Genomic DNA, 115,343 nt, shown 5'->3' with positions numbered 1-115,343 from the left:
GCTCCTCCTTTTCCCGCCTCTCTGGACTGAGTTAAAAGGGTCATCTATTCTTTTTCAAAAATACTGACTTGATCTTCTCCGTCCACTTCACTTAGCTGGACTACAATCTTCTCTGAGTTAGAAGTAGGAATGTTTTTACCAACATAATCTGCCCTGATAGGCAATTCCCGATGTCCTCTGTCAACTAGAACCCCTAGCTGGATGGCTGAGGGTCTCCCAATATCCATTAAAGCATCCATACCGGCTCTTACTGTTCTTCCAGTATAAAGAACGTCATCAATCAAAATTACTTTTCTGTTCGATATTTCAACAGGTATATCCGAACCTCTGACTTCAGGCTCCTGATTAGCCGTTTTTTTCGTTAAATCATCTCTGTACAAGGTAATATCGAGGTCTCCAACAGCTATCGGTGAGCCCTCTATTTGTTCAATTCTTTCTGCAAGCCTTTTGGCAAGATAGATGCCGCGCGTTCTGATTCCTACCAGTACACAATCCTGTATTCCTTTATTCCGCTCAATGATTTCATGCGCGATCCTTGTCAAGGCTCTGCGGATGGCTTGTTCATCAAGTACTACAGCTTTTTTAGTCATATCAGGTTTACTCCTTTGGTATAAAATAAAACCCTCTCACCGGCTTGGTGAGAGGGTATACGAATCCTGTTCAGGCATCATTCTAATAATGTCTGCCACTCCGTACCTTCTCAGCCTCACGGGACTGTTTTAAAGGACCTATTTAACTATAGATATCATAAACTTGGTGTAGAATTTTGTCAACGATTATTTACGCAATGAGTCCAGCAAATCTAAGAAGTTTTGTGGAGGAGGAGCGTCAAACTCCATGTACTCACCTGTTCTTGGATGATCAAAGCCGAGAACTTCAGCATGAAGCGCCTGTCCATCAAGCGAAATCGTCTTTTTAGGTCCGTACTTCGGATCCCCTGCGAGCGGATAGCCAATGTACTTCATATGAACCCGAATTTGGTGAGTTCTTCCGGTTTCCAGCTGGCACTCAATATAGGTAAACTCGTCAAATCGTTCAACTACATTGAAGTGTGTGACTGCATGCTTTCCATGATCAACCACTGTCATGCTCTGCCTGTCGCGCGTATCTCGTCCTAAAGGCGCATCAATCGTGCCATGATCATGGGCAATTACTCCATGCACCACTGCTTTGTATCTGCGCGTAACTGTTTTTGCCACCAGTTGATTGACCAGTCTCTCATGAGCAAGATCATTCTTGGCAACCATAAGCAGACCTGAGGTATCTTTGTCAATTCTGTGGACAATTCCTGGCCTTAAGACTCCATTAATACCAGAAAGATCAGTACAATGAGCCATTAAACCATTAACGAGCGTGCCAGTCATGTGGCCAGGTGCAGGATGAACAACCATTCCTTTAGGTTTGTTTACAACAATTACATCACTATCCTCAAAACGGATATCAAGATCCATCTCTTCTGGAACGACATCTAATAGTTCTGGGTCCGGAATAATAATTTCGATTTCATCGCCAATTGAGCATTTATAATTCGTTTTTACCAGCTTACCATTAACCAGAACGATCCCGTCTTTAATCCATTGTTGAACTTGACTTCTTGACCATTCCTCTTCAAGTGCCGAAACGACTCTGTCAATTCTTTCACCTTTATTTACTTCAAGAACTGTGTGTTCCATTTTTTCCATTCGATTGCTCCTTCATCTGTCTCTCTTCCTGAATCATTTGAACCATAAGCAGGCCTACTCCAATCACCAGAGCAGAATCCGCAATATTAAAGATCGGGAAGTTGTATCCGAAAATGTAAGTGTTAATAAAGTCAACTACCTCTTTTCGATATACACGGTCAATAAAATTCCCTATTGCTCCTCCCAGCATTAAACCGAGAGAAATTCCCAGCAGCCATTTACCTTTTACAGCTGTTTGGATATAGTAAATTATTCCTATGATTACAATGACCGTTACGATATAAAAGAACCACATCTGCCCCTGGAGAATCCCCCATGCTGCGCCTCTGTTCCGGTGAGAAGTTATATAAAGAAAATTCTCAATAACCTGAATGCTGTCACCTAAAGCCATTCTCTTAACGATCAACCATTTTGTAACCTGATCCAGCAAAATAACCACTAACGCAATTATGTAGTAAAACACAAAGGCAACCTCCACATTCAAAGCGATTCATATACCTTTGCATTTTAGCACAAACGAACTGAAAACTACAGTTAAACTGGCATGTTTAAGAATAGATGGATTTACGGTAGTATTTTTCTACATTCTCTGCGTCGAACATTGTCTTAACTGTTGGCATCATAAACAGAATTTCTTCTGGCAAAAACTCTCCAGAGATTTCACATCTTCCAAATTCACCGTTATCCATCTTTGCTAAAGTACGCTCAATATCCTCAAGTTCCTCAATAACATAAGGGAGAATTTCCTCTGAACCTTGCCTTTTTTCCAGTTTTACCAGTAGTTCCTCTCTTGAAAGACGGAGTTGGGTGCTGAGACTTTCGAAACTCTCATTCATTGCAGTACCTCCGTTTCTGCTTTTTGTGAAAAGGTTGACCAGTGGCAGCCTGACAATGTAGTCGACTCCACCACTAGTACACAAGGTCAAAAAGCGCCTTCCATATTCGTCTAATAATTGTTTGAGGCTTAACGGCCCTTTTGCGCTTTCAATTATTATTACCCTTCCCGGTTTGATACACCCGCTAAACTTTTTGACAAAGTGTACAACTATTAACGAAGGTGGAAATTTTTTTAAATTTGAATTTTAAGTATAGCTTTGTTAAAAAGGGCTTATGGTTTCCGCTATAGCTGTTTGCTATCTACGGCGAATTGCCCTCTATTCGGACTCGCTTTGATCTTTTCGCTCTTCTTCTGTCCGAAAAGAATGAGTGTACTTGCGTTCGCCGCTCAATAATGTTATCAACACTATTTTTAACAAAGCTTAAGCATAAAAAAGACCTGGGGTAAACTCCCAGGTCTTGCAAGGTTCTGCTTTTTCTTTTTCTTTGTCCAGCTGCGCCTCCTAGAAACTCGGCAAACTTCAATTCCTCCGTCAGAAGCACAAACCGCTTCTTTGGCGGAATCTCCAGTTTGCTCGTTTCTAAACAGTCGGCTCCGCTTTTCTTTTAGTAATTTTCGCTTACTACGCTGGCACAGCGCAGGCACAGTGAAGGATGTTCTTCTGACTTGCCTACCTCCGGTGTTACTACCCAGCAACGCTCACAAGTTTCACCTTCTGCTTTTGTAACAACAATTGCAGCTTGCTCAAGTTTGATAGCGGAATCTGGTGCCTTGTCATATGCCCCTGCAACATCAAACCCTGAAACAATAAAGAGCTGATTGAAGCTCTCTTCGATTGAATCTAGCAAGTCTTTCGTTTTATCATCCACATACAGTGTTACTTTGGCAGTAAGTGATTTCCCGATGATCTTTTGGTTACGTGCTTCTTCAAGTGCTTTTAGAACTTCATCCCGAAGCTTCATGAATGAACTCCACTTATTTTCCAATTCTTTTGCATTTGGAAGGTCTTCGTATTCAGGAAGCTCAGTTAGCTGAGCGCTCTCCTCGGAAACGGAAGGAATATAGGCCCATACCTCATCAGCAGTATGAGGAAGAATTGGTGTAACCAATTTGACCATTGCCAGAAGGCTTTCATAAAGAACTGTCTGGATCGCACGACGTTCAGAATTATTAGCCGCCTCAATATATAGGACATCTTTAGCAAAATCCAGATAAAATGAGCTCAAGTCTAATGTACAGAAATTGTTAATCGCATGATAGATGCCCGCAAACTCATAGTCCTCGTAATCCTGGCGTACCGTTTTAATCAATTTATTCAGCTTAACCATCATGAAACGATCTACTTCACGAAGCTCTTCAAACGGTACCGCATCTGTTTTCGGATCGAAATCCGCTAGGTTTCCAAGCAAGAAGCGGAATGTATTACGAATCTTGCGGTACACTTCTGCAACTTGCTTTAAAATGGCATCCGAGACACGAACATCTGCCTGATAATCAACCGATGCAACCCACAGCCTCAAAATATCGGCCCCAAGCTGATTCATGACCTTGGATGGAACAACCACGTTTCCTATAGACTTGCTCATCTTGCGTCCTTCTCCATCAAGTGCAAACCCATGGCTTAAGACTCCTTTGTAAGGCGCCTTTCCGGTTACTGCAACAGCAGTAGATAAGGATGAGTTAAACCAGCCGCGATACTGATCAGATCCTTCTAAGTAAAGATCAGCGGGGCGCTGTAGGTCTTCCCTTTCCAATAGTACAGCTTGATGGGAGGAACCTGAGTCGAACCAAACGTCCATGATATCCGTTTCTTTCGTAAATTTGCCATTCGGACTCTCAGGATGAGTAAATCCTTCTGGAAGCAATTCTTTAGCCTCACGTTCAAACCAAATATTTGACCCATGTTCTCTAAAAAGGTTTGAGACATGTTCAATCGTCTCATCTGTAATAATCGGCTCCCCATTTTCCGCATAAAAAACAGGGATTGGAACGCCCCAGACACGCTGACGGGAAATACACCAATCACCGCGGTCACGAACCATATTATAAAGTCTTGTTTCACCCCAGGCTGGTACCCATTTCGTATCCTCAACAGCCTGTAAGAGCTCGCTGCGAAAATCCTTAATAGATGCAAACCACTGAGCGGTTGCCCTGAAGATAACTGGTTTCTTTGTTCTCCAGTCATGCGGATAAGAGTGAGTGATGAATGTGAGTTTTAACAGTGCTCCAGCTTCTTTAAGTTTTTCCGTAATCGGTTTGTTTGCTTCATCATAAAACAGGCCTTCGAACCCAGGTGCTTCTTTTGTCATGACTCCTTTGTCATCAACTGGATTTAATACACCCAATCCATATCGCTGACCGACAATAAAGTCGTCTTCCCCGTGACCAGGAGCTGTATGGACACAGCCTGTTCCTGCGTCTGTTGTGACATGCTCCCCTAAAATAACAAGGGAATCGCGGTCATACAAAGGGTGGCTCGCAACAACATTCTCCAGCTCTTTACCTGTCACTTTCTGAACCACTTCAGGATTTTCCCAGCCAATTTCAGTTGTTACACTTTCCAATAGGTCTTCTGCTATTAAGTACTTATTGGTATTAACAGCAACGACAACATAGGTAAGCTCTGGGTGAAGCGAGATTGCTAAGTTTGCTGGAATCGTCCATGGGGTTGTAGTCCAGATGACGATTTCTGTATCAGCAGCCAAAACGCCTTTTCCGTCTTTTACTTTAAATCCGACATAAATGGATGGAGAGCGTTTATCTTGGTACTCAATTTCCGCTTCTGCCAAGGCAGACTCGCTTGAAGGAGACCAGTAAACTGGTTTAAGGCCCTTATAGATATAACCCTTTTTTGCCATGTCCCCGAACACCTTGATCTGCTGAGCCTCATACTCAGGCTTTAGAGTTACATAAGGATTATCCCAGTCACCTCTGACGCCTAGACGCTTGAACTGTGTTCTCTGGCTGTCGATTTGCTGATAAGCATATTCTTCACAACGCTTCCGAAATTCTGCTACCGTCATTTCTTTTCTTTTGACACCCTTATTGGCAAGTGCCTGCTCAATAGGAAGCCCATGAGTATCCCAACCAGGTACATAAGGAGCACAATAGCCGCTCATTGATTTATAGCGAACAATCATGTCTTTTAAAATTTTATTAAGGGCATGACCCATATGAATATCACCATTTGCATATGGAGGTCCATCGTGAAGAACAAACAGTGGCCTATCCTTTGTATGCTCCTGCACCTTTTTGTACAGATTCATTTCTTCCCACTTCGCCTGCATATCAGGTTCGCGGTTTGGCAAATTTCCACGCATCGGAAATTCTGTCTTTGGCATTAATAATGTGTCTTTGTATTCCATTCCTTTTTCCTCCCAACAATCTATACGGCACATGACATGATATCAGACCTTGGAGAATATCCAATGACAACTCCAAACTTCCTGAAAAAAACAAAAAAACCCCTCATCCCAAAAAGGGACGAGAAGGTTTTAAATCCCGCGGTACCACCCTAGTAGACAGCTGCTGCTGCCCTCTTAAGAATTCGTAACGTGAATTATACGCCCGCACCTAGTTATCAAATAGATGTTCAGCTGGGAACTAAAGGGTGATCTTCGAGCTTCCTGCTTATGTCGGGCTTCCACCATCCCCGAGTCGCTAAATAAGCGTTGAAAACTGTACTGTCCCTCTCATCGTTTCATCATGTTTTGCATTTGTTATGAAATTATATGCGAAAAAGCCGGCAGACGTCAAGCTAACGAATCTTCTTCTTCCTTTACAGCTGACTTTAATTCTGTCGAATCTAGTTCGTATTCTAAAAGATGGTCCCAGTCATCCGTATTTAACATATCAAGCTGAGCTTCAATCAACATTCTAAACCGTGTTCTGAAAACCTTCGACTGCTTTTTAAGCTCCTCAATTTCCAAAGCGATTTTCCTAGCCTTAGACAAAGATTCATTTATTATGCGGTCAGCATTTTTTTCTGCTTCTCTAACAATTAGCTTTGCTTCTTTTTGTGCATTTCTCTTTACTTCTTCGCCAGCCTCCTGGGCAATAACAATCGATTTATTTAATGTATCTTCTATAGTCGTAAAATGGCCAAGCCGGCTGCTTTGATCATTAAGCTTTTCTTCCAGCTCTTTTTTCTCACGAATAATTAGTTCATAATCTTTAATAACCTGGTCGAGAAACTCATTTACTTCATCCTCGTCATAACCACGAAATCCTTTGTTGAATTCCTTGTTATGTATATCTAACGGCGTTAACGGCATGACGCCACCTCCCAATAGTATCCTAAATATGTACTCTGCTTTTATTCGACAAAAAAACCATTAATCCTGCTTTAATTTTAATTTATTTTTGTTTTTGCCCGATAATCCGCCATTTATCTTTCTTTGTTTTACCGGCAACTTCATCGATTTTGGCTCTTCCATGTCCCCTAACCGACAGAATGTCACCCTCTCCACATTCAAACGCAGGATTTTCAATTGCAGTCCAATTCACCTTTGCTAACCCCTGCTGAATATACAGTTGTGATTTTTGGCGCGAAAGATTGTAGAGTGCTGAAATGACTGTATCCAGCCTAAGTGATGAAGCTGTTACGGATACCTCTGTCCATGTCTCGGAAATTTGGACAGCCTCACTTAAAACGACCTCTTTTAAGCTGACAGAGGCTTTGCCAATCGACTCTAACTGAAGTGTCAGATAATCGCCTATCTCTTTGGCAGCTAAGAGTTGTGCTGTACCATCCTTAAGCAAAATGTCCCCAAACTTGCCCCGTTTAAGTCCCAAAGACATTAGTGTTCCGAGGATTTGCCTGTGTTCTATTGTGACAAACTTCTTAGGGTATTCAATTTCAAAAAGGACGATTTGATAATCATCAGGCTCTACTGTTACATACTCTGGATATAGTATTGCTCTTTTCCTCTCTGTTCCAGGGACTCCGCCGAAAAAATCAAATTTAACATCAGGGTGGTTTCCTACAATGATTTTAAGAATCTGTTGTTCCCTTGGATCTAGGAAATCGGTCAACTTTTGTGCGTAATTTGACTCAACGTACTCTTTCCAATGCAGCACCAGATCGATAAAATCCCGTTCCTCAGGGCGAAAATGCTGATAAACTGACATGTATTCTTCTCCTTGTATCCTTGCTGAAAACAAAAAGGGCCTTATTGAGACCCTATCAGTTCCCTACTAAACAAGCCAAATAAAAAGCTGCCTGAGGCCATCCGAAGCAAACCGCAGCACAAGAATGGCGACAATTGGGGAAATATCGATCATTCCGAGTGACGGGATAAACTTCCGAAATGGTTCAAGATATGGCTCACAAATCCTTGCAAGAAACTGACCAATTGCCGTTTCTTTCGCATTAGGGAACCATGACATTAAAATATAAATGATAAGCGCCCAAGAATATAAGCCTATTAAAGATGTAATTAAACTAAGAATTGTTAACATTAACCTACCACCTCGACTCTTGAATATCCTGTTCCTTTAATAATTCTGAAATATTACCTGAAACTTCCACATTATCTGGAGTACATAAAAACATATTTAGTCCGATTTTTTGGATGTCACCGCTAATTGCATAAACGGTCCCACTCAGAAAATCAACGATTCTTCTCGCCTGGTCATGCTCAATACGCTGAAGGTTGACTACAACCGCACGGCGACTTTTTAGATGGTCCGCAATTTCCTGGGCTTCAGAATACACTCTTGGCTCAGCCAAGATTACTTTTGAACTCTTCTGAACACTCTGCAGGCTGACTACATTTTGTCTCTGAGAAGGTTGTTTCGTTTGCATGGGAGTCTGGTGTTCCTCCTCGAGCATTTCCTCTTCGCTATAGTCATATTCATCTTCCAGGAAAAAGAATGTTTTTATTTTTGACTTTAAACTCATACTACTGACCTCCCATCCCTACTAAGGCCGTTCCAATGCGAATCATAGTTGCTCCTTCTTCGACGGCGACACCAAAGTCGTTGGACATCCCCATTGATAGCTCTTTGCACGGGGCATAAACAAGATTCAATTCCTGAACCTCAGACTGAATCTTTTTTAAGCTTCGGAAACATTCCCTCAGAGCCTCTTCATCCTCTATATGAGGGGCCATCGTCATCAAACCGGAAACCCGAATATTCTTAAAACCTTCCAGGCTTTTTATAAAATCCAATACTTTTGAAGGTTCAATTCCATGCTTTGATTCTTCTCCGGAAACATTTACTTGAACAAGGCATTTCAACGGTTTCTCTGTTCGCTTATTAATTTCTTTAGCGAGAGAGAAACGATCTAAGGAATGAAGATAATCTATTTTATTAATGACATTTTTCACCTTTCTCGACTGAAGGGTGCCAATAAAATGCCAAACAGGCTTGTCCTTTAGAATTTCCCATTTAGCAAGAAGACCTTCGTCTCGATTTTCACCAAGATGGGTTATACCTGCCTTCACTGCTTCCTGGGTACGGTCTGCATCTACATATTTTGTCACGGCAATAATCGTAATTTCTTCAGGATTTCTGCCTGATCTTTCACAGGCACTTTCAATTTGACTTTTTATGTAACGAAGGTTTTCTGAAACTTCCATTTATAGATTCATATCCTCCTTCCAGCCAATAAAGCTGATCATTCTCCCAGATGCCCCTTTATCACGGCGATGAGAAAAGAATAAATCTTCATGACAGCTTGTGCAATACTCTGTCACAGAAACAGCTTCTTTTTTCACCCCTGCGGTGATAAGGATCTGCTTATTTAATTCCTGTAAGTCAAGAGAGTATTGCCCCTCTGATATTAAATTATAGGGCTTTTTTTCGACATCTTCTAGTATATTTTGTACTAAAGTGATAACTCTTTCATCAACAATATAACATTTTTGGCAGATTGAAGGCCCGACTACTGCTTTTATACTATCTGGTGAAATGCCCTTTTCTGCAAATGCGTTGACCATTTCACGGCCTATGCCTTTTACGGTACCCTGCCAGCCAGCATGGGCAATACCGATCATCCCAGATTCGGGTGCGATAAAGTAAAGAGGGACACAGTCAGCATAACACAAGGTTAAAAGAACATCTTTATCCTGTGTATAAAAACCGTCTGTATCAACAATTGAGGAATCATAAATGGCTGCTCCTTTTCCTCGATCATTCTTCGTTACATATTGAATTCTCTTTCCATGAGTTTGCTCTGCGCCCACCCAATTCTCTAGCGCAAATCCTATTTTCTGTGAAAATCTTTGTCTGTTTTCAAAGACGGCCTTTGGTGTATCGCCAACATGATGGCCTAAGTTCAAGCTATAAAAGGGCGTCTCGCTGGCTCCTCCATTTCTGGTCGAAAAACCAGCAGTCAGTCCAGGGAATTTCTCCATCCAGTCCGAAATAGCAAAAAACTCTTTCTTCTTCAGGAGGAACGGCTCCATTTTGCTTACCCCTTTTATTTTTTCTCTAGTTTACCATAGAAAGGTTAAAGGTCCCAGTAAAATAAGCCTTTTATGCTTCTTCGTCCTTATATTTAACTTCTCCAGTATCCATATAGCGAACCAAAATAACGTCATGCCCAATCTTTAAAATGTTCCGCCAAGGAATCGTTACAGCGTCCTCCCTTGCAAAAAAACCAAGCATTTTTCCTGGCCCGCCAATTACAACAGCTTCGATTTTACCTGTTGTTAAGTTGATTTCAAAATCCTCTATATTTCCAAGCTTTTTTCCATCTGCCACATTAACCACATCTTTTATTTGAAAATCAGAGACTTTAATCATATTAATCTCCCTCCAGATATTCTCTTTATAATAAAATATATGAGAGAGGATCAGGTATTCATGTATCTTTTATTTTTTGCTTTAAAATCGAAACTTTTTCCTAAATAAAAAACAGACCCGGCAGCATCGCTGGAATCTGTTTTTCTGTACTTATCGCGTTTTTTTAGGTCTTTTTTGGTCCTGCTGAAAGGCACTTTCGGTTTCGTGATCCTTCTTTACTTGCTCGATGCTGCTGTTTTGAATCCCCTTTTTCTTCATGGTATCACCACCTTATTCATTATTATTTTGGTCTAAATTCCTAATATTAATCATTGGTTTATTCTCTTTCCAGTCACTTGCCCTACGCCTGCCATCCTGGTCTCTTGGCTAAGTAAAATAATACTCACTGAACCCTGTAGCTTGGATGCTGACGACAATCCAAACGTTTTAAAAACGCTTGGGACTTTAAAAGTTTTTATAACAATAAAAAGCTGCCATACCGGCAGCTAGCTTTGAATGTTTTTGTTCATTTGTTTGATCGCCGCTTTCTCAAGCCGTGAAACCTGAGCCTGGGAAATTCCGATTTCATCTGCGACCTCCATTTGTGTTTTACCCTGAAAAAATCGTTTACGGAGTATCAACTTTTCTCGCTCATTTAATCGCCTCATGCCTTCCTTCAAGGCAATTTCCTCAATCCAGTTGCTGTCCTTATTTCGTTCATCGCTTAGCTGATCCATTACAAAAATCGGATCCCCGCCATCGTTGTAGATCGGCTCAAACAAGGATACAGGATCCTGTATGGCATCAAGAGCAAACACAATTTCTTCATGAGGGACTTCTAGCACTTTTGCTATTTCTTCCGCAGTCGGTTCCCTTGAAGTTTCACTCATAAGTCTCTCTCTGACTTGAAGGGCTTTGTATGCTATGTCCCTTAAAGACCGAGATACTCTAATTGGGTTATTATCCCTTAAATAACGTCTTATTTCACCTATAATCATCGGAACAGCGTACGTGGAAAACTTAACGTTTTGACCTAAATCAAAATTATCGATGGATTTCATAAGTCCAATACACCCGACCTGAAACAGGTCATCCACAAACTCACCCCGGTTATTGAAGCGTTGAATAACGCTGAGGACGAGGCGAAGGTTCCCATTCACCAGCTTTTCCCTGGCGGAAATATCTCCTTCGTGCATCTGTCTGAAAAGCTTACGCATTTCTTCATTTTTTAAAACTGGCAGCTTTGAAGTATCCACACCGCAAATTTCTACTTTATTTCGAGTCAAATCTTTTCCCTCCTCACAGGAGCTGCTGTACAAAATTCAGTATCTCCGCGGGAAGGAAAAATATGCACATTCATGAATTGCTTAGAAGGAAAACATGAAGAAAAAACCAGCAAAACAAATTAATATCAACGGTTTTAAGACGCTAATTTTTTTTGTTATTTACGTAATTATGTTTAAAAACTTAAACCATTTTATTAAATTCTTTCCTCAGCCTTTTAATAATTCTTTTTTCTAATCTTGAAATATAAGATTGTGATATACCTAACATATCGGCTACATCTTTTTGTGTTTTTTCTTCCTCTGAACCTAGGCCAAATCTTAACTCCATAATTTGTTTTTCCCGGTCCGTGAGTGACTGCAAAGCATTTACAAGAAGCTTTTTATCCACGTTAGATTCAAGATCCTTTGTAATGATATCCTCATCTGTACCAAGCACGTCAGAAAGGAGCAGTTCGTTTCCATCCCAATCAATGTTAAGTGGTTCATCAAAAGATACTTCAGATCTTATTTTGTTATTTCTTCTCAGGTACATTAAAATTTCATTTTCTATACACCTGGATGCATATGTAGCAAGTTTTATTTTCTTTTCAGGATTAAATGTGTTTACTGCTTTAATTAACCCAATCGTTCCAATACTGATTAAATCTTCAATATTAATTCCTGTATTTTCAAATTTCCGGGCAATATAGACAACAAGCCTTAGATTTCTTTCAATCAAAATTGATCTTGCAGCCTTATCACCATTCGGAAGTTTTTTTAGCAAGTGCTCTTCTTCTTCTTTATTTAGAGGGGGAGGCAAAGCTTCACTTCCGCCAATGTAATAGATTTCATCTGTTTTTATCCTCAGTTTAATCAGCAATTTATACCAATAATAAGAAAACCTAAGTCGCAAATTTTTCATGAATTGTCCTCCTTCTAAATTGTGAAATTCCGAGTATAGTATATTAACCTACTCTTGCAGGAGGTCTAGCTGTACTCAGACCTGTCAACATTTTAGGATGAATGATGCACTGGAAGCTATCATCTGCCGATAGTTGCTGCATACTAAATGATATAAGGGCCTTATCAATGAGATGCTGCTTGTCATCTTTTGTAATCCAAATTTCGTCTGGCTTTATAGCTAGGATGAGCTGATGATCCTGCCCAACAACCTTGCAAGGGATAATTCTCATCCTGCTTTCCCACTCCTTTGGTAGGCTTTCTTCTCCATAAAGTATAGAATCGGGGTTTTCCGCCATTTTTAATATTGGGGCCGGAACCTCCGAATTTACCCCATTGAGAGAAATTAACATTACCGGCAGTTTGGATAGCGGGTCATATAGTTGGTTTCCGCTGTCAATAAGACCTCTCCGATTTAATCTAGTCTCCGAGAGGGTAATGGTAACGTCCACTAGCTGGTCATATTGAATTTTTGTCATTTCCATATGTTCAACGTTTCGCTTTGAAAAATGCCAGGCAGCAGGAAAACCTAGAAGAACAAATAACCAGCTGACTGGATCGCCAAATCCTTTCACACTCGATAACATAACAGCCGAGCTCAAATTCATATCGAACGAAACGAAGTAGTGAAGACCAATTAATGTTCCGCCAATAAGGAAGGTTGCCAAATAAAGTGTCATCAGTCCTTTCAAAAAAAAGCGGAATCTGTGGTACCCAAAAGCAGAAAGGATCATTAACGCTGAAACAATCATTTTTATTATTGGATTTGCGCTATAGGCATTTAAAGGAGTCACAGATAATAAAATAATTAGTGAACCTATAAAGCCGCCTAATATTAATCTCCATTTCGGAACGGACCTTTTAAGAAAAATGGCAGTTAAATAAAGGAGCAGGGTGTCAAACAAGAAATTTAAAGCCCATATGACATCCAGATAAATAGTCAAAATCGCCCCCCCTTTATTCTGGCAGAACCCCCAGTACCTTTTTCTTTACTAACTAAATGCCAGATTAAGAGTTTTCTTTCTACCATTCCGTTACGACAAAGTATAACGTACCTGCCTTTAAGAAGTGTGTCACTTTCTGTATACAAAACAACAGAAGTTTTCACACATCTGTACGGAATTTGTCATATTTCCAGCAGACTGATAAATCTAAAAGCAACAAAACTGACAGATGGACTGGAGCCAACATAGAGAGCGGAAGGGATCCTTATTGACTTTCACAAAGTACGCTAATCGGTGGGTACTGGGTGCTGATTGAATTAAATCATACGATTATCCCCAACTAGGAGTTTAAAAAAACGATAAAAAAGTACGGCAATATATGCCGCACTTCCATTTATTTAAACTATTTTCGATTTTTCCAACATAAATCTTTTTTTGCAACTAGCTTCGTTTTTTTGGGGACAACCTATGCGTTTAATTGGCCTTCATCGATGTATTAGTCTCGTTGAACATCTTGCTAACTCGTAAGGTTTAGCAGCCGAATCATAAGCCATGCCCTTACGTTACTGAAGGCAAAAAACGCCTTCATTCAGGCCCCACTTTATGCTTGTCGGGACTGAACGAGGCGCTTCCGTTTTTCTATTGTCTAGCTGCGCCTCCTAGCTTCTCGAGGCGCTTCGGTCCTGCTGATGAAGTCAAAGAACGACTTCACCTTCAGGCCCTCCAGCGCTTGTCGAAGCTGGGCAGTCGGCTTCGCTTTTCTATTGTCCAACTGCAGCGCCTAGCCCCTCGAGTCATAAGCCATGCCCTTTCTGAAGGCAAAAAACGCCTTCATTCAGGCCCTGTCTTATGCTGGTCGGGGCTGAACAAGGCGCTTCCGTTTTTCTATTGTCTAGCTGCGCCTCCTAGCTTCTCGAGGCGCTTCGGTCCTGCTGATGAAGTCAAAGAACGACTTCACCTTCAGGCCCTCCAGCGCTTGTCGAAGCTGGGCAGTCGGCTTCGCTTTTCTATTTACCTTCTTCTGTTTCTGTTTCGGAGGAACGTTGGGATATCTAGTGTATCCTCCGGATGCTGAGAAGATTGGTTGTTTCTGCTTGGTTCAGGTTGCGGCTGAGTCTCTTCGCGTTTAGGTTCGCGCTTTACTCCTCCGCCTAGATTTGGTTTAGGCTGTCCGAATACAGGCCTTGTCGGCTTGGGCTGGGCAACTTCCTCGTTGAATCCTGTTGCAATAACAGTAACAATGATTTCATCTTTCAGGTTTTCATTAATAACTGAACCAAAAATCATATTTACTTCTTGATCTGAGGCAGAAGCTACAATATCAGCTGCTTCCTGAACCTCATATAGGCTAAGGTTAGATCCTCCAGTAATATTCATAAGGACACCCTGTGCTCCATCAATTGAAGTTTCTAATAATGGAGAAGAGATTGCCTTCTTGGCTGCTTCTGTTGCACGGCTTTCACCACCGGCAACACCAATTCCCATAAGAGCAGAACCCTTGCTAGACATAATAGTCTTAACGTCAGCAAAGTCAAGGTTGATTAATCCTGGTACAGCAATTAAGTCAGAGATACCCTGAACCCCTTGACGGAGAACATTATCTGCTTCACGGAATGCCTCAAGCATTGGTGTGCTTTTGTCTACTATTTCTAATAAACGGTCGTTTGGAATAACAATCAGGGTATCGACTGCTTCCTTCATGGAAGAGATTCCGCCAGCAGCCTGTGTTGCACGTTTACGGCCTTCAAATGTAAATGGCCGAGTTACAACACCAACTGTTAATGCGCCAAGATCTCGGGCGATCCCAGCGATAACAGGCGCAGCACCTGTACCAGTACCTCCCCCCATTCCAGCAGTTACGAAAACCATATCAGCGCCCTTAAGCACTTCTTCCAGTTGTTCTCTGCTTTCTTCTGCAGCCTTTTTCCCAACTTCTGGATTAGCTCCAGCACCTAATCCTCGGGTTAATTTGCCGCCAATTTGCATTTTCACTTCTGCTTTAGAAAGGTTTAGCGCTTGCGCATCGGTATTTACTGCAATAAACTCCACACCTTGAACTCCATGCTCAATCATCCGGTTTACTGCATTGTTACCTCCGCCGCCAACTCCGATTACTTTTATAGTTGCTAATGAATCTAAATTTGTATCAAACTCCAACATGACAAATCCTCCTAATTCGTCGTATTCCTGGTCAGCAAATTAATGCTTACTCAAAAAAGTAGCCAAGAAACTTTTTCACTCTTGATGTTACTTTTTCTTCAGGTTGTTTTTCCGTCTTCGATTTCGGGTGCGGCTGTTTTTGAATGCGTTTTTCTTTTATTTCCGGCTCACTCAAAGCGCTGCCAAAGTCCCGGCCTTGAAGCTTTGCATTTTTGTACGCAAATTTTATTAAACCCACTGCCGTGGTATATTGCGATTCACGTACGCCAATATAGTCTGGAATCGCAATTCTAATTCGGTTTTGGAAAACGAGCTGGGCCAGCTCTGGAACCCCTTGCATGTTTGCAATTCCGCCAGTTAATACAAAACCGCCGGGCAGATCCCTTACACCCATTACTCCTAACTCATTTCCGACCATTTCAAAAATTTCTTCCAGGCGTGCCTCAATGATATCCGCAACTTCAACCTGGTTAAATTGCTGCTGTTGGTCACTCCCAATCATTGCAGCACTGAATATTTCATCCTCTGAAGCATGGTCATAGAAAGCATGTCCATGTTTTACTTTGATATTCTCTGCATCCTCTGTGGTCGTTCTCAGTCCAATTGATAAATCTTTTGTGATATGGTCTCCGCCAATAGGTATGACCGAAGTTCCTTTTAAATGGCTGTTCTCAAACACTGCAACAGTCGTTGAACCTCCACCAATGTCTACTAGAGCCACGCCCATATTTTTTTCATCTTTAGAAAGTGCAAAAGATCCAGCTGCCAAAGGCTGAAGCACTATGTCTAAAACTTGCAGGCCCGCCCGCTCCACGCAGCGAAGTGTGTTATGTAAGATTGTTTTTGAACCGGTAATGATGGTTCCTTCCATTTCCAGCCTCACGCCAATCATGCCGCGAGGATCATTGATCTCATCAAGCCCGTCCACAATAAATTGCTTTGGAATAACATCAATAATTTCTCTCTCAGGAGGAATTGACACAACTTGCGCTGCATCTATTACCCGAGCAACATCTTCATCCGTTATTTCTCGATTTTCACTTGAAACTGCCACTACACCATGGCAAGGCTTCAACGAGACGTGGTTCCCTGTCACACCTACAATTACACTGGAAATCTCCATCCCTATCATTCTCTCAGCCTGTTCAACTGCCCGTTTAATGGAATGAACGGTTTCATCTATATCAACAATTGAGCCCTTTCGTAAACCTTCGGACTTCACATTGCCAACACCAATTACATTTAAAGAGTCATTGACCATTTCTCCAATGATTACTTTAACACTGGATGTACCGATGTCAAGACTTACAAATATGTCATTGCTGTTCATTCTCTGGCACCTCCTTAGCAATACATCATTTATCGAACAACAATTTTTTTCCTTTAATACTTGTGTTTAATTACAATAACCTTATTCGTCACAACTAGTTAATTCCCTTTTTTATACATGAATTTTTTCTACTTTTCCTCGTTCGTGGTCCATTTGGTCAAAAGTATGCGCCTTATGACTGCAATATTTTGAAAAAGCCTGACACCAAACGCGAAAACTGCTGCTAAATACAAGTCTACACCAAGATGGACACCTAGAAAAGCTAAACTTGCTGCAAGCAAAATATTAAAGAAAAATCCTGAAACAAATACCTTTTCATCATAAATATTTTGAAGCTGGGCCCTGATTCCTCCAAACAGAGTATCAAGAGCAGCCAGAATAGCAATTGATAAATAATTAGAGTATTCATCGGGGATTCGGATATCAGTCAGCAGCCCGATGATGACTCCGATGATTAACCCCATAAGGGGAAGCCACATATTATCCATTGTCTCCTTTTTCCGTATTAACTGGTTCCATGTACCGTATACGAATAGTATCCTGATAAGAAGGTATAGTTATTTCAGGTTCAGGTTTGTTTACATTAACACGCAGGCTGTCGATGAAAAAGTCATCAGCTACACTGGAAACACTCATGCGGTTGTAAAGCTTTTCAGCTGTATCTACTGTGTCAACGATCACCTTGATGTTAATAGGATACCTATTCAGCGAGTGCCCATCTATTTTTGTATCTCTGTTTATGATTCTAATCACCGTTGTATTAATAACACGCTGTCCATCTACAGAGATGTGCTGGGCTCCATACATATTCAATTCATTAATCAGCCTTTTAAGCAATTCTGGTGATACAGATACAGCAGGGTTGCCCAATGGCATTAGGTCAAAGTCTGGTTCAATAGACAGAACAAGACCCGCTCCTGTTACTTCAGTTAATCCCGCTTCCTGTTTTAATTCCTCAAGGGTGCCCTTAAGCACTTGTTCCTTACTTTGTGCACGCACTGTCTTATATTCAGCAAGCTTTTCCTCAACGGAACGGATCTCTTGGATCAGCTTTGTCTGAAGTTCTGTTTCTTCCATTAAATCCTCACGCAGCTCCCATGTATCTCTTGTATCCCTCTCGACAGGTTCGCTTACCGTTTGAAATTGGATGGCGATCATTAGTCCTATCACCGCGGCGATGAGAACAAAACCGGTATTCTTTCGATGCTTCACCCAATTTCACCTATCTTTCTGTTAACAACAAGCCAGTTAGATACCAATTAACCTCCAAGAATAGGATCCATAATAACACCAGTTTTTTCTTCAAGTGAAAACTGAATGCTATCATTTACTAACTGATCCTTTACTCCACCAGTAAGGTTCAATGCAGAGGAAAGTACTTCTGGATCTCCGAGAGCAGTAATAACAAATGGAGCTGGAAAGGGTGATCCATCGACAGTTATGACTGGACCGTTACACACGATATAAGATTGATGGGTTAACCTCTTTCCATTAACGGAAATAGCAGAAGCTCCTGAAATGTATAGTTCATTAATTACCTTAAACACATGATGTTCATGTACTAGATAATTATTAATATTTTTTTCATCAGGATTATACTCACCGTCTTTAAGTGTAACTTGTACACCATTCCCTTTTACTTTCACCTTTCCAAGATACATTCTGTACTTCTCAGCATCTTCTGCAAGGTTAAAAAACACTTGCGCTTCTTGTGCTAATTCTTGTTCAAATTCCCTCACTAAATCATGCTTATCGTTTAGTTCGGTTTGAAGTTCCCGATTTTTGGTAACCTGATCGGCAAGCTGCTTTTTTAAATTTATGTTCTGTTCCCATTGTTTATCGGTAATAACAGGACCTTTGCTTTCACTTTCACGTTCAGTAATACTGTATGAGAATGCTACCAAAAATCCAAGAACCAATGCCACAAGGGAAAGCACAACCTGATTACCCTTCAGCTTCCTGAATTTCAACATTTTCAGCTCCCCCCGCTTCATAAGCTTTAAAATAAGAGCCTACTTCCAGGTCTATTACACCCTTTATCCCCGGGTCTAGCTGACTAACGATAGAAGGGTAATGTGCAAATTTGTCAGCAAACGTTCGAAGTGTGGCATGAACCTCAAATCCATCATTCATAAACAGACGAATTCTATAAGTATCGGTTTCTATAGGAGTATAATAGATTTCTGAAATTGAATTCAAAAGCTCAGAAGGCAAAAACTCTAACGCGGAAATCATTTCGTTGAGCACTTTTCCTTCTTTAAATTCAATTAGAATCGGAGCATTTACAGGAATGTCCGTCATCTTCTCTTTATCTAAAGTGTCCCCATTTTCTAAAACAGGTACAAAATTTTTCCCTTTGGTTATATAAGCAATCCGATCATATTCTATAACAGAAATCAAGATTGTATTTGGAAACTTCACCTTTACTTTTGCTTCACGAATCTCTGGAAGTTTCTCAAGCTCGTCCTTTACGCCACTTTTATTAACTTTCCAAATATTTGTACTGGTTGTAATACCGGTCTGTGCCAAAATTTCCTCACTGCTCATAGCAGAGTTTCCGGTAACAACCAATGATTTGACTTTACTTAACGGAGATTGGAAGTAAATAATACACGCAATTAGCGCAAAAAATAACAGCAACAAGAAAATGAGTCTCCGATTGGCCTTTTTCCGTCGTTGTAATTTTAATTTAGGGATTCTGTCCTCTATTGAGACAACTTTCCCTTTATCCAATTCCATCACCTCTTCTCCAGCAAGTTCCTGCATTTAGCCAGCATCCTGCCTTAAATTCAGTGGATTCTGTCTCAATGCCTATGAGGTTGACTCTCTCATAAAAACAACAGCATTTAAGGGATATGCCGTTCATTTTATTGAACTTGTTATGCCTAATCTAATGAATTATTATAGCATATATTTTGCTAGATGAAGCGGCTTTTCTGTTATTTTCTCCCTATTATTTCTACTTCGGTTTCTATCTTTATTTGGTACAAATCATAGATCGTATCTTTAACATGCTGGATAAGTGCAAGCACATCTTCGGCACTGGCACTTCCTGTATTAACAATGAAGTTGCCATGCATGTTTGAAATTTCGGCTCCTCCAATAGAATGTCCTTTAAGACCAGCTTTTTCAATTAGCTGCCCTGCGTAATTTGGAAGCGGGTTCCTAAAAATGCTGCCCGCACATGGCGAATTCCAAGGCTGAGTATCTTTGCGGTAATCTTTGTTCTTCTGCATTTCCGCAGAAATAAGATCCTTATCACCTTCTGTGAGATTAAATACGGCCTCAACCACAATGCCAGGCCGCTTATTCTGAAGGACAGATGTACGGTAAGAAAACTCCATTTCTTCATTTGACAACCAGCCCATTGTACCGTCTTCAAACAGAATGCAGGCTTTCTCCAAAATTTTTGAGATATCAGATCCGTGGGCTCCCGCATTCATGTAGACCGCTCCACCGACTGAACCTGGAATACCACTCGCGAATTCCAGACCTGATAGTCCTTTTCGGCTAATGCTAGTAGCTAGCGCAACTAATGAGTAGCCCCCGCCAACACGAAGAGTTGTTCCATCAAGCTCAAGAGTATTTAGACCTGTTCCTAACTTTATTACTGCCCCGTCTATCCCTTTATCAGAGACCAGTAAGTTTGAACCTCTCCCAATCGCCCTCCAATTAACCTTGTTGTCGATAATGAAATCCATGGTCTTTTTTAGGTTTTCGATTGAGGAAGGTTCGATAAACAAATCAGCCGGTCCGCCGATTTTGATTGTTGTATGATTTGCTAAAGGTTCATTTTCTTTAACCTTTCCAATATTAAGTTCAGTAAGCCTCTTATTCAGTTCATTCATAGTTTTCCACCCTTTCCTTATGCAGCATATACCATTTATAATATGCTGTCTGAAATGCCAGGGCTACTTAACAAGCTCCCTCATCAGCCTGTAAAGCCGTTCCGCTGCATCAGGAATGCCCAAGTCTTTGGCTGCTTTTTTCATCTCATTTAATCTATTTTCGTTCATTAAAATACCATCAATATGCTCAATTAATTTAGAACCCGTCAAATCTTTTTCAAGTAAAAGTTCTGCAGCTCCATGTTCGCTCAATGCCCTTGCGTTTTTTTCCTGATGATTATCTGTGACATATGGACTTGGAATCAGAATACTTGGAATACCAAGCGACGTCAGCTCTGCAAGTGTTGTCGCACCTGCCCTTGCAACAGTCAAATCTATCCCAGCTAATACTTCAGGCATATTGTGGACAAATGGTTTGATTATTACATTTTCTGGATTGCCGATCAGGTCTACTTCTTTTTGAACCTCATCATAATGGGCATCTCCAGTTATATAAAGTATCTGATATGGCTTTTGCCCTATTTCACCAAGCTTTTTTAACACCGCTTCGTTAATCGGCTTGGCGCCGCGGCTGCCACCGAAAATTAGTACTGCAGGCTTCGAAAGATTTAAACCAGCCGAAAGCCGTCCAGCTATGCCGTCCTGGCCAATTACTTCGGAAGCTCTTGGGTTACCGGTAAAAAACACTTTTTCCTGTGGGAAGTAAGCTTTTGCTTCTTCAAAACAAACAGCAATCCGATCAACATAACGGCTTAAAAATTTGTTTGTTAAACCAGGAACACTGTTCTGTTCATGTATAACTGTTGGGATTCCGAGTTTTGCTGCAGCATATACAACCGGACCACACACGTATCCTCCAGTACCGATGACAACATCTGGGTTGAACTTTTTCAGGATTCGTTTACTATCCCAGACTCCTTTAATGAACCTGACTACTGTTTTGATATTATCAAACGAGAGCTTTCGTTTAAATCCTGTTATATGTATTGATTGGAACGGTATGTTTTCTCTGGGGACAAGTGTACTTTCAAGCCCTTTTTCAGTACCGATATATAAAAATTCAACATTTTCATTATCTTTTTTTATTTCCCTGATTAGAGCCAGGGCCGGATAAATATGGCCGCCCGTTCCCCCGCCGCTTACTGCTATTCTCATCTTCTCACCTCTTAAAGAGTGTTTATTCTATTCTTGTATTCGCCAAGGCTGCTTTGAGCAAAGAAAAGCACTCCCCGGCTTTTACCCTATTCTACTACATTCTAAACCCAACCACCCTTGAAAATCATTTTGTTAACAAAATGTAATTTTTCAATAAAGTAAGGCTCACTGGTATGTTTGGCAGTTTAAAAACTTTTTATCATTATACTCATAACCTTTTCAGTTGTTTAAAACAAAAGTGAGATCATCCGTAAAACGTTGAAATCGGCCGATTGATAAGAGCCTGCTTTATTATCAAAATCAATTCACAAAGAAATACCAGTTACAGTATATAGTTTGCGATTTTTGGCTAGTGATTAAATACCCCCTACGAAAATCAGCAATAAAAAAAAGAAACCCTGAGACAGGGTCATTAGTTAATATCTCGAGTATCGGCTTATATTTAGGAGCACTCCAACAGCCATGAGCATTAAGGTTAGTGATGAGCCGCCGTAACTCAGGAAGGGGAGAGTAATCCCTGTAACTGGCATTAAGCCAATAACAACACCAATATTGATCATCACCTGTATGGCAATCATAGCCACAATTCCAACCGCAAGGAAACTGCCATATAAATCAGGAGCACCGAGGGCGATCCTTATTCCTCTCCATAATAAGAGAGAGAATAAGAGCAAAACAAACGAGCCACCGATAAAACCAAGTTCTTCAGCTAAAATAGCAAAAATAAAATCGGTTTGCGGCTCAGGGAGATAAAAGAATTTTTGCCTACTCTGTCCTAATCCTAACCCAAATAAACCGCCTGGACCTATCGCATATAGCGACTGGATAATTTGAAAGCCGCTCCCGAGCGGATCTTCCCAAGGATCAAGAAACGAAGTTATCCGTTTTATTCTGTAAGGTGCTGATAAAATTAACCCGACAAACCCGGCCGCTCCTAATAGTCCCAATGCTGCAAAGTGACTAACTCTCGCCCCAGCAATAAATATCATCACTACGCACGTGCCAACCATTACAGTTCCAGTGCCTAGATCCGGCTGAAGCATGATCATCCCGAATGCTGTGAAGACCAGAAGGAGCGCTGGACCAAGTCCCTTTTTGAAGGAAGTAATCAGCTTTTGGTTAACAGATAAAAATTTGGCAAGGAACGCAATCATTGCCAGCTTCATGAATTCCGACGGCTGAACGGAAAATGCTCCGACTCCTATCCAGCTTCTTGAACCATTCCTTACATTGCCTATACCTGGAATCAAGACGAGAACAAGAAGGACAAAGCAGATTATCAGGATTAACTTAGACCACGTTCTCCATGTCCAATAATCAATATTCATGATAAAAAACATAGCCATTATTCCAACCCCGGCAAATAACATCTGGCGCTTTGCAAAGAAAAAAGAATCGTCGAATTTGTACTCGGCCCAAACCGCACTTGCGCTATACACCATGATTAAGCCTACACAGAGCAATGAAAAAGTAATAATCATTAATATAAAGTCAGGAGTCGTTTTTTTTGTTGGCAAAGCTCCACACCTCGGCTGCAAGTATTGGGCTGTACCGTTCTTATATCCAGAATGCAAGCTGGTATTGAGAGGTTATACTAGATGCGCGGTAAAAGACAAGCCCTTACTTAAGCTTATGCACCGCATCAATAAACATGTCTCCCCTTACCTCAAAAGTTTTGTACTGATCCCAACTGGCACATGCGGGGGACAGCAGGATAATATCTCCAGCCTTAGAATGCTTGAATGCTTCAGGAACGGCTTTTTCAACATTATCGACATGCAGAATTGTTTTTATTCCTGCTTGTTGTCCCGCTTGTCCGATCTTATCTGCAGTTTGTCCAAAGGTAACCAGCACCTTGACATTTTCCAAAGCAGGAATTAGTTCATCAAATTCATTTCCCCGGTCAAGTCCCCCTGCAAGAAGGACAACAGGTGAGTGGAAAGCAGCAAGCGCATTTTTTGTAGCTAATATATTTGTTGCCTTGGAGTCATTAAAGAATTTCCGACCAGAGATTTCGTCTACATATTGAAGTCTGTGCCTTACTCCTGTGAAAGTCCTTAACACATCGCAAATAGCCCTAGTGTTTGCACCTGAAAGTATGGCAGCTGCAACTGCAGATAAAATATTTTCTAAATTATGCCGTCCTGGCAGGGCAACTGCATCGGTTTCAATGATTTGTTCCCCATTAAAAATGATCCACCCATCTTTAACAAATGCACCGCTGTTCAGCTCTTTATTAACAGAGAATGGAACAATATGGGCTTTAGATTGGCTGGCAATCTTCATAACTTCTTCCTGATCTGCGTTTACAATCAGATACTCAGCTTCTGTCTGGTTTTTTGTAATGTTCGCTTTCGCGCTGACATAGCCCTCTTTTGTTTGGTGATAATCCAAGTGAGCATCATATAAGTTTGTAATGATCGCAATTTTTGGTTTAAAAGAAGAAACACCCATCAGTTGAAATGAGGAAAGCTCAGTTACGATCCAATTTCCAGGTCCTGCCTCTTGAGCAACATCTGCTGCGACGGTACCGATGTTCCCTGCGATTAAAGGATGTTTTTCTGCGCTAGCCAGCATCTCAAACAACAGAGTAGTAGTTGTTGTTTTTCCATTAGTCCCTGTTATTCCAATAAAAGGAGCTTCAGATATCTGGTAAGCCAATTCAATTTCTGTAATGACTGGAATCCCTTTTTCCACTGCAGCCTCAATCATAGGATTGAAGTAGGGTATTCCGGGATTTTTGACAATTAACTCAAAGCCATCATCGAGCAGTTCAACCGGATGCGAGCCACAAATTACAGTGATGCCATGCTCTAACAATCCTTGCGCTTCTGGATTTTCAGAAAGCGGCTTTTTATCATTTACAGTAACGAATGCTCCAAGTTTATGTAATAAAGAAGCGGCGCTTACGCCGCTTTTTGCTAGCCCTAAGACCAGTATTTTTTTATGTTTATACTCGTTAATCTGTTTCATTTTACAACCACACCTCAATGTAAATTCCAAGTACAGCAAACAGCAAGCCTACTGTCCAAAACGTTACGACTACCCGCCATTCAGACCATCCAATCAGCTCATAATGGTGATGGAGCGGACTCATTCGGAAGATTCTTTTTCCTGTTGTCTTGAATGAAATAACCTGAAGGATTACCGATAAGGTCTCAATAACAAAAACGCCTCCGATAATAATAAGGATGATTTCAAGCTTCGTAAGAATGGCCACTGCAGCAATCGCTCCTCCTAGCGCCAAAGAACCTGTATCACCCATAAAAACTTTAGCAGGGTGAGCATTAAAGACTAAAAAGCCAAGTACAGCTCCCACAACTGCAACAGAAAAAATAGAAAGTTCAAATTGTGATTGACTCCAGGCTAGCACTGCAAAAGCTCCAAATGCAATCGCAGCTGTTCCCGATACCAGTCCGTCAAGACCATCAGTCAGATTAACCGCATTTGAAAATCCAACCATCCAGAAGATAATGAACAGAACATACAGCCAGCCCAAATCAACGGACATATCTGTCAACGGTATACTTATTACCGTAGAAAAATCTGATTGCTTTAAAATAAGATAAAAAATGACTGAAACAACTATTTGTCCGAGCAATTTCTGTTTAGATGTTAATCCAAGATTCCGTTTCATCGCGACCTTGATAAAATCATCCAAAAAGCCAAGCAGCCCGAATCCGAGTGTCGCTAATAATAATAAGTAAGTTTTAACCGTTGGCTCTGAAAACTTCCCGGTCATAACCAATGTCGTAATAGTTACTGAGATCAATATCATGATCCCGCCCATAGTAGGCGTTCCTGATTTTTTCTGATGTGACTGTGGTCCCTCTTCCCGAATGCTTTGTCCAAATTTCAACCTTCTTAAGAAAGGAATAAAAATCGGAGAAAGTAAGACAGTGATGAGAAAGCCTAATATTATTGTGAAAAAAATAACTTGCTCCAGCATTTTATTCCCCCCCTATCCCGATTAGAAATCGGTCAGCTTCTTGAAACATCACAGGTATATCATATGTTCCACCTGATTTATTAAGAAGTTTTTCTTCCAAAAAAAGCAGTGCTATTTTGTATGGTAGTTCCGTTTGTTTTGTTTTTAAAATAAGTCTCATTATCTCTTTAAAACCTTTCAATAGTCATTTGCATAGTGAAACGCATTATTTTATTTTTCCTCTATAGCCTGTTTGGCAACTATTCGATCATCAAAATCATAAACATAATCACCTATTTGCTGGTAAGTCTCATGCCCCTTACCGGCAATTAAAACGACATCTCCAGTAGTGGCGCGGTTAACGGCATACTTGATCGCTTCCTTACGGTCAATTATTTTTATATACTGACCTTCCAAAGCCCCCTCCTCCATGTCTCTCACGATTTGTTCAGGATCTTCACTTCTTGGGTTATCTGATGTAAAAATGGAATCAGTAGCATATTCGCATGCAATTTTCGCCATAAGTGGCCTTTTGGTCCGGTCTCTGTCCCCGCCGCAGCCGACGATGACAAAGATTTTCTTTTCAGCAAATTGTTTAACAGTTTTCAGTACATTTTCAAGACTGTCAGGAGTGTGGGCATAATCAACAATCACAGAAAAATCCTGGCCCGCATCGACCAACTCAAAACGTCCTGAGACTCCCTGAACACTCGCAACTGAAGCTAAGGCCTGATTTATCGGTATTCCTGATACATAAGCAGCGCTGACGCTGGCAAGGACATTATAAATGCTGAACTTCCCAATTAACTGAATGGTTACCTTTTGTATACCAGTAGGTGAAACAAGATCAAATGAAGTCCCGCTGGCTGTCATTTTAATTTTAACTGCCCGAAAATCAGCATCATTGTCGATCCCGTATGTAAGGATATGTGCTGATGTCATTTGGCGGTATTCGTCACTAGCAGGATCGTCCGCATTCAAAACAGCGAACTTCGGATGCTTATGAGAAAATGAATTACCAAGCTGTGCAAATAAAAGACCCTTTGCTTTGCGGTATTCGTCCATCGTTTTATGGTAGTCAAGGTGGTCCTGGGTAAGGTTGGTAAACACGGCTACATTATAGTCAGTGCCATGCACCCGGCCATATGCAAGGGCATGGGAAGAAACCTCCATTACCACAGAAGATACCTTTTCATCAACCATTTGTTTAAGTGTTTTCTGCAGCTTAAGGCTTTCGGGTGTAGTATTTTGGACTTCATAAGTGTGGTTTCCTATTTTAGTGTACATCGTACCAATAAGCCCCGTTTTTATCCCTGAATCCATTAAAATTTTGTCTATTAAATGGCTTGTGGTCGTCTTGCCATTAGTACCGGTGATTCCAATCATGTGGAGACTGTGGCTCGGCTGACCATAAAAGGCATCCGCAAGCACAGCCATGGTTCTAACCGTATCTCTAACAACTATAACAGGCACATTTAAAGAAAGCTCTCGTTCAGCAATTACTGCTGCAGCGCCATTTTTTACTGCTGAATCAGCAAAATCATGACCATCTACTGTATAACCTTTAATGCAGATGAATAAACTGCCCGGTATTACCGTTCTATTATCATTTTCAATTGACGTAATCTCGGGGTCTTCACCCTTATAGTCAACGAAAGGATGTAAGTGCTCAAGCAATTCTAGTAACTTCATTATCAACCAATCCTCTCAAAAAAGAAAAGCATAAACAAATATGTCAGCTTCGTAACCACTGACTGTTATTTTCCCTATAATTAAATTTATATACTATCAGAAAAAACATTATAGCGCTTATTATTTTACATGAAAACAAAGGAATTCGCCATTTTGATTTTCAACAAACACAAAAATGGGCGGCGGATATCTAATCCTAAGCCGCCCCAGCAGTTAATCGCCTTCGTTCATATAGATCCTGATAATAGAACCTTCTTTAATTTTCGTTCCAGGGGAAGGGGCCTGCTTAACAACTGTATTCCCTTCTCCGCTAACATCAAGCCTCAAATTGATCAATTGTTGTTGAAGTTCCTTTTTTTCCATACCAATCAGATCTGGTACTTCCATCATTGGTGTGTCCAGCCAAGTCAGTTCTTTTTCGATTTGATCCTTTCTTGGGGCCACCCCTAAGGCTCTCAGGCTGTCTTCCATTATGTTTCCAACAATCGGGGCTGCCACCACACCACCAAACTGAACCGTACCTTTTGGATTGTCTACAGCAATGTAGACTACAATTTGCGGGTCGTCTGCAGGTGCAAAGCCTATAAAGGATACGATATGGTTATTCTCAAGATATCTGCCGTCTTTCGCTTTTTGTGCTGTTCCGGTTTTCCCACCGACCCGATATGATTCAACAAACGCATTTTTCCCTGTCCCTTGAGCAACCACGCTTTCTAATGTATAGCGGATTTTTTTTGAAGTTTCCTCTGAAATAACCCTGCGTTTTTCCTCAGGGTTTTTACTCATAACTACCTGGCCTGTCCGGGGGTCAATTAATTCCTTGGCAATATAGGGAGTATACAAAATCCCTCCATTAACCGCAGCTGCTACAGCCGTTACCTGCTGAATCGGCGTTACCGATACCCCTTGGCCAAATGCGGTAGTAGCCTGCTCGACTGGACCTACTCTTTCTAAATTAAACATAATCCCTTTTCCTTCACCCTGTAGATCGATTCCTGTTTTCTGTCCGAATCCAAAATCTTTAATATACTTAAACAGTGTTTCCTTCCCTAACCGTTCACCTAACTCCACAAACCCTGGGTTGCATGAATTTTGGACTACTTCAAGAAAGTTTTGGGTCCCGTGCCCTCCCTTTTTCCAGCAGCGGAGACGAGAGCCTCCAACTTCTACATGGCCTGGATCATGGAATTGATCATTTTCCAAATCTACTTTTCCTTCCTCAAGAGCGGCAGCCAGCGTAATGATTTTGAAGGTAGAACCAGGTTCGTATGTACTCCACACTGGCAAATTACGATTATAAACTTCCTGAGGAACATTTTGAAAATTTGCCGGATCAAAACCAGGCCGGCTTGACATGGCAAGAATTTCACCGTTATTCGGGTCCATAGCAATTGCAATAAGGCCGTCAGGATCATATTTTGCTTCAGCAATGTCCAATTCTCTCTCTATGATTGTCTGGACTTTGCTGTCAATCGTCAATCTTAAATCATACCCGTTTTCAGGAGGCTGATAATCATCAGCCATATCATTCATGCGCTGCCCCTTTGCATTAGCATAAAATTTCACTGATCCTTCAGAACCGCTCAATTCTTTATCATAAAAAAGCTCCAGTCCCATTAAGCCCTGATTGTCGATTCCTGCAAACCCAAGTACATGGGATAAATAGCTGCCAAATGGATAATGGCGTTTTGAATCCTCTCCAATGTATACTCCTTTTAACTCAAGGGCCCTTACTTCCTTCGCCTTCTCATGTGAAATTTTCCTGCCTTCATTGATTCTTACAATTGATGAATTTTTTGTGACATACTCATATGCTTTTTCTTTTTGCATATTTAAAGAAGCAGATAGCGCTTCTGCAGTCTTTTCAGGGTCTTCAACCTGTCGAGGTACAACGTAAACTGTTGGGGCACTGATATTTGTAGCTAGCGGAACTCCATTCTTGTCTACGATCTCCCCCCGTTTTGGCTCAAATGGAATATTCCGGCTCCATGAGTCTCTTGCCTTTCCAGTCAATTCATTTCCTAATATGAATTGAACATAACCAAGTCGGATGTCGATAATAAAAAAAACGAGAATCCCTACCAATAAAACCAGGGTTAGCCGTTTTCGAACTGTCACATTTGAAACACGCATAATTAGAACGAACCTCCCTTTCTTTATCGGTGATCCTTCTTGAACGGATCCCGATTAAACAAAAAGCTGCAAATGCCAGAGCCTAAAAGAAAATACCTTTTATTCTCAAGCAGCCGCAGCTCCTCATTTCGCCAAAAAACCGAAAAGTTTTATCTGGCTCGTTCCAATATATGCTTGTACATTATTGAATATAACTTTCATTCTGCAATATCTTCATTGCAATGTTTAATCGACCACTTCGTCTTCTTCTAATTCTCCTTCAGGTTCAAGTGATTTTTCAAATTGCTCGAGAGGTGTTTCCAACTGAACAATAAGATACTCTCCTTCCTTTAGTACCCCTCCGGATTGGACATTCTGTTTGACGACATAACCGCTGCCCGCCTTATTTAATTTAAGGTTAGCAATTTGGGCAACCTTCATTACGTCCCTTAATGACCAGCCAGTAAGGTCAGGTACAATCGTCTTGCCTTCAGTCATGATTAATATCTTTTCGCCTTCTAGTACAGTTGAGTCTGCTGCTGGCAGCTGTTTAATTACTTTGCTGCCATTACCTAGGACAATAGGTGTAAATCCTTTAGATTGGATATCCTTAACAGCATCATCAACAGTTGATTCTCTGTAATCTGGAACCTTTCCGGCATCCGCTTTCTCCAGCTGGGTAGGCTTGATATTTAAATACTGCAGACTGCTTTTCATTACAGTATTAAAAATCATTGAAACCGGGACGGAACCCTCTGAATAATGATCAATTTGAGGCTGCTGTACTGCCACATAAACGATTAATTCTGGATCATCTGTAGGAGCCATCCCCAAAAATGAAAATAGATAATCCTGAGCTCCAGTCAAATATTTACTTCCGCCTGTAATGTTGGCGGTGCCTGTTTTCCCAGCGACATTATATCCCTCGATATTATAACGTTCAAACCCGGTACCTTTAGGTGATGTTACAACCGTTTCAAGGACCTCTCTTACTTCTTTCGCCGTTTCGGCTGATATTGGCTGTCCTGCAACAACCGGGTCTTTCTGCTCTATGATATCACCGGTGTTTGAATTCACAATCTTATCTATTATCCTCGGCTTCATCATCTTCCCATCGTTTGCCACTGCAGTTGCAGCCTGAACAAGCTGCATTGCGGTTACAGTAGAGCCTTGTCCGTATGAAGTTGTGATTTTTTCAATTGGCCAATCATATAGGATTTTTCCGGTCGCTTCATTTTCAAGCTCAATTCCTGTTTGTTTTCCAAAGCCAAAAGCATCTAAATGCTCTCTGAATGATTCAAAGCCAATTTTTTCACTTACAAGCCTTGCAACAGCAACATTGGAAGATCGCTGGATCCCTTCAAGATAAGAGATTGGTCCCCAGCCTCTCCCACTATTATGATCCCCTATAGAGCTTGACTTTTCGGTAACTCGATACGTTCCGGACTTATATAATTCATTTGGATTAAATACCTTATCCTCAACAGCCGCCGCAAGGGTGAAAATCTTCATTGTTGAACCAGGTTCAAACGAATTTTCAACTGCCTCATTGTGCCAGGTTGCATCGAGGCCTTCCTTTGTTTTTGGATGAAAGGTTGGGCGCTGGCCCATTCCTAAAATATCACCTGTTTTCGGATCAGCCACAATGGCAACAATCTTTTTCGGTTTGTATTCATTATCAACCTTGTTGATCGCATCCTCTAAAAAAGTTTGGATTTTTTTATCGATCGTTAAATAAACATCATTACCGTGCTGTGCCGGGGTAATATCCTTTTCAGCACTTGGCAGTAAAAACCCCCAAAAGTCACTGTCAAAAGTGAGTGAACCGTCTTTTCCAGTCAACTGGTTATTTAATGTTTTTTCTAGCCCTAATTTGCCAGTTTCATTTTCTTTCCCTTCACTATTTTCGGATTTTTCTACAAAGCCGACTAAATGGGAAGAGAACACACCATTCGGATAAAATCTCTTTGTATCTTTGATAAACGTTATTCCCGGCAGCTTCAGGTTTTCTATTTCCCTTTTAACCTGATGAGAAATGTCCCGTCCAGCTTTCCCAAACTCAATCTGAAACCTGCCTTCTGTCGTTAGCCTGTTATAAATTTCACTTTCTGCCATATCGATATGCTCAGCAAGCATCTTGGCCGTCTTTTCCGGTTCGGCTACATGCTTGGGGTTTTCTTTACTCACCGTAACAGATTCATCCAGGATAGCAACTAGAGTGTATGCCGCTGTGTCCTGAGCAATTATTTCTCCCTTTTGATCAAAGATTGTACCCCGCGCTGCGTCAATAATACGATTCTTTTCATACTTTAATTCTGCCCTGGCTGCGAGTGCTTGTCCTGCCGCTTCTCCAGTTACCTGTATACTAATAAACCTATAAATTAAGACAAAAAAGAGCAGGCTGAATATTACAAATAATATCGCTGCTCCAAAATTCATATTTGGTTGTTTCTTTCCCATTAATTCTCCACAACCTTAACATTGTTTTCGTTCAGCGTAAGTCCAAGTTGTTTTGCCTTTTCCCAGATCCGTTCGTATGTACTTAGTTCGCCGATTTGCATTGTAAGGTCACTGTTTTCCTTTTGTTGCTCCTGGATTGTCGTTTCCATCACCTGAATTTCCTTGTTCACCTCATAAATGGCAGCCTGGTTCGATACCAAAAATGTTCCTCCAAAACAAAAGACAACTCCAAACATCAATACTAACGCCTTTTCCCCAGGAGACAGCCAAAATTTTTTAACCTCATCTTTTTTCGGAACATTTACAATGTCCTGTTGCTGTTCTTGCTGCAGTTTTCTTGCCAGATTGCTCATTTTCTTCCCTCCTGATTAATTTAAATTTATATAATTTTTATCTATCTGCAAATTTCATTTTCTCAGCAATACGAAGTTTTGCCGATCTTGCCCGGTTATTCATTTCCAATTCATCGTCAGATGGGACAATTGGTTTACGGGTAATAAGCTTCATTTCCGGCTGGTACTGTTCTGGTATAACCGGGAGACCTGGCGGAAGGGGTGGACCTTCGCTTGCCTTTTTGAAAGTCGTTTTACAAATCCGATCTTCTAATGAGTGAAAGGTAATGACGCTGATTCTCCCCCCAATATTAAGAAGATCCATAGCTTGTTCAAGGGATTTTTCAAATACTCCCAGTTCATCATTTACAGCAATTCTGACAGCCTGAAAAACTCTTTTAGCTGGGTGCCCGCCTTTTCTTCTGGCCGGCGCTGGAATTGCATCTTTTATAAGCTCTACAAGTTCGCTGGTTGTACTGATTGGCTTTTCTGCTCTTGCTGCCTCTATTTTTCTGGCAATTTGTTTAGAAAATTTCTCCTCGCCATACTGAAAAAAAATCCGAACCAAGTCCTCATAGCGCCACTCGTTTATTACTGTATAAGCGGTTACTTCAGCATCCTGATCCATCCTCATATCAAGCGGAGCATCATTATGGTAGCTAAATCCCCGTTCAGCCGTATCTAACTGCGGAGAAGAAACCCCAAGGTCGTACAGAATGCCATCAACCCCATGAACCCCTATATTCCCTAGTTCTTCTTTTAAAAACAAAAAATTGCTCTTAATAATGGTCAGGCGCTCACCATATTGGGCAAGCTTTTCTCTAGCATGCGCGATAGCTGTATCATCCTGATCAAATGCATACAACTTTCCTTTGCCTGTGAGCCTGGACAGAATCAGCTCGCTGTGACCTGCTCCACCGAGAGTACAATCCACATATATCCCATCAGGCTTTATATTAAGCCCATCAACCGCTTCTTCAAGTAACACTGTTGTATGCTTAAACATGATTTCATCCTTCCAATCGATAATCGGGTTTATCTTTAACAAAGTTGTCCATTAAATATCGAACCCAATCATATTTTCCGCAATTTCAGCGAAAGATTCCTCTGATTCTGTAAAATATTCTTCCCAAATGGCCTTGCTCCAAATTTCAATTCGATTGGAAACACCTAAAATCACACACTCTTTTTCAAGCTTTGCATACTGCAGAAGCGGGGCAGGAATGTTGGTTCTCCCCTGTTTGTCAATTTCACTCTCGGTAGCACCTGAAAAGAAAAATCGGGTGAAAGCCCTGGCATCTTTTTTTGTTAATGGGAGGGCTTTTAATTTATCTTCAATAACCTTCCACTCAGAAAGCGGGTAACCAAATAAACATTGATCAAGACCACGGGTCAAAACAAACAGTTCACCCAGGTGATCCCGAACTTTTACAGGGATAATCAAACGGCCTTTATTATCAATGTTATGATGATATTCACCCATGAACATAGCCATTACCCCCACTTTCTAAAACAACTTTACCACATCCCCCCACTTTTCACCACTTATTTTTTATATTCTGCGCCAAAGCTTAAAATTCCTCCCCCATTTTTTTAAATACCAAAATCTTCTTATTAACCCACCTTAGCACTCGAGCCAGGCACCGCAGTCATTCTAAACCAGTTATCCAGAGGGTTCTAAACAGAAAAAAAGCTTTACCCTATGAGGGCAAAGCTTTTACATTTTTATTACTTTATGCGTTCCGTCAAATTGATAGGGAAGATCCATTAGGTCTTGGATAAAATCAAAACCATATTGATTCACATAATAAAAAGGATTCCAGACACGTTCCTGTGGAGCTCCTGCTGGTCTTAAAGCATGGTCGATTCTGTTGAACTTTTTAAGATAGTGGTCATGCTTGCTGCAGATCGCTTCGTCCGCTTTATTCTGCATAAATTCGATCTGTTTTAGCAGGATGCTTTCATTCTTTTTAAGAAGTGGAATCAGCCCTTGGTCAAGCTTTTCAGTCTTCGCTTCAATTGCGCGGTATTGCTGCTGCAACTGGTCTTTGGCTTCTTCAAATAAAGCCTCAAGTTCTCTGTCCTTTAAAGAATCAATGTATATGAGTTCATTTTTACTAGTGCCATTCACTAGTACTTCTGTCAAATCCAATTCCAGCTCGTTAAGATCTCTCTCAATCGACCTGTCTAAAATAGTCAGGTTTAGCCTTGGAACCAAAGGAGGCATCTTTAAATTGAATTCTTCAAATACTTTCTTTAATTCAGCCCAGTAGGCGATCTCCCCGGGCCCGCCTACAAAGGCAAGCGTTGGAAACAGCCATTCCTGCATCAGTGGCCTAGTTGCGACATTGTTGCTTAACCTTTCCGGAAATTCTGAAGCGATCTTTAAAAGTTCCTCTCGAGTAAACCGAACTCCGTCATTCTTTCCGAAATATACATCGTTTTCAGGATCATAATGTAAAAGAACCCGTTCATTATAAGAATCATCATAATAAAACAGATTAGCTGCATGATCTGTTATGTCGATCGCTTTGCTGAAGCCTGCAGCAAGTGTCTCTTTTTGCTGATCAATCACTGCTCTCGTTATTTCAGATGATTTCTGGATTTGGTTTATAAAAAAGTTCTTTTCAAGCCTACGTAAATCCCGGTTTCCAGAATCTACGATTAGAAGTCCCTTATCCTTGAACATCTCCATGATAATCCGTGCGAAAAAATCAACAAATGTTTTTGAGAGCTCAACAGATTCATTTAAAAATTTCAACAGCTTATTCGTATATTCTGTTTCTCCATACACAGCTAGAATATCTTCAATCCACTTCGAGGCAACCTCTTTATTCAGATTTATATCTGTAACCATTTGTTTGTTATAAATCTTTTCTGGATAATTCCATTTAACTGGCTTTCCGTTCACAGAGACAAATAAATGATTTACTTCCTGAATATCATGGTCTTCACCTGCAATCCAGAAAACCGGAACCACGGGTACTCCAAGTTCCTTCTCTTTTAGCTCTGACAACTTAAGTATGGAGATTATCTTATGTATCGTATACAAAGGTCCGGTTAAAAGGCCGGCCTGTTGCCCTCCTATAACAGCTACACTATTATTCTTTCTCAGTTTTTCTATATTAGTTCGAACCCTGTCGGAAGTTGGATAAGCCGTCATAAAGTGATCAATATGATCTGCTAGTTCATCCCGGTAAAATGTTCTCGAGCCAAGTTCCTCAAGTCTGTCTTGGAACTGTGAGTTTTCATTATAGTTGTAATGAAAGAATCCTAGTACATTTGGACTTGACGCTAGGTACTCTGTTGCAAACCGATTGGCAGCCGGCAGGGAGAGATTTACAATCTCCATCTATATGTAACTTCCTTTCAGTAACGAATTTAACTCTTATGAGTATAGCACTTATAAGAATGAAAAGAAAAATTCTTGCCTTTTAGGGCACCGAAATGACAGCAGATACCCTTTGCACTAATCCGACCAAAACGAGAACAATATAGGCAGAGAAAAACAAAAGAAAGTTAAATCGCCAATAACCCCTAAATACCTTTGGAAGGACGATTTCCTCTTTAAACTTCCAGTGAATTACCACAAAGATGAGCGCGATACCAATTAATAGCAGAAGAATAGCCCAGAGGTAGGAACGATCCCAAATGGCTACAATAATAAAATGGACTGATACTATAAATAAAAATGTACTGCTATCGATTGCGAGGCGGACTGAACGCCGGTGGTTTTTCGTGATCTGTTTAGACAAAATAAAGACAAGAAGATAACCAAGCAAAGGGATTGTCACTAGTGTTGCAATAAATGCGGAAAAGAATTCTGGCATCTTAAAACCTCTCCTTCTCTAACTCCTTCCCTCTTATACAATTTAAAAATAGTTGAATAAGAGGGGCGTTTTTATTCTCTCTATTAGCCTCGTCTGCCAGGTAACCTAATATTGCATCTGCTTCTGTAGGCCGCCCTTCTTCTAAGTCCTTTAGCATGGAAGATCGGTTGTTTGCCGTATTTCTGCATATTGAAATCAGATTCTCAAGGTGATCTTGCTTACGTTCTAAGTTAAGAATATCAGCAACTTCATTGAACAAAGATATGACTTCAGAATAATAATAGGGGTTTTCGATTAATTGGCCATTTTTCACTTTTAAAATTGAAGTCAAAGGATTTATTACAGCATTAACTACGAGTTTTTTTATCAGCATGCTCCGGTAGTCCGTTTCAACTTCTATGGGAAAGGAGGATGAGAGGGAATCTGCTAGCTCGTTCAGGAGCTTGTCGCCGCCCCGGTAGACAGCGGCTCTGGTTACACCCATTCCATTATGGTCAACTGTGTGGGCATTTATCTTTGCTGCCCCGTGTTCTACTGAACCAACAATAATACTTGCAGCTCTTAAATCATTAAGCCATTTTAAATGGCCCATACCATTTTGAAGAAAAAGAAAGTGGTTTTTATTGGCGGAAGACTTTTCCATAATGATAGGCATCAAGTCTTGCAGCTGATACTGTTTTACGGCAATAAGGGTTAGGTGCTCTTCACCTGTCCAGTTAAAATAAGGTGTTGCTTCCATTCTCGCATGAAATCTATCCAGTTCCTTTTCTAGGCTGACACCATGAATGTTAATTTCATCTGCCTGCTTTTGAGATTTTGTGTACAAAGTTACCTGATGGATCTTACTTAAATAGCAGGCAAATAACAATCCAATTGATCCGCCTCCAATAATCCCAATTCTCATAATTACCCCTCTAATTCCAACTTTTAGTTAGTGCTATTTTATCAAATAATTTGCGCCAAGGTAACAATCGTATAAATTGTTTCTATGAATTCTATTTACACAGGGTTTTTACCCGCCGCCCACCCTTTAGTAAAGCTTGCAGCCGCTTTATTTTGACTGAAAGGAAAACAAAAAAAACAACCCGATAGTTACCTAACGGGATCAACGATCTGATTGAACAAATATGTCTTAGTAGGCTTCACTGAGGTTACTGTGAATTTGTTTCTTTTTATAATTTAAATCCGCTTAAGAAAGACTGCTTTCTTCTCGAGAATCGAATCCCTTGATCGTTACCAAGTTGGGTTTTGTGTGCGATTCACAGACAGCTGGCTAAACTGGATAGACAGGATGTTTGCGGACACTGAATGTTATTTCTTTCGTTTCATAGAGAGCAAATCTGTCCAATAAGACCTTCCTTAGCTTAGCAGGAGAAACAATATCATCAACGATTAACTCGGAGGCAAGCTTATAAATATCAATATGCTCTTTATATTCTTGCTGCTTCTGCTGTACAAAGGCAGCCCTCTCTTTTGGATCTTCTATTTCATTTATTTTGTTAGAATACACTGCATTCACGGCTGCTTCTGGTCCCATTACTGCAATCTGCGCTGTTGGCAGAGCAATACAACAATCCGGCTCAAAGGCAGGCCCTGCCATTGCATACAATCCTGCACCGTATGCTTTGCGGACAATGACCGAAATTTTAGGGACTGTAGCGGAGCTCATGGCTGCAATCAGCTTAGCTCCGTGGCGAATAATTCCCGCCCGTTCAACCTTTGTGCCAATCATGAATCCAGGCACGTCTGACAAAAAGAGCAACGGAATATGAAAGGCATCGCAAAGCTGGATAAACTTTGCTGCCTTGTCAGCTGAATCAACAAATAATACTCCACCTTTAACTTTAGGTTGGTTAGCAATAACGCCGACCACTCTGCCATCCATCCTGGCAAGACCGGTAACAAGTTCAGGAGCAAACAGCCTCTTAATTTCAAAAAGGCTTCCATTGTCTATTAGAGAATCAATACATTCATACATATCAAAAGGTGCATTTTGATTCTTCGGAATGATATCCTCTAGGCCGCGGCCTTCCTTGGCCTCCTTCCCTTCCACCTTAATTGGCTTAGCTTGGAAGTTGGCTGGGAAATAGGATAAATATTTTTGAGCGGCATTAATGGCTTCCTCTTCACTGTATACCAACATGTCTCCACATCCGCTGACCGAACAGTGCATCCGGGCACCACCCATTTCCTCAAGCGACACCTTCTCACCGATCACTTTTTCAGCCATCCTTGGGGAACCCAAGTACATTGACGCGTTTTGATCTACCATGATGACAATGTCACAAAATGCTGGAATATACGCTCCCCCAGCAGCTGATGGCCCGAACAGCAGACAAATCTGCGGTACCATGCCCGACAACTTTACCTGGTTATGAAAGATCTTCCCAGCCCCTCGTCTATTTGGAAACATTTGCAATTGATCAGTGATTCTGGCTCCTGCAGAGTCAACAAGATATAAAATCGGGACCTTTAATTTTTCTGCAGTTTCCTGGATTCGAATAATTTTTTCTACTGTTCTCGCACCCCATGAACCTGCCTTGATGGTTGAATCGTTAGCCATAACACAAACTGTCTGCCCATTAATTTTTCCGATCGCCGTTACGACCCCATCAGCAGGAAGGTCTCCAGCCTGATAATTGGCAAAACGCCCATCTTCTTCGTAATCACCATTATCAAATAAAAGCTGAAGCCTATTCCGTACGAACAATTTATTTTGTTCCTTTAATTTCTGGTGATACTTTTCTTGTCCGCCCGCTTTTATTTCATCGATCCTATCACGCAGGGTTTCGGAAAGTGTTTTTGCTGAAGCCATGCTATTCCTCCTATCTTTTAAGCATTACGGTGAAAAGGCTGTCTGATTTTTATTTATTCAAGGGTTATCAAAATATCTCCCTCATTGACGAAATCTCCTATACTTACTCGAACCTCAGCAACTTTCCCTGCAACAGAAGCTTCGACAGGAATCTCCATCTTCATTGATTCGAGCATCAAAACCTCCTGTCCCTCGGTAACATCATCACCAGTCGTTGCCATTATATTTAACACCGTACCTGCCATAGAAGCTGTAATCTCTTTCATCTGTTTTCCCCCTTATTTTTTGGCTGCTATCCATTCAGTTAAAAATGATGTTGTGTATCTTCCTGACTGGAAGTTTTCATCCTCAATGATTTCTTTTAAAAGAGGAGCATTTGTTTTAATCCCCTCTATTTTCATGTCTGCAAAAAACTTTTTTGAGATCGCTAACGCTTCCACTCTTGTTGATCCATAAAAAATACATTTAGCTATCATTGGATCATAAAATGGTGTAACTGAACTGCCTTCCTCGTACCCATAATCAACCCTGACACCATGTCCTGGTTCCCAATCAAATAACGTTATTTTTCCAGGGGAAGGCATAAATGTTACAGGGTCCTCAGCGTACAGCCTAAATTCGACTGCGTTTCCCTGATTCTGAATTTCCTGCTGAAGGAGCGGTAGTTTCTCTCCTCTAGCAACTAATATCTGCCACTTGACTAGATCAAGCCCTGTAATAGCTTCTGTTACTGGGTGCTCAACCTGAAGGCGTGTATTCATTTCAAGAAAATAGACATTTTCATTTTCGTCAACGATAAATTCGATCGTACCGGCATTTATGTAGCTTACAGCCTTTGCCGCCTTTAATGCCAGATCATATAAGCGTTCACGAGCTTCTTCAGATAAAAACGGCGAAGGAGCTTCTTCCACTACCTTTTGGTGACGCCTTTGAATGGAACAGTCCCGTTCATATAAATGTACGAGATTCCCGTATGAATCTCCAAAAACCTGGACTTCAATATGCCGGGCATTTTGAATATACTTTTCAATGAATACTTTATCTGATCCAAAGTATGTTTTTGCTCTAGTTTTCGTTGACTCAAAACTCTTGAGCAGTTCTTGTTTATTCTCACAGCGAACCATTCCGATGCCGCCGCCGCCGCCGCTGGCCTTCAGCATAATAGGGTAACCAATAGAATCAGCAAGACTGCATGCTTCTTCTATATTATCAATGCCATTCGAATTTCCAGGTACAACAGGCACCCCCGCTTGTTCCATTGTTTGACGGGAAACAATTTTGTCACCCATTTGTTCAATTGTTTTAGGTGATGGCCCTATGAACACTAACCCTTCCTCTGCTGCTTTTCTGGCAAATTCAGCATTTTCCGAAAGAAATCCATACCCTGGGTGGATCCCGTCTACATTTTCCGCCTTTGCTATATCGAGAATCGCGTCTGCATTTAGGTACGATTTCTGTACTGGCGGCTCCCCAATCCGAACGGATGAGTCAGCTTCCCTGACATAGGCCATTTCTTTGTCTGCATCAGAGTATATAGCTACTGTTGTGACCCCCATTTCCCGGCAGGTCCGGATTATACGCAGGGCAATTTCACCTCTGTTAGCAATTAATATTTTTTGCACCCTGTTTCCCCTTTCTTGCAAAAGATTCTTAATATAACAAAGTTCTACAATCTTGCTTAGATTCCTGCTTTATTTGTAAACGCTTTCTGAATTTAACGGCGGAATTTTTTGTGTTTTTATACTATAATGAACTTATCCCGAATTCGGGATGAAACTGTTTTCACTTAATCATATTATTCGGTTGGTATTTAAGATATACAGCCAAATTATTAGCAAAGCACAGACGGAGGGGGAATTATTATGGACTTAAAAGTAGAAAGATTAAAAATTAATTATAAAACATTAGAAGAATTTAAAAAGTTTAAAGAGTATGGGCATCAGGAACTATCCATGCTTGAGGATCTTGAAGCTAACATAATTGAAAATGACAGCGAGTCTCCATTTTACGGAATCTATTTTGGCGAGAAGCTTGTTGCCAGAATGAGCCTGTATCAGTTCGAAGCCAAGTTCGACCGTTACTTTGAACCCGCCCAAGAATATCTGGAACTTTGGAAACTTGAAGTACTTCCTCAGTATCAAGGAAAGGGTTATGGGAAAGCACTCGTAGAGTTTGCTAAAACTTTCGGACGTCCTATCAAAACCAATCCAAGAGTTCGTTCACAGGATTTTTGGAACAAAATGGGCTTCATTCCAGTCACATATGAAGTAGAAAGAGACCTCGGCGAAAATCCGATTGTCTGGCTCCCAGCCGGAGTAAACGAACAAAAATAGAAAAGCGGAGCCGACTATCCAGAAAAACGGAAACTGGAGGGTCCGACAAAGAAGCGCTTTATGCTTCTGTCGAAGGAACCGAAGTTTCCCGAGTTTCTAGGAGGCGAAGCTAGACAAATAGAAAAGCGGAAGCGCCTTGCTCGGCCCCGACCAGCATAAGACAGGGCTTGAATGAAGGCGTTTTTTGCCTTCAGTAAAGGCATGGCTTATGACTCGAGGGGCTAGGCGCTGCAGCTAGACAAAGAAAAGCAAAGCCGACTATCCAGAAACGCGGTACTGCAAAATCAGACAAGATTATTAATAGAATAAATCTTTATAATCAAAAACGGGCATCCCAGAGATGCCCGTTTTTTCATCTTTCTATTTTCTCTAGGTTGCCGTTCTTTTCCATTTGAAATTGTGCTCGCTCATGCCTATTATCTTCCCTTAAAATGACCATTTTTCTTGCCCGTTCCATGATTTCAATCAAGGACTGGTAATCACTCTTGATCATTTCTAAGTTTTTTTCTAGTTTCTCATTCTCGGCTGACAAGTAGTAGATTTGTTTTTCTAGCTCTCTTGTTTTATCTTCATATTCATCAATGTTTTTTGCTTTGAAGCTTAATTGGCTGAAATTTTCGTAGAGATCTTCTAGATATTTTATTATATCTCTAAAGTCCAGAATGGTTTCGGACTGCCTCTCAGCTATTGGCGCTTTTACAGCTGCCTGAGAAATAAGCTTCTCCTGTTCGGCGTCATTTTGAGATTCGTTGATTTTCGCTTGTTTTTTTAACTCTTTTCTTTGCTTTTTGGCCAGCTCAATCCCTGACTTATATTGCTTTCTTACATATGAATTCCATCTAAAGCCACAGGCTGCAGCCGTTCTCGAAAGGTTTCTACCTACCTCTTCAAACGCCCTCAGCTGTGTTCCGCCTTCTCGTATATGACGTAAAACCACTTCGGCAAGCATTAAATCTTCATCCTGTGTCCAGGCATCCTGTCGGGTTAATGGCATCAATGATCCCTCCTAGTTTTTTTATTTATTCATATGCTTCTACTAGGAAAGATAGACTGATATCCGCCAGAAACTACACCATATTTCAGTTTATTTTCCGTTTCTGAATTCGTCTACCTTAGAATGATGAAGGTCGCTTGCCCACAGGATAGAGCAATTTTTTACTTCTTCATCTATTCTTTCTTTAATCTCATGTACTTTCCACTTTTGAACTAGCATTGTTTTGTAGGCACTTAAAACAGAGGTACCTAAAGTTAGGCTTTTCTCAAGAAAGGCCTGACAGGCATTATCTTTACTGCCGGTGTAGATTTCATCAAGAAAACCGAGCCTCTGTAATTCATCAGCGGTATAGACCTGGGCTTCAGTTAACATTTTAAGAGCATTTGAAGGAGACAGCTTCTCAAACAAGATGGTTCCGCCTCCCCATCCTGTCGTAATTGCTAGTTTTCCTTGGACAAAGCCCGCTTTTACTCCTTGGCTGCCGATTCGGTAATCACAGGCAACCGCCAGCTCACAGCCACCACCGACAGCGGTGCCATTCAAGATAGCCACTGTGGGCTTAGGAAGAAGCAATAATTTATAAAGGATCTCAGACATCTTCGAAAGCATTCCGTAAGCCTCTTCCTCTGTTCTCAGTTCATGAAAAACAGAAAGGTCACCACCTGAACAAAAAGCCTGCTCACCTGCTCCTGTAATCGCTAACGCTTTAACATCCTCATCGCCGGCTAGCTCAATTGCCTCCAGCAGGCCATCCATAACGTTATAGCAGATTGCATTTCTCTTCTCAATTTTATTAATGGTAAATTGTAATAATCCATTGGCATCTTTAGTTATTAAATATGGTTTCATGATAAGGCCCCTCACTATTTCTATTATGTATAGATATAATCTTACCAATTAGCGGGCTGATATGAAAGAAAACCCATAAGTTCTAGATAAAGCTTAGGGGAATTTTCGAGGAATTTGTTCTATTTTTGGAGCAAGAATACACACCTGGATAAGAATTTGGTTTGGATCACTTGGGAAATTTAATATATTCCAAAAAAAGGATTATATTTCATAACGATATTAATTCTAAGTTGCCCCCCACACAGCTCCAGAAAATTAAAAAATAGAAAAAAGGCACAGGATGCCTCTGCATCCTGTGCCTTTTTTCTACCAGCAAATTAGTCGTTTGCAACAACCTCTTTACCTTTGTATGTTCCACAAGCTTTGCAAACTCGGTGAGCAAGTTTCATTTCACCGCAGTTTGGGCATGCTACCATACCCGGAACCTGTAACTTAAAATGAGTACGACGTTTTCTTTTAGCAGTTTTAGACGTTCTTCTAAATGGTACAGCCATTCTTCCCACCTCCTTAAAGAGAATTAAGAAAGTTAATGAAGGCCAGTCAATTCTGGTACTTCATGCTCTTTTTTAGGTTGACTCATTCCGATGAGTCGTTTTGATCAAAAAACTTCGCAAGTCCTGCAAGCCGGGGATCCACATTTTTCTCTTGGTCCTGTTCTTGAACCACTTCCCAGTCCTTGCCAGACTGTGGAGCGCCCTCTTGACTTGTATCATCCTCACAATAAACTTGCATAGGAACCTCAAGCAAAAGAATCTCCCGGAAAACGGGATCCAGATCAATTACATCATCTTTTACCTGATGAACCTCCTCGTCAGCTTCACCATACTCATAGCCGTTGAAAAGGAAAGTTTCCGTGGTGTCAACATTAATTGGATAATGTACGTCAATTAATGTACGGGAACAAGGAAGGATTAAATAACCCTTAATATTTAAATGGAAAGTAACCTTCGATGCGCTAATATCTGCTCTTCCAGTTATATGCATCGGAGAAACTTCCCTAATCGTCGGGTCGATCTCTTTCAGTCCGTCCAATTTAATTGATTCATCAATCAAAAAGTCCTTGTTTCGGTATTTCTGTAATTGAATTAATGTCCATTTCAAAAGTATCACCCCAAGGCAACAAAGGTAATTATAGCTTTCACATAATCATTTGTCAATGTTTTTTCTTTACACTATAATGTAGTCAATATCATAGAACTTTAAACTTATACGCTTTTGGATACAATGTCAAATAAAAGTTATTTATTGAGGAGAATCACATGAAAGCAGTTGGTGTAATAGTAGAATACAATCCTTTCCACAATGGTCATGCCTATCATTTGCAGTCAGCTAAAGAGCAGTCCGGAGCAGATTTGCTCATCGCTGTAATGAGCGGTAACTTCCTGCAGCGTGGTGAACCAGCACTTGTCTCCAAATGGAGCCGAACGAAAATGGCCCTTATGGCCGGAGCCGATATTGTCTTTGAACTTCCTTACAAGTTTGCAACCCAAAAGGCTGAAACCTTTGCCAATGGCGCGATATCCATTTTAACAGCTGTGGGTTGTTCCTCCGTATGCTTTGGCAGTGAATCTGGCAGCATTGACAGCTTTATAAAAACTGCTGAGTATCTGCAAAAGCATGATGATACTTATCAGGAAAGCATCAAAAGGAACATTTCTAAAGGTTTTAGTTATCCAAAGGCAGTATCACTCGCATACCAGAGCCTCGTACCTGGCGATGACCTAATTGACCTGTCAAAGCCCAATAATATACTTGGTTTTCAATATGTTCAAGCTATCCTTCGGCAAAACAGCCCCATGAAGGCATTTACTGTATCAAGAAAAAATGCCGATTATCATGATGAGCACTTTTCATCTGCATCGATTGCAAGTGCAACCAGCTTACGAAAAGCAATATTTTCTAAAAATGAGGAAATCCAGGCCCTTACACAGTATGTTCCCCCTACAACCTATGAAATACTCAAGGACTATCAGAAAGAATATCAAGCTATGCATCACTGGGAAATGTACTGGCCGTTTTTAAAATTCCGGCTTCTCCAGAGCGATCCTTCTGATCTGAAGTTAATTTACGAAGTTGAAGAAGGGCTTGAACACCGGCTGCATGGTGCGGCACAGCATGCTGACTCTTTTCAAGAATTTATGCAGCAGATAAAAACAAAACGCTATACATGGACTAGACTTCAGAGAATTTGCGTGCACATTTTAACAAATGCCTCTAAAAAAGAAATGCTTCAGAACAATCAAACAGCAGAGTATCTACGATTATTAGGAATGTCAGAAATAGGCCGTTCTTATCTGAGTGAACAGAAATCCAGTTTAGGGCTGCCGCTAATTGCGAAGCTTTCAGCCTTTAAAAAGGATGCTATTAAGCTTGATATTAAAGCAGCCCGAGTATATGCAATGGGCCTATCAAAAGATGGACAATCGAAAATGCTCAAGGATGAGTTTTCTCAGCCGCCTATTTATATTAGGGAATTCTAATTCTCCAGCAGGCATTTTTAAAAGATGAAACAAAAAAGCAAGCTGATATCCTCAGCTTGCTTCTTCTTTTAGGGATTCAAGATAAGAGACTGCATCATTAAAGTTATTAACCGGTACTACTTTCATATTTGTCTCAATATCCTCTGCTGTTCTAACAGCTGCTTCGTAGTTTGATCCTTCTGCACCATCTTCATTGGGAGCGAAGAAAATGTCGGCACCTGCTTTATCTGCAGCAACAATTTTTTGCTCAATACCGCCAATCCTTCCAATTGTGCCATCGGAAGAAATCGTTCCCGTCCCAGCAATTTCATAACCTTTTGTTAAATCTTCCTCTATAAGCTGATTATAGATTTCCAGCGAAAACATAAAGCCTGCAGATGGCCCGCCTATCTCGTCCGTTTTTAAATTAACTGGAGGTTTGACGATTATTTCTTTATCATCTACGGGAAAGATGCCAACACCGGCTCTTTCAGGCTCTCCTGGAAGCGGTTTTAAAATAAGCTCTGCACTTTTGGATTTGCCATTCCTTTTAAAGGACAATTCAATTTCAGTTCCTGCCTGCTTTCCTCCAACATACTCAATAAATTCCTCAGAGGTGGTCAACTCCTGCCCATCTACTTCTACAATAAGATCACCGGGCTTGAGCTTTTCTTCAGCAGGCATATCAGGCAGAACACTAAACACATAGACGCCATTGTACTCATAGTTAACAGGAATCCCTGCTTTCTTATAGGCTACTTCAATAGCAGATGTCTTCGAGCCAGCCATTAAGTGCATTTGCCTTGCAGTGTATTGTTCGTCGGTTTCCCCCTCTCCCCTGATTTCTTCTAATGTATAAATTTCCTGATATTTGCTGAACTGGGCAATTATATACGAGTAAATATTAGCCCGGCCCATTCGGACCGTTGTCAGCATAAAGCTGCCCTCTTCATCGAATCCATTTTCCACTTCAATTATAGGCTCAAGTTCCTGTGCCATACCTGGCTTCGAAACATAATAGGGCAGGTAATAAAATGAACTTGCTAGCAGCAGAACAGCTGCAAAAACAGTAAAACGGATATACAATTTACGGCCCATTCTCTTGAGGCTCCTTCCAATCTGCAATAACACTTTTGATTTTTTCTATTTGCTTACGGGTTTCTTCTTCACCAATCGTTATTATCTCTTGAATATTTGTGAACGCTCTAGAGCTATACATTTCAACTCGCGGCTGGATCATCACATCTGAAGCTATTTCACGGTGTTCAACAAGTTCCATTTGCATAATATCAATGCTCTGCATGATCACGTCATAGATTGAAGTGATCTCGGCATTTGTTTTCACATGAGCCACATCAACTGCAATAACTATGTCTGCACCCATATCCTTGGCGACAGATACAGGAATCCGATCAATGACGCCTCCATCAACAAGAAGCCTTCCATTAAGTTTCTCCGGGACAAAAATACCTGGTATAGCAATGCTTGCCCTTACTGCTTCAGCAATAGGCCCCGCTGTAAAAACAACCTTTTCTCCGGAAACAAGGTCAGTAGCCACAACCCCTACTGGAATATCTAGATCTTCAATGTTCTTACCATGAGTAAAAACCCTTATAAACTCTTTGACACGTTTACCCGAGATAAAACCCATCTTAGGAACCGTAAAATCCAGATAATATTTTCGTTTAAAATATTTAGAGAGCTTATAAAGCCTTTCAACATCCAAACCGGCCCCATAAAAACATCCTACAAGGGCTCCCATGCTGCTCCCTGCTATTAAATCAATGGGTATTCCTTCTTCGGCCAGTACCTTTATCGCCCCCAGGTGCGCGAACCCTCTCGCCCCTCCCGATCCAAGGGCTAATCCTACTTTCGGACGACGCAAAGTTGTTTCCTCCTTAGAGTACGTTTTTTATCGAGTGCTGTTTTTAATCTTATGGTCTAATTTGAAGTTCTATGAGTATATTGATTTATAGATGAGGACAAGTCAGCTACGGAAACTGGAAATTGGTTCTTTTATTTTAGCATTGTTTATTTAAGTTTTACAGCTGTACACCCGCGGGGGGAGGATCTTAAGGTGTTACGTTCAAAATTAAAAACTATTGTCCTTGCTGTCTCTGTCACAGCAATGGCACTATCGCTTATATCATTCCCTCAGGAATCTTTTGATGCTTCAATCAGAGGCCTGGATATGTGGTGGGAAATCGTTTTCCCTTCCCTTCTGCCCTTCTTTATAGTATCCGAAATGCTAATAGGCTTCGGCGTAGTAAAGTTTATCGGCGTCCTTCTGGAACCCTTAATGAGACCCTTGTTCAGAGTCCCAGGTGTAGGAGGATTTGTATGGGCTATGGGCATGGCCTCTGGATATCCTGCTGGAGCCAAGCTGACGGCAAGGCTAAGACAAGAAAAACAGCTGACCCGGTTGGAAGCGGAACGGCTTGTTTCGTTTACAAACTGTTCAAACCCTTTATTTATATTCGGTGCAGTTTCAGTAGGCTTCTTTTACAATGCCCAGCTGGGAGTCATTCTCGCACTTGCACATTATCTAGGAAATATGTCAGTGGGCCTTTTCATGAGATTTTACGGGTCTGAACAGGAAACGACTAGAGAAGAGAGAGAACGGCGTCTTTCCATCAGGGATGCCCTCGCTCAACTTCACCGCACAAGAATTAAGGACAATCGGCCAATCGGGAAGCTTCTTGGTGATGCGGTCATGTCATCAATCCAGACTTTGCTAATGATAGGCGGATTTATCATCCTATTTTCAGTTATTAATAAACTGCTCTTTCATGTGCATATTACATCCATTCTGGCTGACTTTTTGGAAATATTGTTAAGCATGCTTGGAATGCCTGAAATGCTAAGCCTGCCTTTTATTTCGGGAATGTTTGAAATTACCCTTGGCAGCCAGATGACCAGTCAGGTGAAAGAAGCTACTCTGATGCATCAGGCAATAATCACAAGCTTTATTTTGGCTTTCAGCGGGTTTAGCGTACAAGCTCAGGTTGCAAGTATCCTCGCACAGACTGATATTAGGTTTAAACCATTCTTTTTTGCAAGAATTTTGCATGGGTTTCTCGCCAGCCTGTTTACACTTCTATTATGGCATCCTGTCTACGAACGTTTTTTGAGTTCAGAAAAATCATCTGGCAGCATCCCGGTTCTCAGCCGCCTGACAGAAGAAGGAATAAATATGGCCATAATTTATAACAAGATGGTCCAGGCAGGACCTGCAATCACTATAATCAGCCTTACTATTTATACAATAATATTTGCTAAACGGACGGTTTTTACTAGGTAGGAAATATAAAAACGAGCAGGAATGCATCCTGCTCGTTTTATTATTTGAACTTGCTAGTTAAAGCCTTTTCTACTTCCGGCGGGACTAACTCTGTAATGTTTCCATTATATTTAGCTACTTCTTTTACAATACTGGAACTCAAAAACGAATACTGGTTATTTGTCATCATAAAAAAGGTTTCGATATCGTCATCGAGGACTCTGTTCATAGACGTAATTTGCATTTCATATTCAAAGTCGGAAACCGCTCTCAAACCTCGAAGAATCGTGTTTGCCTGAACACTTTTCGCATAATCGACAAGCAGCCCCTGAAAGGTATCGACTTTTACATTAGGTATATCAACTGTCACTTTTTTAATTAACTCAATGCGCTCATCAACAGAAAAAAGCGGATTTTTGGACGAATTATTTAATACCACTACATAAACCTCGTTAAATACTTTTGCTCCTCTGGTAATGATGTCTAAATGACCATATGTAATCGGATCAAAACTGCCTGGACAAACTGCAATGCTAGTCATATTACTCAGCCCCCTCTGACTCCTCAGAAAATATCGTAACCCCGATGATACCGTACTTCTCATGCTTTGTCTGTTTAAGCCTTCCAATGAAGTCAGGCAGTTTAATTTCCGAAGCATGTTCACATAAAACAATTCCTTTTGGTTCTAATAATTGCTCTTGATTAATGGTTTCCAATAGTTTAATCAGCTGTTGCTGTTTATAAGGAGGATCTAAAAAAATGTAATTAAATTTGAGCTCTCGCTTCTGAATTGCTTTTAGGGCACGGCCAGCGTCGTTACGGTAGACTTCAGCCCTGTTGCCAAGTTCGAGGGATTGGATATTTTCATTAATGACTTGAATTGCCTTTCCATCTCGATCAACAAAGATACCCTTCTCAACACCTCGGCTTAAAGCCTCAATTCCAAGTCCGCCACTTCCTGCAAACAAATCAAGGATAATGCCCCCTGAAAAATAAGGACCAATTATATTAAAAATTGCTTCCTTTACTTTATCAGTCGTTGGCCTGGTTGAAGTTCCCGGCACCGCCTTTAAAAAACGCCCCTTATATTCACCTGATACCACTCTCATAAGGCATACATCACTACCAATCAACAAGAATTTCTTTTTCCTTATCCTACCACAATTTAAAACACCAGAAAAGCGTCAGTTCCTGTCGCCTCATATCTTAGCAATGTATAAGATATGATGACCAGGTAATTGTGTTTTATTATTAGTCAGCGAGCTAGTTTCTGTCAAACTGCTAAGCCAAAAATGGACTCTTTTAAAAAGATTAAAAAAAGGTGTATATCCCCTTTGGTTGTGGAGATACTGAAATCAACAGCATCTATTCGAGGATGTTGTTGCCAACCGCGGAGAAGACTTACGTTTCCCCATAAGTTCTTCCTCCGGTTTCTCCTCTCCCTTTGCCTTCTTTCCTTTATGAGGATATAGAAGGACCCTGCAGAATTTTCTGCAGGGTTTTTGTTTTTTATTCATGTATTACGATCTCTTTCTCTTCAGTTGTTATAAAAAGGTGAAAAATTGAATTTAGCGCATGAGTTTCCATATACACTAAGCCATTTACTTCTATAAACGGACTCTTAAAAAATCCAAACTTCTCATTGTTTAGGTGAAATATATTCTTATCTAAGTAGAAAAGGTATTCTTTCCCTTTGCTGCCTATGCTTATCTCTCTTTCTTCGGGAAATTCCGTCACTTTATATCCAATGTTCTGCAATACTGTTTTTAGCGGAAAAAGCAGCTTGTCCTTATAAATAATAATTTCAATATCCGCCTTGTTTCCATTAATCACAATGTCCCTTTGGTCTATGAAAAAAAGAGGAACAAACTCTTGTTGTTGGCTATTCATATTAAGAAAACGAGTTTCCTTCCCCAGAACAGCACTTAGAATCTCATCCGCTTTTCTAAACGTAAGCTTCTCCGTTTCCTGAAGAATTAATTTCTTTAATTCTTCAAATTGAGAAGGTGTAATAGCCCGCTGGATTTCTTCCACCATTTTTTGACCCTTTTTAGAATCACTCTCTTTATCCAAAATTAGCGATTCCATAACATCCTGCCATAGTAACCTCTCATCCTCTTGTCCCGTAAACCTTCCAGAAATAAATGTTTGAACCAATTTGTTATTTAATTCCTCAGTTTTTGTATTTACCCCTGTGACAATCATTCCTCCACCCACTGTTTCAAAACCGGATTCCGTAAAAACGATTGTCCATTTACCTGCAACAGTAGTCGGATCATAGGAGGCTGCTTTCTCTTCGTATAATTTGGGCGCAAATATGCTAATACCCTGCTTCACACTTATATTTATGATAGGGGCACTCTGCCAATACAGAGCAGGATCTTCGTTATTACCTTCAAAGACGTAATAATTAATTAGCTCTTCTTCTTTGAAACCTTTTACTGGAATTCCCGCAGCCCATGTTCCATTTCCTTTATCATAATCAATCATTTCAAGGGTTGTTTTACTATCAGACAAACCAGGAAAACTTACTGACCATTGTGGAAGAAAAAGAGAGTTAGAATCTTTATTAATTAAAATGGTATAGGTAAGATTGAATGTTCCGGTATCCGTCAAAAACGTATCTGGATTGAGTCCGTTTACTTTGCAGGGGTTCGCTTCTCCAGTATTGCAAGTAAAGTCGGAAAGTGACTTTGGGACTAAAAGTTTATATTCTTTCATTTTTGATAAGCCTTGAATTTCCTGAGTAATCTTAAGTTTATTTGAATAGGCATTTATAGTAATCGCTTGCTCTGCCTGATCTGGAAAACTGCTGGAGCCCTCACTTTGCTGAGTAAATCCTTGCCATTGGTAAATAAGAATTAAACCAAATATAGAGAGCAGGACAGGAAAGATAAAAAACAACATTTTTCTCATTGAAATCCCCTTTTGTGTTCCTGTTTCTACAATATCAGATCTAAAGGTAATCGTCAGCCTGCTTTTCTAAAATTCTTTTTTAAGAAGTTTTGATGCCTGTTATTGATTAATATATTGCCAAAATCAACGATCAGTTTAATACAGCCATTTGTAAAAACAGGTATGCTAAATAAAAGATTAGTATCCGCAAAGACAATATTGAAAACACCATTAGAATGTATTTGTTTTTTTAAGGTAATAAATGCTACAGTATGATATGGAGATGCAGAAGGAGGACTTTTTATGATACAGCGCTTTATAGAACTTGGTGAAGGTTACTCTGACCTTTATGAACTAATAGAAATTGCCAAAGCAAGCCGTGAGCGTTTATCTCGGATGATGGCCCTGCACACAACCTCGAAGGGTAAACAGGTAACCTCTTTGGTTGTCATATTAACCCCAACCAGTCCAGGGAAATTCCAGCCCCTTTACATATGCAGAGAAGGCGTTCCCAATCCCATTTCCACCCCTAATAAACGGTTCGACCTTTTTGTTCAAACCGCAGCCGAACTCAATAAAAGTATAATTGAACTGGATGTAAAACCCTCAGACATGTTTGCAGAGAAGGAACTTTACTATCAGCATTTGATCGGCATTCTTAGGATGAACCATTTTATACCACCGCTTCAATAATGGGCATGAACACAAGCGAAAGTGAATGAGGCGGGCAGATACATCTGTTGGCGCTGGAGCTGAAGATTGTTTAGGAATCCAATTATTGTTTTCCTAATAAAAATAAAAGGTGAGGGAAATCCCTCACCTTTTTATATACCCATTTTATAGTCATACTCTTTAGCCTTGTCGGGCTTTTTGCCTTCATACTCCATTTTTAGAAATGGTTTATAGGAAGGCTCAACCTTTTTGACAAAGGAGTATGAACTAATCTTATCTATTAGCGTGTCCACTTCATCCTGGTTACAGTAAAGCACCACATACTTAAGGCGCCTTGATACGTAGTGAACATTTCCAAACCGGCGCAGCATTTTTGCCTGCTTTAAAGAGTACAGCCAAATGATTATACCCTGGCGTTGTCCTATCATGGTTTTTTCCCCTTCAACGAATGGCTTTTCACTAGTCTAGCATAATAAAACCTAATTTTTCAATCTACTTACCGCTTTTTATTTGAACAAAAGCCAAATCTTACATAAAATGATGCTAAAAGAAAATGTGGTGATACTAATGGTTTTAGAGGACATCTGGGACCTGTTCATCATTTCATTAAGGTCTGATCCTTCGCTAAAAAATGCTTCCTATAAGAAATCGGCTGGAATTCCTTTTTTGTATATAGACCGATTTGAGGACGTCTCCATAACCGAAGTTGAGCAGCTAATAAAAAAGAGAGCTGCAGGTGTCATGAAAGGCAAACAGCTTCATTGCGAGACTATTTATGTAAGAGAAGAATCCTCACTGTTAGTCTACCGTCACCGCTTCTTTGTCCCTCAGCGGAAAATGTTTTGTTGTGGTAACCTTTGCGCCGATTGTATCCGCCTAACACCTTAAATTATCTAAATGAAGTACAGAAGGCGAATAGTTTTGCTGTACGATTCTCACCCAAATTCTGTCTTTTTCCCACACATAAAATAAACAGTCGCCCTTTTATAAAAAACTGACAATTTTTTGTAAACTCATATCACCATTTTACCACAAACGAACAGGCATTTGGGTAGGAGGATATTAAGGTGGGGGTTGGACTCCACTTTATTTTTTGAATATTCAGCGTCTAGGAATTAACGCGAAACTCAAGGGAATTAATCTGAATCCCCCCTGAATTATTGTAAAATTCAAAGGAAATATCTCTAAACTCCCCTGAATTACCTTGCACACAAAGAATTAGTCCCCACTTGCAGCCTTGCGACGCGGCTTTAGCCATGGTAGCAGGACTCCAGGGATGATTCTTTTTATAGTACGCTAAACAATAAAAAAAAGCATGGAATAATCCATGCCTTTTTTCTATGCTAAGCCGAACATCCGCAGCCTCCGCCAGTTCCACAGCTTCCGCCACAGCTTGAGCCCGTATCAAAGAACGGGTTGCCTGTAGGAACCTTAATATGCTCCGATACAGACCGGCCAATGACCATGCTCACTTCGTCAAGGATACTTTGCAGTTCGTTTTCTGCCTTTTTAAATTCGGCTACGTTAGGATCCATATCCAGTTCCCTCTTAAGTGTGCGTACTTCCATCATTACCACCTTGTAATCAGGATGGTATCTGCCAAAACGCTGTACCTCTTCGTACCTTTCTTTCATAACAGTAAAAGAGTAGATCTTTTGCTGTGACTCCTTGCTGTTCTTCAGCTTATATAAACGATCCCGGTACTGTTCAGCTTCTTCCGATTGGAGAATCATTTGCACCAGGTATTCTGCTTCTTCAATTAACGCTAATCTTTCTAATGTAGCAAGCAATTGCGCCCACCTCCGATTCATATTCTATCATGAATCCTCTGTAAAGCGAAGAGTTTCCGATTTTTAGGATTAAAAAACCCTAGGCAGCTCAATCCAACTGACAGCTTTTACTATTCAATTATTTCTATCTCTTTCTCAATCTCTGTCTCCGGTTCTGGCAAATCTCGATGGCAGCCAGTCAGTGTTACAACGATTACCAATAGGGGCAGCATCCATTTTTTCATGATTATCCCTCCAATAAACCTATTTTTTGCAGGGAATTTGTTTTTAAACCAAGATTTATAACTTTCCATTTTCTAAACGAAAATAAAAGCCTTCTCCTGATGAGAAAGCTTTTATCATGAGTTTTTATTGTTGGCAAACATGTGCATCATCATCGAAGCCATTTGAATACCGTTTGAAAATTTTTGTACTCTGTGCGGAATCGTTTTTTCATAGTAGTGGAGCGACATGACTTCCAAAGACTGCAGTTCATGAGGGTTTCTGCTCAGCTTACGGTACCACTGAGGCTGAGCACGCACAAAATCTCTCAGATCCTTTCGCTGCTTTAAATAATCCATCACATCTTTTCTCATTGCCTGGACTCCTTTTACTAATCTTTTCTAAACTGAAAGGGATGTGGCGGTGAAGTGTTTCCACTGCTCTGTTTTTGCTGCTGGCTTCCCTGAAACTGTGATAACACGCCCTGAACAGCACCTAAAGCTTGGTTTATATTCTGGATTTGTCCTTGAACTTGATTAGGATCCATATTTTGAACTGCCTTCATTACTTTAGATATCCAATCAGGCTTCTTTTCATCATCCTTACTTTTTCCTGCAGAGGAACCCTCTCCCGCCGATTTCCAACGTGGATCGTCTTCCCCTAGCAAGTACCAATCCTCAAATAATTCCTGCCATGTTACTTTTCCCGCTCTGACTTCACGGACAAGCTCCGGCTTATTTTTCACAAATTCTTTAAACTGCTGAACAGAAGGATGAAGATTGTTTTTTGCCATTTTACTCACCTCAACTGATTACAATTAGCCTATAATACCATATGAAATAGCCTAAAAAATGTGAATCATCTAAACTATTTGTCCACTACAAATGGTAAACTAAAAATACCTAATAACAGAAAGAGGTTAAATTATGTCAGAACAGATAAATAAACTATTTGAAGAATGTATAGGCCATGCTGATGATCAAGACTTAGAAGTGCTAAACGGACTTCTTCAAGGAATTCGTGATAAGCAGAAGAAAAGAAATAGCTCCTATATTGGCCGAGTTCTCCATATGGAACGGGCTGCAACAAAAGATTCATATGAAATAACTATTCCCGTTACACCGCTAGTAAAAAACTCGCTAGGAATTGTTCATGGAGGCATCACTGCAACCGTAATCGACTCAGCAATGGGCAGCCTTGCGATGGAAGTTCTTCCTGAAGGACAGGGCGCAGTTACAACTCAGCTTAATATCCATTATATTGGACCTGGAATCGGAGACTCCCTTACTTGTAAGGCCCAGCTTGTTCATAAAGGATCTAAAACGATTGTCTTGGAGGCTCAAGTATACAGGCCGGACGGTAAGAAAGTTGCTCATGCAACTGGCAGTTTTTTTATAATTGGAAATTAATTAATCGAAGGCGGATATTCATATGGTAACAGCTATTCTAATTCCGGTCATTTGCATTTATTTTTATTGGGTTACGCGAAAAGAAATGCAGGTTAACTATAAGAAGTGGCTGGAGCTTGAATCAATTCCAGAAGAGGCTATCGTTTCAGGTAAAGTAATCGAAATAAGTGAAACAAAAGAGCGTTTTTACTATCACCGTTGTAATCATGTTTTACTTCTCAAAGTTCAAGATGGGTATAAGATTTATAATGTACAGAAACTAACCCCCCTCACGTCTCATGCTCAATTTCCTGATGTTAGTGTTGGGGAGATGGTTCATCTTTATGGGAACTGGAAGGAAGATCGTTTTCGAATAAATCGTATTGTTAAGAACCCAAAGGCGGATACATAGCAATTAAATAATTCCATAATAAAAAGGAGCCATTTTGTCCAGCCAAAAGCCTATTTCCCCATTTTCACAAGCTAGTTCCTCCAGACGGCATAATGGGCGATCTGAAGGACCTGTCAAGCTTGTTGGAAGGCCTTTTGGCTACAAACATTTCTGTGCTCCTTTTACGCTTATACGATTACATTAAGTAATGAATATAACAACTGTAATTATTCTTCCCAGTGTTCAATAAAGTTTTGTGTATAATGCTTGCGATACACCCCTACTCCAATATGAGTGAAAGCACTGTTTAAAAGTGCATCCCGGTGCCCTTTGCTATTAAGCCATCCCTCTACCACCGCAGGACCATCTGTATAGTTAGCAGCAATATTTTCCCCTGCCACCCTGTAAAATACATTTGCTGTTTTTAATCGGTCTGCTAGTGTTCCAAAGGTTTCAGATGTATGCGAAAAGTACTCCAAGTCATACATCTCTTTGCTATGTCCGTATGCTGCTTCTGATGTTTTTTCATCCCAACTGAGTTTATTTAAACCGTGGCGGATTCTCATGACATTAGTGATATCAAATATTTGCAGCTCCGCACCCTTTTCAATAAGTTGCCACTGTTCCTCACTTAATTCCGGTGAGTCTAATAATTCCCCACGGTAAACCAATTCATAAGGTCTCTGTTTGATTAATGTCTTAGCATCGACGAACCTGGCACTTGATAATTTACCTGTAAACTTATCTATATAAAGCTGTGCAAAAAAATCACCGATCGGGACAAGCGGGCGTGTATTCATGTCGCCCTCTGATAATTCAAACTTATAGGCACTGCTCTCATGATCAAGGCTAACTTCTGCCTGTATCATATTTTGGGCAAAAAGTTCGTTAACAGGCTGGCCAATTTTAAAAGGAGGAATAAGAGTATCAGGGCCAATTACATATATGGAAACCACTCTGTTATCTAAAATGCCTACCTGGAAATATTCGTTTAAATTATTATTATAAATCCACCATTCATACCCATATGCAGATGAATCAATTCTTGCAGGATCACCGTATTCTGTTTTTAGAGTATCCGACTTAGCGCCCAACAGGGTTAACAACCCTTTCTCTGGTAACTCGATATCTTTCTGATTTTCTTCTGATGCAGAAAGATCCTGGTCAACCTTCGGAACTGGTTCTTCATGGTTGATCAACTGATCTTCTTTTTCATTATTTGCTCCCATGTAGAGCCCAATGACCAAAATTAAACAAGCAAACAACAAAATTCTCACGAGAGTGCGCAGAGGTTAACCCCCTTTCTATCATCTTCTTCTACTGCTATCATTATATGACTAGCTATAAGAATTAGTATAGCATTCTTGCACTTCTTTTTTAATAGAAGTGTTTGCCCTGTATCCTATTCTGGGCAATAATCAACTGAATTCTTTTCAAAAAGCAGGAGCACCTGAATGCTGGATCTAGTTTTAATGATGCAAAAATAAAAAAATGGGCCATAAGGCAAAAAAAATACCCCTAGGCCCAGCTTAGATTACTGCAATTCATTACTCGGATAAGATATGTCGGTTAAGGCATGCTGCGCTTGCTCATCAGTAAGCTCACGTACAGCAAAATCGCCCAGCGCAACAATTCCAACCAAGTTGTCGCCCTCAACGATAGGAAGCCTTCGAATTTGATGCTCAGCCATCATTTTCGCGGCTTCCTGTGTACTCATATCAGGTGTAGCGGTTATAAGCTTGGTGCTCATGATTGCCTCAACCTTTGAGGACGGCGGGTGTTTTTCTGCAACACCCCGGATTACGATATCTCTATCGGTAATCATCCCAGCAAGCCTGTCACCATCCATGATTGGAATGGCTCCCACATTTAATTCCTTCATCTTAATGGCTACTTCATATACATTATCTAGCATTGAACAAACTTCTACGTCATCTGTCATAATATCACGTATTTTTTCCACCTATTTCTTCCTCCTTCATTTTAACAATAAAAATAGTCCAATAATGACCATGGGTGCCTCCATCTGTATAACCCGCTCCCATATGGGTAGCTTGCTCTGACAAGAGGACCCCCCGCTGAAGCGATGAGTTCATCCACGCATATAAAATATGCTCAGCTGATTCTGGCCCAACCCCGATATTTTCATAAACAGTTAAAAAAGGGATTTCAAGTTTTTTTAACATAACTCTAGGATTTCCATAAGTGGGGGATTTATGTGCAAAATAGCTTTGATTTTTCATGTCTTCTGACTTTCTTGCAGCAGCTTCATTTAGTTTTTCATGAATTTTTAATGGCATTAATCCAGCCTTAATTCTTAATTCATTTGTTCTATTTAATAAATTGACAGCTCTTACAGAATGGCTGGCAGGAAATTCTGTTAATTTAATCTTTTGTCCTGGAAATATTAAATTCGGGTTAGATATTTGAGGATTTTGTTTAATAATTTCCTGGAGGGTACTCGTATTCCCTTTTGATATTTCCCAAAGAGTATCCCCTCTTCCTACTAAATACTCTTCGGCTAAAACATTTGCTGATAGAGTAAACAGCCAAAAAGCTCCTAACATAAGTAAAATCAAAAAGCCGTGTTTCATATTAAAACTCCCTTATTTGTAAATTCATTAATTATTGTTTCCATTTCATTAATTTTAAACTTACATTAACTTTCTTTTATATTCGTTGCATCTTTTGAACTTTTTTACTATTATTAAATCTGAGATGTTACTATAAGTAAAAGACTAAAGACTTGTCGGAACTGTTTCTAGGAGGGATAAGAATGAAATTTGAAAACACTGGTATAGAACAGCTTAAAGCCGACCTCAATCGTTTGGATGATGTCATGCTTGACCATGGTTTAGTACGGGAAGGCCAATGGGATTATGAGCGCGTTACATACGACCGTAAGTTTGAGCAAAAAGAAGGAACGTTCTACTTGCGTATCCTTGGACATGCAGTAGAAGGGGATGTAGGTGCCCACAAGGCTGTTATTCAACTAATGGACCCTTTGCTTGGAAAACACTATTACCCGCATGGTGTTGAATATGGTGAAGGCGAAAAATTCCCAAGTTCACTTGTAAAAACCTGTGAAAAGATTCTTGCTGATGTAAAAGAAAAAGTGGAAAGCTTTGCATTATAATTAAGAGGAAGGCGCATGGAGACATGCGTCTCTTTTTTATTTTTGGGTGATTGCACCAAGGAAGAAACTGATGCCAGACTGATCAAAATGACATTAGATTTGATGAAAACTGTCCCTTTTATTCATTTAACATGTGGGTAATGCGAATATTTACATTATTAATGATCAACCCTGTTAGGTGTAAAATTTCTTCACAAATCCTCTGCTGAAGACATTTGGCACTTTCAATAAGGTTTCCAGCTTCACATCTTGCTTCAACACTGATATAGACCAGGATATCATCCTCTGTTACCTTAATCTCAATGCTTTTATGACTTCTAGTTACTGAAAGACTATTTCCTTTAAAATTTGAAAGGACAAAACCATTACTATCCATAACGTTTGCCTGTATAATAACTAGTATAACCATGCAAACCTCATTAATGGACAAGAATTCCCATTGTTTCACTCAAATCACCCTTCCTGTATTGGCCTTCCTTCCATACAGTCATTAAGAACTATAGCATTGTAGGATATCAGTACTTATAAAGTTCCAAATCTGATTATGAAGAAGTTAGAAAGGTTTTTATTGTTTATTACATTAAATGCGTACTATAATTTAATTGTTAAATGATTTTGGATGTTCCCGGCTCTTGTAGAGTTAGAAAGGAGTACAACTTTGTTCGGTTTCTTCACTAAGCGATTAATATTGACCACACTTGGAATCATAGTAGCTGCCCTGGTGCTTTACATCATACTTCCTGTATCGGTACCATTGATAGCAGCCATTATTACTGCTCTCCTGCTTGACCCCTTGGTCAAACTTATTCAGGCAAGAGCCAAAATTGCAAGAAGGGTTTCAGTGTTGATTGTTTTTATTCTATTTTTATTATTCGTAGGATTATCAGGCTATTTCATCATAACTAAGGTTGTTACGGAAGCCATTAACATCGTTGAAAATGCTCCGACTTATATCAACGAAATTACGAAAGAGTGGGAAAATGTAGAGGAAAGATTCGTTGAAGCTGCTAAAGATCTTCCAGAGGATCTAGTCCACGAAATTAGCGGACAAGTAGAGGAATTTTTAAATAATAGTAAAAACGATTTAATTGCCTATATCAATATCGATAATGTAAAAGCATTGCTTACAAATATTCCAAATTATTTAGTCAGCTTTTTAGTTTATATTATTGCACTATTTCTTTTCCTTCTCGAGTTACCGCGGCTTCGGATAGGAATGTATAAACATTTAACAGAAAAAACTGCTGATAAAGTGAAATTTATGACTTCGCGGCTTTCTTATGTCGTACTTGGGTTTATGAAAGCTCAGTTCTTAGTAAGCTTGATTATTTTTGCCGTTTCTCTAATCGGACTCTGGTTTATAGTTCCTGAAATAGCGCTCGTAATGTCACTTATCATCTGGATTATAGACTTCATTCCCATTATCGGGTCTATTGTTATTCTTGGTCCTTGGGCCCTGTTTCACTTAATTACGGGAGATGTTGTTCTTGCGACAAAACTCGGTATCTTAGCAGCGATCCTTCTTATTATTAGAAGAACAGTTGAACCAAAAATGATGGGCAGCCATATTGGCCTTTCTCCTCTTGCTACCTTAATAGCAATGTATCTTGGTTTGAAGTTATTAGGAATTTTAGGATTTATTGTTGGTCCTTTAGTGTTAATTGCCTTCAACTCAGCTAAAGAAGCAGGATTAATCAAAATGAATTTCAAAATTTAGGAAATACAAAACAGATTAAAAACTGATCTGCTCAGACTGACTGTAGACATAACCCGAAGAATTTCGAGTTTGTCTACAGTCATTTTTTTAATGTATGACCTTATGAGCAGGCACCGTTAACTTAATCCTGCTGGTGGACGTTTTCCGCAGAAAAATTAAGAACGGATTCTTTGCTGCTTCCCTTAGGCTCCTGTAAAGAGTGTTTTGGAGCGGGAGCAATTCTTTCTCTTTGTAATTCTATAAAAAAAGCACCGAAAGACGTCCTCTCGATACCTCTTGCTGATAATTGAAAAGTCCTAGATAATTATGTAAGACCTAAAAGAAATCGTAAAATAGTGATTTTTGGACAGGAATTTTCTGTTCTAACTCTTCTGCCTCTTGTTTTGGCCCACTTATAAAGCCTAGTTCGTATAATTCTAAGGGACGTTTGTACCCAAGCAGAATTGCGGACAGGGTGTTGATATCCAGGCTTAGACCCTTTTTGGGCGGATGGCTGCACGAGCTCCCAGCTTTTTCCCGAAAGGTTCTTACCTCTCCTTCATTCAATAAATAAGTTGCTGTATTCCAAGGAGCAAATTCATCATTAACATGCAAGAAAACCTTTCCTGTTGTTTGTGCTATCGGATAATCTTTCAAGAAACTTTCAACATCAACAATTCTCCCCATAAAATAAGGATATGAGCTAATATCCTGTTTCGGCTGTGACAGTAAATAATTAAGCTGGTCGTGTGCAGGTAAATAGAATTTTACCTTTTCAACCATGGAATCATGCTGACATATGAAATTCCAGAGATTCTTCTTAGCCTCCTGGTTTAGAGAAACAAATTCATGGACTTCCATTTGCTGGTTTTTTACACTGTATAAAATATACCCCTCAGCCTCTTTGCTGTCGTTAAAATAAACCGCTGCAGTAAGATTGCTATAAACATGGTTAATCCACCAGTACTGGTCCCGTACAAGTGTCCCAGAGAAGGCTTTAGCAAACTTAGTGTACACTTCTTCTATTTCCACCAAATGGCCTTCCTTTTTAAATCTGCTAATGTGGCCATTAGATGCTTTTAGCCTGCGCAGATCATTTTTGCTGACTGTCATATTCTTTATATCCGCGATCATCTCCCAACCGAACTTCCGGTAAAAGGAAATATCAAAAGGATGTAAAAAGGAAACTACTTGTTTTTTTTCTTTCATAACTTTTAGTGACTCGATTAATAGTTCTTTTACATAGCCTTTTCTGCGAAACTCTGGATAGGTTGCCACTCCGGCAATTCCACCCATAAGCCATTCCTTTCCGGCAATAAATACTTTTAACGGAAGAATATGCAGCTTTGCAGCAAGTTCCTGCTCATTTTCATATATCCCTAAAATGTGGTGCTTTGTGAGTTTTTCCAGTCTCCCCTCCACATCTTCAGGCGCAACCTCGTATTGAAAAGCATACTCCGATAATTTTAAGGACTCAAGATAATTCTCTTCTTTTAAGACCCTTATTTCCATAATAATGCTCCCTCGATTCAGATTCTATCATTTAAATTTTCGCTAAAATACGTTAAAATCCTTTTAAAAAAATAAATAAAAAAGAACTGCCTATGCAGTCCTATTTTTATCCTATTAAAATCCAAAAATAGCCTTGAGAACTGAAGTCGTTTCTCCGCCTTTATAAAACACATAAAGCAGAAGAAAAACAGCCACTCCAGTTATTGCTGTAAAAAACCAAATTATACTCGTAACAGGCCCTATCTTTCTATGCAGTTCCAAATTGTTTTTATAACCAGCATACAATGTCGTTATTCCCATTATTGCTCCTAAAGTGGCTAAAGTAATATGAAAGATTAAAAACACTGTATAATAGATTTTTATATCATCTGGTCCGCCAAATGACGTATTCCCTACGAAGATCGTCCGTGAAGCATAAATAATAAAAAATATGATAGCAAATATTGCTGCTAAAGTCATGGTCTTTCTATGCGACTCTAGCTTTCTTTGCTTAATTTGCCACCAGCCTATTGCGACAGTAATTGCACTTAAAACAATAAAGGTTGTACTGATTGTAGGTAATATCGGTAGGGAAGTCATATTCAGTAAATCCTCTCTATCTTATATTATTACAAAATAATTTTAGTGGCTCAGTTGAATTTATCAATAAAATAAGGTCATACAGCAATTTTAGAAAAGGCTCCTCGGCACCCCGATAAGCCTCTGAGTTTAAAGCTTAATCAGCTGATTGAGGTTGAACGTAGGCAGCCAACTCTGCGTCAGATTCTTCCTGCTCCTTTCTAAACCAACTAAAGAAGACCTGAGCCAGTACAATACCGTAGACGATTTCCTGAATGATTTTCATTAGGACTCCGCCTAGCTGCTGATCTTCAAGAAGCGACATCGAGCTAAACATCTCCGGGCCGCTCAGATTAAGTGAAGCAAGGGTTCCTGCAGGTACACAGAGTTTCATTGCCTCTGCCCAGGCGTTGGGATCAGAAAAAGTTGAATACATAGGTGCATCAGCAAAGATGATCAATGCACAAGCTGGCGTCAGAAGGATTCCGTCTGCAAAAATATAGCCCACTTTTTTGAGGCCTGTTAGCGTCTCGTATTCTGGAAGCTGATTAATTAATGGCCACCACATAGCGATTGCCAGAATAAACAGCAACGTGGTATATCCAGCATGAAGCAGCATATCCGTTTTAACGAAGTCAAACACTAAAGGGATATGGTAGAGAGAAAAAACTCCATTAAAAACAATCAAAGCGATTAGCGGCTTTGTTATAAAACGAAATACAGGCTTTATTATTGGTTTTGACAGGACCGCCCTCCAAACCCATTTCGGTATTCCGTTAATAAGCAACGGCGGTATTACCAAGTACAGAATTGCCATTTGGATCATATGAAAATAAAAGGTAATATGACCCATCAGATCAACAGGAGAACCTTTAATAACATAAAGCGAGACAATAGCAATCGTAAAAAGAATTGTTTCCTTCATTGTTCGTGGTTCACTGTCCTTAAACCGACTTCGGTATTTCCCAGTCAATAAAAAGTAGCCAGAAAGCAAAAGGATCAGAGCCATCAGAAAGAAGGGACTCCAAAGGGCACGAAAACCAAATATATCAAGTGACATTGTACTTCACCCCAATTTAAGAACTTTATATTTATTATATCTATCTCACTATTGAACTGCAATGGAATACAATTTCCTATATTTTCACAATATATTCTCAAAATGAAAAAACCGGCTAAAAGCCGATTTTCTCGTTTAAGGTCAGCCTAATTGGCTCTGTTATTTTAATTTCAAGGTGTTTACGCTTTTCTTTGTCCAGCTTTGCCTCCTAGAAACTTTGAAACTTCAACTCCTCCTTCAGAAGCAAAGAACGCTTCTTTGTCGGAGTCTCCAGTTTCTGCGTTTCTGAACAGTCGGCTACGCTTTTCTTTGTCCAGCTTCAGCGACTAGCTCCTCGAGTCGCTTCGGTCCTGCCGATGAAGTCAAAGAACGACTTCACCTTCAGCCCCTCCAGCGCTTGTCGGAGCTGAACAGTTGGCTACGCTTTTCTTTTTACCACCAGATGATGGTTAGGAATGCTAATAGCGTGATTGCTCCAACGAGCACTCCTGAGTACAAGAAAAGAGCTGGTGCTTCATGTCCCTTGTGGCTCATGTGCATAAAATAGTAAAGTTGGAAAATTACCTGTATTACAGCCAAAAGGATAATAAATGGAACTGTAAACCAGCCGGAAAAGCCATCATAACCTACTGCAAAAAAAGCGACTAGTGTTAGAAAGATCATTAACGTGAAGGAAATGATTTGGTAGCGCATTTCCTCTGTGCTTTTTTTGCGGCGATACTCAATGTCGATTCTAGGGTTTTCTGAGTTTGGTTGTTGATTTGCCATCAGTTTATCCCACCATTCCCATTAAATATACTACCGTGAAGATGAATACCCAAACTACGTCGATAAAGTGCCAGTATAAGCTTGCTACATAGAACTTCGGTGCGTTATACAAATTTAATCCCCGTTTGCTGTTGCGGATCATTAAAGTAACAATCCAGAGAAGTCCGAAGGCAACATGGCCTCCATGGAATCCTACCAAAGTATAGAACGCAGTCCCGAAGGCACTACTTGTAAAAGTATGATGATACTCATGAACATAATGATTAAACTCGTAAATTTCAAGACCAAGGAACGCAGCCCCTAACAATACAGTTACACCAAGCCACAATTGCATTTTTTTGAAATTAAAGTTTTTCATATGATGCATAGCATACACACTTGTTAACGAGCTTGTTAAAAGAAGCATGGTTGCTGCAAAAACAAGCGGAAGATCGAATAAGTCTTTGGCTAAAGTATGTTCTGCATTAGGTACCTTATCCTTTAATGCTAGATAGGTGGCAAAGAGAGAAGCAAAAAGCACTGTCTCTCCGCCTAAGAATAACCAGAAACCTAAGAATTTATTTTTCCCTTCAAGGGTTGCTCGTTCAGGCGCAGTCGGCCATGTTTCAGCCGTGAATTTTTCTTCTGCTTGCATTATGCCTTTACCCCCTTGTTATCATCATCATCCATTAAATCTTCTTTATGAATGTGGTATCCATGGTCATCCTTAATAGAACGCATGGCCATTGAACCAAGAGTAATTAATAATCCAATGATCAGGACAGGAATTCCCCATGCAGTCTCAGCACGGTACATTGCACCAAATGCTGCAACAAATAGACCAAGAGAAATTACAAACGGAATGAAGGAATTGTTTGGCATATGGATATCGCCAAGCGGCTCAGCAGGCGTCATTCCCTTCTTACCTTCCATTTTTTCAAGCCAGTAAGCATCAAGACCACGAACAAGCGGAAGCTGCTTAAAGTTATAGAAAGGCGGTGGTGAAGGAAGGGCCCACTCAAGCGTACGTCCATCGCCCCATGGATCATTTCCGACTCTTTCATTTTTAACAGTTGTCATAATAATATTGATTAATAATATGATTGTCGCTACAGCCATAAAGAAAGCTCCGACTGTACTAATCAGGTTTCCTGTTTCAAAGCCTTGGCCAGGAAGGAAGGATACAATACGGCGCTGCATCCCCATTAAGCCAAGGAAATGCTGGATAAAGAATGTTAAGTGGAATCCAATTAGGAATAACCAGAACGTGATTTTCCCTAAAAATTCATTTAGCATTGTTCCAAACATTTTCGGCCAGTAGAAATGCGCTCCTGCAAATAGAGCGAATACTACCCCACCAACAATTACATAGTGGAAGTGAGCTACAACAAAATAAGTATCGTGGTATTGGTAATCAGCTGCTGCAACAGCTAGCATAACCCCGGTAACACCACCAGCAACGAAGGATGGAATAAATGCTACTGCCCAAAGCATTGGTGTTGTAAACTTAATGCTTCCGCCCCACATCGTGAACATCCAGTTAAAGATCTTTATTCCGGTCGGTACGGCAATTGCCATTGTTGCTACAGCAAAGATTGAGTTAGCGATCGGGCCTAATCCAGTTGTGAACATATGGTGAGCCCATACCATGAATCCTAAGAAACCGATTAAAACGGTCGCAAAGACCATAGAAGAATAACCGAATAAGCGTTTTCTAGAGAACGTAGCAAAAATTTCAGAAAAGATACCAAAAGCTGGCAAGATCAAAATGTAAACTTCTGGGTGTCCAAATATCCAGAACATGTGCTCCCAGATAATTGTGTTTCCTCCCATAGTATGATCGAAAAAGTTTCCTCCAAACATACGGTCAAAGATTAATAGGAATAAACCTACTGTAAGGGGCGGGAATGCAAATAAGATTAGTGCTGAAACAACGAAAGTAGACCATGTAAACAGCGGCATTCTCATATAAGTCATACCTGGTGCACGCATATTGATAATCGTTACGAGGAAGTTAATACCCCCGATTAATGTACCTGCCCCGGAAATCTGCAATCCAAGTGCATAAAAATCAACACCATGTCCTTCAGATGCTATCGATAATGATGCATAAGAAGTCCACCCAGCGTCTGGAGCTCCTCCTAAAAACCATGAAAGATTAAGAAACACTCCTCCAAAGAAGAACAACCAGAAGCCTAAAGAGTTAAGGAATGGAAAAGCTACATCCCTTGCTCCAATTTGCAATGGCATAACAGCGTTCATAAACGCAAAAATCAGTGGCATCGCAGCCAGGAAAATCATGGTCGTTCCATGCATAGTTAAGATTTCATTATACAATCCAGCACTGACAAAATCGTTATTTGGCACAGCAAGCTGAATTCTGATAAACATAGCTTCAAGTCCGCCGACGATAAAAAAGAATCCACCGGCAATCAGATATAGGATGGCGATTTTTTTATGGTCTACCGTTGTCAGGTAGTCCCAAATAGTTGCGCCGAATCCCTGCTTTTGAGCATAGGTACTCACAATTTTACCTCCCTTTTAAACAATTCCCCTTGTTATTCCTGAACTTTAAGTCCCATTAGATACTCAGTAAGCGCGTCAAGCTGCTCATCGGATAAATCTCCGTAAGTATTGGTCATTTTGTTGCCAGGCTTATATGTTTCAGGGTCATCTAACCAATTTTTCAATTCTTCTTCATTGTGTTCAAGGATACCTGCGATACGGGACCGCTCACCAAAGTTTGCAAGGTTAGGTGCATTCCGTGCCTGCTCTGGTCTGCCGTCCTGAGGTGTTACTGCGTGACATCCAATACAGCTTTGGTTAAAGATTTCTTCCCCTTGCTGAGCTAATGCAGTTTCAGCCTGTGGCTCCTCAGCAGTTTGCATATCATCTACCCACTGATCAAACTCTGCACGTGAAACGGCCTTGACCTTGAAATCCATCCATGCATGCGATGGTCCGCAAAGCTCTGCACATTTTCCATAGAAAAGATTTCCTGCTTCATTTGCTTTTTGATCATCAAATTCAAGGTAGAATTTGTTAACGTTTTCCGTATTTGTATCCATCTTTCCTCCAGCAGAAGGAACCCAGAATGAATGCTTTACATCTGAAGCAATTAAATTAAAGTAAACTTTCTCATCGGTAGGTACTACTAACTCCTGACCAGTGATAATTTCCTGGTTAGGATATTCAAATTCCCACCAGTACAGATTAGCACGGACATTAACAACCAGTGCATCAGTCTTGCCTTCTTCATTTACCTTGTCCATCGGAGATACATCTGCAAGCTTAAATGTTGCAGCTACAGTTGGAACCGAAAGAACTAACAGTAACAAGATAGGAATGACAGTCCAAAGAATCTCGAGTTTATGACTTCCCTCAACTTGCTTTGGAATTTCATTTTCGTTTTTGCGGCGGAACTTTGTAATAACAATAAGGAATATAACTGTTACAACAAGGATTACCCCAACCATAATTACTGTGCTTAGTACCATCAGGTCAAATTGCGATTGAGCAACCTCACCTGCAGGTCTTAGCGTTGAAACGTATGGTTCGCCACAGCCGGCGAGAACTAACGCCATAAGTGTAAACAATGATAACAAACGCCCTTTTGCAAGCCAATTCATAGCTTAATAAAACCCCTCTTTCGTAAAAAATTCTAAATGTAAAATTTATGGATAAATTCTTTCAAATAAGATAATGGATAAGAAAGAATCACCTGACTTAAATAAGTGTAACGATTACCATAGCGACGAACATAATCGTCAAATACTGTAAAGAATAAATAAACATTAACTTTGCCCATTTTATGTCATCCTTTAATTTTAGGCCATATAGACCTAAGGCAAGCCATCCTACATTCAGCAGAGTAGCAAGGATAAGGAAAGGTGTTCCTAGGGACATCAGTAAGAATGGCAATGGGAGCAATGCAGTTACCCAAAGAATAATAGAGCGCTTTGTTGCTTTAAAACCTTTTACTACAGGCAGCATTGGAATACCAGCTGCCCGGTACTCTTCTACTCTTCTCATAGCGAGTGCGTAGAAATGTGGGGGCTGCCAAATAAACACAATTAAAAACAAGCTCCATGCCATAAGACTGAGATTTCCATCAACAGCTGCCCATCCGATTAGCGGGGGTACAGCACCTGATATACTGCCGACAATTGTATTTGAAACATACCGGCGTTTAGACCAAAGCGTATATAGCACAACATAGCTAAAAACACCAATAACACCGATTAACGCAGCAGTTACTGTTGTTAGTAATAGAAGCACTAGTCCTGATCCGATAAGCAATCCGCTCATTAAGGCAACTTTGCCAGGCTGGATTTTCCCTGTTACAGTCGGCCTATCTTTTGTCCGCTCCATTAAAGGGTCAATATCCCTGTCAATATAATTGTTCAAGCTGCATGAACCGGCAATGATAAGCGATGACCCGATTAACGTAAAAAAGACTATATCCAAGTTATCAAGAAAACGATTCCCAGTAAAATGAAGTGCTAACCATAACCCGGTAAAGGTAGTAATTAAGTTTGAATTAACAATGCCAATCTTTATTAAAGCCAGAAAATCCTTAAGAGCAGTTGTTTCCGTTATTCCAGCCTCAAGGCCCGTCTGACTGTTTTCAATTGCAGCCTCACTAAAAGCCTTTGAATTAGACATCTTTTTTCCTCCTTTATCCAGAAAAGTTCACCTTGAAACGATCAACAATTCTGCTTTAGTCAAGAGACTTTGCGTGTTTTTATGTGACTGGATTTTCCACTGTTCACATCGTGAAAAGGCAGTTAAATACTTGTGTAGAAAAATAACTCTCTTGATGTCTATTAAATCATACTTCTTGGCTTTTTTGTGAATTTTTTTTGAACAATATTTGACTTTTTTGTGTCAAACCATTGCTAAAACAGGGAAGTACTTTGAAAGTCAGTATAATGAAAAAGGACTTGCTGTTTTATTTTCAGTCTTTTTTAGAACAAAACGCTAAATTACCTATCCTTTTTTATGTATTGAACGATAACATTTTTTTCCTTCTAAGTGTTTATGATAAGAGAATTGGCTAAATGATTCCTAAATCTATTTCTATCAGAGTCCTGGCAAGAGTTCAACCTTTTTAACTTGCTTGATATAGAGAATCATTGGTATTGTAAAATACTCATTTATTGTGTACTATCGATTAAGTGATTTCATTATTATGCTAACGTTTAAATACAAACTTAATATAGTGAATCATCTCCATGATTCACACAATCTCTTATATTATACATGTCAAGCGTAATACATGACAACTTTTGAACTTTCTTTTAAAGGGTGGGGAAGCGTATGAAACCATCTCTAAAGTGGTTAGCCGTTTTAACTACATTGGGAATGTTGTTTGTTTTATTAGGTGGAGCTTTGGTAACAAAAACGGAATCTGGTGCCGGTTGCGGCAGTTCCTGGCCATTATGTAACGGCCAGTTTGTCCCAACCGACATTACCCCTGAATTAGTCATTGAACTTGCTCATCGACTTGTCTCAGGCAGTGTTGGCATTCTGGTGCTGATGCTCTCCGTGTGGTCCTGGAAGGCAATTGGCCATATTAGAGAAACAAAGTTTTTGGCTGTATTGTCTTTTTGCTTTCTTCTGCTTCAGGCATTAATCGGTGCTGCTGCAGTTGTATGGGGACAAAATGATTTTGTTCTGGCGATCCACTTTGGAATTTCCCTGATATCGTTTGCTTCAGTATTTTTGCTGACACTTCTAATTTTTGAAGTTGATAAAAAATTCAAGGCAGAAAAACTGATTATTGATAAAAGGATGAGTTTTCACATCATTGGTATAACTATATACAGTTTTATTGTCGTCTATACCGGAGCGCTTGTCCGACATACTGATTCCAGTCTTGTATGCCCTGACTGGCCCTTATGCTATAATGCTGAGCCAACCCTTCCAGTAAATCTTTTTGAATGGGTGCAAATGGGACATAGAGCTGCAGCGGGGCTTATCTTTTTATGGATTGCTTATGCAACTTACCTTGCTGTTAAAAATTATAAACATCAAAAGGTTCTTTATTGGGGCTGGATGGTGTCCTTTATCCTGGTATCGCTTCAGGTAGTATCTGGTGCAATTGTCGTGCTCTCACGTTTGAATCTATATATCGCTCTTGCACACGCCTTCTTTATTTCCTGTCTGTTCGGAATGCTAAGTTACCTTATGCTGTTAAACGTTCGCAGCAGGAAAAACGCAGCCGCCGAGAAGAAAGCTAACATAGAAGAAAGCAGCATACCTTCAACCACTTCAGCCAAGTAAAAACCTAGTAAAAGTCCGGTAAGCGATGTATGGACAGAAACACACCGACTGAGTTCAACAAATGAGTTTCTAGACGACCAAAAGGAATTCAATTCTAACTGAATTGAACTCCTTTTTTATTTGGAATTTTTTAAATCACGTAAGAAAAATCGACCCTCTTTTTCCCTCGATTTAATCACGTAAAAAAGGCATCGGTTACTACCGATGCCTTTTAAGAAACTATTTAAGCTTATTTAATTACCTTCTTTTATTACAGTTTATCTAACTCGATCAGAAGGTCTCCTGTTTGGATCGGTTCTCCATTTGTTACGTGGATTTCCTTCACTGTCCCTGAAAATGGTGCTTGTACTGTCGTTTCCATTTTCATTGCTTCGGTGATCATTAGATGCTCCCCTTGCTTAACCGTTTTTCCTTTTTCAGCCAAAACCTTGATAACTGTGCCAGGCATGCTGGCAGCGATATGATTCGGATTTTGCGGATCTGCCTTCAACTTTACAGCAACAGATGATTTAACACTTTCATCTTTAACAATAACCTCACGAGGCTGACCGTTTAATTCAAAGTACAAGACTCTAGTCCCATCCGATTGAGGCTGGCCAATTTCCAGAAGCTTAACGATGAGCGTCTTTCCTTTTTCAATTTCAACCTCAATGTCTTCACCGAGACGCATCCCATAAAGAAACGTAGCTGTATCAAGGACTGATACATCCCCGAATTGATCGCAGGTTGCTTCGTATTCTTGGAAGACTTTTGGATAGAGTGCGTACGAAATGGTTTCAAAATCTGTAACTGGCCTGCCGAGTTCATTAAATAGCTTTTCTTTAAGCTGTTCAAAGTTTACCGCTTCCAAAAGTTCTCCCGGCCTGACTGTAATAGCCTGGCGTCCTTTAAGGATAACCTGCTGAAGTTTTTCCGGGAAACCTCCGTATGGCTGACCCAGGTAACCTTCAAACAGTTCTACAACACTATCTGGAAAATCAAGGGCGTCTCCTTTAGCAAGAACGGCTTCTTCTGTAAGATCATTTTGAACCATAAACAATGCCATATCCCCGACTACTTTTGAGGAAGGGGTTACTTTAACAATATCCCCAAATAAATGGTTCACGCGTGTGTACATTTCTTTTACTTCATCCCACCTGTCCCCTAAACCAACAGCCTTGGCCTGCTGCTGCAGGTTGCTGTATTGACCGCCAGGCATCTCGTGCTGATACACTTCCGAATGTGGGGAAACCATTCCGCTTTCAAAATCCTGATAGTATTTCCTTGTATCCTCCCAATAGCGGGAAAGCTGCTCTAGTGCCTCCACCTTCACCTTTGGCTGGCGTTCAGATCCTTCCAAGGCATAGTAAAGAGTGCTTGCACTAGGCTGAGATGTTAAGCCGGCCATACTGCTTAAAGCTACATCGACCACATCCACTCCAGCCTCAATTGCTTTTGCATATGTGAAAATCCCATTGCCGCTTGTATCATGTGTATGGAGATGGATTGGGATATTCACTGTTTCTTTCAATTCAGAAACAAGCTGGTAGGCAGCATTTGGTTTTAATAGCCCAGCCATGTCCTTAATTCCTAAAATATGAGCACCCTGCTGCTCCAGTTCTTTTGCCAGATCTTTATAATAACGTAAATCATACTTGGAACGATTAGGATCTGTAATATCCCCTGTGTAACAGATAGCCGCTTCCGCGATCTTACCGTTGCTTCGGACAGCATCGATCGCTACTTCCATTCCCTTTGCCCAGTTAAGGCTGTCAAAGATACGAAAGACATCTATCCCACCCTGAGCAGACTTTTCTACAAACTCGCGGATAACATTATCAGGATAATTTTTATACCCGACAGCATTCGAAGCTCGCAGCAGCATTTGAAATAGAACATTAGGTATTTGCTGTCTTAGTGTAATTAATCGATCCCACGGATCTTCCTTTAAGAACCTATAAGATACATCGAAAGTAGCTCCGCCCCACATTTCAAATGAAAATAGGTCAGGCAGCAGCTTAGCTGAAGGCTCGGCGATATTCTTTAAATCATTGGTCCTCACTCTGGTTGCCAGAAGCGACTGATGAGCATCCCTGAAAGTCGTGTCGGTTAACAACACTTCTTTTTGGTCCTTAATCCACTGCACTAAGCCTTCCGGGCCTTGCTCATCGAGAATCTGTTTTGACCCATTTTTAAAAGAAATAGACTTATCTAGTTTAGGGACTCTTGGCTTTGAAAAGTTCGGCTTCTCTTGTTTACCTATACCAGGGAATCCATTAACGGAAACATTTCCTATGTATGTAAGCATTTTTGTTGCACGGTCTTTTCTTACCGGAAATATGAATAGCTCAGGAGTCGAATCAATAAAGGATGTATCGTATTGACCAGTCCGGAAATTTTCATGCTTTACGACATTCTCCAGAAATGGAATGTTGGTTTTAATCCCCCGGATTCTGAATTCTTGGAGGTTTCTGACCATTTTAGATGCAGCTTGTTCAAAGGTTAGTGCCCATGTGGAAAGTTTAACGAGCAGTGAATCATAATAAGGCGTAATAACCGCTCCTTGAAATGCATTTCCTGCATCAAGACGTACTCCAAATCCGCCTCCGGACCTGTATGTCATTAGCTTTCCTGTATCCGGCATAAAATTATTTAATGGATCTTCAGTAGTTACACGGGATTGAATAGCAAATCCATGCACATAAATATCTTCCTGCTTTGGAATCCCCAGGATACTTCCATGCAGCTCGTGTCCGTCGGCAATTAAAATTTGTGATTGAACGATGTCTACCCCTGTTACCATTTCAGTAATCGTATGCTCAACCTGAACACGAGGATTAACTTCTATAAAATAAAACTCTTCACCCGAAACTAGAAATTCGACGGTTCCGGCATTTTTATATTGGACTTTTTCCATCAGCCTTACAGCAGCATTACAAATTTTATCACGAAGTTCCTCAGTAATAGATACAGATGGCGCTACTTCAACGACTTTTTGATGACGGCGTTGGACAGAGCAGTCTCGTTCATAAAGATGTACGATATTGTGGTGTTCGTCCCCCAAGATCTGTACTTCAATATGCTTTGGGTTTTGTATAAATCTTTCTACGTAAACCTCATCGTTTCCAAAGGCTGCCTTTGCCTCTGATTTTGCTCTGTCAAAGGATTCTTTTACTTCGTCACTGTCTTTAACGATTCTCATGCCGCGGCCGCCTCCGCCGAGCGTTGCTTTAATAATCAGAGGATACCCAAATCGTGAACCAAATTCCTCTACTTCCCTAACATCAGTTACAGGTCCGTCACTTCCAGGGATAACAGGAATATCCGCTAGCTGAGCCTGAGTTCTTGCTCTAACCTTATCTCCAAACATGTTTAAATGGCGAGTCTCTGGTCCTATGAAAATTAAGCCTTCTTCATTACAGCGCTTGGCAAACTCGATGTTTTCCGAAAGAAAACCATAACCTGGATGGATCGCATCAACCCCGCTGCTTTTCGCAATTTCAATTATCCCTTCAATGTCGAGATATGCATCAATTGGCTTTTTTCCTTCACCAACAAGATAGGCTTCATCAGCTTTGTAACGGTGATAGGATACAGAATCCTCTTTAGAGTATATTGCAACAGTTTTTACATTTAATTCAGTACAGGCCCTGAACACCCTAATTGCTATTTCACCTCTGTTAGCCACCAAAACCTTGTTAATTCGTCTAGTCACAACAACACCTCATCTACACTTTATTTATAAGAAACACCAGGAAAATTCCGAGCGTTAACTATCTTACTCTATAAGCAGAAACATTCTGCTTAGTTTTAGGCTCTTCTTGCTGCGCCTTCTCAGATTTATACTTTGCTTCGTAGTTTACAAACATTGAAACATTTACTAGAATACCCATGCTAATAAACAGCTGCAAAAGGGACGAGCCACCATAGCTTACAAAAGGAAGGGGGACACCGGTTAAAGGGATAATCCCACTCGCCCCTCCTAGATTAATGAATGACTGTATACCAATCATACTTGATATCCCTATCGCCAGCAGACTGCCAAAAGGGTCTTTACACCTTAATCCAATGTAAATTCCCTTTAGTACAATGAATGCCAGCGATAATAATACGAAGCCAACTCCAAAGATCCCTAGTTCTTCTGAAATAACAGCTATTATAAAATCAGTATGAGGCTCGGGCAAATACCCAAGCTTCTGGACGCTTTGTCCTAGTCCGAGTCCGGTTAATCCGCCAGATCCAATCGCGTAATACGCATTGGCAAGCTGATATCCTGAAACCTGCTCATCAGCAAATGGGTCACTGTAGCTTGTCAAACGAGAGAGCCTATTTTCGGAGAAGATCTCATCCTTCATAATCAGCGAAACAGGAGCTAAAATAAACAGGCCAATACACGCAAGCTTTAATATGTTCTTCCAATTCATACCTGAGGATAGAATGATAGCAGCAGCAATCATAAAAATAATCGCGGCAGTACCAAAATCCGGCTGAATCGCAACAAGAGAACAAACCAACACAAGGTATACCAATGGCGGTACTACCCCCTTGTTAAACTGGTTTATGTAGGATTGTTTCTTGGCATAGACTGCTCCCAAGTAAATGATTACACATAATTTTACGAATTCAGACGGCTGAATTCTGACTGGCCCAAGATTGAACCAGCTTTGAGCGTTACCAGCAACATGTCCAAAAACAAATAATGCGCCTAGCCCTACTAGCGAAAATAAGACCATTGGCCCTAATATTTTTGTGCTTTTCATTGCTTTATAGGGAAACAGGGCCGCTACAGTGAAAACAAAGACTCCTGCTAATAAAAAGATTTTTTGGCGCTGGTAAAAATGGTCACTCGCATAATCCCATCTTTGCATAGCCGTTACCATACTTGCACTGTATACCATTACCAAACCGAACAAGGCTAACATCAACACTACTATGATTAAAGAGTAATCATACGATTTTAAAATTTTCTTAAGCATTCTACTCTTCCCCATCTTCCCGTTTAGTATCTATTCTGCTAAAATATGAAATTTCCTCTTAAAATTACAGAGTTTAAAAGAGAAATAGAAAAGACACCTAACATATGTAAATACACATCCACTGTTTATCTGTCAATTATTACAAAAAAACTCAAACAATTTACATGAACTGTTTGAGTTTTTATGCGAATTATTTTTTTACTGAAGCTTCATGAAGGGCAGAAAGCTCTTGCTCCAAAGAATCAAGAATTGCTTTTCCTTCTAACTCTTCAATTAAGCCGAGCCGCACTGCAAAATCTATCTCTCTCGATAACCCAAACATTTGCGTGTCCAGAACCTCTTCATAAAGAGGGCATTGCGGCATAGTGAGGTTATCCATCTGCACTTTGATCAGCTTTAAAATTTTATCAGCGTCAGCCTTGAGTATGGCGTGGGCTTTTTCATGATGATTTAATATTGTTTCAGACGCCAACATTGATCCCCCCGTTTCCGAGCAATTACCCGATCCTATCTTTAAATTTTAACGGTATAAAGATAAAAATGCAAGAATATTAGGGATTCATAAATTTACTCTGACTAATTATTTTGTTAAGATGGACCAAACGGATTTTGCAGCGATACATACCAAAGTGTTACTGGAGCTCAGGAGGAATTTATGGAAAATATCGTGGAAATTAAGGGTAATGTAAAATATCCAATTACCTTGGACCCAGGAGTCTGGATCTTTGATGACAGACGTGTGGAATTAACAGAGTACTTTGCAGATGATAATAAAGGCAATGATAATAATTTGGAAGAATATACGAAGGCTATTTCGAAGCATTGGGATCGAGAGATTATGGAAGGCGCTGTTTATCCGCCAACCTTAAAGTCAGAAAAGAAGTATGAGCGGCAAAAAGTGCTGACCGGCAGCTTTGGCATTCCTTTAAAACCTTTCCTTGCTAATGCTGAGCCTCTTGATTCGGCTGATACTCTTGTTCTACACACAGAAGCCGGAGAGATTGAGATCTCTTTGGATGAAGGCAGGGAGTTAATACTCGGATTCTCGCACAAAGGAAAACCGCTAAAAGAGAATGGCCCTGTACATGTTTATTTTGGAGATGGGACAAACCATACAGATCCCATTAAGGACGTAAAGGGAATTAGCATTAAATAACCAGCAAAAAAGAAACGGATTGGTTCCGTTTCTTTAATTTTGTCAAAAAACTCTCGAGGAGCTTTATCGTTAGCTGCCGATAATCTAAACAGACTTCACTTTAATAAATCTGCAGCCAGTTGGGCGAGCGGTGACCTTTCCCCTTTTATAAGTTTTATATGCCCTGCAATAGCCTGGTCTTTAAACTTCTCCACAATATATGTAAGACCATTATTATAGGCATCTAGATAAGGATGATCTATTTGATCTGGATCGCCCATTAAAACAATCTTGCTTCTTTCCCCAACTCTAGTCAGTATCGTTTTTACTTCATGTTTAGTTAAGTTTTGCGCTTCATCAATAATGATAAATTGATCAGGTATGCTCCGTCCTCTTATATAGGTCAGTGCCTCTACCTCGATTGAACCCATACCTGCAAGAATAGCATCGAGTTCTCCAGGTTTCTTTGTATTAAAAAGAAACTCCAAATTATCAAAGATTGGCTGCATCCACGGTCTTAGCTTTTCTTCTTTTTCCCCAGGCAAAAACCCTAGATCCTTTCCGACTGGGACAATCGGGCGAGCGACTAGCAATTTTTTATAATACCCCATATCCTCTGTTTGAAGCAGGCCTGAAGCTAATGCAAGCAACGTCTTTCCAGTTCCTGCTCTGCCAGTTAATGTGATAAGGGGAATATCTTGCCTTAATAGAAGTTCAAGTGCCATAATCTGCTGAACATTTCGTGCACGAATTCCCCATATTTGTCTATTTTCATGATCAAAAATTAGCTTTTTCACCATTTCTCTACTCTTGTCTACCATTCCAAGTGCAGATGTCGAGTTTCCGTTTAGACCTTTAATGATTAAAAACTGATTGGGATAAAACGACTGTCCAGAAATTTCCTTAGTACGTAATTCCCCTTTCTCATAAAAGGAGTCCAACAGCTCCTTCTCTAAAAAGACTTCTGTAAAACCAGCATAAATATCGTCTATCTCTACGACTCTGTCACTTAAAAAGTCTTCAGCTTGCAAACCAATAGCATCCGCCTTCACCCTGACGAGTGCATCCTTGCTTACCAAGATTACCGGTCTGCCATTTTCTCTCGTTTGCTCTTCAAGAGATAAGTTTTTAGCGACAGCTAAAATCCGGTTATCATTTGTTTTTTCTACAAAGATATCTTGCAGCTGCTGAAAAGAACGATGATTTAACTCAATTCTAATGGCTCCCCCATTCTCAAGAGGGATTTTCTCGTGCAGTTTTCCTGTTTCTCTCAGTCCATCAATTAGTCTGGATACTTGCCGTGCATTCCTTCCGATCTCATCCATATATCTTTTCTTTGAATCAACTTCTTCTAGAACGACCGCTGGAATTATCACTTCGTTATCTTCAAAAGAGAAAATAGAAAAAGGATCTTGCAAAAGTACGTTCGTGTCCAGTACGTAAATTTTACTCAAATTGATGCCTCCCGCCTCTGTGTTTTGGATCCGGATATACCGCTAAAAAAAACGGCGCGGCTGGTACTTGCTAAAATATATGTTTGCCCGAATAAAGATAGAAGGAGTTTTGCACAATAATCAATAGGCATTTCTTTCTTTATATAAGACCTAACTGAATCTCACGTGGACTTGCTCCCCATATCACGGCTTAATGCTCAATAATATTCTCCTGGAGGTGCTAATATTGGAAAAAATCATTATCATTTTGTTCCTGCTTCTTGTTTCAGGCTGTGGCGCTCAAGACAATACAACTGAACAACAGGGAAACGGAAACCAAAGATCACTTAATGTCGAAAACAGTACGATCAAAGATGTAGACAGACAGACTGGACAAGAAGTATCGGAGCACTTAGTTGAATTGGCCACGAGGGTTCCTAATGTTGAAGGAGCAACTGCTGTTGTATTGGGAAGGTATGCTGTTGTAGGGATTGACGTTAACGGGCAAATGGAGCGGTCGGATGTGGACTCAGTCAAATATGCAGTCGCAGAAGGTATGAAGGATGATCCTCACGGTGCCCGGGCAACTGTTATTGCTGACCCTGACGTAACAGCAAGGTTAAGGGAAATCGGCCAGGATATACAAGCAGGGAAACCTGTTCAGGGCATTATGAATGAACTCTCAGATATTGTTGGGCGGCTAATGCCAGAGGTGCCTGCAGATTTAGTTGACCCTGTACCTGAAAATGCGCCCGAGGAGCCCAAGAGTAAAATGGATCAGCAAGATCAGCAAAAACTCGATAATCGTCAGCAGGAGCAGTCTAAACACCACATGGATTAATTTAAACAAACGATGATAAAACGAAAAAAAAGCTTAGTTTCATGACTAAGCTTTTTTCATTGCATCCATTACCTGCCTGTCCAAACGAGCAGCGGCATCTTTATCATAAGTTTTATCATACTGTGGTTCTGCTACAATTTTTGATCCATAGAACATTACGTCCCTGACTTCCTGAATCTTAATTTCGATGAGCCCAAGCTTTAACGGTACACCTTCAAGTTTTTCCGCCTTCAAAGCAGCTTCTCCACTAATCGAATATGTAGATTCATTAGCTATCAAATTAATGACTGCCTTATTATTCGCCTTAATATTTTCTACAATTCTTGAACGGTTATCTACCGCAAAATAAATGGTTTCTTCATCCTTTGCCAAAACCCATGAAATTGCACTTACATTTGGGCCAGCAGTTTCAAAGTCCACTGTTGCCAGTGTTACAAACCTTTCTGTTTGCAGTTCATTAAACAAAGGCTTAATCAATTTAGGTTCTACTTGGTTTGCCAAAGCCTATCCCTCCTTAAAAAGCTACCATTATATTACTACTATCCCTATTCCTGAGCAAATTAAACGATTTTATTGCCCTCGCCATGATATATGAAAAAATGATATACTATACTATAATTCATCTGAGAAAAGTATAAAAGGTAATAGGTAAAACCTTATTCCATCCACTTGATGTATTTTTAATTACCAGAGGTGCAAAATAATGAGAGTTAAATGTGTAATATGTGATAAAATCGAATCCATTGAAGACCATTCGGTGTTGGCAAAAAAACTTAGAAACCGGCCTATCCATACCTATATGTGCCAGCCATGCGGAGAAAGAATTGCGGTAAACACAAAAAAAAGAACCGATACTGGAAACTTTCGTTTTTACCGTTCAGTAGCAGAAGACGACGAATGGTAAAAACAAAAGCGGAGCCGACTGCCAGCATCGACCAGCGCTGGAGGGCCTGAAGAGGAAGTCGCTCTTTGACTTCATCATCAGGACCGAAGCGACTCGAGATGCTAGGAGGCGCAGCTAGACAAGAAAAGCGGAGCCGACTGCCCAGAAACGAGCAAACTGGAGGCTCCGACCAAGAAGCGTTCTTTGCTTCTGCCGGAGGAGCTGAAGTTTGCCGAGTTTCTAGGAGGCGCAGCTAGACAAGAAAGCGGATTCTGTTTTGAAGTTAGGAATTCTAAAAGTAATCCGCACTACTGCTTGGAGCATATCCAAGCATTTTTTTTACCAATCTTATGGAAGATAAAGCACCCAGTAGTCCATTAGCGATTCCTGATTCTTCAAAAATAGCTACTCGTTAGTGGAGTAAGCTAATATTGTAACTAATTTACAAAGCAGGATAATGATAACATCATTCATGTAAACAACTCCTGCACTATACCACCTAATTCTTTACCATAAAAAATTTTCAACTAATTTTTTCCTTGGTTATTAGGGATGCACCCTCTTTTTCAATATTCTGCTCAACCCAAACCATAAAAGAGCGGATTTGCACAGGCCCGAGGGGGGGAATCTGCATGGTTGATAAATAAGCTGAGAAATTCCTCTTATTTTAGAAAAAGCACAAAAATATAGCTAAATAGAGGGAGAGATTACGCCTATTTACTCCAAAAACATGAAAGTCGATCGTTTTGCCCTACTTAACGGGAAAATTTCCGCTTATAAATCCAGAACCAAGCTCTATTCTGCAGTATAACGGGAAAATCTCCGCTTATTTTACTGGTTAATGAATTAAGGATAGAAAGAATGTTTTTATTTATCCGCCACCCTGTAAACCATTAACAACATCGCCAACTCTTCCATAACTAAAACCCCTAATAGTATGAATATCATTTTTCAGGACACAATTTTCACCGTTCATTTTATGAAAGAACCAATAAATATCAACAAAAATAAGCAGTCTAATTCAGTTACGAATAGACTGCTTATTGGTGTGCTAATTTAGCTATTTGAAAACTGAACCCAATAAGACGTTTTTTAGTTCTCAGGATAGTTGCTGAATTTTTCTGGTTCTTCGTTTATTTGATTGAGCATGATATCGATCAATTCACGAGGAAAGCGCTGCTTCTTCTGTTCGCCGTCTTTTACGAAAGAAACATAGTACATTTCATCCTCAATCGTGATTACGATGTCGCTAAGTCCATGGTCATCCTTTAACATGCCCTCAAAAAGCTCCATAGTATCCCTGGCGGCCGTATCTTCTGGTCTTGCATCGCAAACTACCTTAATTGTTAACCAGTTGTATATGACATCCTGTAAAGATTTCACAATGACCCCCGCTATTCGAGATTAGCTGCGTCCTGTTTTTTTTGCTGATGCAGCCGAATTTTGTAGATGATCAAAATTAGTGCCGCTACGATAAGACCTTCCGCAACTGGGAGAAAGACTCCCAGGAAAGTCAGGACTGTACAGCCCAGAATCAAAAAGATATAAATGAGAATGGTTTGGAAAAGTGGAAGCTTCTTTGCAAAGCCAAGCTTATATACTACGATACTTAACAATATAATCGTGATATACAGAAGCCACATCCCCATAGCGGGGTTTTCGTCCACTCTAAAGAGCGCTGCAAAAAATGATAATCTTTCACTTACATCCATACTCATAATCCCCTCTTAATTAATTTTCTGCAATTTTCTTTTTCTTCGTAACTCTTTCACGTTCATTTTTTTCAAGGATTTTTTTACGTAAACGAATTGATTCAGGTGTTACTTCACAATATTCGTCTTCGTTCAAGTACTCAAGTGCTTCCTCAAGAGACATGATCCTCGGCTTTTTAATTGTAGATGTTTGATCTTTGTTAGCTGAACGGATATTTGTTGCTTGCTTGACTTTAGTGATATTAACCGTAATGTCATTTTCACGTGTATGCTCACCAACAATCATTCCCTCGTAAATCTCTGTTCCTGGCTCGAGGAAGATTGTACCACGGTCTTCAACCTGCATAATTCCGTATGTTGAAGTTTTACCTGACTCCATTGAAACAAGAACACCTTGGCGTCTGCCTCCAACTTGTCCAGGCTGCATTGGCTGGTAGCTGTCGAACGTGTGATTGATAATGCCATATCCCCGTGTAAGTGTTAAAAATTCTGTTGTGTAACCAATTAACCCACGTGCTGGGACATTAAAGATTAACCGAACTTGTCCACTTCCATTATTGATCATATCGAGCATTTCACCTTTACGCGCCCCAATTGACTCCATAACAGATCCCGTATGTTCTTCTGGAACATCAATTTGAACTCGCTCTACCGGTTCACATTTTACTCCATCAATAACCCTAACAATAACTTCTGGTTTTGATACTTGTAATTCATATCCTTCACGGCGCATATTCTCAATTAAAATGGAAAGATGCAGTTCTCCACGACCTGATACAATCCAAGCATCGGGAGAGTCAGTATTTTCAACTCGCAAGCTCACATCTGTCTCAAGCTGTGCTCTAAGTCTTTCTTCTACTTTCCTTGATGTTAAAAACTTCCCTTCCCTTCCAGCAAAAGGACTGTTGTTAACAAGGAACGTCATTTGCAAGGTTGGCTCATCAATTCTTAACACAGGAAGGGCATCCTGATGCTCTACTGGGCAAACAGTTTCACCGACGTTAATTGCTTCCATTCCTGAAACGGCAATTAAGTCACCAGCTACTGCTTCTTGTATTTCCAGGCGCTTTAATCCAAAGAAACCAAAAATTTTCGTTACCCTGAATTGTTTTACAGACCCGTCAAGTTTCATTAGAGCAACTTGCTGGCCAACTTTCATTGTTCCGCGGAACACACGGCCAATTCCGATTCTGCCTACATAGTCATTGTAGTCAAGTAAAGCAACCTGGAACTGAAGCGGCTCCTCACGGTTATCAACAGGCGACGGAATATGGTCAACAATAGACTCATAAAGAGACTGCATGTTTTCATCCTGCTGGGCAGGATCCAAGCTCGCTGTACCGTTAATCGCAGATGCATATACAACAGGGAATTCAAGCTGGTCTTCATTTGCACCAAGCTCGATAAATAAATCCAGGACTTCATCAATAACTTCCTCAGGACGAGCTGAATCACGGTCAATCTTATTAACAACAACAATTGGTGTTAGATTTTGTTCAAGTGCCTTCTTAAGAACAAACCTTGTTTGAGGCATACAGCCTTCGTAAGCATCAACCACTAATAGAACACCATCAACCATTTTCATGATGCGTTCCACCTCACCGCCAAAGTCAGCGTGTCCAGGTGTGTCAAGTATGTTAATTCTAGTATCTTTATATTGAATAGCTGTGTTCTTAGCAAGGATCGTAATCCCGCGTTCTCTCTCGATATCGTTAGAGTCCATAGCACGTTCTTCAACATGTTCATTCATGCGGAATGTACCCGACTGCTTAAGGAGTTGATCCACCAATGTCGTTTTTCCGTGGTCAACGTGTGCAATAATAGCTATATTTCGAATATCTTCTCTTAACTTCAAAAAAGTCACTCCTGCCTTTAGTCTATCTAAAGTTTTTTTATTAGTGTTATTATACAACTAAATTATTATAACACATTTACAGTAGAAACCTAATAGCATTTTATGTACAATATAGTTATCCTGTATGTTTTTTGTTAATTTAAACGAATTTTCTTGAGGCTTCAGCCTTTTTATATCAGGATTTTGAAAGGGGGATCACCATGAAAGAAATAAAATGGGTGTTTTTATTTTTGGCAATTGCTGCAGCTGTTAGCATAATGGGAATTGGCGTTTCCATTGGTGAGAGAAGCTTTCTAGGAGCGTTGGCCAGCATTGTTGCTTTAATTGCAGTGATGGGCTATGGTTTTAAAACAAAAAAGAAAATGCGAGAAGCGGGCCGTTTATAAAAGAATATAGTCGATAAACATAAAACAAGTCTGCCGGATTTCAGCAGACTTGTTTTATTTATTCCAATGGCCGAATCATTATTAGGTATTCTCTTCCTTCTGATGATTCAAGTTTAAATTGCTCAAATCCGCAATATGAAAGAAAATTCCGCCATGCATCTTGTTCTGCCGGGAAGCCAGTGAACAAAACCTTTTCATTCAGAAGCAATAGCTCTGTGCTTATAGCATCAATAATCCTGCGGGCAAGCCCTGTTCTTCTAGCTTCTTTGGCGACTAGGATGGTACCAAGCCATGGCTTCTGGTTTGATGGTGCGCTTTTCACATCAAAGGTAATCGCAACTTGCTTACCTTCTGCTTCCCAAATTCTCCATCGGCCGGCTGGATGCTGAGTGTGACTTATATATTCTGCCAGTGTTAGGCCAGTTAACTCTAACTCTTCCCACGTCTGGCTCTCTGAAACCAGCTGCTCAAAAAACGGGAGATCTTCAGTAATCATTGCTCTGCTTGTAAGGGTCACCATTTTCCATCTTTTAGATAATTTCGCATGATTTCCTGATGCAGGCCTGGCTTTGAGACAAACACTGAACTGCCATTTATTATATCTAGCTTATCTCCTCTTAGCGTGGTCGCCTGACCGCCAAGCTCTTCGACCATTAGGATTCCGGCCGCATAATCCCACGGTGCAAGACGAAGGCTGATATAGGCATCAATTCTTCCAGTAGCGACATAAACCATCTCCAAGGCCGCAGATCCATACGAACGTGTACCACGGACTTTCTGAACCAATGGGATAAGAAGTTCATGATTAATTCGTTTATTTTCAACAACCCAAGTTGCATTAAGTGCCAAAATGGCTTCAGGTACGGCCGCTTTATTGAGGGCCGGAAGCTTTCTATCGTTTAAATAAACGCCATTCCCTGTTCTCACATGGTAAAGTTCATCATGAACCACATCATAGATGAGGCCAATCTTCCCTTTGCCGTTTTCGTATATTCCGATAGAAATAGCGAAGTTTCTCTGCTGATGCACAAAATTCATTGTTCCATCAATTGGGTCTATAATCCAAATGACTCCTGAATCTTGATCAATGTTGTCACCAAATCCTTCTTCACCAAGAATTCGGTGATCAGGGTAATTTCCTCTTATCTTTTCTATAAAAAATTGTTCAGTTTGCTGGTCAATTTCTGTCACTAAATCATTGGGATTTGACTTCGCGTGAACATTTAGAGTTTTCGGAAAAGAAGCCCTTATTCTCTCACCAGCCTCCTTTATCCAAACTTTTGCATATGTATCAATTTCTTCCCAATTATTAGCCATTTCTTATCCTCCAATCGGAAAAAGTCTTACAATCTAAACCAGTATTAGCCAAATTTAAGTATTAAAACAAGAGTATAGGATTTGTCCTCTTGCTTCAAGTAATATCCTTCCCCGCTTTGTTTTAATTTCATTCTGAACCATATAAATTGATTCTAGTTGCTAATATGTAAGATGGGTGTAACCTGGCCTCAAAGCTAAAATACCAGATAAAATAAACGAACTCCCTGCAGCAGTCAGGAGTTCGTTCTACGTGTCATTCAACTGGTGTTTTTTCATTTTTATTATAATCCTTTATCTATTGCTTATTTCAGATCTACAGAGCTTTTAACCTTAACAGCTCCTGTCTAATTCTCTCAAGCTTTTGCTTACATTCCTTCTGTTTGTTTTTATCAGATTGATTCATCGCTTCAAAAAGGGTAGCTAGTTCATAATCCATTTCCAGCCGTAATACCGCTGTCCTTTGTTTTTCCCCAGCCCTTTTGCGAGTAGAATTAATTAGTTGTTTCACGGACAATACACCCCTTCCTTAGAATTTTCAGATAATTTTATTATCATAGTATGAGCCGAAAGTCGTTCGTGCAACAAATTTGTGTGTTAACCCATGTTTTTTATCGTCCGATTCTTCATGTTTCATTAATTACGATCAATTTGTTACAATATTCGTCATAGGAATATTAATCCGTGATTGATCATCGTGATTTAAGCTGGGCTGAAAATTCTTATAGGTGGGGTTCTCCATCCTCATACAATTTCGGCTCAACGGTCGAGAATTTCGAACTGGAGAGTTACCGTCGGTCAACGGCAGTTGGACCATTACACCTAGCTTATAATCGGCAATAAGACATGGGAGGTAGAAAGCACCTGATATTTATTTATTCTGTTGCTTAATTTATACCCCCTCTCTAAACATATAAAACGCATTAGAAAGGAAATGGGCACATGCAATTTAATGGTTTTACTCAAAATGATTTCGATACGTTTAAAATTGATGGTCTAGATGAAAGAATGGAAGCCATCAGAACAAGGATTAGGCCTAAGTTCGAGCAGATTGGACAATCGATAACACAGGAAATGGAAATCTTAACAGGTAACGAAATGAACCTCCACATTGCGAAGCATGCCAGACGTACAGTTAACCCTCCTAAAGATACTTGGATGGCCATATGCCATGACAAACGCGGTTATAAAAAACACCCGCACTTTCAGGTCGGATTGTTTGATGATCATCTTTTTATCTGGCTTGCTTTTATCTACGAACTGCCTAACAAATCTGAAATAGCTTCCAAATTTTTAAACCATTTTGATGAGGTAAATCACACAATTCAACCAGATTATGTTATATCACAGGATCACATGAAAAAAGATGCCCAGCCAATGGACTCTCTTGGTGAAAAAGGTTTAAAAGAGACGCTAAAACGGTTTGAATCGGTTAAAAAAGCTGAATTTCTTGTTGGGCAGCATATTGCTGCCTTCGATCCGCTTTTAAACGATGGAGAGGCGTTGATGAAGGTTATACAGAGTACATTTAAGACCTTGCTTCCCCTCTATAAACTTAGCTTAAAGTAATTGTTTAAATATAGAACAAAAGCGCCTGGGTCCCTGCTGGACCCAGGCGCTTTTGTTAACGCCGAACTTTTATTTTTTTACCTGCCTCAGCTTCCTTAGCTGCTTTGACAGTTCGATAGCTGGAGTACCCGCTAATATCTTCAAATTCCCCACAAATATTCTTCTCATCCGCTTTACCAGGAATAATCTCTTTAAACCTGCGGTACACTGCTAGAAATTCATCGCGGTCTACACCCTTTTCATATGCCTTTTCAACATATTCAAAAAATTTTATCACATCGACTACTTCATCTGTAGACCACGAATAGTCAATTGGGTATTGATATTCCATTCTAATTCACCTGCTTTTATCATAGATACTGGTTTGTATTTTACCTATTGCTGCAAATGAATGCAATGTTCTGATTCTAATCCATTCCCCAATTTTCCCTGATTTTTTCTGCATCCTCAATAATACGGCTGATTAATTCTTCAACTGTAGGCACGTCTTCTATCAGCCCAACCACTTGACCAGCCCATGCAAAGCCCTCTTCTTCATCTCCATCATAAATAAAGCGTTTATTTGCAGATCCGCTGATTAGTGTTTTTAAAGCTTCATAGCCTGGGTTAGACTTTTCTAGTTCAAGAATTTTATCAGTCCATGCATTTGACAAGGCCCTCGCCGGTGCTCCTAAGGTTCTTTTAATAACGACCGTATCCGATTCCGTAGCTGAAAGAATTTTTTCCTTGTAGATTTTGCTCGCATGAATGCACTCTTCTGTCGCAATGAACCGAGTACCCATTTCAATTCCCTCAGCACCTAAGGCAAGCGCTGCCATCAAGCCTCGCCCATCACCTATCCCGCCTGATGCAATTACTGGGATGTTTACTGAATCGACTACTCCAGGAATCAATACCATCGTTCCTGTATCGTTTCTCCCTAAATGTCCTCCCCCCTCCTGTCCGACGACCATAACAGCGTCAGCACCAAGCTGCTCAGCTTTTTGGGCTTGACGTTTTGCGGCCACTAGAACTAGCTTTTTTATGTTAGTATCTTTTAACCTTTCAAAAATCGCAGCCGGATTACCTCCCGTCATTGAAATTACAGGTACATTTTCTTCTATTGCAATATCAAGATGCTCATCATATGGCCTTCCCTGCTGTCCAACTGCAAAATTGACTCCAAACGGTTTATCAGTCAAAGTCCTGACTCTTCTGATTTCATTTCTAAGATCTTCTGGATCCGCCAGCGACATTGCAGTAATTTGGCCGAGGCCCCCTGCATTTGAGACTGCTGCTGCAAGGTCAGAATATGCTAGGTAGGCTAGGCCTCCCTGAATGATTGGGTATTTTATATCTAAAGCCTCGGTTACTCTTGTCTTCCATTTCATGCTTCGTTTACCCCCTTCTTACTCTTACTAGAACTATTTCTACTTTTTTGTTTATTTTCCTGTTAAATCCGTAAACTAATGATTGGTCCGCCTAAAAGGGTGGATATAGACTAATTCATTAGAATGCACTAATTTCTTTGCAAAGGTTTTGAATAATGCTATAATGCAACTTGTTTTAGAATGTTCATTGACTAATTTTTAGCTTAGAACTATTACTTCTTATCTTCTAACAAAGGTGTGATTCGCAGTTGTCTCAATATGAAACACCACTATTCAGCGGACTAGTTAAGCACGCAAAAAAAAATCCCGTCCAGTTTCACATTCCAGGCCACAAAAAAGGCACAGGAATTGATCCTGAATTCAAAGAATTTATTGGTGAAAATGCGCTATCGATTGATTTGATTAACATTGGACCACTCGATGATCTTCATCAGCCAAAGAGTATGATAAAAGAAGCACAAGATTTAGCAGCAGAGGCATTTGGTGCTGATCATACATTTTTTTCCGTACAAGGCACTAGCGGCGCAATCATGACAATGATCATGGCAGTTTGTGGGCCCGGAGATAAAATAATCGTTCCCAGAAACGTTCATAAATCAGTTATGTCGGCAGTAGTGTTTTCTGGGGCCATTCCCATCTTTATACACCCTGAAATTGACGAAGATTTAGGAATTTCACATGGGATCACGACAGAATCAGTTGCAAGAGCTTTAGAGCAGCACCCGGATGCTAAGGGAGTATTTGTTATTAATCCAACTTATTTTGGGGTTGCAGCAGATTTGAAAAAGATCGTAGAAATTGCCCATTCTTATGAGGTTCCAGTTCTTGTCGATGAGGCACACGGTGTGCATATTCATTTCCATGAAGACCTTCCACTATCCGCTATGCAAGCTGGAGCCGATATGGCTGCAACCAGTGTACATAAACTTGGCGGCTCTATGACACAGAGTTCCATTCTAAATGTAAGAGAGGGCCTTGTGTCTGCAAAAAGGGTACAATCTATCCTTAGCATGCTGACTACAACATCCACTTCCTATCTTCTTTTAGCATCACTTGATGTTGCCAGAAGAAGGCTTGTCACTGAAGGTAGAGAGCTAATAGGAAAAACGATAGCTCTTGCCCAGCGCATGCGCTCTGAAATCAATGATATTGAAAATCTCTATTGTGTAGGAGAGGAAATTCTTGAAACTAAAGCAGCAGTTGGATATGACCCAACGAAGCTTATTGTTTCGGTGAAAGAGTTAGGCATAACTGGTTATGATGTTGAGAACTGGCTTCGTGAAAAATACAATATTGAAGTTGAACTCTCAGATTTGTATAACATTTTATGTATAATTACACCTGGGGATACTGATACAGAGGCTGATATACTGATTAGCGCCCTAAAAGAGCTTTCAGCCGAGCATCATAGTGACGTCGAAAGGGTCCATATACAAGTAATGCTGCCGGATATCCCTCTGCTGGCACTCACGCCGCGTGACGCCTTTTACTCAGAAACTGAAATTGTACCAATTGATGAATCTGAAGGCAGAATTATTGCAGAGTTTGTTATGGTCTATCCCCCGGGAATCCCAATTTTCATCCCTGGAGAAATTATAACTAAAGATAACCTTTTATATATTGAAAAGAATATTGAAGTAGGGCTTCCTGTTCAAGGGCCAGAAGATGACCAGTTAAAATCACTGCGTGTCATAAAAGAACACAAAGCCATTAGGTAAAACCAAAAGCGGAAGCCGACTGTTTAGAAACGCGGAAACTGGAGACTCCGACAAAGAAGCCAACCAAAGCGGAAGCGCCATGTTCAGCCCCGAACAGCATAAGACAGGGCCTGAATGAAGGCGCTTTTTGCCTTCAGCAAGGGGACGACAAGCTGTGAAAATTCTTAGATTAGTAGGTTACAGAATTTCCAATATAAAAGAAAAGCATGCGGAGACCGCATGCTTTATTTAAGTTTGTTATTAATTTTCTTCTTCTTGGTCACAGCAGCCGCAATTAGAATACAGCGTAGTTACCTTTTCATCTTCAAAATGGTCAATTGTTGAATTGCAAGTTTGACATACGATCGTTCCCATTTTACAAACCCCTTTTCAGATTAAAATTAAACACGTTGCTGTAAGCGCTTTAATATCCTTAATTGAATAATAATATAACACATTAAATAAATCAAGTGTTATTTGTATAACATATTTCCTATTTTTATTCTATTTAAACACAATATATGATGAGGAATAAAAAAAATGAGCTTAATTAAAGTTTTTTTGCTTAAGCTCTACTAAAACTTGAAGGTTGAAGTGAGTCAACTCGCTCTTTCCCGCTGACGAACCATCAAGCAAGTCTAGCTGCACGAGAGTAATCTTTATAAGCGTTAGAGAGATAGCTTTTGAGGAGCGTGAAGCCTCTCGAGGGTGTTTTGATCCTTATAATGAAACCAAGAGGTTCACCTTTTGACTCCCCAGTGAGATCGCCTAGAATGGACTTTCTGTTTCCGTTTTTCTACCTCTCTCCCTCCTCTCCTCATAGCAGGGGGCTTGACTAGTACGTTCATCCAAGGACCATTATTAATAAGCATAATAAAAAACAGGAAATAAATGTAAGTTTAGGAGAGTCTCGCTATTTTGATCCGATCCGCAATTTCAACATTAGAAACTAAAAGTAAAAGCAGACCTAAATGGCCTGCTCTCTTTCATACAAAATTATTCATATTGTGTTCCAAAAGGGACGGCCGGAAGTGAATCCTTAAAAAATTCAATGAGGTCTTCAGCCTGTTTTACATCCGGGATACGGAATACAGTTTTGATATAGTCAATATCTTCGAGGTCTTTTGTTTCGAGGAGACTTGATCTTCCTGTTTGCATACATACGACCAACGGTTTTCCGAAAAACATATTCGTATACACAATACCAAAATCATATCGATTATGATCTGTCGTAAAACCAACAAATCGCACCCTAACGTTCTCGTGCTCATCATAGAGCTTTTGGAAAAGTTCCATGTATCTCTCCTCCTTTGTTAAAACATTTAGAATATTATTATAATTTGTTTTTTGTTAATTATCAAGGGATATTCTAAATTTTGCTTAATTAGTTGTCAGCTTATTTTATTCAGTGCTAGAATGAGAACATCATAGAGCATAGATACAGGGGGAGAGAGCATGAAAGCGAACGCTTATATTAAGTTAGTTCCTTCATCTTCAAAACAATCGATTACCACTGATGAACTAAAGGAATTGTTCCAATATTATAAGGAGATCACCGCTAAAACCGGCAATCAGGTTAGCTGGGCATATTCTGATTCTGCATTTCCGTACGAAATTAAAGAAGAAGAGGGCGGAAGAGGATCTTGGTTTTACCTTTTGGCAACCGAGGACCGTTATAACGTTATCTTACTTGGGGTTGATCAAGAAGAAGTCTTTTCTGATGGGAACACTCCAGTTCAACAAACATACATACAGGTTACACTCCCTGAAAACGCCACTCATGGTGACAAAGGAAAGGCAAATGAGTTTTGTAAATTCCTAGCAAAAAAACTGCAGGGTGAACTCCATTTATTTAACGGACGAGTCATGTACTTTTATCCAAGGAAATAATGAAAAGTCAGATTTCTACAAACAGGACTGCCGGCTGGCAGTCCTGTTTGTATTGCAGCTATTTTGGGGTTTCAATTAGTGCCGGGTCTGCAATGGTATAACTTTTAGCCTGCAGGCCCTTGACTATATCCTCAAGAGCAGCGCTTGTCCACTCACGGTCATGCATTAGCAAATTTGCTCCAGAATTAAGTAAAGGTGTATTAACCATAATATCAGCAAGTTTTTCCTTTGTTAAGTAATCTTTTTCCCAATCATATCCATATGTCCAATTCATTAAGGTCATTTTTTCTTCTTCGGCAACTTTAAAGCTGACCTCCGTGTTTTGTCCAAATGGCGCTCTAAAATATTGGGGACGTACTCCAATAATTTCCTCAACCCTGTCATTAAGAGAAATAATCTCTTCAATTTGTTTCTCTTCACTTAGTTTCGGAAGGCTTTCATGATTGTAAGTATGATTTCCAATTGGAAATCCCAGTTCATGTATTTGTTTTAATATTTCAGCCTCTTCAGGAGTATCCAGAAAATGTCCATTAACGAAAAAGATCGCTTTAACTCCTAGTTGATCCATTTTTTTTGCCATATCGAGTGAATGCTTATCAGGAGCATCATCTATTGTCAAAAGAACGGGCTTCTCTTCACCTTGTTCAATTAGTTCAATTGACCAGTTATTTTGATTGATACGGTATTTTGGAGATAAAGGCAGGCTAGCCTCTTTACTATCAGCGCTTTCTTCTTCTATCTGATCCTCTTTTTCTTTCCCGGCAGTTTCCTCGGTACGTTGGGTTTCCTCAGCCTTTACCTTCGTGCTTGCTTCAGTTTCCGACGGCTGGGCAGCGGATTCTTGTTCAGAAGTTGGATTAGAGCTGCAAGAACTGAGGAGCATAACTGCCCCTAAAAAAAGAATAAAGTTTCTACTCATAAGATGTCCTCCCCTTTTAGAACTTGTTTCTTTCTCTCAATGGTAGCATGTCCAGAGGTATGATTCCAACGTTTACCTTTGACTGGAATATCATCCTCTTTTCCTAAAATAAAAGGAGTTTCATCATCAAATGGAACGTCGTATAAATAGCCAAACTAATTAGCGTTGCCAAAAAAGTTTTCTTGGTTGACCTTACAATATAGTTTCCTATAACAACGGCCAAGTAAAAGAAGATAAAGAACATAATGACATTATAGATAGGCTGGTCGTGCTTTGATAGCCACTCTATAAGGGTGTAACCGCTCCAAACCATTAATTGCAAAATGATTACCGAATAAATTCCCACCTTGGCCACCACCATTTATAAACATAATTCCCTGTCTATCAGCTAAGAAAACATGCCTTTAAAATACTATATGAATAAAACCTCAGGATATTTTTCATTTCTGTAACATTTAAATGACAACTCCTGTTTTATTTGATTGCTGTGATAGAATATGGACAAACCTGCAGATTTGCAGGCAACTGAATCTGCAAAAAAGTGAGGCTAATTGAAATGAAAGGATTGTCTTTAATCTTTGTCGCTTCGTTCCTGTTTTTGACCGCTTCGTGTAACGACTCTGCAGGCAAGGCAGAACCTTTGATATTTGAAGATGATAACATGCAGATTGTATTCTTATCCAACGAGTCAGACAATCGCCATGAGGCCGCATATTATGATGCAATTATTGAGCTGAAAAAGGAATTCCCGGCTGAAATTAATAATATGGTGGTTTTTACAGCAGCTAACGCAAAAAAATATTACAGCACTTATGATATAGATAACAGTCCTGCTATTTTAGTGATACAACAGGATAAGGTAATGGCGAAAATAAATGGCAGTGTTCCTAAAGATCAAATTGTTGGATCTGTATCAAAAATCCTTTCATATGACTTAATTAACTAATCACTTAAAAAATAAGCTAATATGCAAAACGCAGCTGGAAAATTCCAGCTGCGTTTTTTATTAATATTCCATTATAAAAGTCCCCCTTCCTATTTGAAAGGGGGACTTTTAGCTTTACTTTACGATATGAATTGGGCTTCCAAGAGCAACCTCTGCTGCTTCCATCGTAATCTCACCAAGAGTTGGGTGAGCGTGGATAGTCATAGCAAGATCTTCTGCCGTCATTCCTGCCTCAATTGCAAGACCTAGCTCGGCAATCATATCTGATGCACTAGCTCCCGCAATTTGGGCTCCAATAACTAAACCGTCTTCTTTACGGGTTACTAATTTTACAAACCCATCTGTATTGTTTAGTGCTAAAGCACGGCCGTTAGCAGCAAATGGGAATTTCGCTGCAATCACTTCAATTCCTTCGTCTTTCGCTTGTTGCTCAGTATATCCTACTGATGCTAGTTCTGGATCTGAGAATACAACTGCCGGAATAGCTAAATAATCGATTTCTGATGGATGGCCTGCTACAGCTTCTGCAGCAATCTTCCCTTCGTAAGAAGCCTTATGGGCAAGCGGAGGTCCCTCGACAATGTCACCAATTGCATAAATATTGCTGACATTAGTCCGGCACTGCTTATCAATTTTAATAACCCCGCGGTCTGACATTTCGATCCCTACTTGATCAAGACCAAGTTCATCTGTATTTGGCTTTCTTCCTACCATAACAAAAACATAGTCTGCTTCAACCTTCTTCTCTTCGCCTTTTACCTCGTACGATACAACCACACCGTCTTCAGTTTCCTCGACACCTTTTGCCATAGCTTTAGTAATGATTGATGCACCTTTTTTCTTAAGGTTTCGGCTTACAAGGGAAGTCATCTGCTTTTCAAATCCATTTAGGATTTCGTCAGCGCCCTCAAGAATTGTTACTTCTGTTCCAAAGCTTGCATAGGCACCACCAAGCTCGGTCCCGATATATCCGCCGCCAATGACAACTATTTTCTTAGGGATCTCTTTAAGAGCAAGAGCTCCTGTCGAGTCAAGAACGCGTTTAGTGTATTTAAATGCTGGTATTTCAATTGGACGAGATCCAGTTGCGATTATTGCATTCTTAAATTTATACGTCTGAGCTGAGTTCTCATCCATCACACGTACTGTATTTGAATCAACAAAATAGGCCTCTCCAGAAATAATGTCGACTTTATTTCCTTTTAGCAGACCTTCAACACCGCCTGTCAATTTGTTAACGACGCTAGCTTTCCATTCTTGCACTTTGGAAAAATCGACTTTAACATTTTCAGCGGTAATCCCCATCGAGTCTGAATGGATTGCAGTCTCATAACGATGTCCTGCAGCAATTAGCGCTTTTGAAGGGATACAGCCTACGTTTAAACAGACGCCGCCAAGCGTTCCTTTTTCGACGATTGTAACTTTTTGTCCTAGCTGTGCAGCTCGAATAGCAGCTACATAACCGCCAGGACCTGCACCTATAACTAGAGTATCTGTTTCAATTGGGAAATCTCCTACTACCATTTATTACGCCTCCATTAACAAAAGTTCTGGATCATTCAACAAGCGTTTAATGTGATTTAATGCATTCTGCGCCGTAGCACCATCGATCATTCTGTGATCAAAGCTTAATGATAATGCTAATACAGGTGCAGCAACAATCTCCCCGTCTTTAACAACTGGTTTCTCAGCTATACGGCCAATACCAAGAATTGCAACTTCAGGATGATTGATAACTGGTGTAAACCACTGTCCGCCAGCGGATCCGATATTAGTAATTGTGCATGATGCGCCCTTCATTTCGTCAGGAGATAACTTGCCATCCCGAGCCTTACCGGCAAGTTCGTTAATCTCATCTGAAATATTAAATACAGATTTGCGGTCGGCATCTTTCACAACCGGAACTAATAGTCCTTTTTCTGTATCGGCAGCAATACCAATATTATAGTAATGCTTGTGAATGATCTCGCTAGTTGCATCATCTAAAGATGTATTTAAAGCTGGATACTCACGCAGTGCACTTGTTAATGCCTTTACCACATATGGAAGGAATGTAAGCTTAATTCCTTTAGCAGCTGCAACTTCTTTAAACTTTTTGCGGTGTGCTACAAGCTTAGTCACATCGATCTCATCCATTAATGTTACATGTGGTGCAGTGTGCTTAGAATTAACCATTGCTTTAGCGATTGCTTTACGCATACCGCTCATCTTTTCACGTGTTTCAGGGTATTGACCCTGTGGAATAGCAGCCGCTGTCTTACTATCTTCCTTCGGTGCAGCTGCTTCCTGTTGCACTGCTTCAGAAGCGGCTGGCGCTTCAGGTGCGGCTGTTCCTCCTTCAAGGAAACTATCTATGTCATCCTTTAGTACACGCCCATTTTTACCGGATCCCTGTACCTTGCTTATCGCTATACCCTTTTCACGAGCGTATTTTCGAACAGAAGGCATCGCGATAACTCGGCGGTTCGGATCAGCATCAACCGTTTCTTCTGCTTTTTCTCCGGCCCCTGTGGCACCGTCATTATTTTGCATCGGTGCTTTTTCCTTCTCAATCTCCTGACCAGACTCATTAACCGACTGAACTTGCGCTTCAGTTTTTTCTGATTTAGCAGGAGCCTCTTCTTCTTCACCTTTAAATTTTAAATTTTCATACCCAGGAGCATCGAAGGAAATTAGCACTTGTCCAACTGTTGCAACTGTTCCCTCGTCTACATGGATCTCTTCTACTGTACCTGCTACAGGTGAAGGAATTTCGACAACAGCTTTGTCATTTTGTACTTCACAAAGTACATCATCTTCCTGGATTTTGTCACCAGGCTTAACAAACCATTTAACGATTTCACCTTCGTGAATACCTTCTCCTATATCAGGCAGCTTAAATTGAAATGACAATGGAATTCACCCTCCTAAAGTTAATGCTAAGTATATGCATTGGTTAAAATGTTTCAGGTTATAACTTAGAAAGTAAGTACTTTTTTAGCTGCCTCAATGACATCTTTATAGTTTGGAAGCCATACTGATTCTGCCTGTGAGAATGCAAAAACAGTGTCAGGAGCTGTCACTCGAAGTACCGGTGCTTCAAGGCTTAATATTGCGCGCTCATTTATTTCAGCAACTATTTGGGAAGCCATGCCTGCTTGTCTCTGTGCTTCTTGAACAACAATAACCCGGCCTGTTTTTTCAACAGAAGCAATAATAGTCTCAATATCAAACGGCATAATAGTTCTTAGATCAACAACTTCAACTGAATGGCCTTCTTTTTCTAGCTCTTCTGCAGCTTTTAAAGATTCATGAACCATTGCTCCGTAAGTAATAATCGACATATCCGTACCTTCTCGCTTAACGTCCGCCTTCCCAATCGGAATCATATACTCCTCTTCAGGAACCTCCTGACGGAAAGACCGGTACAATTTCATGTGCTCTAAGAACACTACAGGATCATTGTCACGGATTGCAGAGATAAGCAGACCTTTTGCATCATACGGAGTTGAAGGGATAACTACTTTTAAGCCAGGCTGCTGAGCAACTAATCCTTCTAGGCTGTCGGCATGAAGTTCTGGTGTGTGAACGCCTCCTCCAAATGGTGAGCGAATCGTAACAGGTGAATGATAACGCCCTCCTGAGCGGTACCTCATTCGTGCCATTTGACCAGCAACAGCATCCATCACTTCATAAACAAACCCGAAAAATTGTATCTCCATAACCGGACGGAAACCCTGAAGTCCTAGTCCAATAGCGAGACCGCCAATTCCCGACTCTGCCAACGGAGTGTCAAATACTCTTTCTTCTCCAAATTCCGCCTGCAGACCTTCAGTGGCACGGAATACCCCGCCGTTCAATCCTACGTCTTCACCAAAAACCAATACATTAGGATCGTTGCGAAGTTCATTGCGCATCGCATCCGTTATAGCTTGAATCATTGTCATTTGAGCCATGGCTTACTTCGACTCCTTTTCTTTATAAATTTCATACTGTTCTTGTAGGTGAGGAGGCATCTCCTCGTACATGATCGACATTAAATCGGTGACTTTCTGTTTCGCTGTTTCATCCGCAATTTTAATTGCCTCTTTAATATCTTCTTTAGCTTTTTCGATGACTTCATTTTCTTTTTCTTCGTTCCAGAGATCTTTCTTTTCAAGGAATTTGCGGAAACGCACTAGCGGGTCCTTCTTTTCCCATTCGTTATCAAGGTCAGAACTCCGATATCTAGTTGGGTCGTCGCCAGCCATTGTATGTGGACCATAACGGTACGTTAATGTTTCAATTAAAGTTGGTCCTTCTCCATTCACTGCACGCTCACGGGCTTCACTGACAGCCGCATAAACTGCTAAAGGATCCATTCCGTCAACTTGAATTCCCGGGATACCTGCTGCAACAGCCTTCTGAGCAATTGTTTTCGCTGCTGACTGCTTTTCTACTGGTGTAGAAATGGCAAAGCGATTATTTTGGACAATGAATATAGCCGGGGCTTTATAAGCTCCTGCAAAGTTGATTCCTTCATAGAAATCACCTTGCGAGGCCCCGCCGTCACCTGTATACGTAATAGCAACTGATTTTGCTCCGCGTTTCTTCATACCTAGAGCCACGCCTGCAGCCTGAATATACTGAGCACCAATAATAATTTGAGGTGAAATCACGTTTACACCCTCCGGCATCTGGTTACCTTTAAAATGGCCACGCGAAAACAAAAAGGCTTGTGCCAATGGCAATCCGTGCCAGATTAATTGAGGAACATCACGATATCCCGGAAGAATAAAATCCTCTTTTTCTAACGCAAACTGAGAAGCCAGTTGGGACGCTTCCTGCCCTGCAGTAGGAGCATAGAAACCTAGTCTCCCTTGTCTGTTCAGAGAAATAGATCTCTGATCCAGGATTCGAGTGTATACCATGCGTGTCATTAATTCCTGCAGCTGTTCATTCGTTAAATCAGGCATTGCAGCTTCGTTAACAATTTCTCCTTCTTCATTAAGAATTTGAAGTGTTTGAAATTGATCCTCAATTTTTTCGAGCTGCTGTAAAGCATCTGCCTTAGTTGTTTTCTTCGTTTTAGATGCCACTTGAGTCACCTCTTCCTTTCTTATAAAAAACTTGTTTTTTAAAAGTAAACATACAAATCTAGATTACCCAAAAACACAGCGAAACTTGCCCTTATAGACGTTGTTTATGTGTTTCCGATGTATTTTAGCTCTTTTTTTCATGAGGCTGCCTTCCGAGAACTTACGGAACCGCTTCTTGAAGTTATTCCAGCTAACACGGGTTTACAGGAATTTGCTTCAAAACTGTCTTTATGTAGTTTTCCACAGAATCTGCTTTTAAAAACTTTAATAATTATATTAACCTGAATTTAGATTCTGTATCACTTTTTTAAATGACAGAATTAATACAACACACCCTGACGTTGTTTAGTTTACAATATCGGGAATTGTACAGTCAAATACTAAGTTTTATGTTTTTTATATTTATTACCTTCTTTATGTTATTCTCTCTAAATTATATCTGTATTATAAAAATATATATTCTGTACTATATCACTTTCATCTGTTATAGATCTGTTCAAGTTAAAAATGATTTTAACGGGTCAGGCGACAAATCTTTATTGTCCAACGTTTTGCTATGTCAAAAGCTGACAGGCTTAGGTGAACTCGTTTTTTGACATAAATGGACCGAAGCGATCTCGAGAACCTAGGCGCTGGAGCTGGATGATGATAATCAACTATATAAATCCTGATACAAAAAAAGGCCAGCACTTTACGCTGGCCTTTGGCTATTTATTCTTCCGTTGTTTGTGCGTTAAGTCCGGCTGCCTCGTAAAATTCAAGCTTTGACTGATTGTATTTATCAGTTTGCTGATTAAACCTTTCGTTAGCGTCCAATACCTTGCTATAAGCTTCATTCACTTTATTTATCTGATCTTCTAACTGCTCAAGAGTCAATTCTTCATCCTTGAACATTTCATATAAGACTTTATCATGCTCTAAGCCACTTTGGTAACTCTCATAAAGTTCATCATGAATAGCGTACCTTTCATTCATAATGTCAAACAACTCAGTTGCTTGTTCCTTAAGGTCTGCATCTTCGATATTTTGGATATGTTCGTCTACTTTTTGGAATTCAGTTTCAGAAGCCTTAAGGCTCTCCTGCTCCTTTTCCATATGTTCTTTACGTTGAGCGACTCCATCCAAAGCCTCATCTGACAACTTTGTAATTTGGTCATATTCTTTCAATCCTAGCGCCAGGATTTCCTCGTATATTTCCTGTTCTCTTTTCTCAAGTTGCACAAGTGGATCTTGCTGCTGCTCAAATTCTTCTTCCAATGCAACAACATTTTCTAATTCAGCAAATATTTTTTCTGCAGGCGTCTGTCGGTCCAAGCAGCCAGTAAGCAGAACGGACCCTGCAATAACCAATAAAAAAAGACTTAATTTTTGAAATTTAAACATGCGTGACCTCCTAATCTTTAGCCAACATTACTATATCGATAGTTTCTGCTTTTGACAATGCCTGCCAGCTTCTAGCAGTTGCCGCGCTTGGCGCTTTTATTACTAGAGTCTATTCTCGAAGCTCTTAATTATTACATTCAAGTTTAAATAACTATGTAGAGGGTTCTTTAGCAGAAGACACTGTTAGGCTTATTGTCAATAATTGAAGCGTCAAAATCAACAAATTAACCTCACAAGCCTAGCAGAAATGTATCATATGTTCTCTATTCCCTTGTTCTAGTTTAATTAACACTCCGTTCCTTAACTTTTTTAAGTTATTTTGATATTCTAAATGTACAACATAAAATGACATTGCCCCAATAAAGGAGTAACACATATAATCTATATTATACTGCATAAATTACAGGAGTGATTTGGTACGATGTTAACTATGGACGATATCATCCGCGATGGGCATCCTGCGTTGCGTAAAATAGCCGTAGATGTTCCATTGCCAGCATCAGATGAAGACAAGAATATTTTAGCAAGCATGATTGAATATGTGAAAAACAGCCAGAATCCCGAAATTGCTGAAGAATACAATCTTAGACCTGGGATAGGAATTGCAGCACCACAAATCAATGTGAGTAAGCGAATGATTGCTGTTCACCTAGAGGACGACCAGGGGAACCTATTCAGTTATGCTTTGTTTAACCCTAGAATAGTCAGCCATTCTGTTGAGAAGTCCTACCTGACAACCGGGGAAGGCTGCCTCTCTGTAGACTACTCTGTTCCTGGATATGTACCACGGTATGCAAGGATAACTGTTTCGGCAACTGATATAGTGGGCAACCCAGTAAAGCTCCGTCTGAAAGGCCTTCCCGCAATTGCATTCCAGCACGAAATTGATCATCTTAACGGTGTCATGTTCTACGACCACATAGACAAAAACGATCCTTTTAAACCGATTGAAAATGCGGTTCCAGTAGGAAGATAAATTTGTCTTTAAAGTAAGAATACTGCAAGCATGTTCAAGCGATGGTCCCAAAGAGTAAATTCATGTTGATTATGCTAGGAGGCGCAACTGACAAAGCGCTGGACTGATGTGACCTCGAGGGGCTAGTCACCAACTACTTGGAGCTTTAATTCCATATCAAACCAAAATAGGCCGAATCTATTTAGAAATCGGCCTATTTTCATGGTGGAAATTTAATTAAAGGAGACTAAAAGGACTAATCCCATAGAGAAGGTTCTTTGCTCAAATGAATTAATTTCAAATAAGTTTAACTGTTTTTAAACCGTGCCAGATTCCGTCCTCACTAACATCTTTGGTCACAACGTCCGCGACATTTTTAACTTCCGCTTCAGCATTTCCCATCGCTACGCCAGTGCCCACTGTTTTTAGCATTTCTAAATCATTAAGACCGTCTCCAAATGCATAAACATCTTTCATTTTAAAACCAAGCCGATCACTTACCAGTTTGATGCCTTCCGCCTTAGAACCTCCTGCAGGTAAAATATCGGCAGCAAAAGGATGCCACCTTATAAATTTAAAACCAGGATAGTCCGAGATGTATTCACTTTGTTCATCAGCTATACAAAATAACAGTGTTTGATAGATTTCATGGCCGATATAAAAATCCCTGTCTTCTTCCGGATGAGGGAATTTGATGCTGCCCAAGCTTTTTTCAATTCTTTCATGGTGGGATACATTAGCTTTCATCGTCTGCTCATTCATGAAAACCAAGGGATGACCGTTGGAATCTGCCTGTTTTTGAATATCGGCAAGCTTACTGGTTTTAAGCGGATTCTTGTAAATAACCTCTCCTTCAAAAACCACGTATTGCCCGTTGAAGCTCACAAAAGTGTCTATCTCTAGCTGATCCCTCAAATACTCAAACATAAAGGGAGCTCGTCCCGTTGCAATTCCAACATAAACACCATTTTTTCTAAGTTCTTCTATTCCCTTAATAGTTGATGCAGGTAAGGATTTTTCATGATCTAATAAAGTTCCATCAATGTCAAAAAAAACTATTTTACTCATCATATACTCCTCTTCATTTTAATTTCAAGCTGCGTATTTTCTTTCCCGTCTTTGCGTGAAGTGATAAAAACACCTAAAAGAATTATGATTAAGCCCAAAATCATCATTAAATTAATTTTCTCTTGCAGAAGCAAAGCTCCCCATAGGATAGCTGACACTGGAACGAGATAGGTTACAAGTGAAGCAAATTCCGGACCGCCTTCCTTGACTAGAAAGTAGTATAACAAATAGGCAACACCAGAGCCAAAGGTACCCACTCCAAGAAGCGGCAGAAAGGTCTTTGCTTCAAAAACAGACGCAACGGAGGCCGGTTCCATCCATAAAGCACCTAGGAAGCTTAGTATCGAGGAAGCAGCGAGAGTAAAAAAGGATATTTGGGAGACACTTAAACCCGTTAAATACTTTTTCGTTAAGTGAGTTCCTGTACCATAGCAAAATGCTGCAGCAGACATTAAGAAAATCCCCATTGTATTTCCTGCTATAAGCTCTCCCGGCCGTATGTCTGATAATATGAAAATTCCTATAAATCCTATTCCAATGCCTGCCCACTGATTTTTAGACAGCGTTGAGGAAAATAAGAAAAATCCGATCATCAATGTCCAGATGGGTGTGGTGGCATTAATAATAGAAGCAAGACTAGTAGAGATCTGTGTCTCGCTTAATGAAATAAATAGCCAAGGAAGCACATTGTTTAAAATTGCAACAATAATGATCTTTCCTACTAGCTTTTTTTCAGGCAGAAAGTTTTCCCTTTTTACAAGGATGACAACAGCAAGAAATAAAACACCAAATAAGCACCTTCCAAATACAACAGTTGCAGGCTCCAGTGATTCAAGCAATATTTTAATAAATAAAAAAGATGTACCCCAAATTAAACTGAGTACAACCAAAGCTCCATAAAGCTTGGCCATGTCATATCCCCCAATAAAAAAATATGGCATTTATAATTTTAGTCAGCATTTTTAAAACTTATATCTTTCACATATAATTGTCAATTTTAGTACAGTTACATAATTTCCATGTTTACCCACGGAAAATTACGATATTTTATCATATAATATAGATAAAAAGAAAGCCTTTTTTACAAGGTAAAACTGTATAAATCTTCCCCAATTGCTTTACTTTGGACAAGGATCGTTTAAAATAAGAATTAAGGAGTTGACCACAATGTTAAAGAAGCTGAGACGCAAGCTTTTAAAACAGTGGAATGACATGCTTCGAAAAAAAACAATCGCTTAGAATTTACGAGCCCTTCAAACTTGCGAAGGGCTCCTTCCTTATTGTAAATTGGTGAAAGCGGAAAATTTTTCAAAATGGGATACTGGACTGATTCTTCCAATTTAGAAAATAAATGAAAATGTGATAAGATTTATATATAATAGAAAAAGATATATCGGACTAAGGAGAGAATATAATGATTTTTAAAGTTTATTATCAGGAATCCCTCAAACAGGTACCTGTTCGAGAAAACACAAAAACGATTTACATGGCCGCGGACTCGGAGCGGGAAGTAAGAACTAAACTTTCAGACCGTCCTTTTAATATTGAATATGTTGAGGCTGTTAAGGGTAAATATTTGGAATACGAACAACAGAATGAAGACTTTGAAGTATTGGAGATTGAATAATTTATGAAATTTGTCAAAAACGATCAAACAGCAGTATTTGCACTAGGAGGACTCGGAGAGATAGGTAAAAACACGTATGGGGTTCAGTTTCAGGATGAAATCATTCTGATCGATGCTGGCATTAAATTCCCTGAGGACGAGCTTCTTGGAATAGATTACGTGATACCTGACTACTCATACCTAGTCAAAAATGAAGACAAAATTAAGGGCCTTTTTATTACCCATGGCCACGAGGACCACATCGGCGGCATTCCATATCTATTGAGGCAGATTAATATTCCGATCTATGGCGGAAAGCTTGCCCTTGGCCTTCTCCGAAAAAAACTGGAAGAACATGGACTGCTTAGACAGTCAAAGTTAATTGAAATCAAAGAAGATGACATCATTAAATTCAGGAAAACTTCTGTGACTTTTTTCAGAACTACTCATAGCATTCCTGATTCATATGGTATCGTTGTCAAAACACCTCCTGGACAAGTAGTCCACACTGGTGACTTCAAATTTGATTTCACCCCTGTTGGAGAACCAGCTAACCTGACCAAAATGGCTGAGATTGGAAAAGACGGAGTGCTTTGCTTACTTTCTGACAGCACAAACAGTGAAGTTCCGAACTTCACAATGTCTGAAAGACGTGTTGGAGAAAGCATTCAGGATATTTTCCGTAAAGTTGATGGACGGATTATTTTCGCCACGTTTGCTTCTAACATACACCGTCTTCAGCAGGCTACTGAAGCCGCTGTCATGACGGGAAGAAAAGTAGCTGTCTTTGGGCGCAGCATGGAGAATGCAATTGAAATTGGGTTAGATCTTGGATACATCCGAGCACCAAAGGATACCTTTATTGAACCTCAGCAAATCAATCGCCTTCCAGCTAATCAAGTAACGATTTTATGTACTGGCAGCCAAGGTGAACCGATGGCAGCATTATCTAGGATCGCTAACGGGACACATCGTCAAATCCAGATTAACCCTGGTGACACGGTGATTTTCTCATCTTCACCAATCCCTGGGAACACAATCAGTGTTAGCAGAACAATTAACCAGCTTTATCGTGCTGGAGCAGAAGTTATTCATGGCTCACTGAATGATATCCATACATCAGGCCATGGCAGCCAAGAAGAACAGAAGCTTATGCTTCGTCTTATCAAACCGAAATTCTTCATGCCGATTCACGGTGAATTTAGAATGCAGAAGATGCACTCTAAACTTGCTATTGATTGTGGTGTTCCTGAAGAAAACTGTTTTGTCATGGATAATGGCGAAGTGCTTGCATTGGGTGAAAACGAAGCTCAAGTGGCAGGTAAGATCCCTTCCGGATCCGTTTATATTGACGGAAGCGGTATCGGTGACATAGGGAATATCGTGCTGCGCGACCGTCGGATTTTATCTGAAGAAGGCCTTGTAGTCGTAGTGGTCAGCATCAATATGAAGGAATTTAAAGTGGCTGCTGGACCAGATATCATCTCCCGCGGATTTGTTTATATGAGAGAATCTGGTGATTTAATTAATGATGCTCAGAAACTTATCGCTGGTCATCTTAATAAGGTAATGGAACGCAAAACTACTCAATGGTCCGAGATCAAAAACGAAATCACGGATACATTATCCCCATTCCTGTATGAGAAAACAAAGCGCCGCCCTATGATCCTTCCTATCATTATGGAAGTAGGAAAATAATAAATAACAAAAGAGCCTTGCGGTTTCAATACCGAAGGCTCTTTTTGCGTTTCATTATTGTATTACTCCTAGAAACTGGCATACTTCGAATCCTTCGACAGAAGCAAAGTACGCTTCTTTGGCGGATTCTCCAGTTTGCTTGTTTCTAAACAGTCGGCGAGCGACGGACAGGATGTCCTAGTCAGGCGAGTGCCGCAGGACGCGGCGAGCTACGAGCGTGGCTTTTCTTTCTCCAGCCTCGCCTCCTAGCTTCTCGTGTCGCTTCGGTCCAGTTGATGAAGTCAAAGAACGACTTCACCCTCTGGCCCTCCAGCGCTTGTCGAAGCTAGACAGTCGGCTCCGCTTTTCTTTAACCCATTACTTTCTTTTCGAAGCGGTTTATGTCGGCGTCTGCACCAATGACAATTAGGATGTCGTCTTTTTCTATCAGCTCGTTTGCCTGCGGTGAAACGATAATTTCTCTTCCTCGTTTTATTGCTACAATGTTGATTCCATACTTAGCACGGATATCAAGATGAATAATAGAATTGCCACTCAGACGGTCATTGGCTACAATTTCAACAATGCTATGTTCATCAGAAAGCTCTAGGTAATCAAGAACGTTGTTTGAAACAATATTGTGCGCAATTCGCCTGCCCATATCTCGTTCAGGGTGAACTACCTGGTCAGCTCCAATTTTTCTTAATACTTTCTCATGATAATCGTTTTGCGCTTTCACAGTTACTTTATTTACTCCAAGCTCTTTTAAAATAAGAGTAGTTAAAATACTAGCCTGAATATTATCGCCAATTGCTACGATAACATGATCAAAGTTTCTTATTCCAAGGCTTTTTAAAACAGCTTCATCCGTTGTATCCCCTACCACGGCGTGAGAAGCTATTGCTGCGTATTGATTTACTCTATCTTCATTATTATCGATTGCCAAAACTTCGAGACCTTCCTCGGCCAATGCACGGCAAATACTTCCCCCAAAACGGCCAAGTCCGATCACAGCAAATTCTTTTTTCACAACCTATTCCTCCACTTATGTTAAGTCTAGAATCTTTCCCCATTTTAGCACACTAGAGTAAAAAGAAAAGATTTTCTTCAGATAATTCCTACTTACAAAAAGGCTCGCACATATCTTTGTTAATCCCTTGAAGCTCTTTTATCCTTTTTCCTTTTATAGATAAAATAAAAAAGCCAGCCTAAAAGTCCGCCGATTAAAAAGATCGGTAAATTTCCTGCTAGAAAAATAACTGACCCTGAAAATACTACCAGCAGAAAATTTAAACTTGTTGCAAATTGCTTTTTTGTCTTTTCCCAAGTGTTTAATTGGGTACTATCTACCTTAGGAACATTAACAAGATTTTGCATCATGTTAATGGTCACGGTAGAATAAGCTGTTTGATTATCTATGTACTTTATTCTGCCAAGAAGCTGTTCAATCTCTTCCTGTACTCGATTAAGATCCTCTGATATTTTCAATAGGTCTTCAGTCTTTGCTGCATCCTTCATAAAATCAAGCAAGCGTGCCTCGACGGTCCTTTTCGATTTAAGCCTTGATTCTAGGTCAACATACTCCTCCGTTACATCATTCCCCGTTACTTGGCGCTCCGTCACTTCTGCAGCAATTCCCTCAGAGTCATGTAGAAAATCCTGAAAATGGTTGTCCGGAATTCTAAACACCATATTTCCGTTCAATTGATCATCGTAATTATTTGTTTGTGAATTTACAATATAGCCTCCATAGCTTTCAGCTTTCGCCTCTAAACTTGATTGTGCTTTTTTAAAGTTATCAACCCTAAGATTAAGAAACGCATTAAAGATAACTTTTCTATCCTTTCTGAAAGCTTCCTCCTGAACGTCTGTTTTAACATTCTCGCTTACTGAGGTGTCTTCATTAAGCATTGAATCCCCGGACTCAGAGGGCGCCTTGCTAGCTTCCTCATTGCCGCCCATATTATGATCTTCTGCAGAATCATTAGAACTGCATGCACTTATAAGCAATGCTGTTAAACAAATCACTATTAATCTTATAGCTTTCATACTGTTCACCCCTTTTTCTCTTTATATGGATTGACGGTTTTCACTGTAAAATAGTTACAAAGAAAAGCTAAGAGGTGAATTTTAAGAAAAAAGCCTTCTTATCGAAGGCTTTATATTGCATCAAGCATATTAAATTGGGATTTTACAAGGTCGTGATATTCTCCTTCGTAATTCATGAGTTCATCATGTGTTCCTTTTTCAATAATCCTGCCATTTTCAAGCACGAAAATATTATCAGCTTCTCTTATAGTGGAAAGCCTGTGTGCGATCATAATCGCAGTTCGCCCTTTTAAAAGTGTTTTAAGCGCTTTTTGAATTTTAACTTCCGTTTCCGTATCTATGCTAGCCGTCGCCTCATCAAGTATTAAAATTTGCGGGTCAGCCAAAAGTGCACGTGCAAAAGATATAAGCTGCCTTTCCCCTACAGATAAAATATTGCCCCGTTCCTCTACTTCTGTAAGGTAATCTTTAGGAAGTTCCTCGATAAAATCTGCCGCCCCGACTGCTTTTGCTGCTGATTTAACTTCCTCATCGGTTGCTGATGGGCGTCCAAAACGAATATTATCCATAATTGTACCAGAAAAAATAAATGTATCTTGCAGGACAATGCTTATTTGGTTTCTCAAGCTTGAAATAGACACATCCTTTAAATCCTTACCGTCTACGAGGACCCGTCCATTATCCGGATCGTAAAACCGGCTGACCAGGCTTGCGATAGTCGTTTTTCCAGAACCGGTATGACCAACAAAGGCTACAGTCTGTCCTGACATAATTTCAAGATTTATTTCGTTTAAAGCCATTCTTTTTCCATCATAGGAAAACATAACTTTATCAAATTCTATATGTCCTTCAACTTCCTTAAGTTCAATTGTATTCTCTCTTTCAGATACAATTGGTTTTTCATCTAGAAATTCAAATATTCTTTCTGATGAGGCCATTCCCATTAAAAGCTGGTTATAGACCATCCCCAGCCTGGAAATCGGCTCCCAAAACATTCCTAGGTAAAAAGCGAAGGATACAAAGACTCCGATCGAAATACCATTCCCAATTAAGGAAGAGCCATACCAGATAAGCACAGCAGTTCCAAGTGCATTAGTCAGTTCGACAAGAGGCCTGAACATTGCATTTTTCTGGGATGCTTCTTTCCAGCTTTCGAAACTTTCTTTGTTAACGCCATCAAAATAAAGCATATTTTCTTTTTCCTGCGTGTAAGACTGGGTAACTCTGACTCCTTGTATACTTTCATTTAAGTGAGAGTTAAGCTTTGCTTGCTTTAAACGGACAGTCTGCCATGATCGCCGTATTTTCTTCCTAAGACTTGTCGATATAAAAAACATAACAGGCAGAATAACCATTATCGCAAGAGTGAGCTCAGGACTTAATGAAAACAGGATAACAAAAATCCCTGCCAGTAAGATCATATCCATTAATAAATTTATAACACCGTTCGTAAATAGCTCTTGCAGTGAGTTGATATCATTCATGATTCTCACTAAAATGGAACCAGCGGAACGCTGATCAAAAAAACGATGGGAAAGATTCTGTACATGAGTAAATAGATGCTTCCTTAAATCATAAATCACGTTTTGTCCAAGTTCGTTCATCCAGCGGATTCTAAATATATTAGCAAAATAAGAAACGGCATATAAAGCTGCTATTAATATCACTAGCTTAATCAGCATTGAAGTATCCCGCTCAACAATTGCCTGATCAAGCGTATACACACCAATTAAAATCGGAATCATGAGCCGTACAGCTGTATTTATCAGGACCATAATAATTGATAACGGCACTAGACTTTTTTTATACGGAAGTATATAAGAAAAAAGCCTAAGCATTTGCTTCCAGTTAAACGGTTTTTCAATGACAAGGTCAGTGGAATAATGAAACCTGTTCGCTGTATTATCGTGCTTATGTTTTGTCACGAGCGCACCTCCTTAATTTTAGCTAGTATAGGAACGTTGTAATTTATCACGATCTTTATATTGCAATTCATAGATTCTTTGATATAGGCCTGCGTTTTGAACAAGCTGTTTATGATTTCCTCTTTCGGCAATTCTGCCGTCTTCTAGCACTAGAATTTCATCTGCATATTGCAAGGAGGAAATCCGGTGTGCAATGATAAAAGTTGTTTTTCCTTTCATAACTTCATTAAGAGCCTTTTGAATTTCAAATTCGGTTTCCATATCTACAGCGCTAGTGGCATCATCCAAAATTAAAATACTCGGATTTACACATATAGCCCGAGCAATCGCAATTCGTTGTTTCTGGCCTCCTGAGAGCCCCATCCCTCTTTCTCCAAGAATCGTGTCATATCCATCGGGAAGAGCTGAAATAAAATCATGTGCTTGGGCTCTTTTAGCAGCATCGATTATGTCATCCATTTCTGCCTCAGGCCTGCCGTAGGAGATATTCGCTTTAATTGAAGATGAAAATAGAAACGACTCTTGCAGAACAATGCCAATATTCCCTCTTAAAGATTGGATTGAATAATTGCTGATTTCCTGTCCATCAATCCGTATTTCTCCCTCATTCGGTTCATAAAAACGGGTCAGCAACTGGGTGATACTGGTCTTCCCTGATCCCGTGGAGCCAATTAAACCAATGATCTTACCCGGTTTCGCAGTAAAAGAAAGATTATAAATCGCTGCTTTGTCATCAACTCCATAACGAAGAGTCACATTATCGAATTCCACATTACCCTCAAAAGCAGATACGTGAACAGCCCCGTCCTTTTCCACAATTTCCTCTTCAGCTTCTAAAATCTCCAGAAGTCGTTCGCCAGATGCTTTTGATTGCGAGTATTGGTTAATAACAAAACCGAGATTCATAATCGGCCACATAATATACCAGAGAAGGCTATAAAAGGCGACTAGTTCCCCAGGCAGGATCTCTTCTACCATAACGAGGTAGCCGCCATAGCCGAGCAATAAAACCACGCTTAGGTTCCCGAGGAGCTCCATTAACGGAAAATATTTTGCCCATATTTCTGATGTGAACAAATACTTATCTTTATAGTCTCTGTTGGAATCATTAAATTTTTTGATTTCAAAGTCTTCACGAGATAGAGATTTTACAGTATTAATACCACTGATATTTTCCTGCACTTTAGTATTAAGACTGCCAAACGACTTTCGTATCCCTCTAAATGCAGGATGAACCTCTTTATCAAATTTAAATACAACAACTGCCAGGAAAGGCAGGGTAATAAGAGTAACAATTGTAAGAGTGATAGAGTAATAAAACATTACCGAAAAGCTAATTAAAATTAGCAAACAGAAACGGATCAGTTCTGAAAAACCAAATGATAAAAAGAAGCGAAATGCTTCCACATCTGCTGTCAGTCTTGACATAAGATCCCCGGTTTTTGCATTATCGTAGTATTTAAAGGATAGATATTGGAGTTTTGCATAAAGGGAATTACGAAGCTGGTAAACGGAATGGATTCCAAATAAATCTCCAGTATATTGGTAGATATATGTAGCTGCACCTTTTATAATCATAATTCCAACAAAACCAATAGTAAGCAACGGAATTAACTCATACCTTCCTCCAAGAACTGCTTCGTCTATGGTAATTTGCAGCACAATAGGATAAACAACTGTTATCGCTGTTACAACCACCAGGAACATTATTGACCAAATAAAATATACTTTGAAGGGCCAGTAAAATTTCTTTAATTTCCGAAAAGTTTCCACCTGTTCTCCCCCTTTGGTTTTTAAGCACGTATAAATAAATATATCGGGTTTCGAAATATATTTCCAGTAATAAGTGAATTTTAGGATTTTTTTGTAATTTAGAATGTTCTGTATACCTTAATGAAGTCTGAAATATATGAGACTCGTGGGAAATATCCACCAAGTTTAAGACTAGTCAGACAGCACGAGGGGGAATGTGCTCGGGTAAGTCGAATGTGGAGGTCATTTGGCTTGCATAAGCAGCGAAGAACTGGACCTTGTCCGAATACAGGGCTCATTCACAGCACAAGCAGCCAGGGATTAAGCCCTGGCCGAATACGAGTGTTCCACTGTTTTTCCAGTATAAAATATGCAGTGTAAAATATGAGCAATCTAAAAAGGACAAAATCATACTCGATTTGCCCTTATTACTCGAAACATTTATTGTATTTTTATGAGCCACATTGGAAATCGCAGCAAGATTATTCACGTGCAAGGCTGATACTATATGGCTAAGTTGATACACCTATACCCGAATGGATCGTGTCAACAGCAAACCAATACTATTTAAAAAATTTTAATATAACTCTCTAACTGGACAAACTTCAAATTGGTGACTCCGAATCTCTTAGAAATTTATCTGAATTTAACAATATAAAAAAACCGGAATTCTTCCCGGTTTTTAATTCCCTTTATATTGAATGTAACCACTAATAAATTTGACTGCCTTTTCGATTACATCTTCATTTGGAAAGAGCTTAGCATTATGCAGGCCCCAATCAGATTCAACACCTAGCCAAAACATAAATCCTGGAATTTCTTTAAGCATATAACCAAAGTCTTCTCCAGTCATTGCTTCCCGGCATTCAACCAGCTTCATATCTGATGTTGACTGAACATACTCCATAAATTCCATCGTAATTGATTCCTCATTAAATACTTGATAATACATAGCCCCAAAATCAATTGCGGATTCGCACTGGTAACCTATTTCTGTTCCTTTTACTAAAGCACGAACTCTATCTTTTACCTTATCCATTGATTCACTGGATAAAGTACGAATGGTACCTTCGATTCTCGCCTTTTCAGCAATGATATTTTGGACCGTTCCGCTAGTGATTTTACCGATTGTTACTACAGCACTGTCAAGCGGATCTACATTCCTCGCCACAACACTTTGCAGTTGAGTCACTAGTGAGCAAGCAGCGACTATCATATCATTTGTTTGATGAGGATAGGCAGCATGACCGCCCTTCCCCTTTAAATCTATAAATAACTCAGAAGTATTAGCAAATAATAGACCTGGCTTAGTTGCAATGGTTCCGACCGGATACTCTGGTGCAACATGCAGACCCATTATCATATCTGGCCTCCATTTTGCCATTGTTTCAGATTTCAGCATCGGTTCTGCCCCGCCGGGTCCCTCTTCGGCTGGCTGAAAGATAAATAAGAGATTGTCTTTTATCGGCGCTGATGCAAAGTGGTTAATAAGTCCCAACGCTATTGTCATATGAACATCATGTCCACATGCGTGCATATTTCCCTTGTGTTCAGATTCAAAGCTGCATCCCGTTTCTTCTGTAATAGGGAGTCCATCGATATCTGCCCGATAACCAATTGTTTTAGAGGGGTTTGTGCCGTTGATCTTGACAAATATGCCTGTCCTCCATGTTTCTATTTCTATTATTGAGCTGTTAAGAGAACGAATGCAGTCTAATAAATAGGCCTGTGTCTTAAACTCCTCAAAACCTAATTCAGGTATCCTATGTAAGTCCCGTCTTATCTTGACTAGCGGATGCATTGTCATCATTCCATCTCCTTTTAGATGCTGGCTTTCAGCTTCTCTTTATGTAGAAATAAAGCGTGGATGTATCATCCACGCTCATTAACGAAAAATATTGAGTATCCAAGTCGCCCCTGGTCAGTCGGCTCCGCTTTTCTTGGCTGGCTGCGGTGCTAGCCCCTCGAGTCGCTTCGATCCAGCTGCCGAAGTCAAAAAGCGACTTTCACCCTCTGGCTCTCCAGCGCTTTTCGGGGCTGTTCAAGGCACCTCCGCTTTTCTTTATAACTGGCGGAGTTCTTGTTTTATTTCGGTTTTTGATTTTGTTTTTTCGTCAATTTCTTTGATAACTTTAGCTGGAGTACCCGCGACCACAGTGTATGGAGGGACATCATCAATTACAATGGCTCCAGCTGCGACAACAGCACCTTTACCTACAGTTACACCTTCAAGGACAACTGCATTTGCACCAATAACTACATCATCTTCAACAATTACAGGCTTTGCTGAAGGAGGCTCAATTACACCTGCAAGAACAGAACCTGCACCTATATGGCAGTTTTTCCCGACTGTTGCACGTCCGCCAAGAACTACGTTCATATCGATCATGGTACCTTCACCAACTACAGCTCCGATGTTGATGCTTGCACCCATCATAATAACTGCGTTATCACCAATCTCAACCTGGTCACGAATAATCGCACCCGGCTCAATACGAGCTTTAATATTTTTCATATCTAAAAGGGGGATAGCTGAGTTTCTTCTATCATTCTCTACAACAAAATCTTCAATGTTGCCTTGATTCGCTTCTAAGGCTTGGTTAATTTCAGCCCATTCTCCAAACACAACTCCACTGTTCCCTGAAATAAATGATTTTGACTCATTTCCAAAGTCGATACCCTTTAAGTTGCCCTTAACATACACCTTAACTGGGGTAGACTTTTTGCTATTTTGAATAAATGAGATAATTTCATTAGCATCCATCATTTTCATTGTAATTCCTCCTTATGTATAACTAAAAAATACTTTAACAAACAAAAGAGATGAAAACAAGAAAAACCATCCTTGTTATTGGTCTGTTTCTTCTATATATTCCTTAACTACCTCTATGAACGCCTGAACCTGCTTTAATTGAAAGGCAGATTCATACCCAAGCAGCCAGGTATCACGTTTAATCGGTTCGTTATTTTCATCTAGCAGAGGAATTTTAAAGATATTTTCCTCCTCACCATTTAACGTAATTGCAGGCAGGATTGCATAGCCAATCCCGTTAAATGTCATCTGTTTGCAGGTTTCAATTTGATCGACGACCACTGTCCGTTTCGGTGCAGTCTTAAACTGGCGCATCCACCAATCCTGTATTTCCTGATAGTAATTAGAGTCACTTTTGAACTGGATAAAGGGGCGGTCTGTTTCCAGCACCTGTTCAGGCCTCGTCATTACTGTATCAACAAGGTACAGGCTGTCCTTAAACAGATGGATTTTGACCCCCTTCCAATCAGGCGTGCCCCTAATGATTCCAATATGAGCTTGATCTTCATAAAGAGACTTTAAAATCTCACTGCTCCAGCCAGTAATAAGAGATATTTTGGCCTGTGGATGTTTATTAATAAATTTCTTAAGCACCTGTGGAAGCCAATTCTGACCAACAATTGAAGCTACTGCAATTTTAAGTGTCCCATGCACTTCAGAATTTAAAGCATGGATGGATTCTCTAACTTTGTCTTCCTTTGAAAGCACCTCGTTAACGAACCGGATAACAAGCTCGCCTTCAGGAGTCAGTGTCAGACCTTTTTGAGAGCGGATAAACAGCTGAGTGCCCCATTCTTTTTCGAGCGTTTGAAGCCTTTGTGATAAG

Annotated in this window: 116 protein-coding genes and 1 other annotated feature (1 of these 117 running past the window's edge); of the genes, 21 read left to right on the top strand and 95 right to left on the bottom strand. The window is 40.1% G+C overall.

Translation table 11 applies throughout. From position 1 onward, the window contains the following. Positions 1–44: 44 nt before the first annotated feature. The 39 genes from pyrR to HRJ06_RS15335 all read right to left on the bottom strand — a co-directional run bounded on the left by pyrR (position 45) and on the right by HRJ06_RS15335 (position 40,704). Positions 45–590 (bottom strand): bifunctional pyr operon transcriptional regulator/uracil phosphoribosyltransferase PyrR, encoded by a 546-nt coding sequence (gene pyrR, locus HRJ06_RS15525; RefSeq protein ID WP_174733860.1) that lies wholly within the window; start codon positions 588–590, stop codon positions 45–47. Between the two features lie 186 nt (positions 591–776). Further along, positions 777–1,682, bottom strand: coding sequence for an RluA family pseudouridine synthase (locus HRJ06_RS15520; RefSeq protein WP_174733859.1), 906 nt, complete (start codon positions 1,680–1,682; stop codon positions 777–779). After that, positions 1,654–2,145, bottom strand: a complete 492-nt coding sequence (gene lspA, locus HRJ06_RS15515; protein ID WP_174733858.1) for a signal peptidase II — start codon at positions 2,143–2,145, stop codon at positions 1,654–1,656. Before lspA ends, HRJ06_RS15520 begins: the two co-directional genes overlap by 29 nt. Positions 2,146–2,230: 85 nt before the next feature. Beyond that, positions 2,231–2,518, bottom strand: coding sequence for a hypothetical protein (locus HRJ06_RS15510; protein ID WP_174733857.1), 288 nt, complete (start codon positions 2,516–2,518; stop codon positions 2,231–2,233). Positions 2,519–3,125: 607 nt separating this feature from the next. Then, on the bottom strand, positions 3,126–5,885 hold the full coding sequence (gene ileS / locus HRJ06_RS15505; RefSeq protein WP_174733856.1) for an isoleucine--tRNA ligase: 2,760 nt from the start codon (positions 5,883–5,885) through the stop codon (positions 3,126–3,128). 111 nt (positions 5,886–5,996) lie between these two features. Continuing rightward, positions 5,997–6,225: a binding site (T-box leader), on the bottom strand. A gap of 47 nt (positions 6,226–6,272) precedes the next feature. After that, positions 6,273–6,794: a DivIVA domain-containing protein gene (locus HRJ06_RS15500; protein WP_174733855.1), complete on the bottom strand. Its 522-nt coding sequence runs from the start codon at positions 6,792–6,794 to the stop codon at positions 6,273–6,275. An 82-nt stretch (positions 6,795–6,876) separates the two neighbouring features. Continuing rightward, complete coding sequence (locus HRJ06_RS15495) at positions 6,877–7,650, bottom strand: YlmH family RNA-binding protein (RefSeq protein ID WP_174733854.1); 774 nt, start codon at positions 7,648–7,650, stop codon at positions 6,877–6,879. Positions 7,651–7,716: 66 nt separating this feature from the next. Beyond that, entirely contained in the window at positions 7,717–7,980 is a 264-nt protein-coding gene (locus tag HRJ06_RS15490; protein WP_174733853.1) for a YggT family protein, read from the bottom strand. Between the two features lie 4 nt (positions 7,981–7,984). After that, the gene (locus tag HRJ06_RS15485; RefSeq protein WP_174733852.1) at positions 7,985–8,422 is read right to left on the bottom strand and encodes a cell division protein SepF; all 438 of its coding nucleotides are present in this window, start codon (positions 8,420–8,422) and stop codon (positions 7,985–7,987) included. Position 8,423: 1 nt separating this feature from the next. Further along, positions 8,424–9,104, bottom strand: coding sequence for a YggS family pyridoxal phosphate-dependent enzyme (locus tag HRJ06_RS15480; protein ID WP_174733851.1), 681 nt, complete (start codon positions 9,102–9,104; stop codon positions 8,424–8,426). Then, positions 9,105–9,932 carry a peptidoglycan editing factor PgeF gene (gene pgeF, locus HRJ06_RS15475; RefSeq protein WP_174733850.1) on the bottom strand — a complete coding sequence of 276 codons (828 nt, stop codon included), beginning with the start codon at positions 9,930–9,932 and terminating at the stop codon, positions 9,105–9,107. A gap of 70 nt (positions 9,933–10,002) precedes the next feature. Continuing rightward, on the bottom strand, positions 10,003–10,272 hold the full coding sequence (locus HRJ06_RS15470) for a YlmC/YmxH family sporulation protein (RefSeq protein ID WP_174733849.1): 270 nt from the start codon (positions 10,270–10,272) through the stop codon (positions 10,003–10,005). A 150-nt stretch (positions 10,273–10,422) separates the two neighbouring features. Beyond that, positions 10,423–10,530, bottom strand: a complete 108-nt coding sequence (locus HRJ06_RS15465; RefSeq protein ID WP_174733848.1) for a biofilm-forming protein — start codon at positions 10,528–10,530, stop codon at positions 10,423–10,425. 227 nt (positions 10,531–10,757) lie between these two features. Next, a complete protein-coding gene (gene sigG, locus HRJ06_RS15460; RefSeq protein WP_174733847.1) occupies positions 10,758–11,537 on the bottom strand; it encodes an RNA polymerase sporulation sigma factor SigG in 780 nt (259 codons plus the stop codon). 181 nt (positions 11,538–11,718) lie between these two features. Next, complete coding sequence (gene sigE, locus HRJ06_RS15455) at positions 11,719–12,438, bottom strand: RNA polymerase sporulation sigma factor SigE (RefSeq protein WP_174733846.1); 720 nt, start codon at positions 12,436–12,438, stop codon at positions 11,719–11,721. A 43-nt stretch (positions 12,439–12,481) separates the two neighbouring features. Further along, positions 12,482–13,420: a sigma-E processing peptidase SpoIIGA gene (spoIIGA, locus tag HRJ06_RS15450; protein WP_174733845.1), complete on the bottom strand. Its 939-nt coding sequence runs from the start codon at positions 13,418–13,420 to the stop codon at positions 12,482–12,484. A gap of 1,011 nt (positions 13,421–14,431) precedes the next feature. After that, on the bottom strand, positions 14,432–15,580 hold the full coding sequence (ftsZ, locus tag HRJ06_RS15445; RefSeq protein ID WP_174733844.1) for a cell division protein FtsZ: 1,149 nt from the start codon (positions 15,578–15,580) through the stop codon (positions 14,432–14,434). Positions 15,581–15,626: 46 nt separating this feature from the next. Continuing rightward, entirely contained in the window at positions 15,627–16,910 is a 1,284-nt protein-coding gene (gene ftsA, locus HRJ06_RS15440; protein ID WP_174733843.1) for a cell division protein FtsA, read from the bottom strand. Between the two features lie 128 nt (positions 16,911–17,038). Then, on the bottom strand, positions 17,039–17,389 hold the full coding sequence (locus HRJ06_RS15435; protein WP_174733933.1) for a small basic family protein: 351 nt from the start codon (positions 17,387–17,389) through the stop codon (positions 17,039–17,041). Between the two features lies 1 nt (position 17,390). Further along, a complete protein-coding gene (locus tag HRJ06_RS15430) occupies positions 17,391–18,122 on the bottom strand; it encodes a DUF881 domain-containing protein (protein WP_422392736.1) in 732 nt (243 codons plus the stop codon). A 47-nt stretch (positions 18,123–18,169) separates the two neighbouring features. Then, a complete protein-coding gene (locus HRJ06_RS15425) occupies positions 18,170–18,883 on the bottom strand; it encodes a DUF881 domain-containing protein (protein WP_242035267.1) in 714 nt (237 codons plus the stop codon). After that, a complete protein-coding gene (locus HRJ06_RS15420; RefSeq protein WP_338421109.1) occupies positions 18,855–19,676 on the bottom strand; it encodes a cell division protein FtsQ/DivIB in 822 nt (273 codons plus the stop codon). Before HRJ06_RS15420 ends, HRJ06_RS15425 begins: the two co-directional genes overlap by 29 nt. Before the next feature lie 173 nt (positions 19,677–19,849). Further along, entirely contained in the window at positions 19,850–20,758 is a 909-nt protein-coding gene (gene murB / locus HRJ06_RS15415; protein WP_174733841.1) for a UDP-N-acetylmuramate dehydrogenase, read from the bottom strand. Between the two features lie 63 nt (positions 20,759–20,821). Then, positions 20,822–21,913: an undecaprenyldiphospho-muramoylpentapeptide beta-N-acetylglucosaminyltransferase gene (gene murG / locus HRJ06_RS15410; protein WP_174733840.1), complete on the bottom strand. Its 1,092-nt coding sequence runs from the start codon at positions 21,911–21,913 to the stop codon at positions 20,822–20,824. Positions 21,914–22,329: 416 nt separating this feature from the next. Then, positions 22,330–23,430, bottom strand: coding sequence for a stage V sporulation protein E (gene spoVE, locus HRJ06_RS15405; protein WP_174733839.1), 1,101 nt, complete (start codon positions 23,428–23,430; stop codon positions 22,330–22,332). A 103-nt stretch (positions 23,431–23,533) separates the two neighbouring features. Beyond that, positions 23,534–24,886, bottom strand: coding sequence for a UDP-N-acetylmuramoyl-L-alanine--D-glutamate ligase (gene murD, locus HRJ06_RS15400; protein ID WP_174733838.1), 1,353 nt, complete (start codon positions 24,884–24,886; stop codon positions 23,534–23,536). A 1-nt stretch (position 24,887) separates the two neighbouring features. Further along, a complete protein-coding gene (mraY, locus tag HRJ06_RS15395) occupies positions 24,888–25,862 on the bottom strand; it encodes a phospho-N-acetylmuramoyl-pentapeptide-transferase (RefSeq protein ID WP_174733837.1) in 975 nt (324 codons plus the stop codon). A gap of 210 nt (positions 25,863–26,072) precedes the next feature. Further along, the gene (locus HRJ06_RS15390) at positions 26,073–27,533 is read right to left on the bottom strand and encodes a UDP-N-acetylmuramoyl-L-alanyl-D-glutamate--2,6-diaminopimelate ligase (protein ID WP_174733836.1); all 1,461 of its coding nucleotides are present in this window, start codon (positions 27,531–27,533) and stop codon (positions 26,073–26,075) included. A gap of 213 nt (positions 27,534–27,746) precedes the next feature. Then, positions 27,747–29,666 (bottom strand): stage V sporulation protein D, encoded by a 1,920-nt coding sequence (locus HRJ06_RS15385; protein ID WP_174733835.1) that lies wholly within the window; start codon positions 29,664–29,666, stop codon positions 27,747–27,749. A gap of 225 nt (positions 29,667–29,891) precedes the next feature. Beyond that, a complete protein-coding gene (locus HRJ06_RS15380) occupies positions 29,892–32,105 on the bottom strand; it encodes a penicillin-binding protein (protein WP_174733834.1) in 2,214 nt (737 codons plus the stop codon). After that, positions 32,105–32,458 carry a cell division protein FtsL gene (ftsL, locus tag HRJ06_RS15375; protein WP_174733833.1) on the bottom strand — a complete coding sequence of 118 codons (354 nt, stop codon included), beginning with the start codon at positions 32,456–32,458 and terminating at the stop codon, positions 32,105–32,107. Before ftsL ends, HRJ06_RS15380 begins: the two co-directional genes overlap by 1 nt. Positions 32,459–32,495: 37 nt before the next feature. Beyond that, positions 32,496–33,443 carry a 16S rRNA (cytosine(1402)-N(4))-methyltransferase RsmH gene (rsmH, locus tag HRJ06_RS15370; protein WP_174733832.1) on the bottom strand — a complete coding sequence of 316 codons (948 nt, stop codon included), beginning with the start codon at positions 33,441–33,443 and terminating at the stop codon, positions 32,496–32,498. A 51-nt stretch (positions 33,444–33,494) separates the two neighbouring features. After that, the gene (gene mraZ, locus HRJ06_RS15365; protein ID WP_174733831.1) at positions 33,495–33,926 is read right to left on the bottom strand and encodes a division/cell wall cluster transcriptional repressor MraZ; all 432 of its coding nucleotides are present in this window, start codon (positions 33,924–33,926) and stop codon (positions 33,495–33,497) included. Positions 33,927–34,154: 228 nt separating this feature from the next. Beyond that, positions 34,155–35,789: a bacillithiol biosynthesis cysteine-adding enzyme BshC gene (bshC, locus tag HRJ06_RS15360; protein ID WP_174733830.1), complete on the bottom strand. Its 1,635-nt coding sequence runs from the start codon at positions 35,787–35,789 to the stop codon at positions 34,155–34,157. Between the two features lie 82 nt (positions 35,790–35,871). Further along, positions 35,872–36,267 carry a DUF3397 domain-containing protein gene (locus HRJ06_RS15355; protein WP_174733829.1) on the bottom strand — a complete coding sequence of 132 codons (396 nt, stop codon included), beginning with the start codon at positions 36,265–36,267 and terminating at the stop codon, positions 35,872–35,874. Position 36,268: 1 nt separating this feature from the next. Further along, positions 36,269–37,171: a 2-dehydropantoate 2-reductase gene (locus tag HRJ06_RS15350; RefSeq protein ID WP_174733828.1), complete on the bottom strand. Its 903-nt coding sequence runs from the start codon at positions 37,169–37,171 to the stop codon at positions 36,269–36,271. Positions 37,172–37,540: 369 nt separating this feature from the next. After that, positions 37,541–39,082, bottom strand: a complete 1,542-nt coding sequence (locus tag HRJ06_RS15345; RefSeq protein ID WP_174733827.1) for an acyl-CoA carboxylase subunit beta — start codon at positions 39,080–39,082, stop codon at positions 37,541–37,543. A gap of 53 nt (positions 39,083–39,135) precedes the next feature. Further along, positions 39,136–39,348 (bottom strand): biotin/lipoyl-containing protein, encoded by a 213-nt coding sequence (locus HRJ06_RS15340; RefSeq protein WP_174733826.1) that lies wholly within the window; start codon positions 39,346–39,348, stop codon positions 39,136–39,138. Between the two features lie 12 nt (positions 39,349–39,360). Beyond that, the gene (locus HRJ06_RS15335) at positions 39,361–40,704 is read right to left on the bottom strand and encodes an acetyl-CoA carboxylase biotin carboxylase subunit (RefSeq protein WP_174733825.1); all 1,344 of its coding nucleotides are present in this window, start codon (positions 40,702–40,704) and stop codon (positions 39,361–39,363) included. A 240-nt stretch (positions 40,705–40,944) separates the two neighbouring features. Between HRJ06_RS15335 and HRJ06_RS15330 the strand changes: the two genes are divergently transcribed. Then, positions 40,945–41,415, top strand: a complete 471-nt coding sequence (locus HRJ06_RS15330; protein ID WP_174733824.1) for an N-acetyltransferase — start codon at positions 40,945–40,947, stop codon at positions 41,413–41,415. A 352-nt stretch (positions 41,416–41,767) separates the two neighbouring features. Here HRJ06_RS15330 and HRJ06_RS15325 read toward each other — a convergent pair whose 3' ends face one another. The 4 genes from HRJ06_RS15325 to HRJ06_RS15310 all read right to left on the bottom strand — a co-directional run bounded on the left by HRJ06_RS15325 (position 41,768) and on the right by HRJ06_RS15310 (position 44,359). Continuing rightward, complete coding sequence (locus HRJ06_RS15325) at positions 41,768–42,409, bottom strand: RsfA family transcriptional regulator (RefSeq protein ID WP_174733823.1); 642 nt, start codon at positions 42,407–42,409, stop codon at positions 41,768–41,770. A 90-nt stretch (positions 42,410–42,499) separates the two neighbouring features. Then, positions 42,500–43,258 carry an enoyl-CoA hydratase/isomerase family protein gene (locus tag HRJ06_RS15320; RefSeq protein WP_174733822.1) on the bottom strand — a complete coding sequence of 253 codons (759 nt, stop codon included), beginning with the start codon at positions 43,256–43,258 and terminating at the stop codon, positions 42,500–42,502. A gap of 317 nt (positions 43,259–43,575) precedes the next feature. Further along, on the bottom strand, positions 43,576–43,752 hold the full coding sequence (gene rpmF, locus HRJ06_RS15315; RefSeq protein WP_174733821.1) for a 50S ribosomal protein L32: 177 nt from the start codon (positions 43,750–43,752) through the stop codon (positions 43,576–43,578). Between the two features lie 82 nt (positions 43,753–43,834). Continuing rightward, complete coding sequence (locus HRJ06_RS15310) at positions 43,835–44,359, bottom strand: YceD family protein (protein WP_174733820.1); 525 nt, start codon at positions 44,357–44,359, stop codon at positions 43,835–43,837. 158 nt (positions 44,360–44,517) lie between these two features. Between HRJ06_RS15310 and HRJ06_RS15305 the strand changes: the two genes are divergently transcribed. After that, positions 44,518–45,738, top strand: coding sequence for a nucleotidyltransferase (locus HRJ06_RS15305; protein ID WP_174733819.1), 1,221 nt, complete (start codon positions 44,518–44,520; stop codon positions 45,736–45,738). 51 nt (positions 45,739–45,789) lie between these two features. Here the strand turns inward: HRJ06_RS15305 and HRJ06_RS15300 are convergent, their stop codons facing one another. Together HRJ06_RS15300 and HRJ06_RS15295 are read right to left on the bottom strand one after the other, a co-directional pair. Next, positions 45,790–46,815 carry a SepM family pheromone-processing serine protease gene (locus tag HRJ06_RS15300; RefSeq protein WP_174733818.1) on the bottom strand — a complete coding sequence of 342 codons (1,026 nt, stop codon included), beginning with the start codon at positions 46,813–46,815 and terminating at the stop codon, positions 45,790–45,792. Continuing rightward, positions 46,805–47,602 carry a patatin-like phospholipase family protein gene (locus HRJ06_RS15295; protein WP_174733817.1) on the bottom strand — a complete coding sequence of 266 codons (798 nt, stop codon included), beginning with the start codon at positions 47,600–47,602 and terminating at the stop codon, positions 46,805–46,807. The genes HRJ06_RS15300 and HRJ06_RS15295 overlap by 11 nt, the downstream gene beginning before the upstream one ends. Positions 47,603–47,794: 192 nt before the next feature. On the opposite strand from HRJ06_RS15295, the gene ylbJ reads away from it, so the two are divergent. Continuing rightward, positions 47,795–49,018, top strand: coding sequence for a sporulation integral membrane protein YlbJ (ylbJ, locus tag HRJ06_RS15290; RefSeq protein WP_174733816.1), 1,224 nt, complete (start codon positions 47,795–47,797; stop codon positions 49,016–49,018). Between the two features lie 40 nt (positions 49,019–49,058). Here the strand turns inward: ylbJ and coaD are convergent, their stop codons facing one another. The 3 genes from coaD to HRJ06_RS15275 form a co-directional block, all read right to left on the bottom strand. Beyond that, positions 49,059–49,538: a pantetheine-phosphate adenylyltransferase gene (gene coaD / locus HRJ06_RS15285; RefSeq protein ID WP_174733815.1), complete on the bottom strand. Its 480-nt coding sequence runs from the start codon at positions 49,536–49,538 to the stop codon at positions 49,059–49,061. Position 49,539: 1 nt separating this feature from the next. Continuing rightward, positions 49,540–50,106, bottom strand: a complete 567-nt coding sequence (gene rsmD / locus HRJ06_RS15280; protein ID WP_174733814.1) for a 16S rRNA (guanine(966)-N(2))-methyltransferase RsmD — start codon at positions 50,104–50,106, stop codon at positions 49,540–49,542. 400 nt (positions 50,107–50,506) lie between these two features. Next, positions 50,507–51,913, bottom strand: a complete 1,407-nt coding sequence (locus HRJ06_RS15275; RefSeq protein ID WP_174733813.1) for a stalk domain-containing protein — start codon at positions 51,911–51,913, stop codon at positions 50,507–50,509. A gap of 282 nt (positions 51,914–52,195) precedes the next feature. Here HRJ06_RS15275 and HRJ06_RS15270 point away from each other — a divergent pair, with 282 nt between their 5' ends. Next, positions 52,196–52,585: a DUF7147 family protein gene (locus HRJ06_RS15270; RefSeq protein WP_174733812.1), complete on the top strand. Its 390-nt coding sequence runs from the start codon at positions 52,196–52,198 to the stop codon at positions 52,583–52,585. A 131-nt stretch (positions 52,586–52,716) separates the two neighbouring features. On the opposite strand, the gene HRJ06_RS15265 is transcribed toward HRJ06_RS15270, so the two are convergent. The 4 genes from HRJ06_RS15265 to ylbD all read right to left on the bottom strand — a co-directional run bounded on the left by HRJ06_RS15265 (position 52,717) and on the right by ylbD (position 55,348). Continuing rightward, on the bottom strand, positions 52,717–52,992 hold the full coding sequence (locus HRJ06_RS15265) for a YlbG family protein (protein WP_174733811.1): 276 nt from the start codon (positions 52,990–52,992) through the stop codon (positions 52,717–52,719). 915 nt (positions 52,993–53,907) lie between these two features. Then, the gene (locus tag HRJ06_RS15260; protein ID WP_174733810.1) at positions 53,908–54,354 is read right to left on the bottom strand and encodes a YlbF/YmcA family competence regulator; all 447 of its coding nucleotides are present in this window, start codon (positions 54,352–54,354) and stop codon (positions 53,908–53,910) included. A gap of 338 nt (positions 54,355–54,692) precedes the next feature. Then, a complete protein-coding gene (locus tag HRJ06_RS15255; RefSeq protein ID WP_174733809.1) occupies positions 54,693–54,929 on the bottom strand; it encodes a YlbE-like family protein in 237 nt (78 codons plus the stop codon). A gap of 17 nt (positions 54,930–54,946) precedes the next feature. Beyond that, positions 54,947–55,348, bottom strand: coding sequence for a YlbD family protein (ylbD, locus tag HRJ06_RS15250; RefSeq protein ID WP_174733808.1), 402 nt, complete (start codon positions 55,346–55,348; stop codon positions 54,947–54,949). A 133-nt stretch (positions 55,349–55,481) separates the two neighbouring features. Here ylbD and HRJ06_RS15245 point away from each other — a divergent pair, with 133 nt between their 5' ends. Further along, entirely contained in the window at positions 55,482–55,964 is a 483-nt protein-coding gene (locus HRJ06_RS15245; protein WP_174733807.1) for a PaaI family thioesterase, read from the top strand. A 22-nt stretch (positions 55,965–55,986) separates the two neighbouring features. Next, the gene (locus HRJ06_RS15240; protein WP_174733806.1) at positions 55,987–56,355 is read left to right on the top strand and encodes a hypothetical protein; all 369 of its coding nucleotides are present in this window, start codon (positions 55,987–55,989) and stop codon (positions 56,353–56,355) included. 206 nt (positions 56,356–56,561) lie between these two features. Here HRJ06_RS15240 and HRJ06_RS15235 read toward each other — a convergent pair whose 3' ends face one another. From HRJ06_RS15235 to HRJ06_RS15225, 3 genes are all read right to left on the bottom strand, one after another. Beyond that, entirely contained in the window at positions 56,562–57,563 is a 1,002-nt protein-coding gene (locus tag HRJ06_RS15235; RefSeq protein WP_174733805.1) for a CAP domain-containing protein, read from the bottom strand. Between the two features lie 305 nt (positions 57,564–57,868). Then, positions 57,869–58,297, bottom strand: coding sequence for a CBS domain-containing protein (locus HRJ06_RS15230; RefSeq protein ID WP_174733804.1), 429 nt, complete (start codon positions 58,295–58,297; stop codon positions 57,869–57,871). Then, positions 58,281–58,928 (bottom strand): CAP domain-containing protein, encoded by a 648-nt coding sequence (locus HRJ06_RS15225; RefSeq protein ID WP_174733803.1) that lies wholly within the window; start codon positions 58,926–58,928, stop codon positions 58,281–58,283. Before HRJ06_RS15225 ends, HRJ06_RS15230 begins: the two co-directional genes overlap by 17 nt. A gap of 182 nt (positions 58,929–59,110) precedes the next feature. Here HRJ06_RS15225 and HRJ06_RS15220 point away from each other — a divergent pair, with 182 nt between their 5' ends. Continuing rightward, positions 59,111–59,470, top strand: coding sequence for a YugN family protein (locus tag HRJ06_RS15220; protein WP_174733802.1), 360 nt, complete (start codon positions 59,111–59,113; stop codon positions 59,468–59,470). A 118-nt stretch (positions 59,471–59,588) separates the two neighbouring features. Here the strand turns inward: HRJ06_RS15220 and HRJ06_RS15215 are convergent, their stop codons facing one another. Then, entirely contained in the window at positions 59,589–59,918 is a 330-nt protein-coding gene (locus HRJ06_RS15215; protein WP_174733801.1) for a hypothetical protein, read from the bottom strand. A 210-nt stretch (positions 59,919–60,128) separates the two neighbouring features. Between HRJ06_RS15215 and ytvI the strand changes: the two genes are divergently transcribed. Beyond that, positions 60,129–61,187 carry a sporulation integral membrane protein YtvI gene (ytvI, locus tag HRJ06_RS15210; protein WP_174733800.1) on the top strand — a complete coding sequence of 353 codons (1,059 nt, stop codon included), beginning with the start codon at positions 60,129–60,131 and terminating at the stop codon, positions 61,185–61,187. 315 nt (positions 61,188–61,502) lie between these two features. On the opposite strand, the gene HRJ06_RS15205 is transcribed toward ytvI, so the two are convergent. The 8 genes from HRJ06_RS15205 to cyoE form a co-directional block, all read right to left on the bottom strand. Continuing rightward, positions 61,503–62,678: a GNAT family N-acetyltransferase gene (locus HRJ06_RS15205; protein WP_174733799.1), complete on the bottom strand. Its 1,176-nt coding sequence runs from the start codon at positions 62,676–62,678 to the stop codon at positions 61,503–61,505. 114 nt (positions 62,679–62,792) lie between these two features. Then, complete coding sequence (locus HRJ06_RS15200) at positions 62,793–63,257, bottom strand: DUF420 domain-containing protein (protein ID WP_174733798.1); 465 nt, start codon at positions 63,255–63,257, stop codon at positions 62,793–62,795. 136 nt (positions 63,258–63,393) lie between these two features. Further along, positions 63,394–64,296 (bottom strand): cytochrome c oxidase assembly factor CtaG, encoded by a 903-nt coding sequence (ctaG, locus tag HRJ06_RS15195; protein WP_174733797.1) that lies wholly within the window; start codon positions 64,294–64,296, stop codon positions 63,394–63,396. 432 nt (positions 64,297–64,728) lie between these two features. After that, complete coding sequence (gene ctaF, locus HRJ06_RS15190) at positions 64,729–65,064, bottom strand: cytochrome c oxidase subunit IVB (protein WP_174733796.1); 336 nt, start codon at positions 65,062–65,064, stop codon at positions 64,729–64,731. 4 nt (positions 65,065–65,068) lie between these two features. After that, positions 65,069–65,698: a cytochrome (ubi)quinol oxidase subunit III gene (locus tag HRJ06_RS15185; protein WP_174733795.1), complete on the bottom strand. Its 630-nt coding sequence runs from the start codon at positions 65,696–65,698 to the stop codon at positions 65,069–65,071. Continuing rightward, entirely contained in the window at positions 65,698–67,569 is a 1,872-nt protein-coding gene (ctaD, locus tag HRJ06_RS15180) for a cytochrome c oxidase subunit I (protein WP_338421108.1), read from the bottom strand. Before ctaD ends, HRJ06_RS15185 begins: the two co-directional genes overlap by 1 nt. A 32-nt stretch (positions 67,570–67,601) precedes the next feature. Beyond that, positions 67,602–68,672: a cytochrome c oxidase subunit II gene (coxB, locus tag HRJ06_RS15175; protein WP_174733794.1), complete on the bottom strand. Its 1,071-nt coding sequence runs from the start codon at positions 68,670–68,672 to the stop codon at positions 67,602–67,604. Positions 68,673–68,769: 97 nt separating this feature from the next. Beyond that, on the bottom strand, positions 68,770–69,708 hold the full coding sequence (cyoE, locus tag HRJ06_RS15170) for a heme o synthase (RefSeq protein ID WP_174733793.1): 939 nt from the start codon (positions 69,706–69,708) through the stop codon (positions 68,770–68,772). Positions 69,709–70,362: 654 nt separating this feature from the next. On the opposite strand from cyoE, the gene HRJ06_RS15165 reads away from it, so the two are divergent. Further along, complete coding sequence (locus tag HRJ06_RS15165; protein WP_174733792.1) at positions 70,363–71,328, top strand: COX15/CtaA family protein; 966 nt, start codon at positions 70,363–70,365, stop codon at positions 71,326–71,328. A 250-nt stretch (positions 71,329–71,578) separates the two neighbouring features. Here the strand turns inward: HRJ06_RS15165 and pyc are convergent, their stop codons facing one another. The 3 genes from pyc to HRJ06_RS15150 all read right to left on the bottom strand — a co-directional run bounded on the left by pyc (position 71,579) and on the right by HRJ06_RS15150 (position 76,758). After that, positions 71,579–75,022, bottom strand: coding sequence for a pyruvate carboxylase (gene pyc / locus HRJ06_RS15160; protein ID WP_174733791.1), 3,444 nt, complete (start codon positions 75,020–75,022; stop codon positions 71,579–71,581). 58 nt (positions 75,023–75,080) lie between these two features. Beyond that, complete coding sequence (locus tag HRJ06_RS15155) at positions 75,081–76,283, bottom strand: FtsW/RodA/SpoVE family cell cycle protein (protein WP_174733790.1); 1,203 nt, start codon at positions 76,281–76,283, stop codon at positions 75,081–75,083. A 190-nt stretch (positions 76,284–76,473) separates the two neighbouring features. Next, positions 76,474–76,758, bottom strand: a complete 285-nt coding sequence (locus tag HRJ06_RS15150) for an Fpa/YlaN family protein (protein ID WP_422392735.1) — start codon at positions 76,756–76,758, stop codon at positions 76,474–76,476. Between the two features lie 180 nt (positions 76,759–76,938). Here HRJ06_RS15150 and HRJ06_RS15145 point away from each other — a divergent pair, with 180 nt between their 5' ends. Further along, on the top strand, positions 76,939–77,439 hold the full coding sequence (locus tag HRJ06_RS15145; RefSeq protein WP_174733789.1) for a peptidyl-prolyl cis-trans isomerase: 501 nt from the start codon (positions 76,939–76,941) through the stop codon (positions 77,437–77,439). 95 nt (positions 77,440–77,534) lie between these two features. On the opposite strand, the gene HRJ06_RS15140 is transcribed toward HRJ06_RS15145, so the two are convergent. Then, on the bottom strand, positions 77,535–78,872 hold the full coding sequence (locus HRJ06_RS15140) for a PhoH family protein (RefSeq protein ID WP_174733788.1): 1,338 nt from the start codon (positions 78,870–78,872) through the stop codon (positions 77,535–77,537). Between the two features lie 217 nt (positions 78,873–79,089). On the opposite strand from HRJ06_RS15140, the gene HRJ06_RS15135 reads away from it, so the two are divergent. After that, positions 79,090–79,692, top strand: coding sequence for a YhcN/YlaJ family sporulation lipoprotein (locus HRJ06_RS15135; RefSeq protein WP_338421110.1), 603 nt, complete (start codon positions 79,090–79,092; stop codon positions 79,690–79,692). Positions 79,693–79,737: 45 nt separating this feature from the next. Here HRJ06_RS15135 and HRJ06_RS15130 read toward each other — a convergent pair whose 3' ends face one another. Further along, positions 79,738–80,193, bottom strand: coding sequence for a pyridoxamine 5'-phosphate oxidase family protein (locus HRJ06_RS15130; RefSeq protein ID WP_174733787.1), 456 nt, complete (start codon positions 80,191–80,193; stop codon positions 79,738–79,740). A 202-nt stretch (positions 80,194–80,395) separates the two neighbouring features. On the opposite strand from HRJ06_RS15130, the gene HRJ06_RS15125 reads away from it, so the two are divergent. Both HRJ06_RS15125 and HRJ06_RS15120 read left to right on the top strand, forming a co-directional pair. Then, positions 80,396–80,596, top strand: a complete 201-nt coding sequence (locus tag HRJ06_RS15125) for a YlaI family protein (protein ID WP_174733786.1) — start codon at positions 80,396–80,398, stop codon at positions 80,594–80,596. Positions 80,597–80,661: 65 nt separating this feature from the next. Beyond that, a complete protein-coding gene (locus HRJ06_RS15120) occupies positions 80,662–80,832 on the top strand; it encodes a hypothetical protein (RefSeq protein WP_174733785.1) in 171 nt (56 codons plus the stop codon). Between the two features lie 835 nt (positions 80,833–81,667). Here HRJ06_RS15120 and HRJ06_RS15115 read toward each other — a convergent pair. The 3 genes from HRJ06_RS15115 to typA are packed head-to-tail and all read right to left on the bottom strand — an operon-like array spanning position 81,668 to position 84,142. Further along, positions 81,668–81,958 carry a hypothetical protein gene (locus HRJ06_RS15115; RefSeq protein WP_174733784.1) on the bottom strand — a complete coding sequence of 97 codons (291 nt, stop codon included), beginning with the start codon at positions 81,956–81,958 and terminating at the stop codon, positions 81,668–81,670. 11 nt (positions 81,959–81,969) lie between these two features. Continuing rightward, positions 81,970–82,287, bottom strand: a complete 318-nt coding sequence (locus HRJ06_RS15110; RefSeq protein WP_174733783.1) for a YlaH-like family protein — start codon at positions 82,285–82,287, stop codon at positions 81,970–81,972. 19 nt (positions 82,288–82,306) lie between these two features. Next, positions 82,307–84,142, bottom strand: a complete 1,836-nt coding sequence (typA, locus tag HRJ06_RS15105; RefSeq protein ID WP_174733782.1) for a translational GTPase TypA — start codon at positions 84,140–84,142, stop codon at positions 82,307–82,309. 200 nt (positions 84,143–84,342) lie between these two features. Here typA and HRJ06_RS15100 point away from each other — a divergent pair, with 200 nt between their 5' ends. Beyond that, the gene (locus HRJ06_RS15100; RefSeq protein WP_174733781.1) at positions 84,343–84,528 is read left to right on the top strand and encodes a YlaF family protein; all 186 of its coding nucleotides are present in this window, start codon (positions 84,343–84,345) and stop codon (positions 84,526–84,528) included. Positions 84,529–84,586: 58 nt separating this feature from the next. Here HRJ06_RS15100 and HRJ06_RS15095 read toward each other — a convergent pair whose 3' ends face one another. The 3 genes from HRJ06_RS15095 to HRJ06_RS15085 form a co-directional block, all read right to left on the bottom strand. Continuing rightward, entirely contained in the window at positions 84,587–85,048 is a 462-nt protein-coding gene (locus HRJ06_RS15095) for a GNAT family N-acetyltransferase (protein WP_174733780.1), read from the bottom strand. Further along, a complete protein-coding gene (locus HRJ06_RS15090; protein WP_174733779.1) occupies positions 85,042–85,845 on the bottom strand; it encodes an inositol monophosphatase family protein in 804 nt (267 codons plus the stop codon). The genes HRJ06_RS15095 and HRJ06_RS15090 overlap by 7 nt, the downstream gene beginning before the upstream one ends. Before the next feature lie 313 nt (positions 85,846–86,158). Then, positions 86,159–86,353: a hypothetical protein gene (locus HRJ06_RS15085; RefSeq protein WP_174733778.1), complete on the bottom strand. Its 195-nt coding sequence runs from the start codon at positions 86,351–86,353 to the stop codon at positions 86,159–86,161. A 431-nt stretch (positions 86,354–86,784) separates the two neighbouring features. On the opposite strand from HRJ06_RS15085, the gene HRJ06_RS15080 reads away from it, so the two are divergent. Next, a complete protein-coding gene (locus tag HRJ06_RS15080) occupies positions 86,785–87,411 on the top strand; it encodes a YktB family protein (RefSeq protein WP_174733777.1) in 627 nt (208 codons plus the stop codon). Positions 87,412–87,466: 55 nt separating this feature from the next. On the opposite strand, the gene HRJ06_RS15075 is transcribed toward HRJ06_RS15080, so the two are convergent. Both HRJ06_RS15075 and HRJ06_RS15070 read right to left on the bottom strand, forming a co-directional pair. After that, a complete protein-coding gene (locus tag HRJ06_RS15075; protein WP_174733776.1) occupies positions 87,467–87,742 on the bottom strand; it encodes a UPF0223 family protein in 276 nt (91 codons plus the stop codon). A gap of 76 nt (positions 87,743–87,818) precedes the next feature. Further along, positions 87,819–88,781, bottom strand: coding sequence for an NAD(P)H-dependent flavin oxidoreductase (locus tag HRJ06_RS15070; protein WP_174733775.1), 963 nt, complete (start codon positions 88,779–88,781; stop codon positions 87,819–87,821). A gap of 248 nt (positions 88,782–89,029) precedes the next feature. On the opposite strand from HRJ06_RS15070, the gene HRJ06_RS15065 reads away from it, so the two are divergent. Next, positions 89,030–90,499 carry an aminotransferase class I/II-fold pyridoxal phosphate-dependent enzyme gene (locus HRJ06_RS15065; RefSeq protein ID WP_174733774.1) on the top strand — a complete coding sequence of 490 codons (1,470 nt, stop codon included), beginning with the start codon at positions 89,030–89,032 and terminating at the stop codon, positions 90,497–90,499. 240 nt (positions 90,500–90,739) lie between these two features. On the opposite strand, the gene HRJ06_RS15060 is transcribed toward HRJ06_RS15065, so the two are convergent. Both HRJ06_RS15060 and HRJ06_RS15055 read right to left on the bottom strand, forming a co-directional pair. Next, the gene (locus HRJ06_RS15060; RefSeq protein ID WP_174733773.1) at positions 90,740–90,853 is read right to left on the bottom strand and encodes a GapA-binding peptide SR1P; all 114 of its coding nucleotides are present in this window, start codon (positions 90,851–90,853) and stop codon (positions 90,740–90,742) included. Positions 90,854–91,474: 621 nt separating this feature from the next. After that, positions 91,475–91,774 carry a DUF3055 domain-containing protein gene (locus HRJ06_RS15055; RefSeq protein ID WP_174733772.1) on the bottom strand — a complete coding sequence of 100 codons (300 nt, stop codon included), beginning with the start codon at positions 91,772–91,774 and terminating at the stop codon, positions 91,475–91,477. Between the two features lie 159 nt (positions 91,775–91,933). Between HRJ06_RS15055 and HRJ06_RS15050 the strand changes: the two genes are divergently transcribed. Then, positions 91,934–92,368 carry a DUF1885 family protein gene (locus HRJ06_RS15050; protein WP_174733771.1) on the top strand — a complete coding sequence of 145 codons (435 nt, stop codon included), beginning with the start codon at positions 91,934–91,936 and terminating at the stop codon, positions 92,366–92,368. A 58-nt stretch (positions 92,369–92,426) separates the two neighbouring features. On the opposite strand, the gene HRJ06_RS15045 is transcribed toward HRJ06_RS15050, so the two are convergent. Together HRJ06_RS15045 and HRJ06_RS15040 are read right to left on the bottom strand one after the other, a co-directional pair. Further along, positions 92,427–93,287 carry a polysaccharide deacetylase family protein gene (locus tag HRJ06_RS15045; RefSeq protein WP_174733770.1) on the bottom strand — a complete coding sequence of 287 codons (861 nt, stop codon included), beginning with the start codon at positions 93,285–93,287 and terminating at the stop codon, positions 92,427–92,429. A 103-nt stretch (positions 93,288–93,390) separates the two neighbouring features. After that, positions 93,391–93,633 carry a hypothetical protein gene (locus HRJ06_RS15040; RefSeq protein ID WP_174733769.1) on the bottom strand — a complete coding sequence of 81 codons (243 nt, stop codon included), beginning with the start codon at positions 93,631–93,633 and terminating at the stop codon, positions 93,391–93,393. Positions 93,634–93,843: 210 nt separating this feature from the next. Between HRJ06_RS15040 and HRJ06_RS15035 the strand changes: the two genes are divergently transcribed. Further along, a complete protein-coding gene (locus HRJ06_RS15035) occupies positions 93,844–94,233 on the top strand; it encodes a ribonuclease H family protein (RefSeq protein ID WP_242035265.1) in 390 nt (129 codons plus the stop codon). 114 nt (positions 94,234–94,347) lie between these two features. Here HRJ06_RS15035 and lpdA read toward each other — a convergent pair whose 3' ends face one another. The 5 genes from lpdA to HRJ06_RS15010 all read right to left on the bottom strand — a co-directional run bounded on the left by lpdA (position 94,348) and on the right by HRJ06_RS15010 (position 100,673). Then, a complete protein-coding gene (gene lpdA, locus HRJ06_RS15030; protein ID WP_174733768.1) occupies positions 94,348–95,757 on the bottom strand; it encodes a dihydrolipoyl dehydrogenase in 1,410 nt (469 codons plus the stop codon). A gap of 3 nt (positions 95,758–95,760) precedes the next feature. Beyond that, positions 95,761–97,125, bottom strand: a complete 1,365-nt coding sequence (locus HRJ06_RS15025; protein WP_174733767.1) for a dihydrolipoamide acetyltransferase family protein — start codon at positions 97,123–97,125, stop codon at positions 95,761–95,763. Positions 97,126–97,190: 65 nt separating this feature from the next. Next, positions 97,191–98,168, bottom strand: a complete 978-nt coding sequence (locus tag HRJ06_RS15020; protein WP_174733766.1) for an alpha-ketoacid dehydrogenase subunit beta — start codon at positions 98,166–98,168, stop codon at positions 97,191–97,193. A gap of 3 nt (positions 98,169–98,171) precedes the next feature. Then, on the bottom strand, positions 98,172–99,290 hold the full coding sequence (gene pdhA / locus HRJ06_RS15015; protein ID WP_174733765.1) for a pyruvate dehydrogenase (acetyl-transferring) E1 component subunit alpha: 1,119 nt from the start codon (positions 99,288–99,290) through the stop codon (positions 98,172–98,174). A gap of 711 nt (positions 99,291–100,001) precedes the next feature. Then, positions 100,002–100,673, bottom strand: a complete 672-nt coding sequence (locus HRJ06_RS15010) for a YkyA family protein (protein ID WP_174733764.1) — start codon at positions 100,671–100,673, stop codon at positions 100,002–100,004. 421 nt (positions 100,674–101,094) lie between these two features. Between HRJ06_RS15010 and def the strand changes: the two genes are divergently transcribed. Continuing rightward, the gene (gene def / locus HRJ06_RS15005) at positions 101,095–101,649 is read left to right on the top strand and encodes a peptide deformylase (protein ID WP_174733763.1); all 555 of its coding nucleotides are present in this window, start codon (positions 101,095–101,097) and stop codon (positions 101,647–101,649) included. Between the two features lie 276 nt (positions 101,650–101,925). Here def and HRJ06_RS15000 read toward each other — a convergent pair whose 3' ends face one another. Both HRJ06_RS15000 and HRJ06_RS14995 read right to left on the bottom strand, forming a co-directional pair. Further along, on the bottom strand, positions 101,926–102,696 hold the full coding sequence (locus tag HRJ06_RS15000) for a Cof-type HAD-IIB family hydrolase (RefSeq protein ID WP_174733926.1): 771 nt from the start codon (positions 102,694–102,696) through the stop codon (positions 101,926–101,928). Further along, the gene (locus tag HRJ06_RS14995; RefSeq protein ID WP_174733762.1) at positions 102,696–103,607 is read right to left on the bottom strand and encodes a DMT family transporter; all 912 of its coding nucleotides are present in this window, start codon (positions 103,605–103,607) and stop codon (positions 102,696–102,698) included. The genes HRJ06_RS15000 and HRJ06_RS14995 overlap by 1 nt, the downstream gene beginning before the upstream one ends. 503 nt (positions 103,608–104,110) lie before the next feature. Here HRJ06_RS14995 and HRJ06_RS14990 point away from each other — a divergent pair. Beyond that, positions 104,111–104,323 (top strand): DNA-dependent RNA polymerase subunit epsilon, encoded by a 213-nt coding sequence (locus HRJ06_RS14990; RefSeq protein ID WP_174733761.1) that lies wholly within the window; start codon positions 104,111–104,113, stop codon positions 104,321–104,323. A gap of 3 nt (positions 104,324–104,326) precedes the next feature. Continuing rightward, a complete protein-coding gene (gene rnjA, locus HRJ06_RS14985; RefSeq protein ID WP_174733760.1) occupies positions 104,327–106,000 on the top strand; it encodes a ribonuclease J1 in 1,674 nt (557 codons plus the stop codon). Positions 106,001–106,349: 349 nt separating this feature from the next. Here the strand turns inward: rnjA and HRJ06_RS14980 are convergent, their stop codons facing one another. The 7 genes from HRJ06_RS14980 to HRJ06_RS14950 form a co-directional block, all read right to left on the bottom strand. Then, on the bottom strand, positions 106,350–107,009 hold the full coding sequence (locus HRJ06_RS14980) for an NAD-binding protein (protein WP_174733759.1): 660 nt from the start codon (positions 107,007–107,009) through the stop codon (positions 106,350–106,352). Between the two features lie 119 nt (positions 107,010–107,128). After that, the gene (locus HRJ06_RS14975) at positions 107,129–108,028 is read right to left on the bottom strand and encodes a DUF4349 domain-containing protein (RefSeq protein ID WP_174733758.1); all 900 of its coding nucleotides are present in this window, start codon (positions 108,026–108,028) and stop codon (positions 107,129–107,131) included. 110 nt (positions 108,029–108,138) lie between these two features. Continuing rightward, on the bottom strand, positions 108,139–109,953 hold the full coding sequence (locus HRJ06_RS14970; protein ID WP_338421107.1) for an ABC transporter ATP-binding protein: 1,815 nt from the start codon (positions 109,951–109,953) through the stop codon (positions 108,139–108,141). Between the two features lie 18 nt (positions 109,954–109,971). After that, on the bottom strand, positions 109,972–111,726 hold the full coding sequence (locus HRJ06_RS14965) for an ABC transporter transmembrane domain-containing protein (RefSeq protein ID WP_174733757.1): 1,755 nt from the start codon (positions 111,724–111,726) through the stop codon (positions 109,972–109,974). 661 nt (positions 111,727–112,387) lie between these two features. After that, a complete protein-coding gene (locus HRJ06_RS14960; protein WP_174733756.1) occupies positions 112,388–113,515 on the bottom strand; it encodes an N-acetyldiaminopimelate deacetylase in 1,128 nt (375 codons plus the stop codon). A 252-nt stretch (positions 113,516–113,767) separates the two neighbouring features. Then, a complete protein-coding gene (dapD, locus tag HRJ06_RS14955) occupies positions 113,768–114,478 on the bottom strand; it encodes a 2,3,4,5-tetrahydropyridine-2,6-dicarboxylate N-acetyltransferase (RefSeq protein ID WP_174733755.1) in 711 nt (236 codons plus the stop codon). A 75-nt stretch (positions 114,479–114,553) separates the two neighbouring features. Next, positions 114,554–115,343, bottom strand: the 3' portion of a protein-coding gene (locus HRJ06_RS14950; protein ID WP_174733754.1) for a LysR family transcriptional regulator. It continues 95 nt past the right edge of the window; the window shows 790 of its 885 coding nt (coding positions 96–885); the start codon falls outside the window, past its right edge — the gene reads right to left on this strand; its stop codon occupies positions 114,554–114,556.

The organism is Mesobacillus harenae (assembly GCF_013343715.1).
Classification (GTDB): domain Bacteria; phylum Bacillota; class Bacilli; order Bacillales; family Cytobacillaceae; genus Mesobacillus_A; species Mesobacillus_A harenae.
This window is presented reverse-complemented; position numbering and strand designations above follow the sequence as displayed.

Coding starts and splice junctions, on each gene's coding strand:
- pyrR (WP_174733860.1), bottom strand. CDS start 590: ATGACTAAAAAAGCTGTAGTACTTGATGAACAAGCCATCCGCAGAGCC.
- HRJ06_RS15520 (WP_174733859.1), bottom strand. CDS start 1,682: ATGGAAAAAATGGAACACACAGTTCTTGAAGTAAATAAAGGTGAAAGA.
- HRJ06_RS15510 (WP_174733857.1), bottom strand. CDS start 2,518: ATGAATGAGAGTTTCGAAAGTCTCAGCACCCAACTCCGTCTTTCAAGA.
- ileS (WP_174733856.1), bottom strand. CDS start 5,885: ATGGAATACAAAGACACATTATTAATGCCAAAGACAGAATTTCCGATG.
- HRJ06_RS15500 (WP_174733855.1), bottom strand. CDS start 6,794: ATGCCGTTAACGCCGTTAGATATACATAACAAGGAATTCAACAAAGGA.
- HRJ06_RS15495 (WP_174733854.1), bottom strand. CDS start 7,650: ATGTCAGTTTATCAGCATTTTCGCCCTGAGGAACGGGATTTTATCGAT.
- HRJ06_RS15490 (WP_174733853.1), bottom strand. CDS start 7,980: ATGTTAACAATTCTTAGTTTAATTACATCTTTAATAGGCTTATATTCT.
- HRJ06_RS15485 (WP_174733852.1), bottom strand. CDS start 8,422: ATGAGTTTAAAGTCAAAAATAAAAACATTCTTTTTCCTGGAAGATGAA.
- HRJ06_RS15480 (WP_174733851.1), bottom strand. CDS start 9,104: ATGGAAGTTTCAGAAAACCTTCGTTACATAAAAAGTCAAATTGAAAGT.
- pgeF (WP_174733850.1), bottom strand. CDS start 9,932: ATGGAGCCGTTCCTCCTGAAGAAGAAAGAGTTTTTTGCTATTTCGGAC.
- HRJ06_RS15470 (WP_174733849.1), bottom strand. CDS start 10,272: ATGATTAAAGTCTCTGATTTTCAAATAAAAGATGTGGTTAATGTGGCA.
- HRJ06_RS15465 (WP_174733848.1), bottom strand. CDS start 10,530: ATGAAGAAAAAGGGGATTCAAAACAGCAGCATCGAGCAAGTAAAGAAG.
- sigE (WP_174733846.1), bottom strand. CDS start 12,438: ATGAAAAATTTGCGACTTAGGTTTTCTTATTATTGGTATAAATTGCTG.
- ftsZ (WP_174733844.1), bottom strand. CDS start 15,580: ATGTTGGAGTTTGATACAAATTTAGATTCATTAGCAACTATAAAAGTA.
- ftsA (WP_174733843.1), bottom strand. CDS start 16,910: ATGAACAGCAATGACATATTTGTAAGTCTTGACATCGGTACATCCAGT.
- HRJ06_RS15435 (WP_174733933.1), bottom strand. CDS start 17,389: ATGTGGCTTCCCCTTATGGGGTTAATCATCGGAGTCATCATCGGGCTG.
- HRJ06_RS15425 (WP_242035267.1), bottom strand. CDS start 18,883: ATGTTGAAATTCAGGAAGCTGAAGGGTAATCAGGTTGTGCTTTCCCTT.
- HRJ06_RS15420 (WP_338421109.1), bottom strand. CDS start 19,676: ATGCAGGAACTTGCTGGAGAAGAGGTGATGGAATTGGATAAAGGGAAA.
- murB (WP_174733841.1), bottom strand. CDS start 20,758: ATGAATGAACTGAATAAGAGGCTTACTGAACTTAATATTGGAAAGGTT.
- murG (WP_174733840.1), bottom strand. CDS start 21,913: ATGAGAATAGCAGTAAGCGGCGGGGGAACGGGCGGCCATATTTATCCG.
- murD (WP_174733838.1), bottom strand. CDS start 24,886: ATGAAACAGATTAACGAGTATAAACATAAAAAAATACTGGTCTTAGGG.
- mraY (WP_174733837.1), bottom strand. CDS start 25,862: ATGCTGGAGCAAGTTATTTTTTTCACAATAATATTAGGCTTTCTCATC.
- HRJ06_RS15390 (WP_174733836.1), bottom strand. CDS start 27,533: ATGAAGTTACTAGAATTGCTTGAGCACTTACATCCTTTCGTTGACTAT.
- HRJ06_RS15385 (WP_174733835.1), bottom strand. CDS start 29,666: ATGCGTGTTTCAAATGTGACAGTTCGAAAACGGCTAACCCTGGTTTTA.
- HRJ06_RS15380 (WP_174733834.1), bottom strand. CDS start 32,105: ATGGGAAAGAAACAACCAAATATGAATTTTGGAGCAGCGATATTATTT.
- ftsL (WP_174733833.1), bottom strand. CDS start 32,458: ATGAGCAATCTGGCAAGAAAACTGCAGCAAGAACAGCAACAGGACATT.
- rsmH (WP_174733832.1), bottom strand. CDS start 33,443: ATGTTTAAGCATACAACAGTGTTACTTGAAGAAGCGGTTGATGGGCTT.
- mraZ (WP_174733831.1), bottom strand. CDS start 33,926: ATGTTCATGGGTGAATATCATCATAACATTGATAATAAAGGCCGTTTG.
- bshC (WP_174733830.1), bottom strand. CDS start 35,789: ATGGAGATTGTAAATCTCTCCCTGCCGGCTGCCAATCGGTTTGCAACA.
- HRJ06_RS15355 (WP_174733829.1), bottom strand. CDS start 36,267: ATGCCAGAATTCTTTTCCGCATTTATTGCAACACTAGTGACAATCCCT.
- HRJ06_RS15350 (WP_174733828.1), bottom strand. CDS start 37,171: ATGAGAATTGGGATTATTGGAGGCGGATCAATTGGATTGTTATTTGCC.
- HRJ06_RS15345 (WP_174733827.1), bottom strand. CDS start 39,082: ATGGCTTCAGCAAAAACACTTTCCGAAACCCTGCGTGATAGGATCGAT.
- HRJ06_RS15340 (WP_174733826.1), bottom strand. CDS start 39,348: ATGAAAGAGATTACAGCTTCTATGGCAGGTACGGTGTTAAATATAATG.
- HRJ06_RS15330 (WP_174733824.1), top strand. CDS start 40,945: ATGGACTTAAAAGTAGAAAGATTAAAAATTAATTATAAAACATTAGAA.
- HRJ06_RS15325 (WP_174733823.1), bottom strand. CDS start 42,409: ATGCCATTAACCCGACAGGATGCCTGGACACAGGATGAAGATTTAATG.
- HRJ06_RS15320 (WP_174733822.1), bottom strand. CDS start 43,258: ATGAAACCATATTTAATAACTAAAGATGCCAATGGATTATTACAATTT.
- rpmF (WP_174733821.1), bottom strand. CDS start 43,752: ATGGCTGTACCATTTAGAAGAACGTCTAAAACTGCTAAAAGAAAACGT.
- HRJ06_RS15305 (WP_174733819.1), top strand. CDS start 44,518: ATGAAAGCAGTTGGTGTAATAGTAGAATACAATCCTTTCCACAATGGT.
- HRJ06_RS15300 (WP_174733818.1), bottom strand. CDS start 46,815: ATGGGCCGTAAATTGTATATCCGTTTTACTGTTTTTGCAGCTGTTCTG.
- coaD (WP_174733815.1), bottom strand. CDS start 49,538: ATGACTAGCATTGCAGTTTGTCCAGGCAGTTTTGATCCGATTACATAT.
- rsmD (WP_174733814.1), bottom strand. CDS start 50,106: ATGAGAGTGGTATCAGGTGAATATAAGGGGCGTTTTTTAAAGGCGGTG.
- HRJ06_RS15275 (WP_174733813.1), bottom strand. CDS start 51,913: ATGAGAAAAATGTTGTTTTTTATCTTTCCTGTCCTGCTCTCTATATTT.
- HRJ06_RS15270 (WP_174733812.1), top strand. CDS start 52,196: ATGATACAGCGCTTTATAGAACTTGGTGAAGGTTACTCTGACCTTTAT.
- HRJ06_RS15265 (WP_174733811.1), bottom strand. CDS start 52,992: ATGATAGGACAACGCCAGGGTATAATCATTTGGCTGTACTCTTTAAAG.
- HRJ06_RS15255 (WP_174733809.1), bottom strand. CDS start 54,929: ATGAGAAAAGATGTGATGGATTATTTAAAGCAGCGAAAGGATCTGAGA.
- ylbD (WP_174733808.1), bottom strand. CDS start 55,348: ATGGCAAAAAACAATCTTCATCCTTCTGTTCAGCAGTTTAAAGAATTT.
- HRJ06_RS15245 (WP_174733807.1), top strand. CDS start 55,482: ATGTCAGAACAGATAAATAAACTATTTGAAGAATGTATAGGCCATGCT.
- HRJ06_RS15240 (WP_174733806.1), top strand. CDS start 55,987: ATGGTAACAGCTATTCTAATTCCGGTCATTTGCATTTATTTTTATTGG.
- HRJ06_RS15235 (WP_174733805.1), bottom strand. CDS start 57,563: ATGGGAGCAAATAATGAAAAAGAAGATCAGTTGATCAACCATGAAGAA.
- HRJ06_RS15225 (WP_174733803.1), bottom strand. CDS start 58,928: ATGAAACACGGCTTTTTGATTTTACTTATGTTAGGAGCTTTTTGGCTG.
- HRJ06_RS15220 (WP_174733802.1), top strand. CDS start 59,111: ATGAAATTTGAAAACACTGGTATAGAACAGCTTAAAGCCGACCTCAAT.
- HRJ06_RS15205 (WP_174733799.1), bottom strand. CDS start 62,678: ATGGAAATAAGGGTCTTAAAAGAAGAGAATTATCTTGAGTCCTTAAAA.
- HRJ06_RS15200 (WP_174733798.1), bottom strand. CDS start 63,257: ATGACTTCCCTACCGATATTACCTACAATCAGTACAACCTTTATTGTT.
- ctaG (WP_174733797.1), bottom strand. CDS start 64,296: ATGTCACTTGATATATTTGGTTTTCGTGCCCTTTGGAGTCCCTTCTTT.
- ctaF (WP_174733796.1), bottom strand. CDS start 65,064: ATGGCAAATCAACAACCAAACTCAGAAAACCCTAGAATCGACATTGAG.
- HRJ06_RS15185 (WP_174733795.1), bottom strand. CDS start 65,698: ATGCAAGCAGAAGAAAAATTCACGGCTGAAACATGGCCGACTGCGCCT.
- coxB (WP_174733794.1), bottom strand. CDS start 68,672: ATGAATTGGCTTGCAAAAGGGCGTTTGTTATCATTGTTTACACTTATG.
- cyoE (WP_174733793.1), bottom strand. CDS start 69,708: ATGTCTAATTCAAAGGCTTTTAGTGAGGCTGCAATTGAAAACAGTCAG.
- HRJ06_RS15165 (WP_174733792.1), top strand. CDS start 70,363: ATGAAACCATCTCTAAAGTGGTTAGCCGTTTTAACTACATTGGGAATG.
- HRJ06_RS15155 (WP_174733790.1), bottom strand. CDS start 76,283: ATGCTTAAGAAAATTTTAAAATCGTATGATTACTCTTTAATCATAGTA.
- HRJ06_RS15150 (WP_422392735.1), bottom strand. CDS start 76,758: ATGTTGGCGTCTGAAACAATATTAAATCATCATGAAAAAGCCCACGCC.
- HRJ06_RS15145 (WP_174733789.1), top strand. CDS start 76,939: ATGGAAAATATCGTGGAAATTAAGGGTAATGTAAAATATCCAATTACC.
- HRJ06_RS15125 (WP_174733786.1), top strand. CDS start 80,396: ATGAGAGTTAAATGTGTAATATGTGATAAAATCGAATCCATTGAAGAC.
- HRJ06_RS15110 (WP_174733783.1), bottom strand. CDS start 82,287: ATGGATGTAAGTGAAAGATTATCATTTTTTGCAGCGCTCTTTAGAGTG.
- HRJ06_RS15100 (WP_174733781.1), top strand. CDS start 84,343: ATGAAAGAAATAAAATGGGTGTTTTTATTTTTGGCAATTGCTGCAGCT.
- HRJ06_RS15095 (WP_174733780.1), bottom strand. CDS start 85,048: ATGGTGACCCTTACAAGCAGAGCAATGATTACTGAAGATCTCCCGTTT.
- HRJ06_RS15090 (WP_174733779.1), bottom strand. CDS start 85,845: ATGGCTAATAATTGGGAAGAAATTGATACATATGCAAAAGTTTGGATA.
- HRJ06_RS15080 (WP_174733777.1), top strand. CDS start 86,785: ATGCAATTTAATGGTTTTACTCAAAATGATTTCGATACGTTTAAAATT.
- HRJ06_RS15075 (WP_174733776.1), bottom strand. CDS start 87,742: ATGGAATATCAATACCCAATTGACTATTCGTGGTCTACAGATGAAGTA.
- HRJ06_RS15070 (WP_174733775.1), bottom strand. CDS start 88,781: ATGAAATGGAAGACAAGAGTAACCGAGGCTTTAGATATAAAATACCCA.
- HRJ06_RS15060 (WP_174733773.1), bottom strand. CDS start 90,853: ATGGGAACGATCGTATGTCAAACTTGCAATTCAACAATTGACCATTTT.
- HRJ06_RS15055 (WP_174733772.1), bottom strand. CDS start 91,774: ATGGAACTTTTCCAAAAGCTCTATGATGAGCACGAGAACGTTAGGGTG.
- HRJ06_RS15050 (WP_174733771.1), top strand. CDS start 91,934: ATGAAAGCGAACGCTTATATTAAGTTAGTTCCTTCATCTTCAAAACAA.
- HRJ06_RS15045 (WP_174733770.1), bottom strand. CDS start 93,287: ATGAGTAGAAACTTTATTCTTTTTTTAGGGGCAGTTATGCTCCTCAGT.
- HRJ06_RS15035 (WP_242035265.1), top strand. CDS start 93,844: ATGAAAGGATTGTCTTTAATCTTTGTCGCTTCGTTCCTGTTTTTGACC.
- lpdA (WP_174733768.1), bottom strand. CDS start 95,757: ATGGTAGTAGGAGATTTCCCAATTGAAACAGATACTCTAGTTATAGGT.
- HRJ06_RS15020 (WP_174733766.1), bottom strand. CDS start 98,168: ATGGCTCAAATGACAATGATTCAAGCTATAACGGATGCGATGCGCAAT.
- HRJ06_RS15010 (WP_174733764.1), bottom strand. CDS start 100,673: ATGTTTAAATTTCAAAAATTAAGTCTTTTTTTATTGGTTATTGCAGGG.
- def (WP_174733763.1), top strand. CDS start 101,095: ATGTTAACTATGGACGATATCATCCGCGATGGGCATCCTGCGTTGCGT.
- HRJ06_RS15000 (WP_174733926.1), bottom strand. CDS start 102,696: ATGAGTAAAATAGTTTTTTTTGACATTGATGGAACTTTATTAGATCAT.
- HRJ06_RS14995 (WP_174733762.1), bottom strand. CDS start 103,607: ATGGCCAAGCTTTATGGAGCTTTGGTTGTACTCAGTTTAATTTGGGGT.
- HRJ06_RS14990 (WP_174733761.1), top strand. CDS start 104,111: ATGATTTTTAAAGTTTATTATCAGGAATCCCTCAAACAGGTACCTGTT.
- rnjA (WP_174733760.1), top strand. CDS start 104,327: ATGAAATTTGTCAAAAACGATCAAACAGCAGTATTTGCACTAGGAGGA.
- HRJ06_RS14975 (WP_174733758.1), bottom strand. CDS start 108,028: ATGAAAGCTATAAGATTAATAGTGATTTGTTTAACAGCATTGCTTATA.
- HRJ06_RS14960 (WP_174733756.1), bottom strand. CDS start 113,515: ATGATGACAATGCATCCGCTAGTCAAGATAAGACGGGACTTACATAGG.
- dapD (WP_174733755.1), bottom strand. CDS start 114,478: ATGAAAATGATGGATGCTAATGAAATTATCTCATTTATTCAAAATAGC.